At 56.1% G+C, this 111,045-nt stretch carries 115 protein-coding genes and 2 tRNA genes (2 of these 117 cut by a window edge); 51 read left to right on the plus strand and 66 right to left on the minus strand.

From position 1 onward, the window contains the following. From AAC632_RS04075 to AAC632_RS04095, 5 genes are all read right to left on the minus strand, one after another. Window positions 1-31: the 5' portion of a DMT family transporter gene (locus tag AAC632_RS04075; RefSeq protein ID WP_340297986.1), read on the minus strand. The gene continues 854 nt to the left of window position 1, outside the view; the window shows 31 of its 885 coding nt (coding positions 1-31); the start codon lies at window positions 29-31; its stop codon lies off the left edge, out of view. Between the two features lie 106 nt (window positions 32-137). After that, entirely contained in the window at window positions 138-428 is a 291-nt protein-coding gene (locus AAC632_RS04080) for an HU family DNA-binding protein (protein ID WP_340244157.1), read from the minus strand. A gap of 129 nt (window positions 429-557) precedes the next feature. Continuing rightward, window positions 558-2,042 (minus strand): AMP nucleosidase, encoded by a 1,485-nt coding sequence (locus AAC632_RS04085; RefSeq protein WP_340297985.1) that lies wholly within the window; start codon window positions 2,040-2,042, stop codon window positions 558-560. A gap of 23 nt (window positions 2,043-2,065) precedes the next feature. Continuing rightward, window positions 2,066-2,773, minus strand: a complete 708-nt coding sequence (locus AAC632_RS04090) for a sulfotransferase-like domain-containing protein (protein ID WP_340297984.1) — start codon at window positions 2,771-2,773, stop codon at window positions 2,066-2,068. 1 nt (window position 2,774) lies between these two features. Beyond that, the gene (locus tag AAC632_RS04095) at window positions 2,775-3,674 is read right to left on the minus strand and encodes a D-amino acid aminotransferase (RefSeq protein WP_340297983.1); all 900 of its coding nucleotides are present in this window, start codon (window positions 3,672-3,674) and stop codon (window positions 2,775-2,777) included. Window positions 3,675-3,800: 126 nt separating this feature from the next. Between AAC632_RS04095 and AAC632_RS04100 the strand changes: the two genes are divergently transcribed. After that, window positions 3,801-4,055, plus strand: coding sequence for a hypothetical protein (locus AAC632_RS04100; protein WP_340297982.1), 255 nt, complete (start codon window positions 3,801-3,803; stop codon window positions 4,053-4,055). A 3-nt stretch (window positions 4,056-4,058) separates the two neighbouring features. On the opposite strand, the gene AAC632_RS04105 is transcribed toward AAC632_RS04100, so the two are convergent. From AAC632_RS04105 to AAC632_RS04120, 4 genes are all read right to left on the minus strand, one after another. Continuing rightward, on the minus strand, window positions 4,059-4,349 hold the full coding sequence (locus AAC632_RS04105) for a hypothetical protein (protein WP_340297981.1): 291 nt from the start codon (window positions 4,347-4,349) through the stop codon (window positions 4,059-4,061). Window positions 4,350-4,419: 70 nt separating this feature from the next. Then, window positions 4,420-4,890: a 23S rRNA (pseudouridine(1915)-N(3))-methyltransferase RlmH gene (gene rlmH, locus AAC632_RS04110; RefSeq protein ID WP_340297980.1), complete on the minus strand. Its 471-nt coding sequence runs from the start codon at window positions 4,888-4,890 to the stop codon at window positions 4,420-4,422. Between the two features lie 6 nt (window positions 4,891-4,896). Beyond that, entirely contained in the window at window positions 4,897-5,292 is a 396-nt protein-coding gene (gene rsfS, locus AAC632_RS04115; RefSeq protein ID WP_340297979.1) for a ribosome silencing factor, read from the minus strand. A 191-nt stretch (window positions 5,293-5,483) separates the two neighbouring features. Beyond that, window positions 5,484-5,924, minus strand: a complete 441-nt coding sequence (locus AAC632_RS04120; protein WP_340297978.1) for a hypothetical protein — start codon at window positions 5,922-5,924, stop codon at window positions 5,484-5,486. 77 nt (window positions 5,925-6,001) lie between these two features. On the opposite strand from AAC632_RS04120, the gene smc reads away from it, so the two are divergent. Further along, window positions 6,002-9,466 (plus strand): chromosome segregation protein SMC, encoded by a 3,465-nt coding sequence (smc, locus tag AAC632_RS04125; RefSeq protein WP_340297977.1) that lies wholly within the window; start codon window positions 6,002-6,004, stop codon window positions 9,464-9,466. Here the strand turns inward: smc and cbiB are convergent. From cbiB to AAC632_RS04140, 3 genes are read right to left on the minus strand one after another with little or no spacing between them, the layout of a single operon-like run. Then, complete coding sequence (gene cbiB / locus AAC632_RS04130) at window positions 9,463-10,392, minus strand: adenosylcobinamide-phosphate synthase CbiB (protein ID WP_340297976.1); 930 nt, start codon at window positions 10,390-10,392, stop codon at window positions 9,463-9,465. The two genes, smc and cbiB, sit on opposite strands and share 4 nt — an antisense overlap. Continuing rightward, window positions 10,389-11,348 (minus strand): threonine-phosphate decarboxylase, encoded by a 960-nt coding sequence (locus tag AAC632_RS04135; protein WP_340297975.1) that lies wholly within the window; start codon window positions 11,346-11,348, stop codon window positions 10,389-10,391. Before AAC632_RS04135 ends, cbiB begins: the two co-directional genes overlap by 4 nt. Before the next feature lie 33 nt (window positions 11,349-11,381). Beyond that, on the minus strand, window positions 11,382-12,362 hold the full coding sequence (locus AAC632_RS04140) for a glutathione S-transferase family protein (RefSeq protein ID WP_340297974.1): 981 nt from the start codon (window positions 12,360-12,362) through the stop codon (window positions 11,382-11,384). A 204-nt stretch (window positions 12,363-12,566) separates the two neighbouring features. On the opposite strand from AAC632_RS04140, the gene AAC632_RS04145 reads away from it, so the two are divergent. The 4 genes from AAC632_RS04145 to AAC632_RS04160 all read left to right on the plus strand — a co-directional run bounded on the left by AAC632_RS04145 (window position 12,567) and on the right by AAC632_RS04160 (window position 15,905). After that, on the plus strand, window positions 12,567-12,911 hold the full coding sequence (locus AAC632_RS04145; protein ID WP_340297973.1) for a hypothetical protein: 345 nt from the start codon (window positions 12,567-12,569) through the stop codon (window positions 12,909-12,911). Between the two features lie 154 nt (window positions 12,912-13,065). Next, window positions 13,066-14,067, plus strand: a complete 1,002-nt coding sequence (gene dgcN, locus AAC632_RS04150; protein ID WP_340297972.1) for an N-acetyltransferase DgcN — start codon at window positions 13,066-13,068, stop codon at window positions 14,065-14,067. Beyond that, window positions 14,064-15,038, plus strand: coding sequence for an N-acetyl-D-Glu racemase DgcA (dgcA, locus tag AAC632_RS04155; RefSeq protein ID WP_340297971.1), 975 nt, complete (start codon window positions 14,064-14,066; stop codon window positions 15,036-15,038). Before dgcN ends, dgcA begins: the two co-directional genes overlap by 4 nt. Before the next feature lie 6 nt (window positions 15,039-15,044). After that, entirely contained in the window at window positions 15,045-15,905 is an 861-nt protein-coding gene (locus tag AAC632_RS04160; protein WP_340297970.1) for a D-amino-acid transaminase, read from the plus strand. Between the two features lie 60 nt (window positions 15,906-15,965). Here the strand turns inward: AAC632_RS04160 and AAC632_RS04165 are convergent, their stop codons facing one another. From AAC632_RS04165 to hslO, 7 genes are all read right to left on the minus strand, one after another. Further along, window positions 15,966-16,184 (minus strand): hypothetical protein, encoded by a 219-nt coding sequence (locus tag AAC632_RS04165; protein ID WP_340253096.1) that lies wholly within the window; start codon window positions 16,182-16,184, stop codon window positions 15,966-15,968. 104 nt (window positions 16,185-16,288) lie between these two features. Next, the gene (locus AAC632_RS04170) at window positions 16,289-17,980 is read right to left on the minus strand and encodes a Y-family DNA polymerase (RefSeq protein WP_340297969.1); all 1,692 of its coding nucleotides are present in this window, start codon (window positions 17,978-17,980) and stop codon (window positions 16,289-16,291) included. A 71-nt stretch (window positions 17,981-18,051) separates the two neighbouring features. After that, window positions 18,052-19,392 carry a lytic murein transglycosylase gene (locus AAC632_RS04175; protein ID WP_340297968.1) on the minus strand — a complete coding sequence of 447 codons (1,341 nt, stop codon included), beginning with the start codon at window positions 19,390-19,392 and terminating at the stop codon, window positions 18,052-18,054. Between the two features lie 47 nt (window positions 19,393-19,439). After that, a complete protein-coding gene (gene rnr, locus AAC632_RS04180; protein ID WP_340297967.1) occupies window positions 19,440-21,698 on the minus strand; it encodes a ribonuclease R in 2,259 nt (752 codons plus the stop codon). Window positions 21,699-21,742: 44 nt separating this feature from the next. Then, a complete protein-coding gene (locus AAC632_RS04185) occupies window positions 21,743-22,909 on the minus strand; it encodes a CCA tRNA nucleotidyltransferase (protein WP_340297966.1) in 1,167 nt (388 codons plus the stop codon). After that, window positions 22,906-23,514, minus strand: coding sequence for a CoA pyrophosphatase (locus AAC632_RS04190; protein WP_340297964.1), 609 nt, complete (start codon window positions 23,512-23,514; stop codon window positions 22,906-22,908). The genes AAC632_RS04185 and AAC632_RS04190 overlap by 4 nt, the downstream gene beginning before the upstream one ends. 7 nt (window positions 23,515-23,521) lie before the next feature. After that, on the minus strand, window positions 23,522-24,523 hold the full coding sequence (gene hslO, locus AAC632_RS04195) for an Hsp33 family molecular chaperone HslO (protein WP_340297963.1): 1,002 nt from the start codon (window positions 24,521-24,523) through the stop codon (window positions 23,522-23,524). A gap of 373 nt (window positions 24,524-24,896) precedes the next feature. Between hslO and AAC632_RS04200 the strand changes: the two genes are divergently transcribed. The 3 genes from AAC632_RS04200 to galE all read left to right on the plus strand — a co-directional run bounded on the left by AAC632_RS04200 (window position 24,897) and on the right by galE (window position 27,114). Next, a complete protein-coding gene (locus AAC632_RS04200; protein WP_340298771.1) occupies window positions 24,897-25,733 on the plus strand; it encodes a glycosyltransferase in 837 nt (278 codons plus the stop codon). 4 nt (window positions 25,734-25,737) lie between these two features. Continuing rightward, the gene (locus AAC632_RS04205) at window positions 25,738-26,025 is read left to right on the plus strand and encodes a glycosyltransferase (RefSeq protein WP_340297962.1); all 288 of its coding nucleotides are present in this window, start codon (window positions 25,738-25,740) and stop codon (window positions 26,023-26,025) included. 75 nt (window positions 26,026-26,100) lie between these two features. Continuing rightward, window positions 26,101-27,114, plus strand: coding sequence for a UDP-glucose 4-epimerase GalE (gene galE, locus AAC632_RS04210; protein ID WP_340297961.1), 1,014 nt, complete (start codon window positions 26,101-26,103; stop codon window positions 27,112-27,114). On the opposite strand, the gene AAC632_RS04215 is transcribed toward galE, so the two are convergent. Further along, window positions 27,111-28,331, minus strand: a complete 1,221-nt coding sequence (locus AAC632_RS04215; protein ID WP_340297960.1) for an argininosuccinate synthase — start codon at window positions 28,329-28,331, stop codon at window positions 27,111-27,113. The two genes, galE and AAC632_RS04215, sit on opposite strands and share 4 nt — an antisense overlap. A 131-nt stretch (window positions 28,332-28,462) precedes the next feature. Between AAC632_RS04215 and ilvA the strand changes: the two genes are divergently transcribed. Further along, window positions 28,463-29,701, plus strand: coding sequence for a threonine ammonia-lyase IlvA (gene ilvA / locus AAC632_RS04220; protein WP_340297959.1), 1,239 nt, complete (start codon window positions 28,463-28,465; stop codon window positions 29,699-29,701). A gap of 10 nt (window positions 29,702-29,711) precedes the next feature. Here the strand turns inward: ilvA and AAC632_RS04225 are convergent, their stop codons facing one another. Continuing rightward, a complete protein-coding gene (locus AAC632_RS04225; protein ID WP_340297958.1) occupies window positions 29,712-29,912 on the minus strand; it encodes an Hpt domain-containing protein in 201 nt (66 codons plus the stop codon). A 6-nt stretch (window positions 29,913-29,918) separates the two neighbouring features. Next, window positions 29,919-30,368 carry an NUDIX hydrolase gene (locus tag AAC632_RS04230; protein WP_340297957.1) on the minus strand — a complete coding sequence of 150 codons (450 nt, stop codon included), beginning with the start codon at window positions 30,366-30,368 and terminating at the stop codon, window positions 29,919-29,921. Between the two features lie 158 nt (window positions 30,369-30,526). Here AAC632_RS04230 and AAC632_RS04235 point away from each other — a divergent pair, with 158 nt between their 5' ends. Next, window positions 30,527-31,498: a KpsF/GutQ family sugar-phosphate isomerase gene (locus AAC632_RS04235; RefSeq protein WP_340297956.1), complete on the plus strand. Its 972-nt coding sequence runs from the start codon at window positions 30,527-30,529 to the stop codon at window positions 31,496-31,498. 4 nt (window positions 31,499-31,502) lie between these two features. Here AAC632_RS04235 and AAC632_RS04240 read toward each other — a convergent pair whose 3' ends face one another. The 3 genes from AAC632_RS04240 to AAC632_RS04250 all read right to left on the minus strand — a co-directional run bounded on the left by AAC632_RS04240 (window position 31,503) and on the right by AAC632_RS04250 (window position 34,518). Next, entirely contained in the window at window positions 31,503-32,807 is a 1,305-nt protein-coding gene (locus AAC632_RS04240) for a UDP-glucose dehydrogenase family protein (protein WP_340297955.1), read from the minus strand. Window positions 32,808-32,844: 37 nt separating this feature from the next. Continuing rightward, the gene (locus AAC632_RS04245; RefSeq protein WP_340297954.1) at window positions 32,845-33,864 is read right to left on the minus strand and encodes an NAD-dependent epimerase/dehydratase family protein; all 1,020 of its coding nucleotides are present in this window, start codon (window positions 33,862-33,864) and stop codon (window positions 32,845-32,847) included. Between the two features lie 81 nt (window positions 33,865-33,945). Next, window positions 33,946-34,518 carry a DNA-3-methyladenine glycosylase I gene (locus tag AAC632_RS04250; protein WP_340297953.1) on the minus strand — a complete coding sequence of 191 codons (573 nt, stop codon included), beginning with the start codon at window positions 34,516-34,518 and terminating at the stop codon, window positions 33,946-33,948. Window positions 34,519-34,584: 66 nt separating this feature from the next. Between AAC632_RS04250 and AAC632_RS04255 the strand changes: the two genes are divergently transcribed. The 3 genes from AAC632_RS04255 to phbB all read left to right on the plus strand — a co-directional run bounded on the left by AAC632_RS04255 (window position 34,585) and on the right by phbB (window position 37,657). After that, a complete protein-coding gene (locus tag AAC632_RS04255; RefSeq protein WP_340297952.1) occupies window positions 34,585-35,349 on the plus strand; it encodes an EAL domain-containing protein in 765 nt (254 codons plus the stop codon). Between the two features lie 267 nt (window positions 35,350-35,616). Beyond that, window positions 35,617-36,792, plus strand: coding sequence for an acetyl-CoA C-acetyltransferase (locus AAC632_RS04260; protein ID WP_340297951.1), 1,176 nt, complete (start codon window positions 35,617-35,619; stop codon window positions 36,790-36,792). 142 nt (window positions 36,793-36,934) lie between these two features. Continuing rightward, window positions 36,935-37,657 carry an acetoacetyl-CoA reductase gene (phbB, locus tag AAC632_RS04265; protein WP_340297950.1) on the plus strand — a complete coding sequence of 241 codons (723 nt, stop codon included), beginning with the start codon at window positions 36,935-36,937 and terminating at the stop codon, window positions 37,655-37,657. A gap of 58 nt (window positions 37,658-37,715) precedes the next feature. On the opposite strand, the gene AAC632_RS04270 is transcribed toward phbB, so the two are convergent. The 3 genes from AAC632_RS04270 to AAC632_RS04280 all read right to left on the minus strand — a co-directional run bounded on the left by AAC632_RS04270 (window position 37,716) and on the right by AAC632_RS04280 (window position 38,976). Further along, window positions 37,716-37,880: a YdcH family protein gene (locus tag AAC632_RS04270; RefSeq protein ID WP_340253059.1), complete on the minus strand. Its 165-nt coding sequence runs from the start codon at window positions 37,878-37,880 to the stop codon at window positions 37,716-37,718. 116 nt (window positions 37,881-37,996) lie between these two features. Continuing rightward, window positions 37,997-38,764 carry a tRNA1(Val) (adenine(37)-N6)-methyltransferase gene (locus tag AAC632_RS04275; protein WP_340297949.1) on the minus strand — a complete coding sequence of 256 codons (768 nt, stop codon included), beginning with the start codon at window positions 38,762-38,764 and terminating at the stop codon, window positions 37,997-37,999. Beyond that, window positions 38,761-38,976, minus strand: coding sequence for a putative signal transducing protein (locus AAC632_RS04280; RefSeq protein WP_340297948.1), 216 nt, complete (start codon window positions 38,974-38,976; stop codon window positions 38,761-38,763). Before AAC632_RS04280 ends, AAC632_RS04275 begins: the two co-directional genes overlap by 4 nt. Before the next feature lie 68 nt (window positions 38,977-39,044). On the opposite strand from AAC632_RS04280, the gene AAC632_RS04285 reads away from it, so the two are divergent. After that, entirely contained in the window at window positions 39,045-40,046 is a 1,002-nt protein-coding gene (locus AAC632_RS04285) for a polyprenyl synthetase family protein (RefSeq protein WP_340297947.1), read from the plus strand. Window positions 40,047-40,049: 3 nt separating this feature from the next. Here AAC632_RS04285 and AAC632_RS04290 read toward each other — a convergent pair whose 3' ends face one another. The 3 genes from AAC632_RS04290 to AAC632_RS04300 all read right to left on the minus strand — a co-directional run bounded on the left by AAC632_RS04290 (window position 40,050) and on the right by AAC632_RS04300 (window position 44,325). Then, window positions 40,050-40,874 carry a 4-(cytidine 5'-diphospho)-2-C-methyl-D-erythritol kinase gene (locus AAC632_RS04290; RefSeq protein WP_340297946.1) on the minus strand — a complete coding sequence of 275 codons (825 nt, stop codon included), beginning with the start codon at window positions 40,872-40,874 and terminating at the stop codon, window positions 40,050-40,052. Then, the gene (locus AAC632_RS04295) at window positions 40,871-42,562 is read right to left on the minus strand and encodes a tetratricopeptide repeat protein (RefSeq protein ID WP_340297945.1); all 1,692 of its coding nucleotides are present in this window, start codon (window positions 42,560-42,562) and stop codon (window positions 40,871-40,873) included. Before AAC632_RS04295 ends, AAC632_RS04290 begins: the two co-directional genes overlap by 4 nt. Before the next feature lie 110 nt (window positions 42,563-42,672). Continuing rightward, complete coding sequence (locus AAC632_RS04300) at window positions 42,673-44,325, minus strand: electron transfer flavoprotein-ubiquinone oxidoreductase (RefSeq protein WP_340297944.1); 1,653 nt, start codon at window positions 44,323-44,325, stop codon at window positions 42,673-42,675. A gap of 181 nt (window positions 44,326-44,506) precedes the next feature. Here AAC632_RS04300 and AAC632_RS04305 point away from each other — a divergent pair, with 181 nt between their 5' ends. Further along, window positions 44,507-44,824: a DUF2834 domain-containing protein gene (locus AAC632_RS04305; RefSeq protein WP_317656838.1), complete on the plus strand. Its 318-nt coding sequence runs from the start codon at window positions 44,507-44,509 to the stop codon at window positions 44,822-44,824. Window positions 44,825-44,827: 3 nt separating this feature from the next. Here AAC632_RS04305 and AAC632_RS04310 read toward each other — a convergent pair whose 3' ends face one another. Further along, entirely contained in the window at window positions 44,828-45,814 is a 987-nt protein-coding gene (locus tag AAC632_RS04310; RefSeq protein WP_340297943.1) for a quinone oxidoreductase family protein, read from the minus strand. 137 nt (window positions 45,815-45,951) lie between these two features. On the opposite strand from AAC632_RS04310, the gene lysA reads away from it, so the two are divergent. Then, window positions 45,952-47,217, plus strand: coding sequence for a diaminopimelate decarboxylase (gene lysA, locus AAC632_RS04315; protein WP_340297942.1), 1,266 nt, complete (start codon window positions 45,952-45,954; stop codon window positions 47,215-47,217). A 39-nt stretch (window positions 47,218-47,256) separates the two neighbouring features. Beyond that, window positions 47,257-49,701, plus strand: a complete 2,445-nt coding sequence (locus AAC632_RS04320) for a DUF4175 domain-containing protein (RefSeq protein WP_340297941.1) — start codon at window positions 47,257-47,259, stop codon at window positions 49,699-49,701. Here the strand turns inward: AAC632_RS04320 and AAC632_RS04325 are convergent. Further along, a complete protein-coding gene (locus AAC632_RS04325) occupies window positions 49,695-50,420 on the minus strand; it encodes a zinc-ribbon domain-containing protein (RefSeq protein WP_340297940.1) in 726 nt (241 codons plus the stop codon). The two genes, AAC632_RS04320 and AAC632_RS04325, sit on opposite strands and share 7 nt — an antisense overlap. 182 nt (window positions 50,421-50,602) lie before the next feature. Between AAC632_RS04325 and AAC632_RS04330 the strand changes: the two genes are divergently transcribed. Both AAC632_RS04330 and AAC632_RS04335 read left to right on the plus strand, forming a co-directional pair. Next, window positions 50,603-50,785, plus strand: a complete 183-nt coding sequence (locus AAC632_RS04330; protein WP_340297939.1) for a hypothetical protein — start codon at window positions 50,603-50,605, stop codon at window positions 50,783-50,785. Beyond that, the gene (locus AAC632_RS04335; protein ID WP_340253034.1) at window positions 50,782-51,495 is read left to right on the plus strand and encodes a lysophospholipid acyltransferase family protein; all 714 of its coding nucleotides are present in this window, start codon (window positions 50,782-50,784) and stop codon (window positions 51,493-51,495) included. Before AAC632_RS04330 ends, AAC632_RS04335 begins: the two co-directional genes overlap by 4 nt. On the opposite strand, the gene AAC632_RS04340 is transcribed toward AAC632_RS04335, so the two are convergent. Further along, on the minus strand, window positions 51,492-52,451 hold the full coding sequence (locus tag AAC632_RS04340; RefSeq protein ID WP_340297938.1) for an acetyl-CoA carboxylase carboxyltransferase subunit alpha: 960 nt from the start codon (window positions 52,449-52,451) through the stop codon (window positions 51,492-51,494). The two genes, AAC632_RS04335 and AAC632_RS04340, sit on opposite strands and share 4 nt — an antisense overlap. Before the next feature lie 102 nt (window positions 52,452-52,553). Then, complete coding sequence (locus AAC632_RS04345; RefSeq protein ID WP_340297937.1) at window positions 52,554-53,513, minus strand: L-malyl-CoA/beta-methylmalyl-CoA lyase; 960 nt, start codon at window positions 53,511-53,513, stop codon at window positions 52,554-52,556. 212 nt (window positions 53,514-53,725) lie between these two features. Between AAC632_RS04345 and AAC632_RS04350 the strand changes: the two genes are divergently transcribed. Continuing rightward, window positions 53,726-54,622, plus strand: coding sequence for a DMT family transporter (locus AAC632_RS04350; protein WP_340297936.1), 897 nt, complete (start codon window positions 53,726-53,728; stop codon window positions 54,620-54,622). Here AAC632_RS04350 and AAC632_RS04355 read toward each other — a convergent pair whose 3' ends face one another. Next, window positions 54,623-55,792 carry a MalY/PatB family protein gene (locus AAC632_RS04355; RefSeq protein ID WP_340297935.1) on the minus strand — a complete coding sequence of 390 codons (1,170 nt, stop codon included), beginning with the start codon at window positions 55,790-55,792 and terminating at the stop codon, window positions 54,623-54,625. It lies immediately after the preceding gene. 238 nt (window positions 55,793-56,030) lie between these two features. Between AAC632_RS04355 and def the strand changes: the two genes are divergently transcribed. Together def and fmt are read left to right on the plus strand one after the other, a co-directional pair. Then, a complete protein-coding gene (gene def, locus AAC632_RS04360; RefSeq protein WP_340297934.1) occupies window positions 56,031-56,555 on the plus strand; it encodes a peptide deformylase in 525 nt (174 codons plus the stop codon). Window positions 56,556-56,557: 2 nt separating this feature from the next. After that, window positions 56,558-57,475 (plus strand): methionyl-tRNA formyltransferase, encoded by a 918-nt coding sequence (fmt, locus tag AAC632_RS04365; RefSeq protein ID WP_340297933.1) that lies wholly within the window; start codon window positions 56,558-56,560, stop codon window positions 57,473-57,475. Here fmt and rnhA read toward each other — a convergent pair whose 3' ends face one another. Together rnhA and AAC632_RS04375 are read right to left on the minus strand one after the other, a co-directional pair. Beyond that, window positions 57,476-57,925, minus strand: coding sequence for a ribonuclease HI (gene rnhA, locus AAC632_RS04370; RefSeq protein ID WP_340297932.1), 450 nt, complete (start codon window positions 57,923-57,925; stop codon window positions 57,476-57,478). Next, complete coding sequence (locus AAC632_RS04375; protein ID WP_340297931.1) at window positions 57,918-58,382, minus strand: DUF3429 domain-containing protein; 465 nt, start codon at window positions 58,380-58,382, stop codon at window positions 57,918-57,920. The genes rnhA and AAC632_RS04375 overlap by 8 nt, the downstream gene beginning before the upstream one ends. Window positions 58,383-58,623: 241 nt before the next feature. Here AAC632_RS04375 and mscL point away from each other — a divergent pair, with 241 nt between their 5' ends. Both mscL and AAC632_RS04385 read left to right on the plus strand, forming a co-directional pair. Beyond that, complete coding sequence (gene mscL / locus AAC632_RS04380; protein WP_317656822.1) at window positions 58,624-59,049, plus strand: large conductance mechanosensitive channel protein MscL; 426 nt, start codon at window positions 58,624-58,626, stop codon at window positions 59,047-59,049. A 64-nt stretch (window positions 59,050-59,113) separates the two neighbouring features. After that, window positions 59,114-59,578: an Lrp/AsnC family transcriptional regulator gene (locus tag AAC632_RS04385; protein WP_340297930.1), complete on the plus strand. Its 465-nt coding sequence runs from the start codon at window positions 59,114-59,116 to the stop codon at window positions 59,576-59,578. On the opposite strand, the gene AAC632_RS04390 is transcribed toward AAC632_RS04385, so the two are convergent. Next, window positions 59,575-59,907, minus strand: a complete 333-nt coding sequence (locus AAC632_RS04390; RefSeq protein WP_317656820.1) for an AzlD domain-containing protein — start codon at window positions 59,905-59,907, stop codon at window positions 59,575-59,577. The genes AAC632_RS04385 and AAC632_RS04390 overlap by 4 nt on opposite strands. After that, the gene (locus AAC632_RS04395) at window positions 59,904-60,623 is read right to left on the minus strand and encodes an AzlC family ABC transporter permease (protein WP_340297929.1); all 720 of its coding nucleotides are present in this window, start codon (window positions 60,621-60,623) and stop codon (window positions 59,904-59,906) included. The genes AAC632_RS04390 and AAC632_RS04395 overlap by 4 nt, the downstream gene beginning before the upstream one ends. 66 nt (window positions 60,624-60,689) lie before the next feature. On the opposite strand from AAC632_RS04395, the gene mobA reads away from it, so the two are divergent. Further along, window positions 60,690-61,292 (plus strand): molybdenum cofactor guanylyltransferase MobA, encoded by a 603-nt coding sequence (gene mobA / locus AAC632_RS04400; RefSeq protein WP_340297928.1) that lies wholly within the window; start codon window positions 60,690-60,692, stop codon window positions 61,290-61,292. Beyond that, entirely contained in the window at window positions 61,289-62,164 is an 876-nt protein-coding gene (locus tag AAC632_RS04405; protein WP_340297927.1) for a molybdopterin guanine dinucleotide synthesis, read from the plus strand. Before mobA ends, AAC632_RS04405 begins: the two co-directional genes overlap by 4 nt. Here the strand turns inward: AAC632_RS04405 and AAC632_RS04410 are convergent. The 4 genes from AAC632_RS04410 to argH form a co-directional block, all read right to left on the minus strand. Further along, window positions 62,161-63,222 carry a hypothetical protein gene (locus AAC632_RS04410; protein WP_340297926.1) on the minus strand — a complete coding sequence of 354 codons (1,062 nt, stop codon included), beginning with the start codon at window positions 63,220-63,222 and terminating at the stop codon, window positions 62,161-62,163. The two genes, AAC632_RS04405 and AAC632_RS04410, sit on opposite strands and share 4 nt — an antisense overlap. Then, window positions 63,222-63,692, minus strand: a complete 471-nt coding sequence (gene greA, locus AAC632_RS04415) for a transcription elongation factor GreA (protein ID WP_317656815.1) — start codon at window positions 63,690-63,692, stop codon at window positions 63,222-63,224. The genes AAC632_RS04410 and greA overlap by 1 nt, the downstream gene beginning before the upstream one ends. A 157-nt stretch (window positions 63,693-63,849) precedes the next feature. Next, window positions 63,850-63,975, minus strand: coding sequence for a hypothetical protein (locus AAC632_RS04420; protein WP_340262243.1), 126 nt, complete (start codon window positions 63,973-63,975; stop codon window positions 63,850-63,852). After that, window positions 63,975-65,366: an argininosuccinate lyase gene (argH, locus tag AAC632_RS04425; RefSeq protein ID WP_340297925.1), complete on the minus strand. Its 1,392-nt coding sequence runs from the start codon at window positions 65,364-65,366 to the stop codon at window positions 63,975-63,977. Before argH ends, AAC632_RS04420 begins: the two co-directional genes overlap by 1 nt. A 41-nt stretch (window positions 65,367-65,407) precedes the next feature. Here argH and AAC632_RS04430 point away from each other — a divergent pair, with 41 nt between their 5' ends. Further along, window positions 65,408-65,968 (plus strand): TlpA disulfide reductase family protein, encoded by a 561-nt coding sequence (locus AAC632_RS04430; RefSeq protein ID WP_340297924.1) that lies wholly within the window; start codon window positions 65,408-65,410, stop codon window positions 65,966-65,968. Here the strand turns inward: AAC632_RS04430 and mtaB are convergent. From mtaB to AAC632_RS04450, 4 genes are all read right to left on the minus strand, one after another. Continuing rightward, complete coding sequence (mtaB, locus tag AAC632_RS04435; protein ID WP_340297923.1) at window positions 65,965-67,224, minus strand: tRNA (N(6)-L-threonylcarbamoyladenosine(37)-C(2))-methylthiotransferase MtaB; 1,260 nt, start codon at window positions 67,222-67,224, stop codon at window positions 65,965-65,967. The two genes, AAC632_RS04430 and mtaB, sit on opposite strands and share 4 nt — an antisense overlap. Continuing rightward, window positions 67,221-68,066, minus strand: coding sequence for a diaminopimelate epimerase (gene dapF, locus AAC632_RS04440; RefSeq protein WP_340297922.1), 846 nt, complete (start codon window positions 68,064-68,066; stop codon window positions 67,221-67,223). The genes mtaB and dapF overlap by 4 nt, the downstream gene beginning before the upstream one ends. 53 nt (window positions 68,067-68,119) lie before the next feature. Further along, window positions 68,120-68,611, minus strand: a complete 492-nt coding sequence (locus AAC632_RS04445) for an acyloxyacyl hydrolase (RefSeq protein WP_340297921.1) — start codon at window positions 68,609-68,611, stop codon at window positions 68,120-68,122. A gap of 72 nt (window positions 68,612-68,683) precedes the next feature. Beyond that, window positions 68,684-69,604, minus strand: coding sequence for a porin (locus tag AAC632_RS04450; RefSeq protein ID WP_340297920.1), 921 nt, complete (start codon window positions 69,602-69,604; stop codon window positions 68,684-68,686). Between the two features lie 296 nt (window positions 69,605-69,900). Between AAC632_RS04450 and AAC632_RS04455 the strand changes: the two genes are divergently transcribed. The 3 genes from AAC632_RS04455 (at window position 69,901) to holA (ending at window position 74,097) form a co-directional block, all read left to right on the plus strand. After that, window positions 69,901-70,389: a DUF3576 domain-containing protein gene (locus AAC632_RS04455; RefSeq protein WP_340297919.1), complete on the plus strand. Its 489-nt coding sequence runs from the start codon at window positions 69,901-69,903 to the stop codon at window positions 70,387-70,389. 109 nt (window positions 70,390-70,498) lie between these two features. Further along, complete coding sequence (gene leuS / locus AAC632_RS04460; RefSeq protein WP_340297918.1) at window positions 70,499-73,057, plus strand: leucine--tRNA ligase; 2,559 nt, start codon at window positions 70,499-70,501, stop codon at window positions 73,055-73,057. A 14-nt stretch (window positions 73,058-73,071) separates the two neighbouring features. Beyond that, complete coding sequence (holA, locus tag AAC632_RS04465; protein ID WP_340297917.1) at window positions 73,072-74,097, plus strand: DNA polymerase III subunit delta; 1,026 nt, start codon at window positions 73,072-73,074, stop codon at window positions 74,095-74,097. Here holA and AAC632_RS04470 read toward each other — a convergent pair. The 3 genes from AAC632_RS04470 to AAC632_RS04480 are packed head-to-tail and all read right to left on the minus strand — an operon-like array spanning window position 74,094 to window position 76,730. Beyond that, on the minus strand, window positions 74,094-75,290 hold the full coding sequence (locus tag AAC632_RS04470) for a TIGR03862 family flavoprotein (protein WP_340297916.1): 1,197 nt from the start codon (window positions 75,288-75,290) through the stop codon (window positions 74,094-74,096). The genes holA and AAC632_RS04470 overlap by 4 nt on opposite strands. Beyond that, window positions 75,287-75,943 carry an enoyl-CoA hydratase/isomerase family protein gene (locus AAC632_RS04475; protein ID WP_340297915.1) on the minus strand — a complete coding sequence of 219 codons (657 nt, stop codon included), beginning with the start codon at window positions 75,941-75,943 and terminating at the stop codon, window positions 75,287-75,289. The genes AAC632_RS04470 and AAC632_RS04475 overlap by 4 nt, the downstream gene beginning before the upstream one ends. Before the next feature lie 19 nt (window positions 75,944-75,962). Next, a complete protein-coding gene (locus AAC632_RS04480) occupies window positions 75,963-76,730 on the minus strand; it encodes an SDR family oxidoreductase (RefSeq protein WP_340297914.1) in 768 nt (255 codons plus the stop codon). 150 nt (window positions 76,731-76,880) lie between these two features. On the opposite strand from AAC632_RS04480, the gene AAC632_RS04485 reads away from it, so the two are divergent. The 6 genes from AAC632_RS04485 (at window position 76,881) to lpxK (ending at window position 83,085) form a co-directional block, all read left to right on the plus strand. Continuing rightward, window positions 76,881-78,236, plus strand: coding sequence for a DUF2125 domain-containing protein (locus AAC632_RS04485; protein WP_340297913.1), 1,356 nt, complete (start codon window positions 76,881-76,883; stop codon window positions 78,234-78,236). Window positions 78,237-78,325: 89 nt separating this feature from the next. Next, window positions 78,326-79,690: a TldD/PmbA family protein gene (locus AAC632_RS04490; RefSeq protein WP_340297911.1), complete on the plus strand. Its 1,365-nt coding sequence runs from the start codon at window positions 78,326-78,328 to the stop codon at window positions 79,688-79,690. Next, window positions 79,677-80,489, plus strand: a complete 813-nt coding sequence (locus AAC632_RS04495) for a 3'(2'),5'-bisphosphate nucleotidase CysQ (RefSeq protein ID WP_340297910.1) — start codon at window positions 79,677-79,679, stop codon at window positions 80,487-80,489. The genes AAC632_RS04490 and AAC632_RS04495 overlap by 14 nt, the downstream gene beginning before the upstream one ends. Window positions 80,490-80,545: 56 nt before the next feature. Continuing rightward, the gene (locus tag AAC632_RS04500; protein ID WP_340297909.1) at window positions 80,546-80,782 is read left to right on the plus strand and encodes a DUF4170 domain-containing protein; all 237 of its coding nucleotides are present in this window, start codon (window positions 80,546-80,548) and stop codon (window positions 80,780-80,782) included. Window positions 80,783-80,795: 13 nt separating this feature from the next. Continuing rightward, window positions 80,796-82,106: a 3-deoxy-D-manno-octulosonic acid transferase gene (locus AAC632_RS04505; protein ID WP_340297908.1), complete on the plus strand. Its 1,311-nt coding sequence runs from the start codon at window positions 80,796-80,798 to the stop codon at window positions 82,104-82,106. Next, window positions 82,093-83,085, plus strand: coding sequence for a tetraacyldisaccharide 4'-kinase (lpxK, locus tag AAC632_RS04510; protein WP_340297907.1), 993 nt, complete (start codon window positions 82,093-82,095; stop codon window positions 83,083-83,085). The genes AAC632_RS04505 and lpxK overlap by 14 nt, the downstream gene beginning before the upstream one ends. Here the strand turns inward: lpxK and AAC632_RS04515 are convergent. Genes AAC632_RS04515 through AAC632_RS04525 form a run of 3 tightly spaced genes read right to left on the minus strand, consistent with a single transcriptional unit; the run spans window position 83,057 to window position 85,372 of the window. Continuing rightward, a complete protein-coding gene (locus tag AAC632_RS04515; RefSeq protein WP_340297906.1) occupies window positions 83,057-84,202 on the minus strand; it encodes a CaiB/BaiF CoA transferase family protein in 1,146 nt (381 codons plus the stop codon). The two genes, lpxK and AAC632_RS04515, sit on opposite strands and share 29 nt — an antisense overlap. Further along, window positions 84,199-84,822 (minus strand): DsbA family protein, encoded by a 624-nt coding sequence (locus AAC632_RS04520; protein WP_340297905.1) that lies wholly within the window; start codon window positions 84,820-84,822, stop codon window positions 84,199-84,201. The genes AAC632_RS04515 and AAC632_RS04520 overlap by 4 nt, the downstream gene beginning before the upstream one ends. Before the next feature lie 19 nt (window positions 84,823-84,841). Beyond that, window positions 84,842-85,372: a DUF721 domain-containing protein gene (locus AAC632_RS04525; RefSeq protein ID WP_340297904.1), complete on the minus strand. Its 531-nt coding sequence runs from the start codon at window positions 85,370-85,372 to the stop codon at window positions 84,842-84,844. Window positions 85,373-85,438: 66 nt separating this feature from the next. On the opposite strand from AAC632_RS04525, the gene mutY reads away from it, so the two are divergent. Together mutY and AAC632_RS04535 are read left to right on the plus strand one after the other, a co-directional pair. Beyond that, on the plus strand, window positions 85,439-86,539 hold the full coding sequence (gene mutY / locus AAC632_RS04530) for an A/G-specific adenine glycosylase (RefSeq protein WP_340297903.1): 1,101 nt from the start codon (window positions 85,439-85,441) through the stop codon (window positions 86,537-86,539). A gap of 78 nt (window positions 86,540-86,617) precedes the next feature. Then, complete coding sequence (locus AAC632_RS04535; RefSeq protein ID WP_340297902.1) at window positions 86,618-87,751, plus strand: alkane 1-monooxygenase; 1,134 nt, start codon at window positions 86,618-86,620, stop codon at window positions 87,749-87,751. A gap of 95 nt (window positions 87,752-87,846) precedes the next feature. Here the strand turns inward: AAC632_RS04535 and AAC632_RS04540 are convergent, their stop codons facing one another. The 4 genes from AAC632_RS04540 to AAC632_RS04555 all read right to left on the minus strand — a co-directional run bounded on the left by AAC632_RS04540 (window position 87,847) and on the right by AAC632_RS04555 (window position 91,096). Further along, window positions 87,847-88,953, minus strand: coding sequence for a site-specific DNA-methyltransferase (locus AAC632_RS04540; RefSeq protein WP_340297901.1), 1,107 nt, complete (start codon window positions 88,951-88,953; stop codon window positions 87,847-87,849). Between the two features lie 100 nt (window positions 88,954-89,053). Then, window positions 89,054-89,710: a ribonuclease HII gene (locus AAC632_RS04545; RefSeq protein ID WP_445322654.1), complete on the minus strand. Its 657-nt coding sequence runs from the start codon at window positions 89,708-89,710 to the stop codon at window positions 89,054-89,056. Next, window positions 89,697-90,938: a Coenzyme F420 hydrogenase/dehydrogenase, beta subunit C-terminal domain gene (locus AAC632_RS04550; protein WP_340298769.1), complete on the minus strand. Its 1,242-nt coding sequence runs from the start codon at window positions 90,936-90,938 to the stop codon at window positions 89,697-89,699. The genes AAC632_RS04545 and AAC632_RS04550 overlap by 14 nt, the downstream gene beginning before the upstream one ends. Window positions 90,939-91,019: 81 nt before the next feature. Next, a tRNA-Arg gene (locus tag AAC632_RS04555) sits at window positions 91,020-91,096 on the minus strand. A 160-nt stretch (window positions 91,097-91,256) separates the two neighbouring features. Between AAC632_RS04555 and AAC632_RS04560 the strand changes: the two genes are divergently transcribed. Further along, window positions 91,257-92,246, plus strand: coding sequence for a LacI family DNA-binding transcriptional regulator (locus AAC632_RS04560; RefSeq protein WP_340263039.1), 990 nt, complete (start codon window positions 91,257-91,259; stop codon window positions 92,244-92,246). A 6-nt stretch (window positions 92,247-92,252) separates the two neighbouring features. Here the strand turns inward: AAC632_RS04560 and AAC632_RS04565 are convergent, their stop codons facing one another. Both AAC632_RS04565 and AAC632_RS04570 read right to left on the minus strand, forming a co-directional pair. Next, a complete protein-coding gene (locus AAC632_RS04565; protein WP_340297900.1) occupies window positions 92,253-93,665 on the minus strand; it encodes an L-serine ammonia-lyase in 1,413 nt (470 codons plus the stop codon). Window positions 93,666-94,049: 384 nt separating this feature from the next. Next, window positions 94,050-94,124: transfer RNA gene (locus AAC632_RS04570), tRNA-Lys, on the minus strand. Between the two features lie 254 nt (window positions 94,125-94,378). Here AAC632_RS04570 and AAC632_RS04575 point away from each other — a divergent pair. Beyond that, on the plus strand, window positions 94,379-95,038 hold the full coding sequence (locus AAC632_RS04575) for a YggS family pyridoxal phosphate-dependent enzyme (protein WP_340298768.1): 660 nt from the start codon (window positions 94,379-94,381) through the stop codon (window positions 95,036-95,038). On the opposite strand, the gene AAC632_RS04580 is transcribed toward AAC632_RS04575, so the two are convergent. Next, complete coding sequence (locus tag AAC632_RS04580; RefSeq protein WP_340263035.1) at window positions 95,029-95,496, minus strand: L,D-transpeptidase family protein; 468 nt, start codon at window positions 95,494-95,496, stop codon at window positions 95,029-95,031. The two genes, AAC632_RS04575 and AAC632_RS04580, sit on opposite strands and share 10 nt — an antisense overlap. Window positions 95,497-95,546: 50 nt before the next feature. Continuing rightward, window positions 95,547-96,644 carry a GTP cyclohydrolase II gene (gene ribA, locus AAC632_RS04585; RefSeq protein ID WP_340297899.1) on the minus strand — a complete coding sequence of 366 codons (1,098 nt, stop codon included), beginning with the start codon at window positions 96,642-96,644 and terminating at the stop codon, window positions 95,547-95,549. Between the two features lie 173 nt (window positions 96,645-96,817). Between ribA and AAC632_RS04590 the strand changes: the two genes are divergently transcribed. The 5 genes from AAC632_RS04590 (at window position 96,818) to AAC632_RS04610 (ending at window position 100,321) form a co-directional block, all read left to right on the plus strand. Next, the gene (locus tag AAC632_RS04590; RefSeq protein ID WP_317656769.1) at window positions 96,818-97,504 is read left to right on the plus strand and encodes a response regulator transcription factor; all 687 of its coding nucleotides are present in this window, start codon (window positions 96,818-96,820) and stop codon (window positions 97,502-97,504) included. Window positions 97,505-97,701: 197 nt separating this feature from the next. Then, window positions 97,702-98,490, plus strand: coding sequence for an exodeoxyribonuclease III (locus AAC632_RS04595; RefSeq protein ID WP_340297898.1), 789 nt, complete (start codon window positions 97,702-97,704; stop codon window positions 98,488-98,490). Window positions 98,491-98,561: 71 nt separating this feature from the next. Beyond that, the gene (locus AAC632_RS04600) at window positions 98,562-99,464 is read left to right on the plus strand and encodes a co-chaperone YbbN (protein ID WP_340262178.1); all 903 of its coding nucleotides are present in this window, start codon (window positions 98,562-98,564) and stop codon (window positions 99,462-99,464) included. A gap of 27 nt (window positions 99,465-99,491) precedes the next feature. Then, window positions 99,492-100,136 carry an LON peptidase substrate-binding domain-containing protein gene (locus tag AAC632_RS04605; RefSeq protein WP_317656766.1) on the plus strand — a complete coding sequence of 215 codons (645 nt, stop codon included), beginning with the start codon at window positions 99,492-99,494 and terminating at the stop codon, window positions 100,134-100,136. After that, on the plus strand, window positions 100,133-100,321 hold the full coding sequence (locus tag AAC632_RS04610) for a Trm112 family protein (protein WP_317656765.1): 189 nt from the start codon (window positions 100,133-100,135) through the stop codon (window positions 100,319-100,321). Before AAC632_RS04605 ends, AAC632_RS04610 begins: the two co-directional genes overlap by 4 nt. On the opposite strand, the gene AAC632_RS04615 is transcribed toward AAC632_RS04610, so the two are convergent. Beyond that, the gene (locus AAC632_RS04615) at window positions 100,318-101,544 is read right to left on the minus strand and encodes a UbiH/UbiF/VisC/COQ6 family ubiquinone biosynthesis hydroxylase (protein WP_340297897.1); all 1,227 of its coding nucleotides are present in this window, start codon (window positions 101,542-101,544) and stop codon (window positions 100,318-100,320) included. The genes AAC632_RS04610 and AAC632_RS04615 overlap by 4 nt on opposite strands. Before the next feature lie 91 nt (window positions 101,545-101,635). On the opposite strand from AAC632_RS04615, the gene AAC632_RS04620 reads away from it, so the two are divergent. The 4 genes from AAC632_RS04620 to AAC632_RS04635 all read left to right on the plus strand — a co-directional run bounded on the left by AAC632_RS04620 (window position 101,636) and on the right by AAC632_RS04635 (window position 107,801). Next, entirely contained in the window at window positions 101,636-102,988 is a 1,353-nt protein-coding gene (locus AAC632_RS04620) for an amidase (protein ID WP_340297896.1), read from the plus strand. Window positions 102,989-103,070: 82 nt separating this feature from the next. Further along, window positions 103,071-104,252, plus strand: coding sequence for an aminotransferase class I/II-fold pyridoxal phosphate-dependent enzyme (locus AAC632_RS04625; protein WP_340297895.1), 1,182 nt, complete (start codon window positions 103,071-103,073; stop codon window positions 104,250-104,252). A gap of 8 nt (window positions 104,253-104,260) precedes the next feature. Continuing rightward, on the plus strand, window positions 104,261-107,146 hold the full coding sequence (locus tag AAC632_RS04630; protein WP_340297894.1) for a DNA translocase FtsK: 2,886 nt from the start codon (window positions 104,261-104,263) through the stop codon (window positions 107,144-107,146). A gap of 55 nt (window positions 107,147-107,201) precedes the next feature. Continuing rightward, window positions 107,202-107,801: a LolA family protein gene (locus tag AAC632_RS04635; RefSeq protein WP_340297893.1), complete on the plus strand. Its 600-nt coding sequence runs from the start codon at window positions 107,202-107,204 to the stop codon at window positions 107,799-107,801. On the opposite strand, the gene AAC632_RS04640 is transcribed toward AAC632_RS04635, so the two are convergent. After that, window positions 107,798-108,382: a transglycosylase SLT domain-containing protein gene (locus tag AAC632_RS04640; RefSeq protein ID WP_340297892.1), complete on the minus strand. Its 585-nt coding sequence runs from the start codon at window positions 108,380-108,382 to the stop codon at window positions 107,798-107,800. The two genes, AAC632_RS04635 and AAC632_RS04640, sit on opposite strands and share 4 nt — an antisense overlap. 191 nt (window positions 108,383-108,573) lie before the next feature. On the opposite strand from AAC632_RS04640, the gene hspQ reads away from it, so the two are divergent. Continuing rightward, the gene (gene hspQ, locus AAC632_RS04645) at window positions 108,574-108,900 is read left to right on the plus strand and encodes a heat shock protein HspQ (protein WP_317656758.1); all 327 of its coding nucleotides are present in this window, start codon (window positions 108,574-108,576) and stop codon (window positions 108,898-108,900) included. A gap of 2 nt (window positions 108,901-108,902) precedes the next feature. Here the strand turns inward: hspQ and AAC632_RS04650 are convergent, their stop codons facing one another. Both AAC632_RS04650 and AAC632_RS04655 read right to left on the minus strand, forming a co-directional pair. Then, complete coding sequence (locus AAC632_RS04650) at window positions 108,903-110,483, minus strand: gamma-glutamyltransferase family protein (protein ID WP_340298767.1); 1,581 nt, start codon at window positions 110,481-110,483, stop codon at window positions 108,903-108,905. A 211-nt stretch (window positions 110,484-110,694) separates the two neighbouring features. After that, window positions 110,695-111,045, minus strand: partial view of an ATP-binding protein gene (locus AAC632_RS04655; protein ID WP_340297890.1) — the 3' portion only. 102 nt of this gene lie beyond the right edge of the window; the window shows 351 of its 453 coding nt (coding positions 103-453); the start codon falls outside the window, past its right edge — the gene reads right to left on this strand; it ends in the stop codon at window positions 110,695-110,697.

Here is a 111,045-nt window from a genome sequence, read left to right on the forward strand (position 1 = left end):
TCAGCCCCATTCCAATTGCGCGAAAATCCATGTCATGCATCCTGCGGAAACCTGCTTGCGACACAGAAGCATGAAACTCGCCCAAGAAAAAGGGCCGCCCAAGAAGGCGGCCCTTAAAATTTCGAAACTGCTAAAACTTAGCCGTTTACGCTGTCCTTCAATGCCTTTGCGATTGTGACCTTCACAACCTTGTCGGCAGGCTTTTTGATCTGCTCACCCGTTGCTGGGTTGCGCACCATACGCTCGGGACGTGCGCGGCAGTATACTTTGCCAATCCCGGGAAGGGTTACTGCGCCACCGCCTGCGACTTCTTTGGTGACCACTGCGGTCACTGCATCCAAAGCGGCTGCTGCGGTTTTCTTGTCACTGCCCATTTCGTCGGCAAGCGCGGCAACAAGCTGCGTCTTTGTCATCGGTTTCTGTGCCATTTTTTATCTCCTTTACTCCCCGAACCCTTGGGCTCGCTAGCGCAAAATTACCCTAATATTGTGGAGGGACACAACAATTAGTAGACATAACGGTGCAGAAAACATGCATCTTGACAGAAATTTATATATTTATAAGAAAGCCGTTTCCTCAAAAGACCGCAATTTTCGGCTATGAAGGCGTTCAAGCGGCATTTCGCGCAATTTTTCCATGGCGCGAATGCCGATCAACAAATGTCGCGTCACTTGGGCTTTATAGAATTCTGAGGCCGTTCCGGGCAGCTTTAATTCGCCATGCAGCGGCTTATCCGAGACACAAAGCAGCGTGCCATAAGGCACCCGAAAGCGAAATCCGTTTGCGGCGATTGTTGCGCTTTCCATATCGAGTGCGATGGCACGACTTTGGCTGAGGCGCTTTACGGGGCCAGATTGATCGCGCAATTCCCAATTGCGATTGTCGATTGTGGCGACCGTTCCTGTGCGCATGATCCGTTTCAATTCATAGCCAGACACTTGCGCAACATCTGCCACCGCATCCTCAAGGGCAATTTGAACTTCGGCCAATGCGGGGATGGGAACCCATGCGGGCAGGTCATCATCAAGAACATGATCTTCGCGCAGATAGGCATGTGCCAAGACATAATCTCCAAGCGCCTGCGTGTTGCGCAAACCTGCACAATGACCAACCATCAACCATGCATGGGGTCGCAAAACTGCAATATGGTCAGTGGCGGTTTTTGCGTTTGAAGGCCCAACACCAATGTTAACCAAACTAATACCTGCATTGTCTTTACGGGTGAGGTGATAGCTTGGCATCTGGGGCATTTTTGCGGGATGTGTGAGCTCTGCTTCAGCCGTCATCAAAACTTGATTGCCCGGCCCAACGAGGGCGGTGTAGCCACTGTTTGGGTCGGCCAACATTGCCCGCGCATAGGCAATGAATTCGTCAATATAGAATTGGTAATTGGTGAACAGAACATGGTTCTGGAAATAAACAGGATCAGTCGCGGTATAATGAGCGAGCCGTGCTAGAGAATAGTCGATCCGTTCGGCGGTAAAGGGCGCAAGCGGCCCCGATCCGTCTGGATGCTTAAAGCCAAAAGAATTGACGATCTCGTCATGGATGCCGCCCAGATCAGGCACATCAAAAATATCGCGCAAGGGAAAGGTCAGCGCAGCCTCTTGCGGGATGTTGAGATTGGGATCTGTCAGCACCGCAAAATGCAGTGGAATTGGCGTGGAGGATACCCCAATCGCGACCTCAACATTATGGTTTTCAATCAGAAGGGCGATTTGCTGTGTCAGGTAATTGGCAAATAAATCGGGGCGCGTGACCGTTGTGGAATAGGTGCCCGGTTCTGCGACATGACCAAAAGAAAGGCGGGTGTCGATCTTGCCAAAACCTGTCGTGGTAATCCGTATCTCGGGATAAAAGGCGCGATAGCGGGTGTTCTCGCGCGGGGCCTTTAGGGCCTCGGAAAAGGCATCGTAAAGGAATTTTGTTGCCGCCTGATACAGCAGTTGCAATTCGGCGACTGCGTCTGCGGCCTTACTGAAATACTTGGGGTGAGGTGCGGCGGGGGATAGGATTTGTTCGTCTTTGGCTGATTTTCGCATCGCGCACTCCCCCTGATTTAACCTTAGCTTGTGTGTTTTAGACTGCGCATTTGTTCGTAATATTCAAGCGCCTCGGTCAGCAGCCCATGATATTCTTTGGGCAAATCAGGCAATGGCCCTTCGGGATCAGAAATCCCAGTTGAGCGATGCACAGCCCCATACCAATGCTTGGCCCAGATCCCATCTTGGGCCCGCGGCCCTGCAGGCCAAGATAACATTGCCGCGTCAAATGGAAGGTCGGCCGCTGCGCAGATCATCCGCAACATGGCCTCTGGGTTCGCGCGAATATCTGTGCTGTCGAAAATTGGGCCAGGGAGGCGTTGATAAAGCGCCCATTGTTGAGGATAGCCGATATCAAGCAAGCTCGGCATATCGCGTTTGGCGAGGTAGGAGGCAATGACGCGGGCGGGGTGACGGATCAAATGCATATTCACGCAGCCCTCAGCCCAAGTCAGGTCAAACCCATCTAACATATGGTGGGGCATGTGTTTCATATACCAATGCTCTTTTCCGTCAGGCGGGCTACCTGCACAGCGCCGTGCCACGATCTTGGCATCGCTTTCATGCGCGGCAAGGATATCGGATCGCATCGGGTGGTCGAGCCCTGTCTCTTCCAAATAGGGGGCGTAGAATGGCTCGTCCCAAACCGCGCAATCGGCGCGCGCCCCAAAGGCATACATCATCGCAGTCGAAAGGTTGCGTGGCCCCGACCACATGGCAATTTTTGTCATTCTATTCTGTGCCTTGATCAATCATGTCTTTATAAAGCGCGCGGATGCGCGTGGTCAGTGGCCCCAAATCGCCTGTGCCGATGACGCGGCCGTCAATCTTGCCTACAGGGGTTTGCGCGCCGAATGTGCCCGTCAAAAATGCCTCATCTGCGCTATAGGTTTCCACCAAGGAAAAGTTTTTCTCAAAGACGGGGATGTCATTGTTGCGGCACAGGTCAATGACCTTCTGCCGTGTGATCCCATTCATGCAATAATCGCCTGTGCTTGTCCAAACTTCGCCCTTGCGAATGATGAAGAAATTGCACGCATTTGTGGTGTTCACAAAGCCATGGATGTCTAACATCAATGCCTCATCTGCTCCCGCCTTTTCTGCGGCGATGCAAGCGAGAATACAATTCAATTTGGAATGAGAGTTTAGCTTGGGGTCCTGCGTCATCGGCAAGCCGCGCAGATGTGGCACTGTGGCCAGACGAATGGGGCGCGGGATGGAGGGTTTGGAATGCTCCATGATGATCGCAACAGTCGGGCCAGAACGCGACAGGGCAGGATGTTGAAAGGGGCGCATCTTGACCCCACGCGTGACCATCAACCTGGCATGGGCATCGGTCTGCATCTCGTTGGCGCGGCGGGTGTGTTCGAGGGCCGCAATCACCGCGGCGCGGGTCATGCCGATATCAAGATCAATCGCTTTGGCAGCCTCAAACAGGCGATCCATATGATCGTCTAAAAAGGCCCATTTCCCATTATAGAGACGTAACCCCTCCCAAACGCCATCACCAAGCATAAAGCCGCTGTCATAGACGCTGACCATTGCCTCGGCGCGCGGTTTGAGCGCTCCGTTGATCCAGATCAGAATATGTTCATTGCGCGCGTCTTCTTCGCTTTGATGTGTGCTGACCATGATTTGCCTTGCCCTTGCCCTAGTCACCTTCGCGTGAGGAGACAGGATGCCGTCTTGATGTGCAATATCAATCACAGTTTAGTGCGGGCAGTTTCCACATTTTCCCAAAGCAATGGGAGGCAGGCTATGACACGGACTGACAATAAATCACTGCGCAGTGGGTTTAAACTGGTCGCTTTGAGTGTCGCCATTGGGCTGGCATTTGTGTTGCAGATGGTTTCGCCTCAGGATCGCGGTGCGGTGATTGTGCAATCTCTGTTGAAGGGGCAAATGCCTGTCTTCGGACACAGTGCGCCCTGTGATCTGGTGTGCAAAGGCCCGCAGATCTTGCCCGCAACAGGCGATCTGAACGCGAACGCGCCCCGTTTGCGGGATATCTGAGCGCTACGACAGCATGGCCTTATGCGCCGTGATGGCCTCATTCAGGTCTGCATAGTAGTTAAGCTTTCTCGCCTCTAGAATGAGCGCCGCATTGCAATAGTCGCGCAGTTCGGCCAGATCACGAGATGTGCTTTCCAGAAGTGCATCAAGCGCGCGCGATAAAGACGCGAGGCGATTATGCGTTGCAATCACCGCCACCAACCGACCCTTAGGCGGCATATCCCCGTCTGGCCTTGGGTGCTGGCCCGTGGGTGCAGGGCTGTCCAAATGCAACATGGGTGTCAGGCAGGTCATCGCCAATCTTGGCCTCTCGCGCGAAATCTCAATCGCGGCCAAGTTCGGATATTTTGCTTAAAGAAAGGTTTCAGACGCGGTGATAAGGCGCGCCCGCAAGGATTGATGCGGCACGGTAAAGCTGTTCAGACAGCATCACCCGCACCAACATATGCGGCCAAACCATACGGCCGAAGGAAATACGCCGTGCGGCTTCGCCGCGCAGGTTTGGCTCAATGCCACCTGCCCCGCCAATGATCAGCGCCAAATCGCTTGTTCCTTGATCACGCACTTGGCCAAGACCTGTGGCGAATTCTGGAGAGCTTAGGGTCTCGCCCCGCTCGTCTAGCGCCCAGATCAGCGCGGATTTTGGCAAAGCACGGCGCAGCAAGTCGCCTTCGGCTTTCATGCCCTGATTCTTTTTATCTTCCACCTCAATGACATCGCCTAAGGTCAGGCCAAGTGCGCGGCCAGTGCGATCAAATCGCGTAAGGTAATCGGTAATCAGATCATGTTCGGGGCCTTGCCGCAGGCGACCAACACAACAGATGGACACGCGCATGGCCGATTAGGCCTGCGCCGTGCCATTGGGCAGCCACATCTTTTCGATCTGGTAGAAATCCCGCACTTCCGGGCGGAAGACATGAACGATCACATCGCCCGTGTCGATTAAAGCCCAATCACCTGCATCTTTGCCCTCGGTTTTGGACAAAAGCCCGTAATCTTGCTTGAGGCGATCCACCAAATTGGTCGCTATAGCGGCCACTTGCCGTGTCGAACGCCCCGAAGCCACGACCATATAATCGGCCATCGAGGATTTCCCCGCCAGCTCGATCGTGATTACGTTTTCAGCTTTGTCATCGCTCAGAGAGTCAAGCACTTGGTCTAGCAAATCCTTGCCACCAATGCGGGGTGCATGCGTGTCGGCATGCGGCGCAATCTCTGCGGTGTCAGTTACCGCCATTCTCGGTCCAGTCAGGACGAAGGCCCTCCGTTTCATGGCATCAGTCTAAGATGGGCAACCATCTGGCGCTGACGAATGCCCCAAGGATACCACTGCTTGGGGATGATCTCAATGCAAAGGATAATATGGGATTTATACAAATGAAACGGGCCGCGATGTGCATCGCAGCCCGTAACCTCGTGGGGTGTGGTTTATTCAGCGGGCGCAAGTGCTGCGGCGCTGTTCTTCGCGAAATGTTTGCGCGCAAGGATCAGAACCAAGGCGATCATTGCGAATTGCAGGCCAAGGACCAATGCGCTGACCACCCAATAGGCTGCGCCAAATTTTGCGATCATGCCTGTGGCGACCAGACCTTTGTTGATCCAAAAATGACCCAAGACAGACATTGCAACGCCAGGGCAAACAAGGGCGTATGAGCCTGCAGAGGCTTCGGTGCCATTAATGAAGCGGCCGAGATAGCCCACGCTGGTCAAGGCCATGATGCCAAAGAGTGCGATCAGAACTTCAATCGACAGCATGCGTGTCAGGAAGGTAAATGTTTCACCCGCACCGCCATGGATGAAATGTCGCAGGGCAGAAAATTGGCTAAATTTGACTATATCTTGTGGAAAACTGTTTAAATTTATCCACATCGTGGGGTTCGTGATTGACTCTGCGATGGCAGCGGCGAGACAGTAACACTGGATAAGAATCACCGAAGGGTCTGCCTGTGCGGTTTTCCAGATTACGCTTGAACGGCTTTAAAAGCTTTGTTGACCCGACCGAATTGGTGATTTCGGACGGTCTTACGGGCGTGGTTGGCCCCAATGGCTGTGGCAAGTCTAATCTTCTGGAAGCGTTGCGGTGGGTCATGGGTGAGAACCGCGCCTCGGCGATGCGCGGCGGCGGTATGGAAGATGTGATTTTCGCGGGGGCGGCCACGCGGCCTGCGCGTAACTTCGCAGAAGTATCCCTTAGCATCGACAATCAAGACCGTCTCGCACCCGCAGGGTTTAACGAGGATGACACCCTTGAAGTCGTGCGCCGTATTACCCGCGATGCAGGATCCGCCTACAAGGCCAATGGCAAAGACACGCGTGCGCGCGATGTGCAGATGCTGTTTGCGGATGCCTCAACAGGCGCGCATAGCCCCGCCTTGGTGCGGCAGGGTCAGATTTCGGAGTTGATCAACGCAAAACCACGCGCAAGACGGCGGGTTCTTGAAGAGGCTGCGGGTATCTCGGGCCTCTATCAGCGCCGTCATGAGGCCGAGCTAAAGCTGAAGGGTGCAGAAACCAATCTCACCCGTGTTGATGATGTGATTGAACAACTGGCGGGTCAATTATCCTCGCTTGCTCGGCAGGCACGCCAAGCCGCGCGGTATCGCGAGATTGGGACAGAGCTGCGCCAAGCCGAAGGGATGCTGTTATATTTGCGGTGGCGAGAGGCAGATCAGGCCCGCGCACGCGCTGAGGAAACCTTGCGCTTGGCCGTGCAATCTGCGGCGCGGGCTGAGGCGGCCGCGGTCAAGGCCGCCCAAGCGCGTGAGGAGGCCGAAGCCGCCCTTCCCCCTAAACGGGAGGAGGAGGCAATTGCCGCCGCAATTTTGCAGCGGCTGACTGTAGAGCGCGAAACGCTGCAAGCCGAAGATTTCCGTGTTCGTCAAGCGATTGAAGGTTTGGAAGCACGGATTGAACAACTGACCCGTGACATTGGTCGCGAGGACAGCCTTAACACGGATGCAAGCGAAACAGTGGCCAAGCTGATGGAGGAGCGCGAAGCCCTCTTTGAGGCGCGTAAAGGCCATGATGAGGCGCTGAAGGCAGCGTCACTTGCGGCCGCTGATGCCGCTGAGGTTTTGGCCGATTGTGAAACGGGCCTCAGTCAGCTGACAGAAGACGTGGCGCGTCTTGCAGCGCGCCATCAATCCGCAGAGCGCATTGTTTCTGACGCCCGCGCGGCCCTTGAGCGAAACCGCGCCGAGGCGGAAAAGGCACGGCTTGCGGCGGCGGAAGCCGAAGCGCGCTTGGCCGAAGTGAGCCACGATGTAGACACAGCACAAACCGCTTTGGCCAGTGCGACAGAGCAAGCAAACCAAGCTGAGGCTGCATTGGCACAGGCCGAAGCAGATCGCGCCACCGCACAAAGCGAAGAGGGCGAGGCCCGCGCGGCTTTGGCTGAGGCCAATGGCACGCTCAGCACGCTTGAGTCCGAAGTGCGCGCATTGCGCCGCCTGCTTGAGCGTGAGCAGGGCGCGGCGGAGCAATTGCTGGATCATGTGAAGGTGGATGTGGGTTTTGAGGCCGCCGTTGGGGCGGCCTTGGCCGATGACCTCAAGGCCCCGATCCGCGCAGATGGTCTGGCAACACGGCTGACGGGGTGGCTTGGTCTGGATCAATATGCCAATCCCCAACCCTTGCCCCAAGGGGCGATTTGTTTGGCCGATGTCACCCGCGCGCCGCGCGTATTGGCGCGGCGTTTGTCGCAGGTCGGTATTGTCGATGCGGCAGATGGGGCGCGGTTGCAAAAGGATCTTTTGCCAGGTCAGCGCTTGGTCAGCCGCGAGGGTGATCTCTGGCGGTGGGACGGCTATAGCCTTGCATCTGAGGACAGCTCAAGCGCGGCTGCACGGCGCTTGCAGCAGGTCAATCAACTGGAAAAGTTGGACCAGGAATTGACTGCGGCTAAGGATGCCGCCGATGCCGCCCGCAGCCGTCATGACGAAATTTCAGCACGCCTCACTGCTGCAAGCGAGGCAGATAAAACTGCCCGCCAATCGCGCCGTGACGCCGATAGTGCGATGGCCGAAGCCAGCCGCCTCTTGTCGCGCGCCGAAGCAGAGCGCAATATTTTGGCGGGTCGTCTTGAGACATTGACCCAAGCCGTCAGCCGCCATGGCGAGGAAGCCGCAAGTGCCGAGCGGCAATTGGTTGAAGCTGAGGCGGGGCAAAAAGCCCTTGAAGACCTCACGACAATGCGCGCGCGGGTTGAAAGCGCGAAATCGACAGTAGAGGCTGCGCGTCTGACGATGTTGGCCAAACGCACGGCGCATGATGAGATCAAACGCGAAGGCGAAGCGCGGGAACGCCGCATTGATCAAATTGCAAGCGAAGTAGATGGGTGGCAAAAGCGCCTTGATACCGCAAAGTCCCGCATGGCGGAGTTGAATACCCGCCGCATTGAGGCTGAGGCTCAATTGCAAGATGCGAGGAACAAACCCGACCATCTTGCGGGCCAGCGCGCAGAATTGGCGCAAAAGATCAAAGATGCCGAGGCGCGCAAGGCGTTTGCCGCAGATGCGTTGAGCGTTGCAGAAGGTATTGCGCGCACCGCGACATCTGCCGAGCGCGATGCCGAACGTAGCGCCTCGGATGCCCGCGAAGCCCGCGCGGCTGCCGAAGCGCGGCGCGATGGTGCGGCAGGATCCGTTGCCCATGCAGCAGAGCGCATCCATGAGGAGATGGAAGTCACCCCTGATGCGTTGTTAGAGCAATTAGAGACAGACCCGACCGATATGGCCTCGGCTGAAAAGCTTGAAGGCGATGTTATGCGCCTGCGCCGTCAGCGCGATGCGCTTGGTGCGGTTAACCTTCGGGCTGAGGAGGATGCGCGCGAAGTCCAAACCGAGCATGACACGTTGCTGTCAGAAAAGCAGGATCTTGAAGCGGCCATTTCAAAGCTACGTTCGGGGATTGCGGCCTTGAACAAAGAAGGGCGCGAGCGTCTTTTGACAGCCTTTGATGAGGTCAACCGCAATTTTGGACAGTTGTTTAGTCACCTCTTTGGCGGTGGTGAAGCGCGGCTTGTTTTGGTCGAAAGCGATGACCCTCTCGAAGCGGGGCTTGAGATCCTGTGCCAACCGCCGGGCAAGAAACTCTCGACCTTGTCACTGTTGTCGGGGGGGGAGCAAACCCTTACCGCGCTTGCGCTTATCTTTGCGGTATTCCTGGCCAATCCTGCACCAATCTGTGTGTTGGACGAGGTGGATGCGCCTTTGGACGATGCCAACGTGACCCGTTTCTGCGATATGTTGGACGAGATGACCCGCCGCACCAAAACGCGCTTCTTGATCATCACGCACCATGCTGTGACGATGGCGCGGATGGATCGCTTGTTCGGCGTCACAATGGCCGAGCAAGGTGTCAGCCAATTGGTCAGTGTTGATCTGAAAAAGGCTGAGGCCTTGGTCGCCTAGGTGGCCAAGACCGCCAGAAGTAAGACAGCAAACACAAATGCGGCCCATGATTTCCAAAGGATCGTAACCGCGTTCGAAATATTGCTGCGTGTGGCCTCTGCCCGTCCTGCGGCGTTCAGGCTTGGGTGATCGCTGAGATGCCCATGATAACTGCGCGGGCCTGCCAATGTGATATCAAGCGCGCCTGCCATTGCGGCTTCGGGCCATCCTGCATTAGGGCTTGGGTGCTTTGAGGCGTCCTCGCGCATCACCGCCCAAGCCGCAGGTTTGCCGCAAACAGCGGCAATCAGTGCCCCGCTGAGACGGGCAGGGATGTAGTTGAGGATGTCGTCAAACTTGGCGGCAGCAAACCCAAATTCCTCATGTCGCGGGGTGCGGTGGCCAATCATGCTGTCGGCTGTGTTCACGAGTTTATAGAGCAACACGCCAGGTAGCCCGAGGATGAGAAACCAAAAGGCAGGGGCAATCACCCCGTCTGAAAAATTTTCAGCCGCCGATTCAATCGCGGCACGGCTGATTTCGCTTTCACCCAATTCAGCCGTGTCCCGCCCCACGATATCGCTGAGCGCGCGGCGGGCTTCAGGCAGCGATAGGCCCAAAGCATCGCGCACGGCCAAGACATGGGATATGAGGCTGCGCTGTGCGATAAGGATGGCTGCAAGCAGGATTGAGATCACCTCTCCATAGGGCAACAGCGCGATTGTGGCCCCAAGTCCCAAAGCGCCAAGGGACAGAAGCGCCATAACCGTCACGCCTGCGCTGCGTGCAGCCGCGTTTTCGTTGTTGTAGCGGCGATCTGCCCAAGCAATGATCCGCCCCATCACCACGGCAGGATGTGGGATGTGCTGCCACAGCATGCGCGGTTCGCCAAATAGGGCATCAAGGCCAAGCGCCAGAACCAAGAGGGCAGCGGTTTCCGTGATCATGCCAATGCCTTTTCCAACCTTGTCCAGTCTTCGGGTGCATGGGGTAAGCCCAGTCTGATCATAGAGGTGGAATAGGGAAAGATGCGTGTCCAGATGTGATGCTGCGCAAGCTTGGATTGCAGGGCCGCAGCGTTGCCAACATGGAACAGTCGAAACAGGCTTGTGCCGCGCGGATCATTTGCACCTGCCGCCGCCATCAGCGCATCAAGCCGCGCCGCATCTTGCGCCAATCTGCGGCGGGTATCTTCGGCCCATTCGGGATCACGCAAGGCCCGCGCCCCGATCACAAGGGCGGGGCCTGAAACAGACCATGGGCCCATGACCGCCCGCAAACGGGCAATCGTGTCGGGGGCGGCGATGACAAAGCCAAGGCGCAGACCTGCAAGGCCCCAGAATTTCCCAAAGCTTTTAAGCACAATATCGCGACTGTTTTCTGCGATTTTGGGCAGGTGGCTTGCCTCAGGCATCACATCGCAGAAACTTTCATCATAGACGCGGATTTTGTCACTGACTGGTGCAGGCGCGAGGCGACCATCGGGGTTGTTGGGGTGGACATAGATCGCAAGCGCGGCGCTGCCTTGGGATATCGTCCAACCTGCACCCTCGAAACTGGCCGCCCATTCATTATAGGTGGGCATGGTGATCTGCACGGATTTGTCCAAATCCCGAAAAATCGTGGTCAATCGCGCAATTGCCGCAGAGGCGCCATGTGTTGGCAGAATATCAAGATATGCGGGAACCGACCAAAATGCGCGCGCGGCGGCAATCAGCGCGGCCTCAGCCCCTTGATCGGGCAGGGCGCGCCATGCATCGGCAGGCAGGTCACCGATTGGGTAGGGGCAGGGGTTGATCCCTGTTGAAAGATCAAGCCAATCTGCGCGCGCCCCGCCATATTGGGCAGCCGCGGCATCAATGCCGCCCCCATGGTCACGGCTATGTTGGGTTTTGGTCGTCATGCCGCCTTAGATAGGCGATTTGTCCCGCCCCGCCTAGAGGTGGTCACGCTCATGCGGGGCGTTGAAATCCAGCACAGGGTTAATCGGCAGGATGCGTGCGGGATTAATCATATCGTGGCTGTAATGGTAATGGCGCACGATATGATCAAAATGCACCGTATCTGCCACACCCGCCCATTGATATAGCTCGCGCGTGTAGCCCCAAAGATTGGGGTAATCGATGATCCGCTTGCGGTTGCACTTGAAATGCAGGTGATAGACCAGATCAAATCGGATCAACGTGGTAAACAGCCGCCAATCGGACTCGGTGATGCGTGCGCCGATCAGATAGCGGTTGCGACTGAGGCCGTCATCCAACCAATCGAGCGCCTCAAAAAGCGTATGCACAGCATCATCATAGGCCGCCTGTGAGGTCGCGAACCCTGATTTGTAGACGCCGTTATTCACCTCGTCATAAATGCGCGCATTCACTTGGTCGATCTCTTGGCGCAGTTCTTCGGGGTAGAAATCCTGCGTGTCGCCTGTGATCCCGTTAAAGGCCGAATTGAACATTCGGATAATTTCCGAACTCTCATTCGAGACGATTTTCTCGCGCTCTTTGTCCCAAAGGATTGGAACTGTAACGCGGCCCGTCATGTCGGGTGTGTCTTTGAGATAGACATCACGGGCGAAAGGCAGGCCGTAGAGTGTATCCCCCGTAGCGCCGTCAAAATCTGTGGAAAATGTCCACCCATCCCCGCGCATATCGGGGTGCACAACGCTGACTCTGATATGGTCAGTCAGACCCTTGATGGCGCGGAAGATCATGGCGCGATTGGCCCAAGGGCACGCATGTGAAACATAAAGGTGATAGCGACCCGATTCTGCCTTGAAGCCGCCTTCACCTGAGGGGCCTGCACTGCCATCTTCGGTCACCCAGTTGCGAAACGAGGCCACACTGCGCTGGAATGCGCCGCCTGATTTTTCGGTGTCATACCAAACATCTTGCCATGTGCCATCGATCAAAAGACCCATTGGTTCCGCCTCGTCTCGCTGTTTCCTGTTGCCTCAGACCTAATGCGTGTGGCCTTTTCGTCCAACCCTAGGTCATGCAGAGGCACTCTGCGTATATGCACAGAACCCATGTTGCAAATTGGCAACGAATTTGCAGGTTGGTTAACCCGATGTTGACCAAAACCAAGCATGATCCATGTTACAGTGGGAGTTGATAGGTGTGTTATGAACGATTTTTTGCCCAAAGATGTCGTAGATGGCCTGCGCCACGCGAAGATGCGCGATCTCAAGCGCCGCGCGACCCGTTCGGTTCAGATCGGGGATGATGTCTATGCAATCCTAGAATTCACGCCCTCAGGTTTCGCGGTTGACGCGGAAACCACCCCGCATTTGCGCGGTTTGGTGGATGTTTACGAAGGCTCTCTTCACCAATATCAGGCGTTAATTATCGCCTCAGAACAAGATGGTGATTTGATGCGCTATGAATTCAAGCGCAACACCGCCGCCTCTGATCGCGCCGCTTTGGATTTTGAAGAAGTGACGCCACAGGTTTCGGGATACTTGACCTGATTCGACTGAAATAACGGAATAAACCGCCGCTTGTGGTCTATTTTTCAAGAAATACGTGCGAAAATTGCGTGCAGGTCGCGTGATTTTGCGAAAGAATTTCTGACGGCTTGGATTATCCTGTGACAAAGCTTCACCTCTTTGTCGGAGAGCCAAGATGATCAAGACCCCTTACCTTTTGTTTTTGGGCGATGCGCCCGACCCTTTGGCGGCCAAAGTGGCGCAAGGTATTCGTGATTGGCGTCCTGAGAACGCAATAGGCCAATTCCGCATGGAAGGGTGTCAGGCCGATATGCGCTTGCCCGATATGACTTTGGCCGAGGCGCGCGCCGCTGGTGCGGAAACCCTCGTGATTGGCGTTGCCAATCGTGGCGGGGTGATCTCGCCTGCATGGAAAAAGGTTTTGATCGCAGCCCTAGAGGAAGGGTTTGATCTGGCCTCTGGGTTGCACAATCTGTTGCGTGATGAGCCTGATTTGGTCGCCGTAGCCAAGGCGACAGGGCGCAGTCTGCATGATGTGCGGGTGCCAAATGTGCAATATCCCATCGCTAATGGCGTAAAACGCAGCGGCAAGCGTTGCCTTGCCGTTGGCACGGATTGCTCGGTTGGGAAGATGTATACGGCGCTGGCCATGGATGCCGAGATGAAGGCGCGCGGGTTGAAATCCAGTTTCCGCGCCACGGGCCAGACAGGTATTCTGATTACAGGCGAAGGCGTGCCCTTGGATGCGGTCATTGCGGATTTCATTGCAGGGGCGGTGGAATGGTTAACCCCTGATAATGACCCAGATCATTGGGATATGATCGAGGGACAGGGCAGCCTGTTCCACATTTCCTATTCTGGTGTGACCATGGCTTTGGTGCATGGGGGTCAGCCCGATGCGTTGATCTTGTGCCATGAACCAACCCGCCCCCATATGCGTGGTCTGCCCGATTATGAAATGCCAAGCCTTGAGGCGCTGCGTGATCTGGCCCTGACACTTGCACGCCAGTCTAATGCAGCGGCGCAAGTGGTGGGGATCTCAATCAACACAGCGGCATTTGGCGAGGATGAAGCCTTGGCCTATCTTGCAGAGGTTGAAAAGCGCATGGGCTTGCCTGCTGTCGATCCTTTCCGCCAAGGTGCTGCACGTCTTTGTGACGCATTGGAGGCGATATGAGTTTTACCATCACGGCCACGCCCGAAACCTTTCGCTTGGCCGAGGTTTTTACGATTTCACGCGGCTCGCGCAGTGAGGCGCAGGTGGTCACAGTCCACATCAGCCGCGATGGGATCACGGGGCGGGGCGAATCTGTGCCCTATGCGCGCTATGGCGAGAGCATAGCCTCGGTCGTGGCGCAAATAGAGGGGCTGCCTGCAGGGATTGATCGTAAAAGCTTGCAGGACGCATTGCCCGCAGGGGCCGCGCGAAACGCAGTCGATTGTGCGATATGGGACTGGGAAGCAAAATCAACGGGGCTGCCCGTTTGGGATTTGGCGGGGCTTGCGACCGCGCCGCGCGCTGAGATTACAGCCTATACCCTGTCGCTTGACACGCCAGAGCGCATGGAGGCTGCGGCAGCGCGCCACCAATCCCGCCCGCTGCTTAAGATTAAATTGGGCACGCCCGATGACATGCCGCGTCTTGAGGCGGTGCGCCGTGGTGCGCCACGCGCGCGGATCATCGTGGATGCCAATGAGGGATGGACTGTGGACAGCTACAGTGATCTTGCGCCGCATCTGATCCGTCTCGGGGTCGAGATGGTGGAACAGCCGCTTCCTGCGGGTGCCGATGATCTTTTGGCTGAAATCGCCCGCCCCTTGCCAGTTTGCGCCGATGAGTCCGCCCATGATCGTGCGAGCCTGCCTGATCTGGTGGGCAAATACGATATGGTGAACATCAAATTGGATAAAACAGGCGGTTTGACAGAGGCGCTTGCGTTGCGCGATGCGGCTGTGGCGGAGGGCTATGGGATTATGGTGGGCTGCATGGTTGGCAGTTCTCTTGCTATGGCCCCTGCGCTTCTCGTGGCACAAGGCGCGGCAATTACCGATCTTGACGGGCCGCTTCTTCTGGCAGAAGACCGTGAGCACGCTTTGACATTTGACGCAGACGGGGTGCATCCTGCGCGTCCAGAATTATGGGGATGAGTTGAGATGACGCGCATCGTATATGTGAATGGCGAATATCTGCCCGAGGATCAGGCCAAAGTTTCGGTGTTTGATCGGGGGTTTCTGTTTGCCGATGGCGTCTATGAGGTGACCAGCGTCTTGGATGGCAAACTTATTGACTTCGAAGGCCACGCAAAACGCCTTGCCCGTTCCTTGAACGAATTGGGTATGCGCGCGCCATGCGACAGTGACCGCTTGCTTGAAATTCATCGCGAACTGGTGACGCGCAATGCCTTGGTCGATGGTATGATCTATCTACAGATCACTCGCGGCGCACCCAATGATCGCGATTTTGCCTATCCTGCTCCCGAGACAGAGCCAACCTTGGTGCTGTTCACCCAGTCCAAACCAGGTTTGGCACAAAGCCCAATGGCAAAGACAGGGATGAAGGTGATCTCTATTGAAGATCAGCGATGGGGGCGGCGCGATATTAAGACTGTGCAGCTCCTTTACCCGTCCATGGGCAAGATGATGGCAAAGGCGGCTGGCTGTGACGATGCGTGGATGGTGGAAGATGGTGCTGTGACAGAAGGCACGTCAAACAATGCTTATATCATCAAGGATGGCACGATCATCACCCGCAATCTTAGCACTGAAATTTTGCATGGGATCACCCGCGCAGCGGTGCTGCGTTTCGCGCGTGAAGCACAGATGAAGGTAGAAGAACGCCCCTTCACAGTCGCCGAGGCGCAAGCGGCAGATGAGGCATTTATCACCTCGGCCTCAACCTTCGTGATGCCTGTGGTTGAACTGGATGGAACGCCTATTGGCACAGGAAAACCTGGCCCTGTGGCGACACGTTTGCGCGAGATTTACCTTGACGAAAGCCGTAAAGCGGCAATCTGAAAAGGCCAAAAAAGAAGGGCGCGAGAGATCGCGCCCTTTTCAGTTGGAGTGAATTGTACCTTAATTTGTGAGAGTAATTGATCCCGCGGTAATTTGCGTAGGCGTAATGTTTTGCAAGGTCGCCACCAATGTGCCTGGCCCACCACCAAAGGACACAAGAACATTGGTGTTCGCGCCGTCTGCCACCAATTGCAAACTCGCCCCTGTCAGATCAGCCGAAGAACCATCTGCATTGGTCAGCAGCACTTGTAGCGTTTCGTTCGCAGTGAAATCGGCCACAATCTTATGTTTTTAGACATTATTAATAAAATAAAAAAATCCAATCCTTGGAAACGGATTGTTCGCAAATCGGCAATGCATTGAAATTATTTGAGTTTCGCCTTTTAGGTGAAGTCACCCTGGGCAAACCAACCGCCTGTTATCGCGCCCCCATGGGCATAAAAAAGCCATAATCTGGCACCTTGCTCGGTGGTAATGCACCAATAATCCCGCAATCCAGTGCGCCAATTGGGGTCATCAAGCCACCATTCTGGCGCGATTCTTTCAGGGCCGATATAGGATTTCACAGTGAAATTTTGTCGCCGCCATGCAAAGCGAAATGGCGGTTCTGGGCTGTCGGGGGCATCAATAAATTCGGGCTTGAATAGGGTTAAAGGGCGCGGAAGATGCGCGCGTGGCCATAGGTTCCCAAACGGGTCTGACCATGCAGCCGCAAGAGACTTCTGTGATTTTTCGGGCAGATGGCTTTCTGCCGGATGGGGTCGGGTGATTGCTTCTAGCCCAATCCTTGTGCCAATGCGCGTGATCAGATCGTCCAAGGCGCTGCGCGCCGCATGGGCGCGCGCGGAACTATCCCCGCCTTGATGTGCGATGGCATTGCGCGCCTCGGTTTGCAGCGCCTCAAGGCGGATCATATCAAAGGCTGTAGAAGGTTCTAAATCTTTGAGGCCTTGTTCCATCTGTAATTTCAACAGGCTGTAAACGGTGCGCGCATCGGTATGGCTGCGCGCAAGCCGCAAAGTGATATGACGGCGCGCTTCGGTCATTTCGGCAAGATCAAGACGTAGGCTGCGCAGATCTCGCCCTGCTTTGTCGAGCTTTTGACACAGCGCTTCGGTTAAACGCAGGATCGCTGCATGAAGATCATCACTTGTGCCAATGGGTTCGGGAAAGCTCATGCGCACCGCGAAATAGGGCGTGCTGCGCGCGGGCGAGACAGGTTCGGCAAGACTTCCCAAAGCTTGGTCAAGGCGCTGGAGCAAAAATTGGCCAAAGCGCCGTGCCAGACCTGCGCGGGGTTGCGCAAGCAGATGGTGAATCTGATGCAGGCCAAGCCGTGCCAACCCGTCTATCGTTTCGTCTCCAAGCCTCAAAGCGGCGATAGGCAAGGGCAAAACTGCCGCGCGGGTTTCTAACGGGGGTGCGATATGAATAGACGCCTCTTTGCTTTGGCGGGCAAGTGGCGCAAATTTTGGGCTCATGTTACGCCTGCGCAAAGCGGCGCGTGCCCGCGTAGCGCGCGCTTCTTGGCTGATGGCATCACCACGGGCTTGTTGCGCTCTGCCACGACCATGTCCAAAGCGGGCCAAGGCCCAAGCTGCCCCGCGCGTATCGGCAAGCCCGATTTTCGCACTTAGCCCCAATGCCGCGAGGTCGGCGCAAATGGTCTCGGCCATGGCGGTTTCCCCACCAAAAAGATGAGCGCAGCCAGAAATATCCATCACCAGACCATCTGTCCCCTCCGCCGCGATCCAAGGCGAAAATTTCTCTGCCCATCGACACAGCGCCTTGTGAAAGGCTTGTTCTTGCGCAGGGTTTTGACTGCGGGTGATCAGATTTGCACATAGCGCCATAGCGGCGCTTAACGCCTGTCCACGATAAAGCCCTGCGGCTTGTGCTTTGGGGCAGAGCGAGGAGAGAACTTGCCGATTGCCCGCTTCCGCAATCACGGCAAGTGGTTGCAGGCTCGTGCCGCGATGTAGGCGCAAGATTTGCTCCGCAGCAAGATGCGGCAAATAGATCGACAAAATGCGGCGCGTTTTGGTACGGGCCATTTGGGGGGCGGGGGCGGACATTCGAAATCATCCATCAAATGTTCACATTTTGTTCTTATTTAGTCCACACTCCAGAAAGAGTCGAGTCCCACCTATTGCAGGCGGCGTAAAAGATCGGGGCTGGCATAGCCATCAGGTAGGAGGCCGTTGGCAATTTGATAGGCGCGGATTGCTGCCACGCTATTGGGGCCAATCCGCCCATCGACCCCGCCTGTATCAAACCCTGCCGCGGTGAGTAGTGTTTGCAATTCTGCACGCTCACTCCGCGTTAGGACGCGGTCATTGCGGGGCCATGTGGCGCGAAATCCGTTTGAACGCCCCACGATCCTATCTGACAAATGACCTAGCGCGATCACATAGCTGTCAGCGGGGTTATAGCGCTCTAGGACACCAAAATTATCGTAGACCATAAGCGCCACACCATTCGCCCCAGCGGGGAGGAGCAGCGCAGAGGGCCCATGATCTGGCAGGGGCGTGCCATCCGCGAGCGTGACTGCGCGGTTGCGCCAAAAACTGGCACCGCGTTTTTCCTCACGGCTGGCAAGGCGATAGTCAAATCCTTGTGGCAACCGCACCTCTAACGCCCAAGGTTGCCCGCGCCGCCATCCTGCTTCGCTCAGGAAATTGGCGGCTGAGGCCAAGGCGTCGCGCGGGTCATCGCCCCAAATATCTGCGCGACCATCTCCCGTGTAATCGACCGCATAGGCCAGATAGCTGGTTGGCATGAATTGCGTATGCCCCATTGCCCCTGCCCATGACCCTGCAAAGGCGCGGGGGCTGACCGCCCCAATCTCTAGGATTTGCAAAGCAGCGAGAAGTTCGGCTTCGAAATAGGCGCGCCTGCGCCCTTCCCATGCCAGCGTGGCCAATGCGCGCAATGTGTCTGTGTTCCCACGGAAACTGCCATAGGATGTCTCGACCCCCCAAACGGCGACAACCAACTCTCCAGGAACGCCAAATTGAGACTCGATCCGCGCCAAATCTTCGCGCCACCTTTGATAATTGGCCCGCCCGCCTTCGATGCGTTGCGTGGAAACGGCGCTGTCGAGATAGTCCCAAATGGGGCGCACAAATTCGGATTGATTGCCATCAAGACGCACAACCTCATCTAACGGGGTCATTCGGCCAAGGGCGGCATCTACCACTGCGGGCGAAATACCTTGTGCCACGGCGCGGGATGCGAAATCTGCGCGCCATTGAGAAAAACTTTCGCGGGGTGCAGGGCTGGATTGGGTGCTGAGCGTGGCAGGTCGTGGGTAAGGCAAGGGTGAACTGCTGACCGCTAATCCCTGAGCCAAGCTTACCTCTGTGCCAAGCGATATGAAAATGGCGGCCATAGGCGCGCACCATTGCAAGGCGTTTTGCTTCACCTGCATTTTTCTTCCCTGATACAGACCAGCAACAGCCCGCTGGCGCTTGGTTTTGCCGCTCATGGACAAACCTAGCGCGCAGAATGCATTCCGCCTAGGGGCAATCGAGATTAGGATTTTCGCTTTTTCAATTTGCGCAATTTGCGCTTTTTGGCTTCAGCTTGGCTCGATCTGCGCCCGCCAAAGCCGCGCTTGCCGCGTTTGCCGCCCGGGTTGGGGCGGTGTTGCGTGCCGTGAATTTCTAGTAGCTCAAGACCGATGCCGCCTGTGATGGGCAAGGCCTCCGTCAGGCGCACCAAGACGCGATCCCCAATGCCTAAGGTTAAACCCGTATCCGCACCCATCAATGTCTGGGTGTCTGCATCAAAATGGAAAAACTCGCGGCCCAAGCTGCGCACGGGCAATAAGCCGTCTGCGCCTGTTTCGTCCAGTTTCACGAAGGCGCCGAACCGCGCCACACCTGAAATACGACCTGTGAATTCCGCCCCCACGCGATCCTTAAGATAGGCGGCCAGATAACGGTCGGTCGTGTCTCGCTCGGCCACCATCGCGCGGCGCTCAGCTTCCGAGATTTGTTTGGCGGTGGCGTCCAGCGTTTCGATATCTTCGGCGCTTAAGCCATCCTTGCCAAATCCGTGAGACGAGATCAGCGCCCGATGCACGATCAAATCGGCATAACGGCGAATGGGGGATGTGAAATGGGCATAAGCCCGCAGAGCAAGGCCAAAATGGCCGAAATTTTCGGGGTGGTAATAGGCCTGCTGCATTGAGCGCAAGGTTGAGATATTGATCAGCTCATCGTGATCCGTGCCCTCGGCCTGCGCCAAAAGCGCATTGAGATGGCGGGTCATCAACACCTGACCTTTCGCCAAAACAAGCCCCGCTGTGGCGGCCGTCTCGCGCAAAGCGTCCAGCTTGTCGGGATCGGGTTCTTCGTGAACGCGGAACAACAGCGGCGATTTTTTCGCAATCAAAGTTTCAGCTGCGGCGACATTGGCCAAAACCATGAATTCTTCAATCAGGCGATGCGCGTCTAGCCTGTCGCGGAAGGCCACGCTTTCAACCTCGCCTTCTTCGGAGAGAATGATACGCCGCTCTGGAAGATCAAGGTCAAGTGGTTGGCGGCGCGCCCGCGCCGTTTTGAGTGCCTCATAAGCCGCAAAGAGGGGCGCGATGACAGGCTCCATCAAAGCCTCGCAACGCGGGGTTGGGGCGCCGTCTTGGGCGGCCTGCGCCTCTTCGTAGGACAAAGATGCGACCGAGCGCATGAGCCCGCGATGAAAGCTTTGCGCCTTTTTCTCACCCGTTGCATCAATGATCATGCGCACGGCAAGACAGGGGCGCAAAACGCCCTCATGCAAAGAACAAAGATCCCCCGACAGTCGGTCAGGCAGCATCGGCACAACGCGATCCGGGAAATAGGCAGAATTGCCGCGCTTTTTTGCCTCGCGATCAAGCGCACTGCCCGCGCGCACATAATGTGCGACATCGGCAATCGCGACCCAGATGACATGACCGCCTTTGTTCTTCGGGTCAGGGTCTGCATGCGCATAGCAGGCATCATCATGGTCGCGCGCGTCTGAGGGATCGATGGTCACGAAAGGCAGATTGGTTAAATCTTCGCGACCTGATTTTGACGCTGGTTTGGCTTTGTCAGCCTCTGCAATGACCTCGTCTGGGAAATTATCGCGCAGCCCATGTTCATGGATTGCAATAAGGCTGACCGCCTTCGGCGCGCTTGGATCGCCAAGCCGTGTCACGATGCGCGCCTGCGGCAGGCCCATGCGGGACTTTGGCCCTGCAAGTTCTGCCTCGACCAACTCGCCATCTTTTGCGGATAAGGTGGCATCTGAGGCCACGCGCCATTCTTTATCTGAGCCTTTGGTGACGGGCAAAATACGCCCACCTTCCGAGGTCGTGCGGAAAATACCAATGAATTTGCGGGGATTGGTGCCGATGCGCCGAATGAGGCGCGCGAGGTAACTGTGATCTTCGCCATGAACCTCTTGCAAACGAGCAAGGATACGGTCGCCGTCACCCAAGGCAGGATCAGCCTCACGGGGAACATATAGAATTTTTGGTGCCTCCCCCTCGCCCTGCCATTCCATCGGACGGCAGAATTGATCCCCTGCGCTATCTTCGGCCAAAACTGTCAGGATGGCCACGGGTGGTAATTTATCGGGGTCGGCATAGGTTTTCTTGGCGCGGCGCAGATGGCCTTCTTCTTCAAGCTCTTTGAGAAGGCGCTTGAGATCAATGCGCGCGGCCCCTTTGATACCAAAAGCCTTCGCGATATCGCGTTTTGAACTGGCGTGTGGATGATCGGAAATCCATTGCAGGATTTCGCTTTTTGATGGGATCGCGCTCATGGCACTGCCCTAGCATGGTGTGGGCCTGCCGTCATGGGGTAATCTTAAAGCGCCAAAAGATCACTGCGGGTCAGGCGAAAGCCTGAGGCAATCCAACGTGCTTCTAACTCCGCAAGGGCTTTGCCCAAGTCTGGCCCCTGCAACTTGGGCATCAGATCGGCTGCGCGAATTGGAAACTCCGCCTGTGCGCCCAATGTTGCGGCTGCCCATTCCGACAGATCAAGCGGGGTTTCAAAGAAGGCATGGCGCAGCATCAGCGCCGCATGAGCCATTGTCTCACCATGGCGATAGCCCAATTCCCCGCCCGCTATGTTGCCCGTAGCTGTTTCGCGTAAAACTGCCACATTTTGGGCCATAGATTTGGACAGGCGGAGTTCCGTTTGCAGATCTTCACCCCCAATCGCGGCAAGCCTAAGGGCGTGATCAGGTGCAAAGCCGCGCTCGGCCTCAAAATGCAAAACTGGCCCTAAGGCGCGCAGATTTGCGCCTGTGATGCAGTGGTGTAAAATTCCCGTTTGCTCCATCGCGGCCAAGGCGGGTGCGGGGTTTTGGGCGCGGAGAAGCTTGATCATCTCTGCCCCAATCCGTTCGCGCGACAACTGGTCTAGCCCGTCTGCCAGTGCCGCACAGGCCGCGAGTATGTCGGGATCAAACCCTGCATCTGGCGATGCATAATGCGCATGAAATCGGAAGAAGCGTAAAATACGGAGATAATCCTCACGGATGCGGTGATGCGCCGACCCGATAAAACGCAAAAGACCCTTGCGTAGATCGTCCAAGCCTTGGCCCGTGGGATCAGATATCGCGCCGCCTGCATCAACATAGAGTGCGTTGATCGTGAAATCCCGCCGCATGGCATCCTCGGTCAGGCTTGTGCCAAAGGCTACGGTCGCGCGGCGGCCATGGGCTTCGACATCACGGCGAAAGCTGGTCACTTCATAACTTTCCCCTGATAGGATCAGGGTTACGGTGCCATGTTCAACGCCCGTTTCCACGCATTTTACAGAGGCCCCTTGCGCCAATTCGATCACCTGCTGTGGGGTTGCATCTGTGGCGATATCAATATCCCCCACCGCGTGACCCATCAGGTGATTGCGCACCGCACCCCCCACAACATAGGCTTGGTAGCCCGCATCGCTTAAAAGTGCCAAGGCCGCTTGCGTGGTGCTATTGGAAAGCCAATCTGCGGATATAATGGGGGATTGGTTCATGTGATCCGATCCGCAAGAGATTTCAATATCCGCGCGGTCGCGCCCCAAATGTAATAGGGGCCATAGGGCACGGCATAGAATTTGCGCCACTGTCCCTGCCAGCGGCGGGCCTCGATACGGAAATTCTGCGGCTCCATCACGAAGGAAAGCGGGACGCGAAACACCTCGTCTACTTCGTTCGCCTCTGGCATTGCTGTAAAGGGCGCGGTGATTTCAGCCAAGATCGGGGTGATCAGATAGCCCGTGACTGTTTCATGCGGCAACAGATGGGACAGCACATTGACCTGTGCCGCAGGCAGACCGATTTCCTCATGCGCCTCGCGCAGGGCGGTGTGATCGAGGCTAGCATCAGTTTCGTCCTGCTTGCCGCCTGGAAAAGCGATTTGTCCAGGGTGATGGGCCAAATGCGAGGCGCGTTTGGTCAATACAACCTGTGGCGTGGCCCCAAAGGCTTCGATGCCGAAAAGCACAGCGGCAGGGCGGAGTTTGCGACCTGCAGGCAATTTGATGTCAGGGCTCAAATCATAATCGGAGGATGGTTTGGCGGGCCACTCAAGCGCCGCCATGACCTGATCTAGAGTGATCTTTCCCGCCGCCCCCGCCATTGGCCGTTTACGCCTCTGGCACGGGTTTTGTCGCCTCGAACCCAAGGGTTTCGGGGTCGAATTCATAATGCGCCCCACAGAATTGGCAATCGGCCAAGACCTGCCCGTCTTCCGTGGTCATATGCGCGATATCTTTGGCCGAATAGATCGACAGGCTTTGACGCACCCGCGCCTCCGAACAGGTGCAGCCAAACCGTACTGGCAGCGGATCAAAGACGCGTGGCGATTCCTCATGGAACAGGCGCAGCAAGAGATCCGTCTGGCTGAGAGAGGGGCCAATCAACTCAAACGTGTCTACAGTATCAAGAAGGATATTGGCGCGGTTCCAATTTTCACCCTCATCCTCGTTGAGAAGATCGGTTGCGGCCAAAAGCCCTGCTTCCCCTGATCCGCCTTCGCCAGTCACATGCGGGCTTGCTTTGGGCATATGCTGCAGCATCACGCCGCCTGCGCGCCAATTCTCTCCCTCCTGCCCTGGGGTGGAGGAGCGACCATAGCCCAACATAAACCGTGTTGGTAACTGTTCGGATTGGGCAAAATAAGCCTCGGCACAACCGCGCAAGGCATCGCCCGTCAGAGGTGTGATGCCCTGATAGGGCGCGCTGCCCGTGCCTTGATCCAAGAGAAGTGCGAAATAGCCCTTGCCCGCCTGTGGAAAGGGTGCGGCGCTGTTGTCAAATTTGTCTTTGTCGTAACTCGCATAGGCACGGATGCGGGCGGGTTTCCCCTCGCTTTCAGGGGCATAAAAATCTGTCGCGATCAAACGCAGCGGGCCATCACCGCGTAATTGTAGCGACAATTTCCAACGCAGTTTTATGGTCTGTCCGATCAAGGCGGTCAAAAGCACCATCTCGGCAACCATAGCCTCAACCCCTGACGGGTAATCATGTTGGCTAAGAATCTGATCCAGCGTCTGATCAAGGCGCACCACGCGCCCCCGAATATCGGAAGCGTCTAATTGAAATGGTAAAACCACATCATCCCAAGCGGCATCAGCGCCAACACTCATTCTCTTTCGTCCTTCGCCTAAAATTATCGCGCCTTTTTTGTCAGGGTCAGCCAAAGGCCGCGCCCCGTCAACCGCGGTCTGCTTTCATATAGGTCGTCCAAGGGCAAGACCCAAACCACGCTTTGGGCCGCAAAGCCGCCATGCGGCTGCCACAATCTGGGCAAATTTCGATGGTCATTTGCGGGTCATAACTTTGACTTGGCTCTCATTGCGCGTGGCTTGCGCAAAAACCGCCTCAGGCTGCGAACGGGGTAAGGCGCATATGAAAATTTTGATGGTTCACCAAAATTATCCCGGTCAGTATCGAGAAATATTGTCTTGGTTGATTGCACAAGGTGGGCATGAAATTGTGTTTCTGACCTAAAGACAGGGCATTGCACCGCGCGATGGGGTCAAGAATGTCAGCTATCCAACCCATCACAGACCCTCTGAAGGCGCCTATGCCCTCAGTAAATATTGGGAAGAATGTTGTGGAAATGGCTGTGGCGCGGCCGTTGCGATGCAGGCGATAAAGGCCGAAGGGTTCACACCCGACATCATCTTGGGACATATCGGCTGGGGTGAGTTGACCTTTGTGCGTCAGGTTTGGCCCGCATGCCCCGTCATTGGATATTTTGAATATTTCTTTCTCAATGAGGGCGGCAGCGTTGGCTTTGATCCTGAATATCCGTCTCCCAAAGACACGCCCTATGTTATGCATGCGCGCAACGCGATGAACTTTGCCAATTTGGAAACAGTTGATCAAGCGGTTACGCCCACGAAATGGCAGCACGATACCTTTCCCAAAAGCTTCCATTCTAAATTTTACACCTGCCACGATGGCATCCGAACGGACAGGCTTATGGCTGATCTAGATGCCACAATCGGGCTGTCTCGGCTTGCGAAGAAACTGACGCGCGAGGATGAGGTTTTCACCTATATGACGCGCAATCTGGAGCCTATGCGCGATTTTCACCAATTCATGCGCGCTTTGCCGAAAATCCTAGAGGCGCGGCCGAATGCAAGGGCGTTGATCATTGGTGGCAATGAGGCCTCATATGGCAAGAAATCGGATATCCAAGGGGGCTATCGCGCGCAAATGGAGCAAGAAGTAGGCAAAGACCTTGATTGGTCGCGTGTCCACTTGTTAGGCCGTGTGCCTTATACGGATTATCGCACCATTATTCACCTCTCGCGCTGCCACATCTATTTGACGGTGCCCTCTGCTTGAATCGATGTCGATGCAAGCCCTGATTGTGGCCTCTGGCACGGCCCCCGTGCGCGAGGTGATCAAAGATGGCAAGACGGGGCTTTTGGCGGATTTCTTGAACCCTGATGAGATCGCTGAAAAGGCGATCCAACTTTTGTCGGATTACAAACTCGGTGAGAAACTCGGCAAAGCCGCCCGTGCCCAAGTGGTGAAGTCCTATGACTTTGAAAAAGTCTGCCTGCCTCAGCATCTGCGCCAGATCAATGCGCTGGTTCCAAAGGCCAAAGCGATCACTTTGCCCAAAGCCAAATAGCGATCAGGGGTTTGACCGCGCGGGTGTTTTCTGACAGCAGGATTGACAATACCGCAGTTTCCGCACGGGTGATCCATGGCAGAGCAAATTCTGGTAACAGGTGGGGCGGGCTATATTGGCTCGCATGTCGTGGTCGCTTTGCATGAGGCGGGCTATACCCCCGTCATATTCGATAATTTTAACAACGCCCGCCGCGATGTGCCTGTGCGTTTGGCGCAGATTATGGGCACGGCCCCAAGCGTTATTGAGGGGGACATCCGCGACAGTGCCTGCCTTGATCAGGCCTTTCAGGCACATGAATTTGGCGGGGTGATTCATTTGGCTGCCCATAAAGCGGTGGGCGAAAGCGTTGCCAAGCCATTGGCGTATTTTGATAATAACGTGGGTGGTTTTTTGAACCTCCTCGGCGCAATGGAGCGGGCAGGGTGTAAGCGCCTTGTGTTTTCGTCATCCGCCACAGTTTATGGTGAGCCTGATGAAACCCCAACGCCCGAAACTGCGCCACGCCGCGCGATGAACCCTTACGGGCGCACCAAAATCATCTGCGAAGAAATGTTGCAAGATCTGTGCGCAGCTGATCCGGAATGGGCGGTGGGTGTTTTGCGTTATTTCAACCCCGCTGGGGCGCATGGCTCGGCGCTGATTGGCGAAGACCCTGCGGATATTCCAAACAATCTGATGCCCTATATTGCCAAGGTGGCCACTGGCGCATTGGCAAAAATCTCGGTTTTTGGAAATGATTATGACACGCCCGATGGCACGGGCGTTCGGGATTATATCCATGTTGAAGATTTGGCCGAAGGCCATGTTCTGTCTTTGGCGCAGTTGCGGCAGGGGCACGGGCATTTGGTCAATCTTGGGACGGGGCGGGGGTATTCGGTCTTGGAAATGATCGCCGCCTATCAGCGCGCTACGAACCGCCAGTTGCCCTATGAGATTGTCGCGCGCCGTGAGGGGGATGTGCCAATTTATTGTGCCAAAACAGAAAAAGCCCGCGATCTGCTTGGGTTTGAAGCAAAGCGCGGGCTAGATGAGATGTGCGCCAGTTCTTGGGCTTGGATGCAGGCCCAAGAGCGCAGGAACGATTAACCTTTTAGGCGGCGATTGCGCGCGGCCAACAGTTTCAAGCGCAGCGCGTTCAGCTGGATAAAGCCCTGCGCATCTTTTTGATCATAGGCGCCCGCATCCTCTTCGAAGGTCACATGGGCCTCGGAATATAGGCTGTGATCAGACCAACGCGCCACAGTGCGTGCCGCTCCCTTATAGAGTTTGATGCGCACAGTGCCAGATACATGCTCCTGGCTTTTGTCGATCAGCGCTTGAAGCATTTCGCGCTCAGGGCTGAACCAGAAGCCGTTATAGATCAGTTCCGCATAGCGCGGCATGATGGAATCTTTCAGATGGCCCGCGCCGCTATCCAAGGTGATCTGCTCAATCCCGCGATGGGCCTCAAGCAAAATCGTGCCGCCTGGTGTTTCATAAATGCCGCGCGATTTCATCCCAACAAAGCGGTTTTCAACCAGATCAAGGCGGCCAATGCCGTGCTTGCCGCCCAATTCATTAAGCTTGGTCAGGATTGTGGCAGGGCTCATTGCGGTGCCATTGATTGCAACTGCATCACCGCGCTCAAACGTGATTTCCACCATTTCGGGCGTGTCAGGCGCGTCTTCAGGATGGACGCTGCGCTGATAGACGTAGTCGGGCGCTTCTTGTGCGGGGTCTTCGAGAACTTTCCCTTCAGAAGAGGTGTGCAGCAGGTTTGCATCCACTGAAAATGGGGCTTCGCCGTGTTTGTCCTTGGCGATAGGAATTTGATTTTTTTCTGCAAAATCCAGCAATTTTGTGCGGCTGGTCAAATCCCACAACCGCCACGGTGCGATGACTTTGATGTCTGGGTTAAGCGCGTAGGCGGCCAATTCAAAACGCACTTGGTCATTGCCCTTGCCCGTTGCCCCATGCGAGATCGCATCGGCCCCAGTGGCTTCGGCAATTTCAACCAAACGCTTGGAAATCAGCGGGCGCGCGATGGATGTGCCAAGAAGATAAAGCCCCTCGTAAAGCGCATTGGCGCGGAACATCGGGAAAACAAAATCGCGCACGAATTCTTCGCGGAGATCTTCGATGAAAATTTCGGACACGCCCAGCAATTCGGCCTTTTTGCGTGCGGGCTCCAGTTCTTCGCCTTGACCCAGATCGGCGGTAAAGGTCACGACCTCGCAGCCATATTCGCTCTGCAGCCATTTCAGGATGATGGATGTATCGAGACCACCTGAATAAGCGAGAACAACTTTCTTGGGCGCAGACATCGTTTAGCTCCGAATTTGAAAGGGATTGGCGCGCGATAACGGGTTTTGGCGAGGGACGCAAGTTGGTGCAGTATCCGCTTGGCGCATTGCGCAGGCTAGACAGGGGGCAATCTTTAAGGCAGGCCTAGGGAATGAATGATTTTAAAAATAATGCCAAAGCTGCCGAACAGGCTATGCGCGCCTTGTTTGCGCCCACGCCTTTGCAGAAAAATATTTATCTGTCAGAGCGCTATGGCGCGGATATTTGGCTCAAGCGCGAGGATCTTAGTCCTGTACGCTCGTATAAAATTCGCGGTGCCTTTAACGCAATGCGCAAGGCCTTGGCCGTGGATGCCATACGCCGGCAATTCGTTTGCGCCAGTGCGGGCAATCACGCACAAGGCGTGGCCTATGTCTGCCAGCATTTTGGGGTTGAGGGTGTGATTTTCATGCCCGTCACCACGCCACAGCAGAAGATCGCCAAAACCCGTGCCTTTGGGGGGGCCAATGTGCGCATTGAATTGGTTGGCGATTATTTTGATGAGACATTGGCCGCAGCGCAGGGATTTTGCGCGCGCGAAGGTGCTCATTTCCTTTCACCTTTTGATGATGAAGATGTGATTGAGGGGCAGGCTTCGGTGGCTGTTGAGATGGTCGAGCAACTGGGCCACGCCCCCGATTGCTTGGTGCTGCCTGTAGGAGGCGGGGGGTTGTCAGCGGGTATGTTGTCGTATCTCGGGCGTGATCAGGCAGTGACCTTGGTTGAACCTGTGGGCGGCCCAAGTCTGACCGCAGCATTGGCCGAGGGCGCGCCAAAGACGGTCAAAATTGAAGATACGTTTGTCGATGGCGCGGCTGTTGCGCGGATTGGTGAAAAAACCTTTGCGCGGCTCAATCATATCAAGCTTGAACGCGTGCATTTGGCACCTGAAAACCGGATATGCGTGACGATTCAAGAGATGCTCAACATCGAAGGCATTGTGCTAGAACCTGCGGGGGCCTTGTCGATTGATGTTTTGCCTGAAATTGCCGATGAGATTGCGGGTAAGTCGGTGGTCTGTGTGACCTCTGGCGGAAATTTCGACTTCGAGCGATTGCCCGAAGTCAAAGAGCGCGCAATGCGCTTCTTGGGCGTCAAGAAATATTTCATCTTGCGTATGCCGCAGCGCCCTGGGGCCCTGCGCGAATTTTTGAACCTGCTTGGCCCAGATGATGATATCGCGCGATTTGAGTATTTGAAGAAATCCGCACGCAATTTCGGGTCGGTTTTAATTGGGATTGAAACAAAAGACGCCGCGCATTTTCCTGATCTAATGGCGCGGATTGAGGCGCGTGGATTTGCCTGTCGCGACATTACCAATGACGAGGTTTTAGCTGAGTTTTTGATTTGAAAAGCGCGGTCTAAATCTCGGCGCCAAGTTGGGGGATATGGTACGCCAGCGCCGCAAGACCGGTCGAAAGCAGTCGGGTCAAACTGTCGAGATCGGCCTGTGTTGCGAGCCACTCACGATGTTCAAGTCTGTGGCAATATTCGCAAAAGCTGGTTAGGCCACGATTACTGGCCGCCCCGCGCAACGCATGAAATGCACGCGCTGCCGCCATGTTGGCTTATCGGCCATAATGGGCCAGGAGTTGCCGCACAAAATGCCGATCCCCTGACACGGCCAATAGCGTTTCAGCCTCGTCCCACGGCAGGAAAATCGCGCTATGGCCTGCCTCTGTTGGTTCCCCCATGCGGCGCCCCAGTTGGGCATAGAAGATGTGGCATTGTTTATGTGCGTGATAGCCATAATCGGGCATAAATGTGTGGCGATGAAACATCCCCAAGCGGCGAATTCCATGGATGCGATATCCCGTTTCTTCCAAAACTTCGCGATGCAAGGCTTGGATGGCGGTTTCGCCTGCGTCAATCCCGCCTCCAGGCAATTGAAATTCGGGGTCTGGATCCTCTTGGAATGTGGCCAGAATGCCATCACCTGCATCAATAATCGCATAGGCCCCTGCGCGGGGGCGGTGATACTTGTTTGGATCTGGCCACTTGCCAAAACGGCGGTTCATTTTATCCCCCCTCAGGTGCGACTTGCTTTGAGCACGACTTTGACAGGTGTATCCCGTTCTCAAAACCCCTCAAATGCATGTCAGACCCTGTGCAAAGCTTGATTTTTTGTCTAAGTCAGACCACAGCACGCCACACCAACCAGATCGGGCAAGAGATTATGACACAGCAGGATAAATTGGCCGCGATCCGCGACACCGCCGCCCGCGTTTTGAAAATTGAGGCGGATGCGGTGATGGCTTTGGCCGCGCATTTGCCTGCTGATTTTGACGGCGCGGTTGAGGCCATGCTGGCCACGAAAGGCCGTGTGATCCTATCTGGTATCGGAAAATCGGGGCATATTGCGCGCAAGATCAGCTCAACCCTTGCTTCGACTGGCACACCTTCGGCTTTTGTCCACCCTGCTGAGGCAAGCCATGGTGATTTAGGAATGATCACCCCTGAGGATTTGGTGATTTTGATCTCAAACTCAGGTGAAACGGCTGAATTGGGCGATATCGTGGCCCATGTGGCGCGGTTTTCAATCCCGATGATTGGCATATCAGGGCGCGAAGACAGCACATTGATGCGGGCGGCGCAGTATCGCTTGACCTTGCCTGCCGCGCCTGAGGCTTGTGTGATTGGGATGGCGCCGACAACCTCAACGACCCTGACACTTGCCTTGGGCGATGCATTGGCCATTTGTGTCATGGAGCAGCGCGGTTTTCGACCCGATCAATTCCGCACCTTTCATCCCGGCGGGAAACTGGGCGCACAATTGTCAAAAGTTGCGCAATTGATGCATGAAGGGGCGGCCTTGCCCTTGGTTCAGGTGACTACCCCGATGCCTGAGACCCTGTTGGTGATGACCGAGAAAAGCTTCGGTATCGTGGGGGTCTTGGACGGCGAAGGTCGCCTTGATGGGGTGATCTCAGACGGGGATTTGCGGCGCAACATGGCGCGGCTGATGTCCTGCACGGCTGGTGATGTCGCCACCAAATCCCCCCGCGTGACCGCCCCAGATGCCCTTGCTGCCGAGGCCTTGGCGGTCATGTCTGCGCATAAAATCACAGCCCTTTTCGCGTTGGATGATGAGCAACGCCCTGTCGGTCTGTTGCACTTGCACGATTGCCTGCGGGCAGGTTTGGCTTAAACCCTTAGCGTCCTATAGCGTCATAGGTGGCAAAGCCTGCGCTTAGCGCATCTTGGCGGCTGTATATATTTCGCAAATCGGCCATGCGCGCCTGCGCCATGCCCTTGGACAAACGGGTTAAATCCAGCGCACGGAACTCGTTCCACTCAGTTAGGATCACCAAAAGATCGGCGGCTTCCGCAGCGGTATAGGGGTCATCGCACCATGTCACATTTGGCAACAGATGTTCCCCTTCGCGGTGGCCTTGCGGGTCGACCACACGCACGGTCGCGCCACCGCCCACAAGAGCGGGCACAATGGTAAGCGAAGGCGCATCGCGCATATCATCGGTGTTTGGCTTAAAGGTTACGCCCAGCACGGCGATTTTCTTGCCATTGAAACTGCCATCGCACAGATCACGCAGTTTTTCGATCATGCGCAGTTTAACTGCGTCATTCACGCGGATCACTGTTTCCACAATCTGTTGGGGAGCCGCAAAATCCTGACCAATCCGCGCCAAGGCTTGGGTGTCCTTGGGGAAACAAGACCCACCATACCCTGGCCCTGCATGTAGAAACTTATTTCCAATGCGCCCATCAAGCCCCATACCTTTTGAGACTTCCTTCACATCCGCGCCGACTTTTTCGCAGAGCGCGGCGATTTCATTGATGAAGGTGATCTTGGTCGCAAGAAAGGCATTGGCCGCGTATTTGATCATTTCCGCCGATTCCAAATCGGTGGTCACGATTGGAAAATCGCGCAGATACAGGGGGCGATAAATCTCGGTCATAACCTTGGCTGCGCGCTCTGATTGCACGCCAACCACAACGCGGTCTGGCTTCATGAAATCATCAATTGCGGCCCCTTCCCGAAGAAACTCGGGGTTTGAGGCAACATCAAACTCCGCCTTTGGATTGGCCTGTGCCACAACCTCTTGCACCTTGCGGTTGGTGCCAACAGGCACAGTCGATTTCGTCACCACCACGGCGTAGCCTGTCAGCGCGCGCCCGACTTCTTCGGCGGCGGCCATGACATAGGTGAGATCAGCATGGCCATCGCCCCGCCGCGTGGGCGTGCCAACAGCAATAAACACAGCATCTGCCCCATCCACAGCTTGCGCCAAATCCGTTGTAAAGGACAGCCGCCCCGCCTCGACATTGCGGGCCATTAAATCCTCAAGGCCAGGCTCATAAATTGGAACCTCACCCTTATTCAGTTTAGCGATTTTTTCTGGGGCTTTGTCGACACAGATCACCTCATGCCCAAAATCCGAGAAGCAGACCCCCGAAACCAAGCCAACATAGCCTGTACCAATCATCGCAATCCGCATGGTTTAATGTCCTTTTTTGGCCAATCTTGTTCTCGTCCTAGCATCGATAATAATCGCGATACCAGTCCACAAACGCGGCAACCCCGTCTTGCACTGCGGTTTGTGGCTTGTAGCCTGTTAGGCGCATCAAAAGGCTCGCATCAGCCCATGTGGCAGGCACATCGCCTGCTTGCATATCCATGAAATTCTTTTGCGCCTCGATCCCAAGACGCGCTTCTATGGCGGCGATGAATTCCATCAAAGGCACTGATTGTGAATTTCCGATATTCACAATGCGATGGGGCGCAACAGGTGAAAGGCTATCGCCTTCAGCAATCTCAGTAGCCGCGTTGGGGCGGGTCGGGATGGCATCGATCAGACGCATAATCCCATCAACCAGATCTGTGACATACGTAAAATCACGGGCCATCTCGCCATGATTGTAGACATCAATTGGCTTACCTTCGAGGATCGCCTTGGTGAATTTGAACAGCGCCATATCAGGCCTGCCCCATGGGCCGTAGACCGTGAAAAACCGAAATAACGTGGTGGGGATGTCAAAGAGATGGGCATAGGAATGCGCCATCACTTCGTTGGATTTCTTGGTTGCCGCATAGAAAGACATCTGTGTGTCGCATTTTTGCGTTTCGGCATAGGGCATCGTCTCGTTCGCGCCATAGGCGGAGGAGGTCGAGGCGATCAGTAAATGTGCGGGCTTGTGATGGCGCGCGGCCTCAAGCACGCGGAAGGTTCCGATCAAATTGGCTTCGACATAGCTTTCGGGGTTGTCGATGGAATAACGCACCCCCGCTTGCGCGGCGAGGTGGATCACCGCGTCAGGATGGAAATCGGCCATGAGCCCATCCATGACACCCGCACCCTCAACCCGATCATGCACAACGTGGAAATTGGGCGACTGGTTCAGCATCGCCTCGCGGCGTTCTTTGAGGGTGACATCATAGTAATCGGTCATGGCATCTAGGCCCAGAACCTCCCACCCATCGGCCAAGAGACGCTGCGACAGGTGAAACCCGATAAAACCAGATGAACCTGTTACCAAAGCGCGCCGTGTGGCCATGTCATGTCCTCGATTGTCGTTTGGGTTTCCCTAACAGGGAAAGCCTTGAATCTCCAAGAGACAAATCCGCGCTTTTGGGGGCTATGTGATATTTGGCGCAAAGGCACAGGTTGCAAAATGGTCATTCACAAGCCCACTGGCTTGCATAAAGGCATAAACTGTTGTGGGGCCGCAGAATTTGAACCCTGCCTGCTTTAGGGCCTTGGACAGCGCCACCGAGGTTGCGGTTTGTGCTGGAACATCACCAAGGGTTTGGGGGCGGTTTATCTGCGGGGTGTGATCCACAAAACCCCAGATAAATTTTGAAAAGCCAACCTCAGCCTCAAGTTTGAGATAGACCTGTGCATTTGTAAGGGTGGCCTCAATTTTACCGCGGTGGCGAATGATGCCTTGATCTTGCATCAATCGCTCAATATCCGCTGCACCCCATTTGGCAAGTGCATGGGGATCAAACCCTGCAAAAGCAGCGCGAAAATTCTCGCGCTTTCGCAGGATCGTGATCCAACTTAGGCCTGCTTGGAACCCTTCAAGACACAAGTTTTCAAACAGCCCGCGGCTATCATAGAGGGGCCGCCCCCATTCTTGGTCGTGATAGGCGATATAGTCGGGATCGCCCAAACACCATGCGCAGCGAATTATCGTTTGATCATCCATAATCTGCCCTTTTGTTCACCTCACATTAAGAGTTGGCACGGCACATCTACAAGGCAGCAATTGGAGATGACCATGACCGTGCCGCGCAGTGATTTTGCAAATCCTGATTTGGCCAGCCCTTTCGCGGTTGCCATGACCGATATGCGGCGCGGGGCAATCTCCCTAGTCGAAGGGGCTTTGAGGCGGGGGGATGTCGCCTTGGCATTTCAGCCGATTATGCGGGCCCATGGGAGAGGCCCTGCCTTTTACGAGGGGTTGGTGCGCTTATTTGATGAGGCGGGGCGGCTGATCCCCGCCCGCGATTTTATCATGGAGGTTGAGGCCACAGAACTTGGCCGCAGGCTGGATTGCGCGGCCCTTGCGATAGGGCTTGCAGCGATACATGAAGCGCCGCATCTGCGTCTTGCGGTGAATATGTCAGCCCGCTCTATCGGCTATGCGCCGTTTCATAAAATTCTGGCCGCTCATATTGCTGCCCATCCGCAAGATTTGGAACGTTTGATCCTTGAGATCACTGAGACAAGCGCGATGCAGATGCATGAATTGGTGAAGCCGTTTATGCGGGATCTGCACGCGAAGGGGGTCAGCTTTGCCTTGGATGATTTTGGGGCAGGGAATACTGCCTTGCGCTATTTGCGGGACTTCTCGTTTGATATTCTGAAGGTTGATGCGCAATTCGTGGCGCATGTCGCCGATGATCCCGACAATCAGGTTTTATGTTCTGCGATCCAATCCGTGGCACGCCATTTTGATATGCTGATTGTGGCGGAAGGGATTGAGAACCCTGCCGATGCCGATTGGCCGTCGCGGGCGGGCTTTGATGGGTTGTAAGGATATGTATATGCCGTGCCCAGTTTGGAAAAGCCGTGGCTGAAGGAAACCGCCCCTATTCGTCCCTCTATTGCCGCGCCACGGCGGGTGCGTCCTGGGCCGCGTTAATCTGTCAATTGCGTAGATGTCTAGCAAGCGCGACAACAAAGTCTGTTGTCGGTTGAGCGATGAAGGCCTATCACTAGAACCGGAGGAAAAAATTTCGGCCCCGCGGCCCTCTCCTCTCCGCCACGGGGTCGGCAGGGATAGGTCAGGAAAGGACGTCTAATGACCAACGTGGTGATTGTTTCTGCTGCACGCACAGCGGTAGGTAGTTTTCTGGGATCATTTGCAAATACGCCTGCCCATGAACTTGGGCGCGTTGTGCTTGAGGCCATTGTGGCCCGCGCAGGGATTGATAAATCCGAAGTGTCCGAGACAATTTTGGGTCAAGTTTTGACAGCGGCACAAGGTCAGAACCCCGCGCGTCAGGCGCATATTAATGCAGGTTTCCCACAGGAAGCAGCCGCATGGAGCATCAATCAGGTCTGTGGTTCAGGTTTGCGTTCAGTCGCAATTGGGGCACAGCACATCATGTTGGGTGACGCTGCAATCGTTGCCGCTGGTGGTCAAGAAAATATGTCGATGAGCCCCCATGCAGCCTGCCTGCGTCAGGGCCAGAAAATGGGTGATTTGGCCTATATCGACACAATGATTCGTGATGGTTTGTGGGACGCGTTTAACGGCTATCACATGGGCCAGACCGCTGAGAATGTCGCCAACCAATGGCAAATCAGCCGCGAGGCTCAGGACGAATTTGCGGCTGCGAGCCAGAACAAGGCCGAGGCGGCGCAAAAGGCGGGTAAATTCGTCGATGAAATCACCCCTGTTGCGCTGAAAACCCGTAAGGGCGAAACCGTTGTCGATAGCGATGAATATATCCGCCATGGCGCAACAGTCGAAGCGATGGCAGGCTTGCGTCCTGCCTTTGCAAAGGATGGCTCTGTGACAGCGGGCAATGCCTCGGGCCTCAATGATGGCGCTGCCGCGGTGTTGTTGATGTCGGAAGAAGACGCGCAGAAGCGCGGTCTCACCCCGTTGGCGCGCATTGCTTCTTATGCCACTGCAGGTCTTGACCCTTCGATCATGGGTGTTGGCCCGATCTATGCGTCACGCAAGGCATTGGACAAAGCGGGGTGGGCTGCTGCTGATCTTGATTTGGTTGAAGCCAACGAAGCCTTTGCTGCGCAGGCCTGCGCTGTGAACAAGGATATGGGGTGGAACCCTGATATTGTGAACGTGAATGGCGGCGCGATTGCCATTGGCCACCCGATTGGTGCATCTGGCTGTCGTATCCTGAACACGCTCTTGTTCGAAATGCAGCGCCGTGATGCGAAAAAAGGTCTGGCGACCTTGTGCATCGGCGGCGGCATGGGCGTGGCCATGTGCCTTGAACGCCCCTGAGGCAACTTATTGGGGTATTTCGCAAGGGGCGCTTTCGGGCGCCCCTTTTTGCACCCGCAAAATCATATGCGAAACAATGTTGCGCACGCAGCACATCTATCGTAGCAACGCTGCACAGATCTAGGCCTGATCGGAGGAAGATATGGCAAGAGTAGCATTAGTAACAGGTGGCAGCCGCGGCATTGGGGAGGCAATATCCAAGCGTTTAAAGGCCGAAGGCTATGAGGTTGCTGCAACCTATGCGGGCAATGATGAGAAAGCTACGGAATTCACCAAAGCCACAGGCATCAAAACCTATAAATGGAATGTTGGCTCTTACGAAGATTCCGCTGCGGGTATCGCCAAGGTTGAGGCTGATCTGGGCCCAATTGATGTTGTTGTCGCCAATGCGGGTATCACCCGCGATGCGCCTTTCCACAAAATGACGCCCGAACAATGGCATGAGGTGATCGACACCAACCTGACGGGTGTGTTCAACACGGTTCATCCGATTTGGCCTGGAATGCGCGAACGCAAATTTGGCCGTGTCATTGTGATTTCTTCGATCAATGGCCAAAAGGGCCAGTTTGGCCAAGTGAATTATGCCGCGACCAAGGCAGGCGATTTGGGGATTGTGAAATCTCTGGCCCAAGAAGGTGCGCGCGCAGGCATTACGGCCAACGCGATTTGCCCCGGCTATATTGCAACCGAAATGGTAATGGCGATCCCTGAAGAGGTGCGCGCGAAAATCGTTGCAGGCATCCCAGCGGGTCGCTTGGGTGAACCTGACGAAATCGCCCGCTGCGTGGCCTTCCTTGCATCTGATGACGCAGGGTTCATCAACGGATCGACCATCTCCGCCAACGGGGCGCAGTTCTTCGTGTAATCACGAGGCTGATGAAAAAACCGCCCCTCACTGTGGTGGGGGGCGGTTTACTTTTGGTTCAGCCGTCTAAGCGGGCAATTTCTTCTTTGATTTTGAGCTTTTGCTTTTTCAGCTCGCGGATTTCTGATCCATCCATGCTTGGACTTCGTTGCGCTTCTTCCACGCGTTTGGAGAGGGTTTCGTGCTTCTTCTTGAGTTGCTGCAAATGTCCGTTCAGTGACATGGTCAAATCTCCTCTCGTTGATGTTCGACAGAATCAGTGCACCACGGATTTTGAGTCGTGTCACGCATTCCCTTCATAAAACTGTCATGATGCGCGGCAGTTTGCCGATGCTGGTCTTATGGCCAGTTGATCGCCGCACCTTGGCGCAGAACGGCGCGGGCGGCATCCGAATAGTCATCGCCATCCTTTTCATGGGCCGCGCCCGCATGAATGACGAAGGGCGGGCAGAGGGTGGCAGGTGTTTTCGCCAATTTTCGCGCGCGGATCACCACGCGCTTTGCGGTTTGCCCTGCGCGGGATTGCAGGGGCAAAATGGAAATCGCGCCAAATTTCTCGGCCTGAAGGGCCGCCAATATTTCTGGCAGACGTTCAGCGATGTGGATAAGGGTCAGCCATCCTTGTGGCTTTAGGCGTTTTTTTGCGCAGCTGATCCAGTCGCTTAACCCTGTTTCCTCTCGCCGTGCTGCTTCACGTCCTGCATTCTTGGCCCCTGTTCCATCCCCTGTCGCGAAAAAAGGCGGGTTGGCCATGACATGATCGAAAGTTTCGGTCAGATGCCGTGACAGGGTGGTTAGGTCTGCAACCACGACCTCTAAGGGAAGGGCGGCATTGTCGGCATTGCGCCGTGCAAGCTGCGCATAGTTTTCCTGCCGCTCAACCCCGATCATGCGTAAGTCAGCAACACGCTTTCCCAAAGCTAGGCTGGCTGTGCCAACCCCGCAGCCCAATTCCAACACGGATTGACTCGCTTGCGCCGGACAGGCTGCCGCCAAAAAGATCGGGTCTGTGGCGGCGCGATAGCCTGTGCTTGGCTGGTAGATCCGAAGCGCGCCATCCAAAAAACCATCGCAGGTCAGATCATCGTCCGAGAAAGGCACGCTCATGGGCTGACCTCTAAACCATTATCGCGCAATGCGATGCGCGCTCTGTGCAAATCCTGCCGCCGCACCATCAATCGGCGCGGCAATATGCCAATGGAGCCTTCAAGCAGGCTCATATTTACGTCAAACTCGAACCCCTCTATACCCTCGCCAGATAAGATGACGGAGGCAAAGGCGATGACCGTTGGATCGTTGCTGCGCAGAACTTCATGCATCAGGTTGATTTAGGCCCCCCGATCGCGTCTGTCGAGAGAGGCTGCGGGTCACGGGAGAAAGAGAATTCATGTCGCTAGACAATGCCAGTGCAAAACCGCATGAGCGTTTGGCCGCCCATCTTGAGGCGGAAATGGGCGCTGTGGATCAGTTGATCCGTGAACGCATGGCTTCGCGGCACGCGCCACGCATTCCCGAGGTGACGGCACATTTGATTGATGCAGGCGGAAAGCGTATCCGCCCGATGCTGACTTTGGCGGCGGCCAATCTGTGCGGATACGAAGGCGAGGGCCATATTAAATTGGCCGCGACCGTAGAGTTTATCCACACGGCTACGCTGTTGCATGATGATGTGGTCGATGAAAGCAACCAGCGCCGTGGTCGTCCGACTGCGAATTTGCTTTGGGACAATAAATCTTCGGTCTTGGTCGGCGATTATCTATTTGCGCGCGCGTTTCAGTTGATGGTTGAGCCACAAAATTTGGATGTTTTGGAAATTCTCTCCAATGCTGCGGCAACGATTGCGGAGGGCGAGGTTCTGCAGATGACCGCCGCGATGGATATCACCACCAGCGAGGACACCTATATGCAGGTGATCCGCGGCAAGACTGCCGCCCTGTTTCAGGCGGCCACCGAGTCGGGCGCCGTTCTGGCGGGGCGCGGTGATGCAGATCGTGAGGCCCTTGCCCAATATGGCGATGCGTTGGGCGTTTCCTTCCAGATCGTTGATGATCTTTTGGATTGGGGCGGTGCTTCGGGGGCCATGGGCAAGAATACGGGCGATGATTTCCGTGAGCGGAAAATGACCCTGCCCGTCATTCGTGCGATTGCTAAGGCCGATGCAACCGAGCGTGAATTCTGGGCGCGCACGATTGGACGCGGGGATCAGGGCGAAGGGGATTTGGAACAGGCCTTTGCCATTTTGACCCGCCATGGTGCGCTTGAAGAAACCCGCGTTGAGGCCTTGCGGTTTGCGGATCACGCAAAGACATCTTTGGCCGGCCTTCCTGATCATCCCTTGCGCGATATGATGCGCGACTTAGCGGATTATGTGGTTGCGCGGATCGCGTAATCCTTAACGGAGAACTGCACCCGTTTTGACCCACCAGTGCGGCTTGTTGGCCGCGAGGTCTGCGGCGGCCTTTTCAGCGGCAACCGCGCTGTCATAAAGGGCAAAGCAGGTGCTGCCTGATCCGCTCATACGGGCCATACGCATGTCTTTGGTGCGGCGCAGTTCTGCCAAAACAGTGCCAATCTCTGGGCAAAGGGCGATGGCGGGGTCTTGTAGATCATTGCGTTGCGCGGCGATCCAAGTCCAAAAATCATCATGCCATGCCGAAAGTGCGGGATTGGTCTTGGTGGTCAGCGCGGCAAATACAGATGGTGTGGCCAGTGGCAGATTGGGATTGACCAAAACCGCCCAAAGTGGCGGCAGCGTGGGCGCGGCGGTGATTTCATCGCCAATGCCGCGCATATAAACGGGCGCAGTTTCAAGGCACACTGGCACATCTGCGCCCAAAGATAGAATCCCATCGCGCGGGGGCAGATCGCATCCCCATAGGTCTGCAAGCCCCTGCAAAGTGGCTGCCGCATCGGCAGACCCACCGCCAATACCTGCGCCATGGGGCAGGTTTTTGACCAGATGGATTGCAGCACCTTGGCCCTTTAAGCGCGGGAAAAGACCCGCCGCTTTCAGCACCAAATTACGCTGATCGGTGGGCACACCCTCGGCAAAAGGGCCTGAAACTGTGAGGGTAACTTCCTCTGCTGGGCTGATTTCAAGGTAATCTGCCACCTCAACAAAGCACACAAGCGAGTCGAGTAAGTGATACCCATCCGCCCTTTGGCCCACTACATGCAAAGCCAGATTGAGCTTGGAGCGTGCGGGGCGCAGGGTCATTTCCCTTCGACCTCGCGTTGCTGAACCGCATCCAGACCGAGCTCAAGTTTCAGTCTGATCCGCTCAGCATCTTCTTCGGTCGGTTCAAAGGACAGCGCGCGTTCCCATTGGAACCGCGCCTCGCGTTGACGGCCAACCTTCCAATACACATCGCCCAGATGATCATTGACGATCGGGTCAGTGGGCAGCAATTCTACCCCGCGTTCCATTGGCGCGACTGCCTCCTGATAGCGACCAAGGCGGAAATAGACCCAAGCAAGGCTGTCTACGATATAACCAGACTCGGGTTCTAGCGCGACCGCACGTTCGATCATCGTCAACGCCTCGTCTAGATTGCGGCGTTGTTCTACCAAAGAATAGCCTAAGTAATTCAACACGGACGCTTGGTCAGGGCTTAGGCGCAGCGCCTTACGGAAATCTGCTTCGGCTGCACCCCAATCATCGGTTTGTTCATAGCAAATCCCGCGCGCATAAAACAGGAACCAGAACCTTGGATCTTCTTGATCAATCAGCTCTACCGCTTGGCTATAGGCCGCTGCGGCCTCGGTGAACCGCTCGTCACGGCGCAGCAAATCGCCAAGCTGTGCATGAACGGCAAAGGGCTGTGGCTCTGCGGCAATCACGTCTTGCAGGGTTGTGATCGCTTCATCACTGCGGCCTGTGCGTGCAAAGGCATCAGAACGGCCAATCGTTGCCTCAAGGGCTAAGGGGTGATCTGCAGGCACGGCACCATAGATCTCAACCGCCAGCTCGAACTGGCCCGTTTCCACCAATAGATCACCGCTTAAAAGCGCGGCCTCCAGATGATTGGGGTCAATGTGATAGGCCGCTCGTGCGTAAATCAGCGGCAGGGTCGGCCCGCTCTCGCGCCCCAAGGCCTCGGCCAATGTGAAGAAAACCTCCGCCAAACCTTGCTGCGGGGTGACGACAAAATCATAGCTGCGGGTTGGATTGGTCGCGATGTCATCCCGCAGGGCCGCAAGGCTGAGATCACGATTTTGGGACAAGATGCCGTCCAACATCGCCACAGCGTCATCCGCGCGGTCAAGTTGCACCAAGGTTTGCGCATAGGCCCGCAGGATGCGTGATCCTGCTGCGCCCAGATTGAATTCCACGCCCTCATAAATCTGTGCGGCACCCTCAAAATCGCCGACCGCACCACGGGCGAGGGCCAAGTGGTAATAGGCGAGATCGGCAAGTCCCTGATCCCCCGCAAGCCCATTAAAACTGTCGCTTGCGAGATCCATTTGGCCCTGTGCAAGGTAAAGCCAGCCCGCAATCAGATCGTCCACCAATAGACCCGCGCCCCGCTCAGCACGGATGCGGGTGAATGCGGCCTCAACATCGCCGCTCTGCAAAAGGTCGACCAAGATCGCCAAATCTGCCAATTCACGGCTTGGATTGTCGTCCTTGATGGTGGTTGAAATCTCGGCGGCTCGTGACCAATCCCCCAGGGCCGCATGGGAAAGGATCGCATTGATGGCCAAATCCCCATTCGTGCGATCTAAGGCTAGTAATTGATCCAGATAATTCGCTGCAACCCGATAGTTGCTTTCGTTCAGCGCATGGCGCGCAGCGAGATAGGCCCCCGCGCTTGTGTCACGGTTCACAATCTGCGCCTCGGCCTTGTGTATTTGCCCGCCGAAAGACAGGGCAAGGATCAAGGCTGAGGCTGTCAGGTGACGCATAGGGTGGCTCCCGTTTATATGTGACTGAGATTAGGGGCTTGATCGGATGAAAACAATGGCGCGACACCCGATAAAGATGCCGCGCCCTGCTGAATTAATCCGATTTTCAATCACATATTCGGGTAATTTGGCCCATCCCCACCTTGCGGTGTGACCCAAGTGATATTTTGCGAGGGGTCTTTGATGTCGCATGTTTTGCAATGCACGCAGTTTTGGAAATTGATCACAAAGCGCGCGTCTTTACCCGCTTCCTCCACAACTTCGTAAACCCCTGCGGGGCAGTAGCGTTGTGCAGGTTCGGCATATTCGGGCAGATTAATTGAAATCGGCACCGAGGCATCCGCAAGACGCAGATGCGCGGGTTGGCTTTCTTCGTGATTGGTCATTGAGAAACTGACATTGGTCAGGCGGTCAAAGGACAAAACCCCATCTGGTTTTGGATAATCGATTGGCGCGAAATCCTTGGCTTTGCCCGTTGCGGCAGCATCGGTTTTGCCGTGACGCATTGTGCCAAAAAGATTGAACCCCGTCAGGTTCGCAACCCACATGTCCAAACCACCAAAGCTCAGGCCGCCCAGAAGGCCAAATTTTGACCAGAGCGGTTTGACGTTGCGCACGCGCTTTAGGTCTTTGCCAATCGGGCCATCGGTGAGTGCCGTGGCGTAATCCTCCAGCCTGTCACTTGAGCGGCCCGCCTTGATCGCGCTATGCGCCGCTTCGGCGGCCGCAATACCCGAGAGCATCGCGTTATGGTTGCCCTTGATACGCGGCACGTTCACAAGGCCCACGCCACAGCCCAAAATCGCAACACCTGGCGCGACAGGGTTTGGCATAGATTGATAGCCGCCTTCGGAAATCGCGCGCGCGCCATAGGCAACACGTTTTCCACCCTTCAACAACTCAGCAATCATCGGATGATGCTTGAAGCGTTGGAATTCCATGTAGGGGTAGAGATGCGGGTTCTCATAGTTCAAATGCACCACGAAACCCACATAAACTTGATTGTTATCAAGATGATATACAAAGCTGCCGCCGCCTGCATTATTCCCAAGCGGCCAACCCATCGTATGGGCCACAGTCCCCTCGCGGTGCTTAGCGGGGTCAATTTCCCAAATCTCTTTCATCCCAAGGCCGAATTTCTGCGGTTCTTTGCCCTCGGAAAGGCCGAATTTTGAAATGACCTCTTTGGTCAGTGAGCCGCGCACGCCTTCGCCCAAGAAGACATATTTGCCGTGCAGTTCCATACCCGGTTCAAAGCCGTCTGAAGGGGTGCCATCCGCATTCAGACCAAACACGCCCGCAACGACCCCTTTAACAGACCCGTCATCCGCATAAACCAATTCAGAACAGGCCATGCCCGGGAAAATTTCAACGCCCAAGCCTTCGGCCTGCTCGGCCAACCAACGGCAGACATTGCCCATCGAAACGATGTAATTGCCGTGATTGTTCATCAAGGGTGGCATCAGCATATTGGGCAAACGAATGCCGCCCGCTTCGCCGAGCATGTAGAAATTATCTTCGCGCACAGGCACAATGACAGGCGCACCTTTGGCCTTCCAATCAGGGATCAACGCGTCAAGCCCTGCGGGGTCGAGCACCGCACCTGACAGGATATGCGCCCCAACCTCTGACCCTTTTTCAAGAACGACCACACTGAGATCGGGGTCAAGTTGCTTGAGACGGATCGCTGCAGATAGGCCTGATGGGCCTGCGCCAACGATGACGACATCATATTCTACGGATTCGCGTTCTATATCCGCCATGGGTCTCGTTCCTTCCGACAGTCGGGTGGTCTGGGCGTAAATTGTCAGGAACAGGTAGCGCGATCTGGGTCAGGGGGTCAATTGATACGCGACAATATATTGTCGCGTTACGACTGAATAATTTGCAAAACTTGCGCGCGTGCTATCTGCTGCGCAGAAGATGGGCAAAAGGGGAAGCCGAATGTCGAAACTGCGAATGATCTACCTAGGCTTGGCTATTTTGGGAACGATTTTGCCAATGCAATATTTCTTGCCATGGTTGGCCGCGAATGACTGGTCGATTATGGCGATGGTGGATGCGTGGCACGCTAATGATGCTTCATCGGGTCTGGTCTGGGATTTGACCATTGCCGCTGTCACCCTGACCGTTTGGATATTGGTTGAGGGGATTGCGCGGCGCGATTGGGTGTCGCTTTTGGCAATCCCCGCGATTTACGGGATCGGGGTCAGCTGCGGCCTGCCGCTTTATTTGTTCTTGCGCTCCCGCCACGAAGTCTGAGGCCTAGTCCAACGTCAGGATGGTTGATCCTGTGGTGGCCCGCGCTTCTAGCGCATCATGGGCTTTGGAAATCTCCTCAAGCGCAAATCGCTGATCAATGCGGATTGTCACGTCCCCTGCCGTGACCTTGTCGAACAACTCGCGCGCCATGGTTTGGCAGGTATCGTGATCCGCGATATGGGTGAACAATGTGGGGCGTGTGATCTTGAGCGATCCTTTGCCCGCCAATGTCGCGAGGGATACGGGCGGCACAGGGCCTGAGGCATTGCCGAAGGAAATCATCATCCCCAAGGGGCGCAAGCAGTCAAGCGAGCCTTCAAATGTGGCGGCGCCTATGGAATCCATCACAACATCAACGCCTGTCCCGCCAGTGATCTCGCGGGTGCGCGCGGTGAAGTCTTCGGTGCTATAGTTGATGCAATGGGTCGCGCCATGTGCAAGCGCCAGCGCGCACTTTGCGTCAGACCCTGCAGTTCCGATCAATTCGATCCCTTCGGAACGTGCCCATTGGCAGGCAATCAAACCAACACCGCCTGCCGCCGCGTGGAACAACACCCGATCCCCGCGCTTGATCTCGGTGGTGCGGCGAAACAGGTAATGCGCGGTCAGACCTTTCAGCATCATTGCCGCGCCCTCCTCGAAGGAAATCGCATCTGGCAGAGGGCAGACTTGCGCGGCTGGCATGACGCGGGCCTCGGTATAGGCCCCGGGCGGTTGCGCCGCATAGGCTACGCGGTCGCCTTCTTTGAGATGGGTTACACCTGCGCCAACCGCTTCGACAATCCCTGCGGCTTCCATACCCAAAGCATGGGGCAGCGCCATTGGATACAAGCCAGAGCGTTGATAAATATCAATGAAATTCAGCCCAACGGCTTTGTGGCGGATTTTAACCTCACCCGCCTGTGGGTCACCCACGGGCCGTTCAACCAATTTCAAGACCTCAGATCCACCATGTGCCTCGATGATGATGGTTTTTGCCAGATCGCTCATATGCGTTTCCCTTTGGAGAAATATCGTTGCACGGAACCTAGGGCGCAGACCCCTGCCTGTCCAGAGAGGGTTTGAAACCGCGCGCAAGGGTGATAAGCGCGAGGCGCACCCAAAAGATGCCGTGCGGAGGTCGGGCAATGGATCATTTTCTTTATAAGAACGGCGAGCTTTATGCCGAGGATGTTGCCGTGCGCGAAATCGCCGCTCAGGTTGGCACGCCGTTTTACCTCTATTCCACAGCCACGCTGACCCGCCATTACAGTTTGTTCAAAGACGCGCTTGCGGGCTTGGACAATCTTGTTTGTTTCGCCGTGAAATCCAACTCAAACCAAGCGGTATTACGCCATTTGGGCAATTTGGGCGCGGGTATGGATGTTGTGTCTGGCGGCGAATACGCCCGCGCACGCGCTGCGGGTGTTGATGGATCGAAAATCGTGTTTTCTGGCGTGGGTAAGACCCGTGCAGAGATGCGCACTGTTCTCGAAGGTGGCATTCGGCAATTCAACGTGGAATCGGAGCCTGAATTGGCGGTTTTGTCCGAGGTCGCACAAAGCCTTGGCGTGACGGCACCGATTACCATTCGTGTTAACCCCGATGTTGACGCGAAAACGCACGAAAAGATCGCCACAGGCAAATCTGAAAATAAATTTGGTATCCCCATCGCCCGCGCCCGCGAGGTCTACGCCTATGCAGCAAGCCTGCCTGGGATAGATGTGATCGGGGTTGATGTGCATATTGGCAGCCAGCTTACCGACCTTGCCCCGTTCGAGTTGGCTTACAACAAAGTGGCCGATTTAACGCGCGCTTTGCGTGCGGACGGGCATAATATTCGCCGTCTAGATTTGGGGGGTGGCTTGGGTATCCCCTATGAGCGGTCAAATTCTGCGCCGCCTTTGCCCCTTGAATACGGGGCTTTGATCAAGCGCTGTGTTGGGGATTTGGGTGTTGAGGTTGAAATCGAACCTGGCCGCCTGATTTCAGGAAATGCAGGGATTTTGGTGTCCGAGGTGATCTATGTGAAATCGGGCGAGGGGCGCGATTTCTTGATCTTGGATGCGGCGATGAACGATCTGATCCGCCCTGCGATGTATGGCGCGTGGCATGACATCATCCCCGTGATTGAGGCCGAAGCCGCCGCCGAGCAGCGCCCCTATGACGTGGTTGGCCCTGTCTGCGAGACTGGCGACACATTTGCCAAAGCCCGCAATCTGCCGAAACTTGTCGCGGGGGATCTTGTGGCCTTTCGGTCGGCAGGGGCCTATGGCGCGGTCATGTCGAGCGAGTATAACACGCGGCCTCTGATCCCAGAGGTTTTGGTGAAAGACGATCAATTCAGCGTCATCCGCAAACGTCCAGAGTTTGACGAAATCATCAACCGCGATATCGTTCCTGAATGGCTATAATGCCAGAACCCGCCTGATTGGGTTGGAATCAGGCCGCAGATGATGGGGCTGATGGACGAGATCGACAAAACCGCACAGGTGATACAGCAGATCCGCTGGCCTGTGCGCCTGACATGGGCCGCCATGATCTGGGAGCGCGGCTTGGGCGCCTTTTGGCCGTTTTTGTCCCTTGTTGCGCTGTGCTATGCGGTTTGGGTTTTCGCGGGGGCGGCTCTTTTGCACCCTGCGATTTGGATTGTTTTGGCGGGCTTACTTGTCACAACGCTGTGGCGCGGGGTTGCCGCATTTCAATGGCCCCGCCGTGATTCAGCCCTTGCACGGCTAGACCACAGCCACCCTCATCGCCCGATCAGCGCATATTTGGATGAGATATCGGTCGGCCGTGGTCAAATCCGCACTGCGGCCCTGTGGCAGGCGCATTTGGCGCGGATGCAGCGTGATCTAGCGGGGCTTGAGGCGATTAAACCCGCTCCACGCTTGGCCCGCCGTGATCCTTATGCGCTGCGCTTAATTGCGCTGACCGCTTTGGCAATGGCGCTGATTTTTGGCAACGCCGCGCGTGAGGTGCAACCGTCTCAAGGATCAGAGATTGCAGTAGGCCCCGGTTGGGAAGCATGGGTTGAGCCGCCGCGTTACACAGGGCTGCCCACGCTTTACCTGCAGGATTTGCCACATGCGGATGCAAGCGCGATTGAAGTTGTCACGGGCACGCGTCTGATTTTGCGCATATATGACAGCGCAGATGCGATGGATGTCACCCATAGCTTTGGCGATCAGGCAGGTGCTTTAGCCGATGATCTGATCATCTCGCAATCAGGGGATTTCGCGATTGCTGACGCAGCATGGCGTTTTATCGTGACCCCTGATGCGCCCCCAAGCGTCACGATATTAGGGGCGCCGCAGCTTGAGGCACCTGATCAAACGGCGATTGCCTATCGCGCGGAAGATGATTTTGCGATTTTAGGCGGGGCGGCCACCCTATCGCTTGATCTAGAGGCTGTGACGCGGCGCTATGGGTTGAGCTTTCCGCCTGAACCCCGCGATGATTTGGTTTTTGATTTGCCGATGCCGTTTTCGGGGGATCGGGCGGCTTTTTCGGAAACCTTGATCGAAGATCTCTCCAAATCCGTTTTGGCGAACTTACCCGTGACCCTCACTGTCACAGTTGAAGATGATTTGGGCCAAACGGGTCGGGCGACCTTGCAGGTGGCACGTTTGCCATCCCGAAGGTTTTTTGACCCGCTCGCGGCGAGCCTCATTGAACAGCGCCGTGATCTTTTGTGGTCGGTTGAAAATGCGCCGCGCGTGGCGCAGGTTTTGCGCGCCATCACCTATGCACCGCAGACCTATTTAGAGGATGAGGCAACCTATTTGCCCCTGCGCAGTGTCATTCGCCGCATAGAGGCGGCCCCTGCGCCCTTGGCTCGTGAAACCCGTGATGAATTGGCGGAAATCCTCTGGCAGGTGGCGGTAGATCTCGAGGAGATTGATTTAGATGATGCTTTGGCGGCCCTTCGCCAAGCGCAAGAACGCTTATCCGAGGCGATGCGGCGCGGGGTCAGTGACGAAGAGATCGCTCAGCTGATGGAAGATTTACAGCGTGCCATGGATGATTACATCCGTGAATTGGCGCAATCTGCCGAACCCAGTGACACCCCCACGGACAGCCCCGATCAAGGGCAAGAGGGAATGGAGTTGTCGATGAATGATCTGTCCCAGATGATGGATCAAATTCAGGAGTTGATGGAGCAAGGGCGCATGGCCGAGGCGCAGGCGATGCTAGATGCCTTGTCACAAATGCTTGAAAATATGGAAGTGACCCAAGGGCAGGGTCAGGGTTCTGCGGGCGAACGCGCGATGGAAGATCTGCGCGACACGTTGCGTGAACAGCAGGGTTTGGCGGATGATAGTTTTCGGTCTTTCCAAGATAGTTTTGGTCAGGGCGAGCCTTCTGACCAAGATGGACAACAATCCCTTGCTGATCGCCAAGAGGCTTTGCGCGACAGCTTGCGTGAGCAGGCAGAAAACTTGCCGGGCCAAGGGCGTGAAGAAGGCCAAGCGGCGCGGGATCGCTTAGACGAGGCGGAACGCGCGATGCGTGATGCGGCGCGCGCTTTGGAAGAGGGCGATATGGCGGGTGCTTTAGATCGTCAGGCGGACGCTATGGATGCATTGCGCGAGGGTATGGATCAGTTGGGGCGCGCTTTTGCCGATGAGGGCGGCACCCCACGCGAGGATGATGCGCCGCAGATGGGTGAGGCGCAGCAAGGTGGGCAGCAGCAAGGGTCTGCGCGCCCATTGACCGACCCGCTTGGGCGCGCCACGGGGGGCGAAGGGGCAGGTGTGGCAGGCGGGCCATTGTCCCGCCAAGAGGCCGCGCGGCGTGCAGAGGAATTGCTTGAGGAACTGCGCCGCCGCTCGGGCGAAACCACGCGCCCAGATCAAGAGCGTGATTATCTCAGACGTTTGATTGAGCCTTACTGAGTGAAAGAGGCGATCAAGGCTGTAATCTGCGCCTGAAGCGCAGGCAAAGTTTCGCGCAGCCAGTCTAGGATTTGGTCACGCAGTGCATCTACACCGTTGGCATATTGGATTAGATAAGGCGCGGCGGTGGGCACAGCTTCGCCCAACTGGGCGGCATTGCTGTAAACCCCTATTGCAATCATGCCCAATCCCAAGCTCAGCAATAGACCTGCATTGCGACCCTTGCGGCGTGCTGCGTCAGGTGCCGTTGCTTGGCTTGCGCTTTGCTGTTTCGGCGCGGGGCGTGGCGCAGCCTTTTGCGGCTGAAGCGAGGCGTTGATTTCCTCAATATCTGGCAACAGCGTTGCGCGATCTTTGGTTTGCGGTTCTGGAGTTCGCGGCTCTGGCGCGGCGGTATTGGTCGGCGCAGGGTCATGCAGCGCCATTTCATCCTGCCGCTCCAAACCTTCGGCTTCTTCGCGGCGCAGGCGCTCTTCGCGCTCCGCCTCTTCGCGCAGGAGTGCCCGCAAGCTTGGGTCAAGCTCACGGCGTGGGGCCTCTGGCGCGGGGCTTGCAGGTTCAGGGCTTGCAGGTGCTGCGCTCAACGGGTCAACCGCAACCGCACCAGACTGGAACCAATTGGTCGAACAATTGGAACATTGCACATCCCGCCCTTCAGCAGGGATTAGCGCGTCATCAATCTCGTAACGCGCGCCGCAATTTGGACAAGTCAGGCGCATATGGGTGGTATAATCCCTTTGAGTTCAATCTTTGCACGGGGGCCGCGTAACGCCTCTATATGGCGGTATTCTTCCCAATTTATCAATGCTGCATGGGCAATCCAAGGCCGTTATGCGCAAGTATTTGTTGCAGTGCGATTGCAACAGAACACAGCATCGGGCATCAAAGGAAGGTGCTGGCTGTGCTTGGGATAGGCGCGCTGTTGGTTTTTCCAAATCAAGCAAGCGCGCAAAGCTTTATGGTGGGTCTCAGCTTTTCGGGTCTTGAGTGGTTCTTGCCCTTGATTATTCCCGTGATGATCGCTTTTGTGTCTTTCCAAGCGACCAAGGCTGCGGCCTTCCAAACTTTGCGAGGCATGCCATGATCCAATGGGTAAGATCCCTGATCTTTGTTGGTCAGATGTATCTGATGATCCCGTTTGTCGCGCTGGCCTTCGCCCCATGGGCGATTGTCTCGCGCCAAGGCGCTGTGGCAGGCGTGCGGTTTTATGCGCGTTATGTGCGGTGGACGGCGGCGCTGTTGGTTGGTCTGCGCTCAGAGGTGCGGGGGGATGTGCCTCAGGGTGAGGTGATTGTGGCGTCAAAGCATCAAAGTTTTTTTGATATTATCATCCTGACCTCGGTGCTTCCGCGCCCGCGATTCATTATGAAGAAATCCCTCAAAAACGCGCCTTTTTTGGGCTGGTATGCAGCGCGGCTTGGCTGTGTTGCGGTTGACCGCGGCAAGCGGGGGCAGGCCATTCAAGCTATGGTCGATGGCGTGCTGGCGGGCATGGGCGATGAGGGGCAGTTGATCATATTCCCGCAAGGCACCCGTGTGGCCCCGCGTGTCAGTAAGCCCTATAAGGTTGGGGTGGGCGTATTGGTCGAACGCACAAAAATGCCATGTGTGCCCGCGGCGACCAATGTCGGCCTGTTCTGGCCCCGCATCGGCATTGCGCGCAAATCTGGTCTCGCGGTGGTTGAGTTTTTGCCACCGATCCCCGCAGGGCAGGATGTGCAGCAGGTGATGGCGCATCTCGAACGCGAGATCGAGGCCGCCTCAGATGCACTGATGGACGAAACGGGGCTTTAAGCCGCCAAGCCCTTCGAGCCCAAATCAAGATATTTCTTGCGCCGTGCAGAAATCAGCTTTTTGCGATCCATGCCCTTTGTTGCGGCAAGCATCGCCTCGATGGCCTGACCAACTGCCGCGATGGTTGCCGCTTTGTCGCGCTGCGCGCCGCCCATTGGTTCGGGGATGATGCGGTCGCAGACGCCCAATTTTTGCAAATCCTTTGCAGTTAGGCGCAAGGCCTCTGCGGCTTCGCGCATCCGTTCGGCGTCTTTCCAGAGGATTGAGGCGCAGCCTTCGGGGCTGATGACCGAGTAAATCGAATGTTCCAACATGGCGAGGTGATCTGCGGTGGCAAAGGCCACGGCGCCGCCTGATCCGCCTTCGCCAATAATCACGCTGATCAAAGGCACACCAATTTCGAGGCATTTCTGCGTTGACCGCGCAATGGCCTCAGATTGGCCGCGTTCCTCAGCCCCTTTTCCAGGATAGGCGCCAGGGGTGTCGACCAAAGTGACAACAGGCAGGCCAAATCGATCAGCCATATCCATCAAACGCACGGCTTTGCGATAGCCTTCGGGCCGCGCCATGCCAAAGTTATGTTCAATGCGTGATTTGGTGTCATTGCCCTTTTCGTGACCAATCACCACAACGGGGCGATCATTGAATCGTGCAATCCCCCCCATCACGGCGTGGTCATCGGCAAAGTTCCGATCCCCAGCAAGCGGGGTATATTCGGTGAACAGCGCGTTGATGTAATCGCGGCAATGTGGCCTGTCGGGGTGACGCGCAACTTGGCATTTGCGCCAAGGGGTGAGGTTTTTATAGAGATCCTTCAGGATATCTTGCGCCTTTTTATCCAGCGCTTTTGCCTCTGCCTCGACATCCATTTCAGAATTGCCACGCGCCATTGCGCGCAACTCTTCTGCCTTGCCTTCAATCTCGGCCAAGGGTTTTTCGAAATCGAGATAGTTCATCACACCTCCGCAGGGCATGGCCGCGTATGCGGCATGGGTCGTTACTGGCTTATGCCTATATGGCTAAGCCTGACCAAAGATGCAACGAACAAGCGCGCTTGATTAGCCTTGCGCAATCATCTGTGCTTGTTTGACAATCACCTCAGCCTGTTTGATCGAGGCGATATCGACCAAGCGGCCCTTATAGACAGTCGCCCCTGCGCCGCTGCGCTTAGCGTCTTCCATAGCGGCCAGAATTTCCTGCGCTTCGGCCACCGCTGCCTCTGACGGGGTGAACACCTCATTGGCGAGTGCGATTTGCTTGGGATGGATGGCCCATTTTCCAACCATACCCAAAGTGGCCGAGCGGCGGGCCTGCGCGCGATAGCCCTCATCATCCGAGAAATCGCCAAATGGCCCATCTACGGGCAAGACGCCATGAGTGCGGCAGGCGGCGACAATCGCGGTCTGTGCCCAATGCCATGGATCAGAATAATGCCGCGCCCCATCGTGCAGCATATAGTAATTTTCCTGCGTGCCGCCGATGCCCGTGGTCTGCATGCCCATTGAGGCCGCGAAATCCGCAGCCCCTAGGCTCATGGCGACAAGGCGGGGCGATGCCGCGGCGATTTCTTCGACATGGGCAATGCCTGCCGCAGATTCAATAATGACCTCGAAATTGATCCGCTTTTGGCGGCCTTTGGCGGCTTCAATCGCTGAAACAAGCGCATCGACCGTGTAAATATCAGCGGCATTTCCCACCTTTGGGATCATGATCTGATCCAGACGGTCAGACGCGTTTTCCAGCAGATCAACCACATCCCGATACCAATAGGGCGTATCAAGCCCGTTGATCCGCACGCTGAGGGTCTTTTTGCCCCAATCAACTGCACTGATGGCCTCGATCACATTCGCACGGGCCGCTTCTTTGTCACTGGGGGCAACGGAATCTTCGAGATCTAAGTTGATGACATCCGCTGCCGAGGCCGCCATTTTCTCAAAAAGTTTCACATTCGAGCCAGGCCCGAAAAGCTGACAACGGTTTGGGCGGGCCACAGGTTGGGGCTGGAGGCGGAAGCTCATCAGATGTTCCTTCGGCGGATGATGCGCTAGGGTCGCGCAAGGAAGTTTCGTTTTTTGTTGATCTTTGGGTATGATATTACGCGGAGCTTCGCAAGTGCTGCACTGCGGCAAAATAGAAATTTCTGTAAATTAGACCCCGTTTACCCCTGTGCCGTTGCCGCTGATCCCGATCAGGCCTATAGCGGCGAAGTAAAGATTTTGCGGAGCCACCTATGAAACAGCATCCTGCGTATGGCTTATTGCTTGCACTGACGGGCGCGTTGATCATCGCGCCTGATACGTTGCTGATGCGCTTGTCTGGTATGGGCGGGTTCGAGATGTTGGGCTGGCGCGGCACGGCGATGGGTTTGGTGCTGATTGCGGCTTGGCTGATAGCCGCGCGTGGGCGGCATCTTGTTGAAGTGTCAGCCCTTGCCACGGGTGCAGGCGCTTTGTTGGTTTTGTGTCAGGCGCTGAATGGGGCGCTTTTCAGCGTGGCCATCGCGGTGGCCCCCGTCACTGTGGTGTTGATGGGCGTTGCGACCGTCCCGATTTTCTCGGCGGTGTTGTCTCATTTGATGTTGGGCGAGCCTACGACCCGCGCCACATGGTTGACGATTGCGGCGGTTCTTTTCGGGATTGCTCTGGCGATATTCGGCAAATCCGATGCGGGCCTGCCCTTTGATTTAGCCACGCTTTGGGGCGGCTTGATGGGCCTGTCTATGGGCGGGTTTCTGGCCATGACCTTTGTTCTGATCCGCAAGCACCATCAATTGCCGATTTTACTCGGTATGGGCCTTGGGGCTTTTGTGTCGGGCATGGTGGGGTGGGCTTTTGGCGTGCCAAGCGGGGCAAGCAGCTTTGATGTGTTTTTGATTTTGGTGACAGGCGCGGTGATTTTGCCTGCCAGTTTTTTCCTACTTACGCTGGCAAACAGATATACGGCATCGGCCAATGTCAGCCTTTTGATGTTGTTAGAAACAGTGCTTGGCCCTATCCTTGTCTGGGTTGGCGTGGGCGAGGCGCCGACCCCTTTGATGATGGTGGGCGGTGCGATTGTGGTAGCCTCACTGGCAACATATTTGCTGCATATGCGCTTTGCGCGGGGGCGTGCAGCCCGCGCTGCGTGACTATTGCAAATCAGCAAAAGCCTTTTGCATCCGCGCAACCGCCTCTTCAATCTGCGCATGGGGCATGCCGAGATTAAATCGCAGGAATGGCGCGCCACCCAAGCCGAAGCTTGACCCGTAATTGGTGGCGATCCGCGCGTCCCCTTCCACACGGGCTATGGATTCTTCATGGCTCATGCCAGTTCCCGAAAAGTCGACCCATGACAAATAGGTCGCCTCTAATTTCATGGGCTTTAGGCCTGGAATTTTGGTGATGCCTGCATCAAATGTTTCTGCGTTTTTTGCGAGATAGGCGCAAAGTGCATCGACCCATTCTGCACCTTCGGGGCTATAGGCCGCCTCGGCCATTGCGAGGCCAAAGGAATTGGCTGAAATCCCCAAAGCGCCCATGCGCGCGGCAAAGCGTTTGCGCAGCTCCGCGTCAGGGATGATCACATTTCCCGAATGGCCACCCGCAATGTTAAAGGTTTTGGTGGTCGCGGTCATCATCACCAAACGATCCATGATCCCGTCAATTTTCGCCATTGGGGTATGGGTATGGCCGGGCATGATCAGGTCATGGTGGATTTCATCTGAAACTAAGATCAGATCATGTCTCCGCGCGAAATCGGCAATTGCCTGCAATTCTTCAACAGTCCAGACCCTGCCGCCTGGATTATGGGGGGAGCAGAGGATCAACATTTTCTCGCGCCCTGTCATCGCCGCATCCCATGCGGGGATGTCGAGGTGATATTTGCCTTCAATCAGTGCAAGCGGGCATTCGACCACCTGACGATTGGCGGCGCGGATCACGCGGGCAAAGGCATGATAGACGGGCGTCATTAGAACCACGCCATCCCCCTTTTGCGTATAGGTATCCACGCAAAGCGCCGTTCCGTTGACCAGACCATGAGTGGTGAAAATCCAGTCGGGCTCAATCTCCCAGCCATGGCGGTTTGCCATCCACCATCCAATGGCGGCGCGATAGGCGCGTTCATCACCGTAATAGCCGTAGATGCCATGATCGAGCATGTTTTGCAGCGCGGTTTGCACAGATTGAGGGGGGCGGAAATCCATATCTGCCACCCACATGGACAACCCATCTTCTGGGCCAATCCCATAAATTGACGACATCATATCCCATTTCATTGAATGGGTGTTTTGGCGATTGATGATTTCGTCAAAGTTCATCGGTGCTATCCATTCTTTGGCGGCATGTGTGGTGCGTTCTTTGATACATCACATAAATGGGCATATGTTCCAAATAAATAAAATTTAATAGAATAACGTCTTTATATTTAGCATATTATTAGAATATTCATTCTGCATTTATAGGATTTCTCACATTAGCCTATCAGGCGCGCCTGTCCTGCGCAAATCCCAGTCGCGCTGGTTGCGCGGGTCGCAGAATTCGCTTATGGCACAGGCCATGATTTACCCAATATTAATCCATCCTGATCCTCGTCTGAAAAAGGTCGCACGAGATGTGCCCGACCTCTCGGATGAGTTGCGCGCTCTTGCAGATGATATGCTCAAGACGATGTATCACGCGCCCGGTATTGGTCTGGCTGCGCCACAGATTGGGATTGATCAGCGCGTGATCGTGATGGATTGCGTCAAAGAGGAAGGGGCAACACCCCGCCCGACTGCGATGTTCAACCCCAAGATCGTGGAATCCTCGGATGAAAAAAACATCCACGAGGAAGGCTGTTTGTCGATCCCAGATGTTTATGCTGATGTCGAGCGTCCGCGCGATGTGACCGTGGAATGGTTGGATCGCGATGGCGTTTTGCAGCGCGAGACATTTACGGGGCTATGGGCCACTTGCGTGCAGCATGAGATTGACCATCTCGATGGGGTTCTCTTTATCGATTATCTCAAGCCCTTGAAGCGGCAATTGATCACCCGAAAGATGCAAAAGCTCAAGCGCGACATCGCGCGCGATAAGGTGTAGCTTTGCGCATTGTTTTCATGGGCTCGCCCGAATTTTCTCGTGCGCCTTTGCGCGCCTTGATTGCTGCGGGGCATGAGATTGCTGCGGTCTATTGTCAGCCCCCCCGTCCCGCAGGGCGCGGCAAGAAACCCCGCGCGACGCCTGTTCAGGCCTTGGCCGAAGATCTTCACGTGCCGGTGCGCCATCCCAAAACCTTGCGCAATGCCGAGGCACAGGCCGAATTCACGGCATGGGCTGCCGATATTGCCGTGGTTGTGGCTTATGGTTTGATCTTGCCTCAGGCGGTGCTTGATGCGCCGCGCTTGGGTTGTGTGAATATCCATGCTTCGCTTTTGCCGCGTTGGCGTGGCGCGGCCCCTATTCATCGTGCGATTATGGCGGGGGATGATGAGACAGGCATTTCCATTATGCAAATGGAGGCGGGGCTTGATACGGGGCCAGTTTTATTGACCCGCACCCTGCCAATCGGCGCGGAGGATACCACCGCCGCGCTGCATGATCGTCTTTCGCAGCTTGGCGCTGAGGCGATTGTTGCCGCGCTTGCCGATTTTGACAGTCTCACCCCTGTTCCGCAGCCGCAAGAGGGCGTGACCTATGCCGAAAAGATCGACAAGGCCGAGGCTGCCATAGACTGGTCGAATGATGCCGCAGAGATTGACCGCCAAATTCGCGGCCTTTCACCCTTTCCTGGTGCATGGACAACGCATTCGGGGCGGCGGTTGAAATTCCTTGCCTGCCGAAGGGCGCAGGCGCGGCCCGATGGGGCTGCGGCAGGGTCGGTCATTGATGGCCTGACAATCGCGTGCGGCACGGGCGCGATTGAGATCACCGAACTGCAACCCGAGGGCAAGCCGCGCATGGCCGCGGCCGATTTCTTGCATGGCACAGATCTGCCTGCAGGGACAATTTTGGGCTTGTGATTATTTGAAGGGGGCCATGCCCGCACGGGCCAAGGCATCCGCGCGTTCGTTCTCGGGATGGCCTGCATGGCCCTTGACCCATGTCCACGTTACCTGATGGCGCGCTGCCGCCTCATCCAAACGCCGCCAAAGGTCTTCGTTTTTGACAGGCTTTTTTGTGGCGGTGCGCCAATTATTGCGTTTCCAACTGCGCAGCCATTCGGTGATGCCGCCTTTGACATAGGCGCTGTCTGTTACCACGGTGATCGTGCTTGGATGCTCCAGCGCCTCAAGTGCGTTAATCGCGGCTAAAAGCTCCATTCGATTATTGGTGGTGTCTGCTTCACCGCCTTTGAGCTCGCGTTCCTTGACAATGGCATCGCCAGCCTTGGCCTGCAGCAGCGCACCCCATCCACCAGGGCCAGGGTTGCCTGAACAGGCCCCATCCGTATAGGCAAATAGCTCAGGCATAGAGCACGCCCAGTGTTAGGCATAAAATGACAAGGCTGCTCAAAAGCCCGCGCAATCGCAGCCACCAGTTCGGTGCAAGGCCCGCACGCATCGCCCATGCATCAAGGGGCAAAAGCGCCAAGAAGCCCATGATCAGAATGGGCAAAGCCTGATGGGTTGGGCCAAATCCAAGGAAAAACGCCACCAATGCGGGGATCGTGGATGCCGCAAGGCCATATCCCATCATCTGCGGTGATGGCGCATGCACAGCAAAGCCCCATATGACCCCCGCCATAAAACACAGGATCACGATCCCATAATTGCGCAGCAGTATATCGGGTGCGAAATTCGGCAGAAGCCAGTCGCCAAGGGGAGCGGCGGAAGGGATCACTAAGCACAGCGCGGCGTAGGCAAAGGGCAAAACCCCCGCCAAGCCTAAATATAATGCCGCCTTTGGTATGTGATCCCTGCTGCTCATATCTCAGCTTGTCCCGCATCTTTGCGCAGCGCGCAAGCGCATTTGGGCCATCTATGGCTGACAATTCGATTGCCAGTGGCGGGCATCGCGCAGCTTTTGGAATTCTTTGAAACTTTGCACAAACCCCATTGTTCCATCGGCGCCGCTGTCTCTAATCTGAACCTATCTGCCGTACGCTAATGCGGCGGCATGATGGGTTCAAAAACGGAGAGGGTGCTCTGCGCCCAAGAAGGGGAAAGATATGTTTGCAGAATTCAAAAGCTTCATTGCCCGTGGCAATGTTATGGATATGGCTGTGGGGATTATCATCGGGGCAGCTTTTACCGCGATTGTAACGTCACTCGTGGGCGACTTGATCAATCCATTGATCGCTATTTTTACGGGCGGGATTGATTTCTCGGGTTGGTTCTACGCCTTAGACGGAAATGACTATGCCTCGCTTGCCGTGGCGCTTGAAGCAGGTGCGCCTGTTTTTGCGATTGGGAAATTTGTGATGGCGGTCATCAATTTCTTGATCGTAGCTTTTGTGGTTTTCATGCTGGTGCGTTTGGTCAACCGCATCAAATCTATGACAGAAGCAGAGAAGGAAGAAGCCGCTTCAGCCCCTGCAGGCCCAAGCGAATTGGACATTCTGATTGAAATCCGTGATGCTCTGGCCAAGAAGTAAGCACGAATAAAACATGCGTCCCCGTCACCATGGCGGGGCGCAAGCTGTTTTAGCGAGAGATGATATGGGTTTTGAGTTGGACATCACAGATCGCAAAATCTTGGAAGTTTTGCAAAAGAACGGCCGCATCACCAATGCGGAGCTATCCGAACAGGTGAATTTGTCCGCCTCGTCCTGTCATCGGCGGATCACGCGCTTGGAGCAGGAGGGGATCATCCGAGATTATGTCGCCTTGGTGGATCACCGTGCGATTGGTCGGATGACAACCGTCTTTGTGGAAATTAGCCTGTCAGGACAGGCGGACGAAGTTTTGCAAGCCTTTGAGCAGGCCGTGATGCGGGTGCCAGATGTGTTGGAATGCTATCTTATGGCAGGCAGCGCGGATTATCTTCTAAAGGTGGTGGCACGCGACAGCGAAGATTTCGCCCGCGTTCATCGCGAATATCTGGCCCGTTTGCCAGGGGTATCGAAGATGCAATCCAGCTTTGCTCTGAAAAACGTATTTTCAACCACTGCCTTGCCGATTTAGCCGAGGAAATAACCCACGCCGTATAGCGTGGCCATGCCTGCAAAGACAGCTGCGATGGCATTTTTGCGCCAGACCCCCACGCTCAAGGCTACGATTGCCGCACTCAATCGGGGGGCATCTAGCGCGCCGCCTGTTGCTTGCGGCCATAGCACCAAGGGCGTGATCAATGCGGGCAGGATCGCCACTGGCGTATAGCGCAAATGGCGTAAGACCCATTCTGGTAGATCGCGGTTACCCAAAATTCCCAAAAAGGACAGCCGCACCAAATAGGTGCCGCAGCCAAGCGCAGCGATGATCAGCCAGACCGTGGTTTCGGAATAGGCGCTCATGTCAGCTTCGCCTTTGCAAGGCTCATGCGCCGTTCCACCTCTGCGCCAACGATCATGGCGGTGATCCCTGCGACCATCAACCAAAGGTTATAGGGCATCCAATTTAGTAAGACCGCCATAACCACCGAGGTCATTGCCGCCGCGATATGCGCAAGTGTGCGCAAGGCGGGGGCCACCAATGCAAGAAAGGTAATCGGAACTGCGAAATCGAGTGCAAATTCAGGTGGTATGGTTGCGCCTAAAACTGCACCTGCATAGGTCGCGCCATACCACAGGGGGCAAATCGGGGTCGCAAGTCCAAAGAAATAGACCACTTTCCATCTGACCGAGCGTTCAGGCTGTGCCTCATAGGTTTGCATGGCCATTGCATAGGTCTGGTCGACCAACATGTAGGATAACAGCGCGCGCTGCCATAAAGGCGCGGCCCCTAAATGCGGGGTGATCGAGGCTGAATACATCGCCATGCGCAGATTAACAGCCAAAGCAGAGGCCAAAACCACCAAGACGGGTGCATTTTCCGTCATCAGCTGCAGCGCGGTGAATTGGGCCGAGCCCGCAATGACAAGGAAAGAAAATCCCATGACTTGCGACATGGGTAGACCCGCTTCTGTGCCAAGAACCCCAAATAACAGACCAAATGGCAGAAGCACCAATAGGAACGGCAATCCGCCAATGATCCCAGAGAGATAGGCCGAGTCTGAGGGGGCTTTGCGCATCTTGCACCATTGTCGTTTCTGCCCATGCGATCTAGCCTTGATGGGCGAAGGATGCAATCTGCGCGGATGGATAAGGGCAAAGCAATGATCTGTGGCGTGATCTTGGCAGGCGGGGAAGCGCGCCGTATGGGCGGGCAGGACAAAGGACGGCTGCTGCTGCGGGGCCAAAGCCTCTATGCGCATGTTATTGACCGCGCGCGCCCGCAGGTGGATCATTTGATCCTCTCCGCCAATGGCGGCTCCGCGCTTTATGCTGATCTCGGGCTTGATGTGGTTGCTGATGGCGCATTCGCCGCGATGGGGCCGCTTGGCGGCGTTTTGGCGGCCTTGCGCGCAGCCAAGATGCTTGGGGCGCAGCGGGTGATGAGCTTTGCCTCGGACAGCCCGTTTTTTCCAAGCGATATCGTGGCGCAATTATGCGCCGCACAAGGGCATGACGCATTGGTTTTTGCTGAGGATCAAAGCGGGGGCATACATCCAACATTTGCGCTGTGGGATGTGGATTTGGCCGATCCATTGGCGGCAGAATTGCGGGGGGGTGGCCGCAAAATGCGCGATGTCATGGCGCGATTGGGCGGGGTTTCTGCCCCTCTCGATGCACTTGAACAGGCGTTTTTCAACATCAATACAAAGGCTGATTTGGAACAGGCCGCTGAGATGGCCTTATGAGCGCGGGACCCTTTGATCATATCGTGGTGGTCGATTGGTCGGCACGAGCCACCCCAAGCCCCAAAGCCCCCACGAAGGACGCGATTTTCATTGCGCATTCTGCGAATGGTGCAACGCCACAGGTGAGCTATTATCGCACGCGCGCTGATGCGATGGTCGTGCTTGAGCAGTTGATGACAGACGCCCTTTTGCGGGATGAACGTATCTTGGCGACCTTTGACTTTTCCTTCGCCTACCCTGCGGGCTTTGCACAGCATCTGACAGGCAAGGCCGATGCGCTATCGGTTTGGCCGCTTTTTGCACAGATGGTTAAGGATGAACCAGACAATGCGAATAATCGGTTCGATGTGGCCCGCGCGCTTAATCGTCGTTTTCCAGGGGTTGGCCCCTTTTGGTGCGTGCCCAAAACACAGGCCTGCCCTGATCTGCCCGCGCGCGACCTGCGCCACGGACATCATCTGCCAGAACGGCGCAAAGTTGAATTGGCCTATGGCAAAATGCAGCCGGGTTGGAAGCTTTACACCACGGGATCTGTGGGATCACAGGCGATCCTTGGGATCGCAAGATTGCAGTCCTTACGCGGGCGGTTTGGGTCTGCGCTTGCCGTGGCGCCTTATGACGGGATCGAGCGGCCTATTGTTTTGGCAGAATGTTGGCCGTCTTTGATGGCGAAAGAGATCACAGATTATGCTTTAGCGGGTGAAATCCCAGATGCCGCGCAGGTGCGGGTGATTGCAGCGGGTTTGGCCGCTTTGGCCCCTGATGATCTTGCAAAAATGCTTATCGATGGTGATGCCGAGGAGGGCGCTGTTTTGGGTGCGGGGCATGAGGCGCTGTTGCGCTCTGCGATCCATGCGGCCTTGGGGCCTTAGTCAAAAATCCCAGTCATACGCCCGAGCAACATAAAGGCCCGTGCGCTGCGGGTAGCACTGAGTTTGACAATATCTTCATCGGTTGCAGTCTGCTCGAACTGACAGAAAACGCGATCAAATTCGCGCAAATACTGATGAACTGCTTCGCGGAAGGCTGTGTCTTGCCGCATCCGACCAGTGGAAAGCGCGATGGAAGACCGATCTCGAATACCGCCAAGCGATGCAATCACGCGGCCCCGCTCGCCTTTCGCGAATTTGCGCCAAATCTCAGGGCGGGCGCGGTCTGGATGGAGATCATCCATGAAAATCCCGTCTTGCGAGAGCAGGGTCAACACATCTTGTGCAGTGCGGATCAAAGGGCGGGTTGCAGGGTCTTCTAGGGCCGCGCGAAGGGCGCGAAAGCCCTCCTTGTCCTGATCATTATTCGGGAAATGGAGCGCACGAATAAAGTCAGCGGGCGTGACCGGATGGTTCAAGGCGGGCTCGGCTGCGATAAGCGATAAATCCGATTGTGGCCGATCTGGGGCAGGGGGCGGACTTAGGGGCACAGCCGCCCGCAGGTCAGGGTCTTGCAGGCGCAAACATGTAAAACTTACGAGCTTTGTATCGGTGGCCAATTGTGCCTCTGCCAAAGCCTCTATGCGGTTTTGTGTCTCTCGCAAATCAGCAGGCACAGCCCCGCCGTGAAGCGCGTCCTCAATATTGTTAAGCCTCAGCCGCAGATCTTGGGCCTGAAGACGCAGGCTTTGCGTGATGCGCAGGAGGCTTAGGACAATCCATAACAAAACAAGCGGCAAGATTGCCCCAACCGCAACCATGACCCCGCTCAGAATCTCGGCCATATTCGGGGTGTCACCGCCAAAGCCCAGCGCCGTGAGGCTGAGTGCCCCAATCCAAAGCAAGGCCAAGGCCAGCGCGATGCCTTCGCGCAGACCAAAGGACATCGCGCCATCGGCGCATTGAAGAAAACCAACCGCACGGCCTACCCAAATCTGCTTGTCCCGCGTGAAGCGATGCGTAAGCGTCAATCTGGGGTGAGGCACTGCTGCGGGGATCATCACACGTAGGTCACCTTCGTGATCTCGTAATCCTTGCTGCCACCGGGCGTTTTGACCTCTACGCTATCGCCTTCATCTTTGCCGATTAAAGCGCGGGCCAAGGGCGATTTGATATTGAGCAAACCTTTTTCGATATCGGCCTCAGATTCGCCGACAATCTGGTAGGTTTTTTCTTCCTCAGTATCCTCATCAATCAACACAACCGTGGCGCCGAATTTAATCGGGCCAGACAGGGTCTTGGGGTCGATGACCTGTGCAAGGCCCAAAATCCCCTCTAACTCCTTAATGCGGCCTTCGATGAAGGACTGTTTTTCGCGGGCCGAGTGATATTCGGCATTCTCCGACAAATCCCCATGCTCGCGCGCTTCAGCAATCGCCTTGATGACAGAAGGGCGCTCAACACTACGCAGATGCTTCAGCTCGGCATCAAGGGCGCTATACCCTGTCGGGGTCATCGGTATTTTTTCCATTGGAATTCGGGGCCTCAAACTTAGGTCTTGGAATGGTCAATCGTCTTAAAATGAGCAGTCTGACCCCAGACGTTAGGGGCTCTTTGCCCTAGTTTCAACGGGCAAGACGCAGAACGCCACACGCGGTGCAAGAAAATGACCCAAACGCCACGCAGGCTTAGTAGGTCACTGCGTTTTCGTTTGGCGGCTCAGGCGGGCCATCTGCGCCGCAGGCGGCCAAAGTTCCACCCAAAGTCAGGGCCAATAGCCCCAGCTTAATCCATGATGCAAAAGAGCGCCCCATCACGCCAACCTTTCTTTCCATCGTGCAATTTGCAGGCGCACCTGATCGGGTGCGGTGCCGCCATAGGATTGACGCGAGGCAACCGAGTTGTGAACCCCCAAAACATCAAACACGGCCGCAGTGATGTTGGATTGCACTGTTTGCATATCCGCAAGGCTGAGATCAGGTAAATCACAGCCCCGATCTTCGGCCATTTTGACAAGCGCGCCTGTTACATGATGCGCTTCACGGAATGGCAGACCCAATTCCTGCACCAACCAATCGGCGAGATCAGTTGCGGTTGAAAAGCCAGATGCGGCGGCGCGCTCTAGTGCGTCTTTATTGGCGCTCATGTCGCCCAGCATCCCCGCCATTGCGGCCATTGCGATCATGAGGTTGTCGGCGGCATCAAAGACTTGCTCTTTGTCTTCCTGCATATCCTTGGAATAGGCCAAGGGCAGACCTTTCATGACCGTCATTAAGGCCACATTCGCCCCCATGATCCGCCCGATTTTGGCGCGGATTAATTCCGCCGCATCAGGGTTTTTCTTTTGCGGCATGATGGAGGAGCCTGTTGAAAACCGATCCGACAGGGTCACAAAGCGGAATTGTGCCGAAGACCAGATCACCAATTCCTCAGCCAAGCGCGACAGATGCATCGCGCAAATGGCGGCCGCCCCGAGATAGTCTAGGGCGAAATCGCGATCTGAAACTGCATCCAAGGAATTCGCCATAGGCCGATCGAAACCTAGGGCTTCTGCAGTCATGTGGCGGTCAATTGGAAAAGATGTGCCTGCAAGGGCGGCCGCACCGAGCGGGCATTCATTCATCCGCGCGCGCGCATCTTGAAAACGCGATAAATCGCGGGCGAACATCTCGACATAGGCCATCATGTGATGCCCCCATGTTACGGGCTGCGCGGTTTGAAGATGGGTAAAGCCAGGCATTACCCAATCAGCGCCCGCTTCGGCCTGCGCCAATGCCGCGCGGATCAAGGCCTGCAGCCCCTCAATGGCCGCATCCATTTGATCCCGCACCCATAGGCGAAAATCGGTAGCGACCTGATCATTGCGTGACCGCGCCGTATGGAGACGTCCTGCGGGCTCACCAATCAGGGTTTTAAGCCGCGCTTCGATATTCATGTGAATATCTTCAAGGGCGGTGGAAAATTCGAATGTGCCGCTCTCAATTTCTGACAAGATCTTGAGCAGGCCTTCCCTGATCGTCTCGGCATCTTTACTGCTGATGATGCCTTGGGCGGCGAGCATAGCAGCATGGGCGCGTGAGCCAGTGACATCTTGCGAGCTGAGCCTTTGGTCAAAACCGATGGATGCGTTAATCGCCTCCATCAAAGCATCTGGCCCTGCGGCGAAGCGACCGCCCCACATTGCGTTTGAAGATTTCTGTGCCATGTTCTGTTTTATCCGCCGATCAAAGAAAGGATGCCGCTAGGATGCTCCCGCGCCGTATCATTGCCCTGCTCTACATTGCCTTGGGTTTCTGTGCAAATGCCGCCTTTGCGCAACATCTTTCGCAGCTGCCCCGTGATGGGGATATGCGCGGTCTGGTAATCGCCTCAGAGCCTGTGCCTGTGTCGGATTTGCCTTTTGTTGATGAGGGTGAAGTTGAAGGGCGCTTGAGCGATTATCGCGGGAAATATGTGGTTCTCAATTTTTGGGCCACTTGGTGCGCGCCCTGCCGTGAAGAAATGCCAAGCCTAGAGGCATTGCAACGTCAGTTTGGCTCAGATCAGTTGGAAGTGGTCACGCTCGCCACGGGGCGCAATTCCCCGCAGGCGATCCGCAGGTTTTTTGAGGAAATTGGCGTAGAACATCTGCCGATGTTTCGTGACATCAATCAACAGATCGCGCGCCAAATGTCGGTGATTGGCTTGCCGATTACGCTGGTGATTGATCCCGAAGGACGCGAGATTGCGCGGCTGATGGGAGATGCCCATTGGGACAGCCCCGAGGCATTTGCCTTTTTCGAGGCACTTTTGGCGGAAGCAATCTAGGCTAAAAGCCGTCCGTCTTTGTGGCCTGAAATTGTGGCAGTGATGATCTGACCTGTTTCTTGCGCCTCATTGAGGCTGACTTCAGTGAAGTCTTCGGTGCGGCCAAGATGGGGATTTTCCATCAAAATCTGATGGGTTTTGCCAATCTCGCCCGATAAATGTTGGGCGAGGGCCCGATCCCCAGCGGCGCGCAGTCGTGCCGCGCGGTCTTTGATTGTGGCGCTTTGCAATTGTGGCATCCGCGCCGCTGGCGTGCCTTGGCGCGGTGAGAACGGAAACACATGGAGCCAGGTTAGCCCGCACTCCTCAACCAATTTGAGGGAATTTTCGAAATGTGTTTCGGTTTCTGTCGGGAAGCCTGCAATGATATCTGCGCCAAATTTGATCTTAGGCCGCAGGCGGCGCGCCTCCTCGCAAAAGGCAATGGCATCCTCGCGCGCGTGGCGGCGCTTCATACGCTTGAGGATCAAATTATCGCCATGTTGAAGGCTCAGATGCAGATGAGGCATCAGGCGGGGTTCGTTGGCGATGGCCTCCATCAACATCGGATCAGCTTCGATGGAGTCGATAGAGGAAATCCGCAGGCGCGCCAGATCAGGAACAAGTTTCAAGATACGCATGACCAAATCGCCCAAATGGGGGGCTTGCGGGAGATCCGCCCCCCATGAGGTCAGATCAACCCCCGTGAGCACCACCTCTAAATAGCCGCGGTCGACCAAGCGTTTGATTTGATCCACCACTACACCCGCGGGCACGGAGCGTGAGTTGCCGCGCCCAAATGGGATAATGCAAAAGGTGCAGCGATGATCACAGCCATTTTGAACCTGCACATAGGCGCGCGCGCGGGTGCCAAAGCCGTCAATCAGATGCTCGGCTGTTTCGCGCAAGGACATGATGTCATCGACCATGACCTTTTCGGTTTGGCCGATGAAATCAGGGCCGCTGAGCTTGGCCCATGTTGCAGGTTCCATCTTTTCGCGATTGCCAATGATGAGGTCAACTTCGCCCATTGCGGCAAAGGTTTCGGGCTCGGTCTGTGCGGCGCAGCCCGTCACCACGATCCGCGCGCTTGGATTGTCGCGCTTCACCTTGCGGATTTCTTGGCGCGCTTTGCGCACGGCCTCGGCCGTTACGGCGCAGGTGTTAATGATCACCGCATCCCTGAGGCCCGCTGCGGTGGCCATATCGGTCATCGCTTCGGTTTCATAGGCATTGAGCCGACACCCAAGCGTTCGAAATTCAGGTGGCTTTGTCATGGGTTTTGTAGGCGACTTATGAAATCTGCGGTCAATTCAGCGGTGAACACATGGGCCGTTGGCCCTGTCATCCAAACGCCATCCTCGCGCCAATCAATCAAAATATCACCGCCATCAAGGGTCAGTTTCACCGCACGACCTGTCAGGCCCCGCCGCGCCGCTGCAACCGCCACCGCGCAAGAGGATGATCCTGAGGCAAGCGTGATGCCCGTTCCCCGTTCCCAGACCCGCATCCTCAGATGATCTGACCCTATGAGTGAGGCGAATTGCACATTGGTGCGCGCAGGGAACAGCGGATGATGTTCCACTTCGGGGCCGCGGGCAGCCAAATCCACCGCTTCGGCATCGTCCACAAAGAAACTGCAATGAGGGTTACCCATGCCTGTCCCAACAGGATCCCCGTCTAGGGGCAGATGCAGCGTGTCCATCGCCGCGGCTAAAGGGATATCCTGCCACTCCAACAGCGGGGCCCCCATATTCACTGCGGTCAGGCCGTTGCCGCGATCCTGCGCAATCAGAATCCCGCGTTCTGTGCGCAGGCGGATATGATTAAGGCCCTGTGCCGCCATTTCATAGGCAGCGATGCAGCGTGTGGCATTGCCACAGGTTGCAGAGAGGGACCCATCGGCATTGTAAAAGGTCAGTGCTAAATCCGCCTCGTGATCGTTTTGGATCAAGGCCAATTGGTCAAACCCCACCCCGCGATGACGATCTGCAAGCGATCGCGCCAAATCCGCCGTCACGGTGACCTCGCGCATACGCGCGTCCATGACGACGAAATCATTGCCGAGCCCGTGCATTTTCAGGAAGGGAAGGCCGGTATATGTGTGCAGTTCAGACATGGATGCGCCTATAGCGCAAGCGCGCGACGAATGGGACTCGAATTTTTGTCTATTTAATGTCGGATCGATAGACGGATCATCGCCATGTCAGTCCCAGGGTTCCATCTTTCGATACTGCCGTTTGACCAGTGGCTGAGGGCAAATGAAATTGCATATTCATCTGAAATATTCATTCCAACACCAAGCGTCGAACGAAAGTGCAAATTGCCTCCCAGGTCCGTAGCGCCTTGGCTGTAATATCCAGGCATAAAGCTGCCTTCGAGAAACACTTTATCGCTGAGCGGGTATTCACCACTAACGCCAAAACCGATCCAGCTATCATCGTCACCCTCATTGTGAGCAGCCCCGGCCCATCCTGCCGAAAATTCAGGCTTTGCGACCAGGGTATCCGTCCAATGATACTCAACGACCCCACCATAGCCACCGCGATGTATGTCACGAACAGCACCAAATACAGTGGTATCAGCGCTGGCGATGCTAGAGTTAATGAGCAGAGCGGCAAAAGTGATCGTTAGATTGAGGCGCATTTTAAATGACATTTCCATTCAAAAGGACGTTTATAAAAAGAAAAGAGCGAGACTATGCCCGCTCTTTCCTTAGCAAGTAATCCGTTAGGATTAGAATGCGAACTTCAAGCCAAGATCCATCGAGTCGAGCGAAGCGCCGTCACCGCCGCCTTGGGTATAGCCACCGGCAAGAGTAGCGCCGCCGCCGAGGTTCATAGAGAAACCAACGCCTGTGTAATCCAGGTCAGCTGCGCCGACTTTTTCGCGGGAGCGGGTGAACGCCGCAACGGACAGGTTGCTGTCAACTGCGTAGCTCAAGGACAGACCAGTTTCACCGGAATAGGTGGTGTCGTTATCACGGTCAAGAATGATCGCAGTGATACCAATGCCAGCAACCGAAGCGCGGATCGAAGCAGAAGTTTCTTCGGTTGTGCCATCGTCAGCAGTACCAACACCCAGAGTCACGCCTGCCATTGAGTATGACAAACCAACGCCGGATTGATTGTTCGCGGAAGAAGACTGAGGCTGGCCCATGGAAGCATACAGTGTCAGGTTGTCTACGCTGTAAGACCATGCAACGCCTTCATCATGAGAGCCGCCTGCGTAGCCCATTTCGTTGCTGCTCATGGTGTATCCGACGCCGGCGAGGTCACCAGTCGCGGACTCATGTGCGGAGCCAACGTCACCCATTGTAACTTTACCAAAGTCACCGGAAATGTAGACGGAACCACCTTGGCCGTTTACACCACCGTTGGTACCTGCTTTCTGAGCATCGGTACCAGTAGCTTGTGCGTTTGTTGCGCCTGCATTGTCAGCGCGAACCGAACCACCAAACTCAAGACCTGCATCAGTTGTGCCGGACGCGGTGAAGGTGATACGAATACGGCTGTTGAACTGAGTTTCGTTGTCTGCGTTGCCGGTAGCTTCTGTGTTAACAAAACCCATGCGGCCGTCACCGGAAATACCGATGTCTGCAGATGCAACGCCTGCGGTTGCGATCAGGGCAGTAGTAGCGAAGAGAACCTTTTTCATGGTTTTTCCCTCGTAATTGGTTACAAAACATAAACCCAATAGCAGTTTTACCTGATGGGTATGGCCTTAAGTCGCCCGCCAAGCATTTGATTGCAACTGGCTTGCAGTAAGGATTGTCATCTTGATGCTACTGTGATGCACAGATGCAACAGTAAGTAATTTAGGTATAAATAACCATTTTCATGAAGGCCCTTGCCGCAACGGCGGGGCTAAGTTACCAAAGGGCAATCATCGGGAGTAGCTATTTACGATAGCATCTGCACAATTGCGCAAAATCGACGAAAGGGCAAAGGCACATGGCATTATCGAGCTTTGGCAGGGCTATTTTGGTCGTAGTCACCGCAATGGCGCTTGCGTCGTGCAGTCGCCTGGATGGTATCATGGGTGGCTCCGATGCCGGCGAAGAGCAGCGCCCCGCCACGCAGGTGGAGGAAACAGAACGTGAAACTATCTGGGATTTGTTCGAAAACGTCGACGACCCAAACACCACTGTTGAGGTCAATCGCTACATTTGGAATTCTGCGCTTGAAGTATTGGACTTCTTGCCGATTGAATCAGCCGATCCTTTCTCTGGCGTGATTATTTTCGGTTATGGTACCCCACCAGGTGGTGGCACGGCGTATCGCGCAACCGTCTATGTCAGTGACCCCGCTTTGGATGCACGCGCGCTGCGCGTTGCATTGGCCACGCGCGGTGGCCCTGTCAGCCGCGAAACCACGCGTCAGATTGAAGATGCCATCTTGACCCGTGCCCGCCAATTGCGCATCCGGGATTCGGGCCTGTAATCACGCGACGAGTTCACTCCATACCACTGGACCTCTTTAAGCGGGCAGCTTAAACAAGCGCCCGACTTTACCCGTTTGGCCCGAAAGCCCCATGTTTCAGGAGTTCGCAATGTCGCGCTACGATCCGTCCCAGATTGAAGAGAAATGGCAGCAGGCATGGGATGCGTCCGCAATCTTTAAGGCCAAGCGCGATCCTGCGCGTGAAAAATATTATGTGCTTGAGATGTTCCCTTACCCATCGGGGCGCATCCATATCGGCCATGTGCGCAATTACACGATGGGTGATGTGATCGCACGCTTCAAATCCTCCACTGGATTTAATGTGCTGCATCCTATGGGGTGGGATGCCTTTGGGATGCCTGCCGAAAATGCCGCGATGGAAAATGGCGGCCACCCTGCCGATTGGACGTATCAAAACATCGACACAATGCGTGGCCAGATGAAACCCTTGGGCCTGTCGATTGATTGGGATCGGGAATTTGCTACCTGTGATCCTGAATATTACGGACAGCAACAAGCGCTGTTTCTTGATATGCTAGAGCAAGGCTTGGTCTACCGAAAAAACGCGGTGGTGAATTGGGATCCGGTCGATATGACGGTTCTTGCCAATGAACAGGTCATCGATGGCAAAGGCTGGCGTTCGGGTGCTGACGTAGAACGGCGCGAGTTGACGCAATGGTTCTTTAAAATCTCCGACATGGCCGATGATTTGCTTGGCGCGCTGGATGGTCTAGACGATTGGCCCGAAAAAGTGCGCCTGATGCAAGCGAATTGGATCGGCAAATCCCGCGGGCTGCAATTCGGCTTTGAGCTGACCGCACCTGCGCATGGTCACAGCACGATTGATGTTTACACCACCCGCCCTGATACGCTGATGGGGGCCAGTTTTGTGGGTATCTCCCCCGATCATCCCTTGGCCAAAGCACTCGAAGCAGAAAATGCCGAGATTGCCGCATTCTGCCAAGACTGCCGCAAGGGTGGAACAACTGCCGAAGCCTTGGAAAAGGCCGAGAAAAAGGGCCTTTACACGGGCCTGCGTGTGCGCCACCCGCTTGATCCGTCCTGGGAATTGCCTGTTTGGATCGCGAATTTCATTTTGATGGATTATGGCACGGGCGCAATTTTCGGCTGCCCCGCCCATGACCAGCGCGATTTTGAATTTGCGCGCAAGTTCGATCTGCCGATCACCCCCGTTTTTGTGGCCGAGGGCGCGGAAGAAGCCCCCTTGGCCGAAGCCTTCGTGCCAACCAAAGCCGAGCGTGTGCGCTATATTCGCGGCTTTGCAGGCGAGGCGGTGCAAACAGGTGACACCGCAGTGGATGCCGCAATTGATCTCGCTGAGGCGAGGGGTTGGGGCCAAGGCGTGACCAAGTTCCGACTGCGCGACTGGGGTTTAAGCCGCCAACGTTATTGGGGCTGTCCAATCCCTGTGGTGCATTGTGCCACCTGTGGGGTTGTTCCTGAGAAAAAAGAAAACCTGCCCATCGAACTGCCGCGCGATGTCAGTTTCGACATTCCAGGCAACCCGTTGGATCGTCACCCGACTTGGCGCAACTGCAGCTGCCCTAGCTGCGGTGCGCCTGCGCAGCGTGAAACCGACACGATGGACACATTCGTGGACAGTTCGTGGTATTACGCCCGCTTCACCGCGCCGCGCGCGGCAACACCCACCGATGCCGCCGAGGCCGAATATTGGATGAATGTAGATCAATACATCGGCGGGATTGAGCACGCGATTTTGCACCTTCTTTATTCGCGCTTCTTCGCGCGCGCGATGCAAAAGACGGGGCATTTGCCCGCAAAATGCGCCGAGCCGTTCAACGCACTGTTCACCCAAGGTATGGTGACCCATGCGATCTATCAAACCCGCGATCAAAATGGTCGCCCCGTCTATCACTTCCCCGATGAAGTCGAGCTGCGCGAAGGCAAAGGTTTCCTCAAGGATGGCCGGGAGGTTGAGATCATCCCTTCCGCCAAAATGTCGAAATCGAAACGCAACGTGGTCGATCCTGTGGCGATCATAGCCCAATACGGCGCCGATACCGCGCGGTGGTTCGTCCTCTCTGACAGCCCGCCCGAGCGTGATGTGGAATGGACGGCTGCGGGGGCCGAAGCCGCGTTTAAACATTTGGGCCGTGTCTGGGCTTTGAGCGAAAAAATCGCGGATATGCCGAAAGATGCGGCAGGTTCACGCGATCAAGACCTACTGCGCGCCATGCATCGCGCCATTGTTGATGTGACAAGCGGCATTGAAAGCTTTGGCTTTAATGCGGCGATCGCCAAACTTTATGCCTTTACCAACACTTTGGCGAAATCGAACGCCTCGGCTGCCGCACAGCGTGAGGCGATCCTGACCTTGGCGCAGCTCATGTCACCAATGACCCCACATTTGGCCGAAGATATTTGGGCGCGCCAGGGCGGGTCTGGTTTGGTAGCTACGGCACCGTGGCCCAAAGCCGATGAGCCGATGTTGGTGTCCGATACCGTCACCTTACCCATCCAGATCAACGGCAAACGCCGCTCGGAACTGACCGTTGCGAAAGATATGCCGCAACAAGAGGTTGAAAAATTGGTTCTGGCGGATGAGGCTGTGGCAAAGGCGCTTGAAGGTCGCGGGCCCCGCAAGCTGATTGTTGTGCCAGGGCGGATTGTGAATGTCGTTATTTGAGGCAATGTAACCCGATGAAGCTTTCCACCTCAGAGGCGGCGCGGTTTATCACCCGCCCCGATACAGGGGCGGCAGGCGTTCTGATTTATGGGGCAGATGCGATGCGGGTGGCAATTAAGCGCCAAGACCTGCTTGCCAATCTTTTGGGGCCAGATGCCGAAGGCGAAATGCGCCTTACTCGTATGATGGGGGCATCTTTGCGCAGTGATCCTGCGGCTCTTTTGGACGCGACTAAGGCGACAGGGTTCTTTCCAGGCCCGCGCGCCGTCTTTGTCGAAGATGCAACAGATGCCGCCGCCACCGCAATCACAAGCGCCATAAACGAATGGGGCGCAGGTGACGCCCAAATCATTGTGACGGCGGGGCAACTGACACCACGCTCGGCGCTAAGAAAATTGTTTGAAACCCAAAAATCGGCTTTTTGTATCGCCGTTTATGATGATCCGCCCAGTCAGGCTGAGGTCGAGGCCGAATTGAAAAAGGCGGGGCTATCTGCAATCGCGCAAGATGCCTCTCGTGACTTGGCCGCCCTCGCCCGCGCGCTTGATCCTGGCGATTTCAGGCAGCTCTTGGAAAAGCTGGCCCTCTATAAACTGGGCGATGAGAGCCCTCTCTCTTCGGTGGAGGTGGCAGCATTGGCGCCTGCCACGATTGATGCGGACATTGACGAAATCTTACACGCCGCTGCCGAAGGCGCCCATGCGCGTGTCGGCGCCCTGATGGCAAGGCTTGGTGGTCAGGGGGTCACGGCGGTTGCACTTTGTATCGCGGCCTTGCGCCATTTTCGCACGCTGCATATGGCCGCCTGTCACCCGCAGGGGCCAGCGGCTGGGTTTTCTCCGAAAACAGGGGTCTTTGGCCCGCGCAGGGATCGCATGGTGAAACAAGCGCAGGCTTGGGGCGTTACACGCCTTGAGGATGCGGTGCAAACCCTGATCGAGACGGATTTGACCCTCCGCTCAAGTTCACAAGCCCCGCAATTGGCAGTGATGGAGCGCAGTCTCATCCGCTTGGCCATGATGCCGCGCAACGCACGCTAGGCTGCTGCACGCGCCGCCCAAAGGCCCGTGGCAAAACAGGCTGTCATCAAATAGCCACCCGTAGGCGCATCCCAATCGACCATCTCGCCGATACAATAGACATTTGGTAGGGCGCGAAGCTGCAAAGTATCGTCTAGCGCAGACCATGCGACCCCGCCCGAACAAGAGATTGCGCGATCCAATCCAAACGGACCGCTATGGGGGATGGGCAAGGCTTTGATGCGCTCTGCCAACGCTTTCGGCTCAGTGGGCAGGGATTTGCACATTTCGAACAAAACTGCGCGCTTTGCCCCGTCTATCCCAAGGGATTTGCGCAGGATATTCGACAAACTGTCTTTACGCCTGCCCCCTTTTTCAAGACGCGCCGCAACATCGTCCAGACTGCGGTCAGGGCAGAGGTCAAGGCTGAGCATCGCCCCCTCTCGCATCTCGCGCGAAAGGGCGTAAACCCCGCCGCCTTCAATGCCTTTGGCGGTGATCACGATCTCACCCGCCACAGATTTTGCGCCCGCGCGCAAGATCAAGGATTTGAGCGGATGACCAAAATGCGGGCACATATGGTCTGACCATTTGATACGAAACCCCATATTCATTGGCTGAAACGGAACCGTTTCGACCCCGCGCGCGCTCAGATATTCAAGCCATTCGCCACGCCCGCCTAAATTCGGCCAACTCGCGCCCCCAAGGGCCAAGAGTGTTGTGGTGGCTGTGATCTCACGCGGCCCTTCTGCTGTAGAAAAGCGAAACGCCCCGTCTGGCCCCCATCCATCCCATGTGAAATTGCGCCAAATCTCCACGCCTTGCCCGCCCAAGCGCTGTAACCAGGCGCGCAGCATGGGTGAGGCTTTCATCGCCGTGGGGAACACACGCCGTGAGCTGCCTGTAAAGATCGGCTGCCCTAATGTATCGCGGGTAAAGCGTATAACTTCTTCAGGGCCAAAGGCGCGGATCATCGGCGCAAGCGGCGCAGCCGATGGCCCATAGGCCGCAAGAAACGCCTCAAGCGGTTCATCCATTGTGAGGTTCAACCCTGATTTTCCCGCCATGAGAAACTTACGCGCAGGGGAGGCTTTGCTCTCCATCAAAACAACCCGCCGCCCAGTATGAGCCAAATAATCGGCAGCCATCAGCGCGCTCGGCCCCGCGCCGATGATCATCACGTCCAATGTGGTAGGGTCGCGTCCGCCCGTCATGCCGTGCCGTCAGGGATCATCGCCTTGATGGCGCGCAGCACCTCGGCTTTGCACGAAATCGCGGCTTCGGCCATATGTTGCGCCTCCTGCCAAAGCGCCTCTTGTGGCACGATCTTGTCAATCAGCCCAAAGGACAGGGCCTCTTTTGCGGTAAATTTTGCGCCTGACAGCAGCAGCAATTTTGTGCGCGCAGGGCCTATGAGCGCAGTCAGACGTTTGGGGTCTGAGGGCTGCGGCAAAAACCCAAGTTTTGCGACAGGGTAAAAAAATGAGGCGCGATCAACGCTGAGGCGCAGATCACAGGCCAATGCCATCCCCATAGCGCCGCCTGCCAATGTGCCATTCAGAGCCGCAATCGTCAGGCAGGGCAGCGCGGCAATCGCGCCTGACAACGCCTCCCAGAGGGGCGAGGTAGCCAGACCCGCGCGGGCCGCGTCCAAATCCGCACCTGCACAAAAGACCTTTTCGCCCGCCCCTGTAATAACCAACGCGCGCAAGTTGGGATGCGCCTGTGCCTGTTTGGCGATGCTGACCAAGGTGGCAAGCATATCTTCGGTCAGGGCATTCGCTTTGTCGGGACGATCAAGCGTCACGCGCCACAGCGGTGCTTGGCTTTGGGGCAAGCTTTCTGGGAAACTCTCTAACCTGATCATCGCAAAATTCCTTTTCGCCTCACACAAGCCCCAATTTGCTCCGCAAAGTGGGATCGCGCAGGCTGATATCTTGGCCCAGATGCCCATCCGCTTCGGATGTGGTCATCCACAAGAGAGCGCGCGCCACCCACTGCGGCGCGATATGGTCAGCCCAATCAATCTGCGACACGGGGTTCATCCCACTTGCCCGAATATCGCGTTGCATCTGCGTGGCGACAGTCCCCGGTGACAGCCCAAGCGCACGGATACCTGCATGACGATATTCCAAATCAAGGCTTTGTGTCAGCATCGCCACAGCCGCCTTTGACGCACAATAGGCACTCCACCCCTCATACGCATTTTTCGCAGCCCCTGACGAAATATTGATGACTGTGCCTGCACCGCGCGCCACCATATCGGGCAAACAGGCCTGTGTGGTTGCAAATAACCCTGTGACATTCACCCGCATCAGATTATCCCACGCCTGCAAATCTGCCTCCCCCATGCGGGCGATGGGCGCAATCAGCGCGCCATTGTTGATCAAGATATCAATGTGGCCAAGCTCGGCTTTGATCTCGTCAAAGAGCGGGGCAATCTTGCCTATCTCACTTAAGTCACAGGGATAGGCCCGCGCCCCTTCACCGATTGAGTTTGCCACGTTTTTTAGATCCGCTCCTGAGCGCGCCAATAATGCAACTTTTGCGCCTGACTGCGCAAAGAGCGCGGCAGTGTCTGCCCCAATCCCACGGCTTGCGCCTGTGATTACAATGGTTTTTCCCGATAGGTTGGTTTCAAAAAGATGAGACATGAACGCGGGGCTTTCTATTTCTTGGGCAGGCGGATCGGCGCTTGACCTTAAGCGCAGGGGGCGAAACATTGGGACATACTGTCGGTGTCGCCGTTGGGCCTGTGAATGTCAAAGATGAATTCAAAATATATTTGGCGTCCAGCTCTATCTATGGCTTTTGTCCTGTCCTCTCTGCCTGCCTTTGCACAAAGCCTCGCGCCCGTTGACATGGCGCTTGAGACGTTCCGCGAAATCGCCGCAGATGCAGGGCATGAGTTTCGCTTTGACGCGCCACAGGTAATCGGCACACAGGTGTTGGTAGAGAACCTTCAAATTATCGAAGCGGATGATCCGCATTCGGCCGTAGATACAAGCATGAGAACGGCCCGCGCTTTTTTTGCTCTAAACGCGGAAGGTGATGTGGGCATCACACTGCCTGAGACGATTGTGATCGCGCTGACCCCTACAGAACGGCCCGCGCGGGATCTGGTGGTGGATCTGCCTGCATTGCCTGAGGTGACGGTGAAAAGTGCAAACGGCATCACGCTAACGTGGGATGCAGAAGCAGAAGAATTGGCCTTTCAGGCTTTGGGCGGCGTGTTGATCCAAGCGGGTGAATTTGCCCTACGCAGCACCACTTTTGAAGGACAATCTGTATTTTCGGAAACACCCATTGCGCATCGTTTTGGACTTGGCACAGTGCAAGGCGGAATCGGGGACGGGGCTTTGGCCCAATTCGTGCTTGAGGGGGCTGCGCTTGCCCTTGACGGCTGGGGCGAGACAGCTTCACTTGGGTTTGAGGCGGCCAATGGACTGGTGGCCAGCAATCCGATTTCTGCTTTTGCAAAGCCGATGGGGATGGATCAAGCAGGGCGGCTTGGCTTCGCGCTTGGGACGGGTAATCTCAGCTACAGGGAAGCAGACGAAAGTCTTGGCGCCAGCCTCAGCACCGATAGCGTGCTTTTGGGGGCCGAATTTGGCGAAGAAATCCCCATTTTGTGGCGCATTGGGCCAAGCCGCTTGGCCGCTAATCTGCCATTATTGAACCGCGAGGGCGGGCCGTTTGCCATCACAGTGTCAGTGGCAGATGCTATGCCCGAACCCCCCGTTTGGGATTGGATAGATCGCACAGGTCTTTTGCCCCGCGAAACTGGTGCGATTGATCTCGATCTTGCAGGTGGTCTGGGGCCTGCCCCCGAAACTCGGATCCCTCTGCCTTTGTCATTGGCGCGGCTGCAAATCAACAGGGCCACCCTCACGGGTGCAGGCCTTGATTTCCGTGGGACAGGTGGGCTTGATCTGACATCTGGCGCAGGGCCATCGCGGGTGGATATCAGCGCGCGCGGGCTTTTCACCTTTCTGGAGGCGATGACCCAGTCAGGCCATCTTGATCCAAGCCAATTTGCGATGATCGCAGGCGCAATTGATCTTTTCGCCACCCGAACCGAAGGCCAAGATCAGCTTGAAAGCGCAATTGATCTGACCCAAGAGGGTAAGATCATGATTGGCGGAATGCCTTTGCAATAAAGGTTAAGGGTTCTTGCGCTGCGTCCTTGCAGCGCTTAGGTCACGCATAGCCCCTGACGGGCTGTTTTGGCCAGAAAGGATGCTTTGCGATGACAGACAGCCCTTCGAACACAGCGGCGCTGCGGGATCTGGCGGAACAGATTGTGGACATTGCCAAATCTGCGGGTGCGGATGCGGCAGATGCGATGGTGGTGCAAGGGGTCTCGCAAACAGTGAGCTTGCGCAATGGCGCGTTAGAGCAGGCAGAACGATCCGAGGGCACGGAAATGGGCCTTCGTGTCATGGTGGGCCAACGGCAGGCTTGTGTTTCGGCAGCAGATTTACGCCCAGACACGCTGCGTGACATGGCCGCGCGCGCGGTGACTATGGCGCGGCTTGCCCCCGAAGACCCAACCGTTGGCTTGGCCGATCCCGCGCAACTGAGCTCAATGCGCGATGCATCAGGTCTTGAGTTAAGCGATGACGGCGCGGCACCTCTGCCCGCCGAGATGGAGGATGAAGCCCGCCGCGCCGAGGCTGCGGCCCGCGCCGTTGCCAAAGTCACCCAAATTCAGTCCTCAAATGCAGGCTACAGCCACCGCACGATCTTTCTTGCGGGCAGCAACGGGTTTGCCGGTGGCTACGCCCGCAGTGATTATGGCCTCTCCTGCGTGGCAATTTCAGGCGAAGGCACAGGCATGGAGCGGGATTACTACGGGGATGGCCGCATTTTCCGCAGTGATCTGATTAGCCCCGAAGAAATAGGGTGCGAAGCTGGGATGCGTGCTGCTGCGCGCGCAGGGGCACGAAAGCCAAAAACAGGGAAATATCCCGTTTTCTTTGATGAACGTGTCTCCTCAACCCTCATCGGTCACATCTTGGCCGCGATCAATGGCAGCGCGATTGCACGCGGGTCGAGTTGGTTGCGCGATGCATTGGGTGAGGCGGTTTTGCCTGTTGGGTTTGATCTGCTGGAAGACCCTTTGCGCAAGCGTGCAGGCGGCTCGCGCCCCTTTGACGCCGAAGGTTTGGCGGCACAAAAGCGCGCCTTCATACAAGATGGCAAGCTGGCCTCATGGGTGCTTGATCTGGCGACTGCGCGAAAATTGGGTCTGGAAAGCACCGCCAATGCCGCGCGCGGGCTCACTAGCCCGCCTTCGCCAAGCGTTGGGAATCTCGCTTTGGTCGGGCCAAAGGTCGAACATGAGACGCTGTTGCGTGAGATGGGAACGGGGCTATTGGTGACATCCTTGATCGGCAGTTCCATCAACCCAACCACAGGCGATTATTCGCGTGGCGCGTCAGGGTTTTGGGTTGAAAACGGCGAAATCACCTATGCGGTCAATGAATGCACCATTGCAGGAAATTTGCGCGACATGCTTGGTACGATCCGTGCAGCAAATGATGCGCGCCCGCATCTGTCGCGGGTTATCCCCTCGCTTCTGGTAGAGGAGATGACGCTTGCAGGGGCCTGAGCGGCAAGATCGCGATGATCTGACCCTATTGGTAGAAGCGGCCCGTGCCGCAGGCGAGATTGCCCTGCGCTATTGGCAAAATGACCCCAAGGCTTGGGAAAAATCCGAAGGGGCAGGCCCCGTCACAGAAGCGGATTTGGAAATCGACAAGATGTTGGCGCGCGATCTTCAGGCCGCGCGTCCCAGTTACGGGTGGTTGTCGGAAGAAAGCCAAGATGACCCTGCCCGTCTGGCCGCGAAGCGGGGTTTCATCGTTGATCCCATCGATGGCACCCGCGCCTTTATGGATGGCTCTGGTGATTTCTCGCATGCATTGGCCGTTGTGGAAGATGGGCTCGTGCGTGCGGCGGTGGTCTATCTGCCTGCTGTCGGCAGGCTTTATGCCGCTGCGCGCGATGGGGGGGCGCTGTGCAATGAGACACCCTTGCGCATTTCAGGTCATGCCGAAGAAGAGGGCGCGCGCATTCTGACCACCAAGGTCAATTTTGAACCGCGCTATTGGCCACTTGGCGCGCCACCTGTGAGCCGCCATTTTCGATCCTCTCTCGCCTATCGTTTGGCCCTTGTGGGCGAAGGGCGCTATGATGGAATGCTGACCTTTCGCCCAACTTGGGAATGGGACAGCGCTGCAGGCAGTCTTATTGCCGCCGAGGCAGGCGCCAAGGTCTGCGACCGGGAGGGGCAGGCTTTGCGCTTTAACCGCCCCGACCCGCGAAGTGCGGGCGTTTTTGCAGGATCACGCGCCTTGGTGGATAAATTCATGGCGCGGCTTTCGGGTCAAACTGGCTTGACCGCCTGAGCCAAAACCTTAGGGTGCGCGCAGGTTTTCAAGGCTTCTTGTTAAGGAAATAATCTATGGCACAGCGTCTGCATTTGGTGTTTGGGAGCGAATTGGTCGACCCGGCCCGCACGGAGTTTCGCGATGTGAATGATATTCATATCGTGGGAATTTTCCCTGATTATGACAGCGCCTATAACGCATCGAAATCTGAAGCGCAGCGCACAGTAGACAATGCGCATATGCGCTACTTCATCGCCCATTTGCATCGCCTGCGCGATGAGGAGCAGGCCAATTCCGCGCAAAGCGAGTAAGGGATTGCATCGGATGCGGTCACGCTCCTTGCTGCTTTGGCTTTATCTTCTGTTTTCGCGTCATGCCACGGGTTTGGCGGAACGGATTTTGTCGGGCCGTTTGGCGCGCGGCAAAGAGGACGCGGTGCGTATCAATGAGCGGCGCGGTATTGCCAGTCAAGCGCGGCCCGATGGGCCATTGATCTGGTTTCATGCGGCCTCTGTCGGCGAGGCGCTTTCCCTTCTTGAGCTGATCCGCCGCATCCGTGAAGAGCGCGAAGACCTCACGATTCTGGTTACGACAGGCACCGTGACATCTGCGGCCGTAATGGGGCGGCGTTTGCCTGCTGATGTAATCTATCAATTCGTGCCTTTGGATATTATAGGTTTTGTTCAATCTTTTCTGAACCATTGGCAGCCAGACCTCGCCATCTGGACAGAGTCCGAATTGTGGCCTGCCATGATCGTTGAGACGCATCGGCAAGGATGCCCGATGATGTTGCTCAATGCGCGCATCTCGCAAGGGTCCGCGCGCAATTGGCGGTGGTTGGGCGGAATGGCCCGCGCGCTGCTATCGCGCTTTGATTTGGTGCAAGCGCAAGATGATCTGACCGCCTCTCGATTGCGGGGGTTGGGCTTGTTGCCATCTCGCATCGAAGTGACAGGCACCCTCAAGGAAGGTGCGGCGGCGCTTCCCCATGATGAGGCGCAGCGCCAAGATCTCTCGCAGCGCCTTGGCACCCGCCCCGCATGGGTGGCGGCTTCCACCCATGCGGGCGAAGAGGACTTGGTCTTGGCCGCGCATCGGGCCGTGTTGCGGTCAACCCCGCGGGCCATTCTGTTGCTCGTGCCACGCCATCCTGAGCGCGGCGCAGATATTGCGAAACTATTAGAAAGCGATGGCTGGACATTTGAGCAGCGCAGCACAGGCGCTCTGCCTGATCGCGACACCCAAGTGTATCTTGCCGATAGTTTGGGCGAGTTGGGCCTTTGGTATCGGCTTGCCCCGATTTCCTTTTTGGGGGGCTCTTTGGTTGATATCGGGGGGCATAATCCATTTGAACCTGCGGCCCTTGGGTCCGCCATTCTCTATGGGCCATATGTCAGCAATTTCACCGATATTTTTGATCGCTTACAGGCGGTCGATGCCGCGCGGCAGGTGCGCGATTCCGAAAGCCTCGCCCGTGCAGTGGATGAGTTGATGAACCCAGAACGGGCAGCCGCTATGGCCAATGCCGCATGGGAAGTATCCTCAACAGGGGCTGCGGTGACGGATCGTGCCCTCAATGCTATCCTAGAGCGGTTGGAACAACGCGAAGCGGATCAGCGCAATGCAAGCACCTAGATTTTGGTATCGCGCGCAGCCTAATGCAGTGGCCTATGCCTTGCGCCCACTGAGCGCGCTTTATACGGCAGGCACGGCGCGCAAATTGGCAACAGGCGCTCGGGCGAAACTTGGCGTGCCTGTGGTCTGTGTTGGCAATTTGACCGCAGGCGGAACTGGGAAAACGCCCACAGTGATTGCCATTTGGGAAATCCTAGCAGGGCTTGGCGCCACCCCCCACATTCTCAGCCGTGGGTATGGTGGAACACTCACCCAAATAACACGCGTAGACCCGACCCGTCACAGCGCAGCTGACTGTGGTGATGAACCCTTGCTTTTGTCAGCTTTTGCGCCTGTATGGGTGGGCCAAGATCGTCTGCAAAGTGCCAAATCGGCCATTGCGGCGGGAGCCGATATTTTGATCCTCGATGACGGGTTTCAAAATGCAAGTCTGGCTTATGATCTGTCCTTGATTGTGGTGGATGCCGCGCGTGGATTTGGCAATAGTCTGGTCATCCCCGCAGGCCCGCTGCGTGAGCCGATTGCAACAGGCCTCGCGCGTGCAGATTTTGTTCTATCCATTGGCGAGGCAGATCAGCAGGCGGCGTTTTCAATGCGCCATCCAGACCTTCCTTGCCCCCATCTTACGGGCCATTTGGCGCCGTTAAATATGGGGATGTCCTTCCAAGATATGCCCGTTTTGGCCTTTGCAGGGATCGGTCATCCTGAAAAGTTCTTTGCCACATTGCGCAAAATGGGTGCGCGTATATTGCGGGCTGAGGCCCTCAGCGACCACCAACCTTTAAGCGATGCCTTGATGGCGCGGATTTTGCGCGAAGCACAAAGCCTTGGGGCGCAGCCTGTCACAACCGAAAAAGATGCGGTGCGCCTGCCTGATGCGCTGCGGCGTGAGGTGTTGACGGTGCCCGTGCGCCTGCGACTAGACCAAGACCACGCTTTGCGGGATCGCCTTAGCGGGATTTTTTCGAAAAGCCCGTGATACCATCATCCTCGCCCAATTTCGGCGCGGGACGTTCAAGCGCCAAATCAGCCCCTGAAAAATGAAAAGGCGGCCGCGTGCTTGGCACGCCCTCAAGATCAAGGCGAAACCCGCGCGCCACGGCCTGCGGATCGGCGAAGGTTTCTGCAAGTGAATTGATCGGCCCCGCAGGCACAGATTTCACTTCGCACGCCTCTAATAGGGCAGATTTGCTGAGGCTGCGCGTCTTAGGTTCAAGCGCGGCGTTTAGGCTGTCGCGGTTCTTCACACGATCTGCATTGATGCGATATCGCGGATCCTGTCCCAACTCCGCACAGTCCAAAATCTCGCATAGTTTTTGGAATTGCCCATCATTGCCAACCGCGATGATGATCCAGCCATCCGCGCATGGAAAGGTTTGATAAGGCGCGAGATTGGGATGGGCATTGCCCATACGATTGGGGGCTTGCCCTGTTGCCAAATAATTCATTGCTTGATTGGCCATCATCGCGGTCGCGGCATCAAAAAGCGCCATATCAATATGCTGCCCTTGGCCTGTGCGCGCGCGCATATGCAACGCAGCCAAAATGGCGTTTGAGGCATAAAGACCAGTGACAATATCGGTGACGGCAACGCCAACCTTTTGGGGATGATCCTCGGGGTCGCCTGTAACAGACATCAGCCCAGACATGCCTTGGATGATGTAATCATAGCCCGCGCGATGCGCATATGGCCCATTTTGGCCGAACCCCGTGATCGAGCAATAAATCAATGCAGGGTTTTCGCGGGCCAGACTTGGGTAATCGAGGCCAAATTTGGCCAAGCCACCAAGTTTGAAATTCTCAATCAAAACATCAGCTTCGCGCGCCAAAGCAATCATGCGGTCGCGGTCTTTGGCAGATTTAAAGTCCGCGATGATGGATTTTTTGCCGCGATTGGTTCCATGAAAATAAGCCGCGCTTTCATCCCCCTCACGAGAGATAAAGGGCGGGCCCCAATGGCGCGTGTCATCACCATCGGGGCTTTCGACCTTGATCACTTCGGCGCCCAAATCTGCCAGAACCTGCCCCGCCCATGGCCCCGCCAAAATGCGGGCAAGCTCTAGAACTTTGACACCTGCGAGGGGGGTTCTGTTCATTGGTTGCGGGCAAGCGCGTCTTCGATCCGCGACGCGATGTCCTCATAGGCCATATTGCCATACAGCGTGCCGGCAATGACCAAGGCGGGGGTGCCCTCAATCGGATATTCTACGCGATTGGCTTCGTAATTATCGATCATGGCCTGCGCGGTTTCGGCATCCTGCATGCAGGCGTCCAATTCTACATCCGTCAAACCCGCAGAAAGACCTATGCGCCGCAGATTGTCCGCGATGGTCGCAGCATCACCTTGGGTCCATTCCCGCTGCGTGCGGTAAACAATATCGGCCACGCCAAAATAGCGCATTTCGCCTGCGCAACGCGCCACCATGGCCGCCCACAAACCTGGGCGGTCAAAGTAAACTTCACGATAAACCAATCGCACTTTGCCTGTTTCAATGTAATCGCGCTTTAGCTGAGGCAAAACTTGTAGGTGAAAAGTGGCGCAATGCGGACAGGTGAATGAGGCATATTCGATCAACTCGACAGGCGCATTCGGATCACCAAGAGCAAAATCCACAATCTCAGGGGCGGCGCTTGCGTCTTGAGCCATGCCAAATCTGGGAAGGGCGGATACAAAAGCCGCTGCGGATGCTGCGATCAAAGCCTGTCTGCGATCCATAATATTCTCTCTCTGTAAATTAGGATGTCTGTTTTCTTATGACGCGCTGCGCCAGACGTTCAAGAGCATCGCGCAACCCCTCATCGGTGATGTGCGCTGCTGCGGCCTTGGCCTTGGCGTTCAAGATTTCTATTGCCTCTTGGGGCAATTCTGGCCGGGGGCGTGGTGCGATGAAGTCACGCGCAAGGCTCTGTCCCGCCGTTTGGGTCAAGGATATTTTGGACACAGCATTATAACCATAAGCCGCGTTTACCTTTGTTCTGATATCTTCTTTGCGCATCTCAAGAATTGGGGCATGCGCCCCGCTCGTCAAAAGCACTAAAGTGGCCCCAAACCCATCACGCCCATGCGAAAGTTTTACAGGGCGCGCGATATCTGCAAACTCAGGCCCCATGATCTCCCGCCACTGGGTGATCAGCCGTGCCTCAGCGAAACCACGCCTTTCTGCGGAGCTTTTTATTTGCGCCATAACAAGCTTAGCCGCGGGTTCAAACCCACGGTTACGGCGGCTTGCCTCTTCGGGCGGGATATGATCGCTTGCTTTTCTCATCTGCGGGTCAATTTAGGGGGTATGAAACAGATTGACCAATCAAAACCGAAGACAGGGTGATAAAGCTTGTGTGACGAGATTGAAATAACGGATGACCTCTCGCGTGACTTGTTGGCGTGGTATGATGCCCATGCGCGCGATATGCCGTGGCGGGTCGGGCCCGCGGCGCGCAAATCAGGGCAGCGTCCAAACCCATACCATGTGTGGTTGTCTGAGGTGATGCTACAGCAAACAACCGTGGCAACTGTGCGTGACTACTTTACCAAGTTCATCTCTCTCTGGCCTCGGATTGAGGATCTTGCAGCAGCGGAAGATGCGGATGTCATGGCGGCTTGGGCGGGGCTTGGCTATTATGCAAGGGCGCGCAACCTGCTCAAATGCGCGCGCGTGGTTACTGATCAACACGCGGGGATATTCCCGACAACCGAAGAGGCGCTTTTGACGCTTTCCGGAATTGGCCCTTACACCGCCGCTGCGATCGCGGCGATTGCCTTTAACCGCCGCGCAGTCGTCATGGATGGCAATGTAGAGCGTGTCATGGCGCGCCTCTTCGCAGTGGAAACCCCGCTGCCCCGTGCAAAGCCTGAGTTGAAAGCCCATGCCGCCGCCCTCACCCCTGCACAGCGGACGGGGGATTACGCGCAAGCCGTCATGGATTTGGGTGCCACGATTTGCACACCACGCAGCCCCGCCTGTGGTATTTGCCCGATCATGACTCAATGCGCCGCCCACAAAGCGGGCATTGCGGCGGAATTGCCGCGAAAGGAGCCAAAACAGCCCAAACCAACGCGGGTTGGTCATATTTACTTAGCCTTTCGGCCCGATGGTGCGGTTTTGGTCGAGCAACGCCCCGAAACGGGTCTTTTGGGGGGGATGCTTGGCTTTGTCACCAGCCCTTGGGCGGGGGTAGATGATCCCACGGCGCCGATCGTGGAGGCGCTTGCGCCTCCCATTGAGGGCGAATGGCACGACACGGGCCAAGAGGTGCGCCATACCTTTACCCATTTCCATCTGCGCCTGCGCGTGCATCTGTGCCATGCCTCTGAAAACGCGAGCCCGCAGCAAGGTTATTTCCTGACCCGCGCCAAGTTCCGCGTTGCGGACATGCCAACAGTGATGCGCAAAGCGTTTGACCTTTGCCGCATCGATACGGGGCCTTCACCTTGAGCATAATTATATATTTTCATATATAATATTTTTACCTATATACGTTTAGGATGACAGCATGAGCTGTGAGGTAGAGGCATGTTCAGGTCAAATTATTTGGCATCGCTTCGTGATGTAGCCCCGTTTTGGGTCTCGCTTCTGCTCATCCCTCTTTTGGTCGCAGTCAGCCAATGGGGCGGGTGGAGCATCCTTTTGGTGCTTGCGGCCACATGGTGGTTGTTTCCGCTGTTGGATCAAGTATTCGGCCGCGATCCAACCAACCCTGATGAGGCCGCGTGTCTCAACTCTCTGTTTTGGTATCGCGCAATCACCTTGATCTGGGCACCGTCACAATTCGGATTGGTCTTTGGGTTGATTGTATATCTCGCCACCAATCCTGCACATCTGACGCTTACCGAGCAATTCGGGTTGGCGGCCTCTTCGGGTGTTGTCACGGGAATGATTGGCATCAATTACAGCCATGAATTGATGCACCGCCCCACGCGGTTGGAACGTGGCTTGGCCGATATCCTACTGGCGATGACGCTTTATTCGCATTTCAAAACCGAACATCTTTTGGTGCATCATATCCATGTGGCCTCCCCGCGTGACCCTGCTTCTGCGCGATATAATGAGGGGTTTCACCGCTTTTTCCCCCGTGTTTTGATCCAGTCGTTCAAATCTGCATGGCAGGCCGAAGCGCAGCGCCTTGAAAAGCGCAGGCTTGCACTATGGCATAGAAGCAATCCGTTCTGGCGTTACGGGGGATTGCAGGCAGGCATGATGGGATTGGCCTATGCCATTGGCGGGAAATGGGGCCCTGCTTTCTTCGCTGTGCAGGCCTTTGTTGCGGTGTTCCATTTGGAAATCACAAATTACATCGAACATTACGGCCTCACGCGGGCCTACAAAGGCGCGGGGAAATATGAACATGTCAAACTCCGCCATTCGTGGAATGCGGATCATCGGGCCACGAATTGGTTGCTGATCAACTTGCAGCGTCACTCAGGCCATCATTATCGTCCAGATCGGGCCTATCCGCTGTTACAAACCTATGATCACGATGCCGCGCCGCAACTGCCTTATGGCTATCTTTTAATGGGGATTTTGGCCCTCCGCCCGCCTTTGTGGCGGCGGGTTATGAACCCCAAGGTGCGCGCTTGGCGCAAGCAACATTATCCGCAAGTCAAGGATTGGACGCCCTATTCGAAAGGGATGCTTCAAACGGAATAAAAAACCCCCGCCCGATGGGCGAGGGTAAGGTGCGTGCCCCCGAGGCAAAAGCCACAGGCACGGGCGGTATATCGAAAGCTGTCTTGGAGGTGGCGTTACTCGCCCAACTCGGAACGCAATTGTTGACGAAGGTGATCAATCGGCACGGTTTTCCCGTCACGGCGGAAATGCCAATATGTCCACCCGTTGCACGAAGGTGCGCCTTCAAGTTTCGCCCCCACTTGGTGGATCGACCCTTTGGTGTCCAAAGCGACAAGCGTGCCATCGGCGCGAATTTTTGCACGATGGCGGCCATTGCCGCTGTGCAATTCCTCACCAGGCCGCAGCAAGCCCCGCTCGACCAATTGACCGAAGGGAATACGCGGTTCCGATCTTTTGCTGAGGCTGGTTTCAAGCGCATCACTGTCAAAACGGCGCGTGTTGGCGATACGCTTTTCGGCGATTTCGCGATACTCTTCCTCACGCTCGATGCCGATGAAATCGCGCCCCAATTTCTTTGCAACGGCGCCCGTTGTCCCAGTGCCAAAGAAAGGATCAAGAACTACGTCGCCTGGATTTGTTGAGGCAATCAAAATGCGGTGCAGCAGCGATTCAGGCTTTTGCGTTGGATGTGCCTTTTCGCCCCGCGAGTTCTTCAAACGCTCACCGCCATTACAAATCGGCAAAAGCCAATCAGAGCGCATTTGAATCCCCTCATTTAGGGATTTGAGCGCCTCATAATTGAACGTGTATTTCGCTGCTTCAGATTTCGAAGCCCAGATCATCGTCTCATGGGCATTTGTCAAACGCTTGCCGCGGAAATTGGGCATCGGATTGGATTTGCGCCAAACAACATCATTCAGCAACCAATAGCCTTGGTTTTGCAGTTCGGCCCCCACGCGAAAAATGTTGTGATACGAGCCAATCACCCAAATCGCGCCATTCGGCTTGAGGATACGGCGCGCCGCAGCGAGCCAGGTTTGCGTGAATTCGTCATAGGCACGGAAGCTGTCGAATTGATCCCAATGATCATCCACCGCATCTACAAGCGAATTGTCGGGGCGATGCAAATCACCCTTGAGCTGAAGGTTGTAAGGCGGGTCGGCGAAAATCAGATCGACCGAACCTTCAGGAAGGCTGTTCATCACATCAATGCTATCACCAGCCAATATCTGGTTAAGCGGCAGGGCATGCGCCCCCGCGGGATTGGTTTTCGTCTTCATTACTGCCTCTGACTTTTAATCGTCACGGCGCCATTTTTTGACGCTCATCTTGAGGCCTAAGATGAGTCGAAACTAATTCGCCGTCAATTTATTTTTTGAATCAAAGACTTACAAGATGACGTTGATACAAGATATTGTGGACGGGCTTGAATGAACGTCTATGGTGCGGGGTCACCCCAATATCTTGAAGGGCTTGAAGGTGGGCTTTTGAGGGGTAGCCCGCGTTTTTCTCCCAGCCGTAGCCCGCAAACTGTTGCGATAATGTCACCATCAGCCGATCCCGTGTTACCTTGGCCATGATAGAAGCCGCCGAAATCGAAATAGAACGGGCATCACCTTTGATGATTGCAGTGGCAGGGCTGGGCAAATCAGGGGGAATGGCATTGCCGTCAATCAGCGCATGATCTGGACAGCGGGAGAGACCAAGCACCGCACGGCGCATGGCCAAAAAAGTCGCGTTGCGAATATTCAGCTCATCAATCTCGGCAACGCTCGCCTCTGCGATACTGACCTCGGCCCGCGCGGCAATCTCATCGAACAGCGCCTCGCGCCGCTTTTGGCTGAGCGTTTTGGAATCATGCAAACCTTCGGGAATATCGCTTGGGTTTAGGATAACGGCTGCGGCCATAACAGGCCCCGCCAACGGGCCGCGCCCCACCTCATCCACGCCCGCGACAAGGCCGCCGATCTGCGTCTCAAAACTGAAATCTGGCGCGAGATTGGGTTTGGTCATAGTCGCGAGATTACGGATTACCATCCTCGCGCGCAATCTCGGATGGATTGGGCCCCACCCCATAGCGCGCAGCAAGGCTCCAGACATGGGCGGGAACCATATTCTTCATCTTGGCAGGATGACTGCGGCGCAAATGTAAGATGGTTTCAATCGCTTTCATCTCGACCCGCGCGCGGGCAAATTCCAAGCCACGCGGCCCAAGACGAGGCTGGAGATAGGCCACCAATGGTCGCAGCCAGTTGGGCATCCGCCGCAGGGGCAAACCGCCCGCCGCGCGCTCCGTATTGGCCAAAAAGCCTTTGACAGCGCTTGTGCGATCCCCCTTATCGGTCAAGGGCGACAGGCAGAGCCGATCTTTGATGCCATCAAGCATCTCTGCGCCACGGGCATTGCGCACCAAGATCCATTGTGCCCCATCGCCGCCCATATAGCCCACCGTGATATCGGCCAAGCGGTTCGTGTAATCGACACATGTCTTGCAGGTCATTGGAAAGAAATCCGCAGGCAATTGCGAGATTGGTAATTTCAAAAAAGGCACGAAACGGGGCGGGCGCCCATCTGAAAAGCGCAGCTCGACTGAGTAATCCGCGCGAAACTCAAGATAACTGACGCTGTTTGGCTTGGCATCAAGCAGCGCAAGGAAATCATGAAATCGCGCGGTTGTGGTGTTGTCCGAACAGGGCGTGCCGATGACATAAAGCCGCTCGAACCCATACTCGGCCTCAAGCGCACGCAGGGCATAGGTCTGACAGGGGATGCCGATAAAGGCCAAGCGCGTGATTCCGCGCGCCTTTGCGAGTTCTAACAAGGCCACGCTTGGGGCAAAGCCCATGCGCATCCCGCGGCAGGCGGATAAGTCGTCTGGTTCGGTGACCAACACAGGCACAGGGCGCCATTGATCGTCTGGGTCAGGCGCCACTGTGATGACCGCCTCAATCGCCCCCGCCCGTAATAAGGTTTCCGCGAGCGCCGTGGTAATGCCCGTCCACTGCGCACCTTCGGCCGCTGGGGTCAGCCTTGCGCGATACATCGCTTCGGTTACACCAAAAAACGCTTCCTCATGACGCGCAGGGTCACTGATACGCCCATGAATGCGGGCTTCGGCGTGCGGATAATCTGGGGCGATAAACTGACAGGCCCGCCCGCAGGCGCGATCATCAGACATGCGACTGACCCCGCAATCGGTGCAAAGCCCCGCACGCGGCCCTTTACCAAGTTTAGGCGCGAGTGTTCCCCGCTGCGCATCCAACATGATCTTGGTCAACTTTCCTTTGGTCCAAGATCAATGATCAGGCGCGACAGCCAGACTGTCAATCAAAATAGACAGATTGCATGGTGACCCCGACAGGACTCGAACCTGTAACCTATCCCTTAGGAGGGGATTGCTCTATCCAGTTGAGCCACGGGGCCATGTCTGCTTTTTTGCTGGAATTTGCTATGGCGCGCAAGTCGATCTAAAAAACCGAACGCTTGGCAAATAGGGATGGTTCGGCGTATCAATAGGAACCAGACGACCGAAGACAGGATACCAGACGTGCGCGGACGCAATCCCTTTGATGGCAAACCCCAGATGACTTTGCGCGATGTGGCTGAGGCAGCGGGGGTTTCGGAAATGACCGTCAGCCGCGTCTTGCGCAATCGGGGGGATGTCTCTGAGCGCACGCGCAGCAAGGTTTTTGAAGCCGCCCGCGCCTTGGGATATGTGCCCAATAAAATCGCGGGCGCTTTGGCATCAAACCGCGTCAATCTGGTTGGCGTGGTGATCCCATCTCTATCCAACATGGTCTTCCCTGATGTCCTTACAGGCATTGGTGAGGGTCTGCATGAAACGGATTTGCAGCCCGTTGTTGGCACCTCAAATTATGATTTAGGGCAGGAAGAAAAAGTCATTTTCGAAATGCTGTCATGGCGGCCCTCTGGTCTGATCGTAGCGGGGTTGGAACATACAGATGCCGCGCGGAAGATGATGGAGAATGCGGGGATTCCTGTTGTCGAGGTGATGGACATTGACGGCCCAAGTGTGGCGGCCCGCGTAGGCATCTCACATGTGGCGGCAGGTCGCGCCATGGCCGAAGAAATCCTTGCCCGTGGCTATCGCAAAATTGGGTATCTGGGTTCTAGCTCTTTGCGCGATTTTCGGTCGCAAAAGCGGCAGCAGGGCTTTGAGGATGCGCTGAAGGAGGCGGGTCTCTCCTTGGCGGATAAGATTTTTTATGCAGGCCCCTCGGGTTTTGGCACAGGCCGCGCGATGACCGAAGATTTGCTAAGCCGCAGCCCTGATCTTGATTTCCTCTATTATAATACGGATATGAACGCGGCGGGCGGCCTGCTTTATCTGTTGGAAAAGGGGTATGATATTCCCAATCAAATTGGCATTGCGGGGTTCAATTCCTTTGCCATTTTGGACGGGCTGCCCTTGCGCATCGCCACCATGGACAGCCGCCGCGCAGATATTGGACGTGAGGCGGCCAAAATCATTGCAGGGCGCGCGCTTTCGGGGGCCGATATCGGATTGTCGCCAGAATTCTTGGCGGGTGACACCGTGCGTCAGCGTGGCTGACCCGCCTCAGCATTCAGGCAGATTGACGGCCAAGCCCCCAAGCGAAGTTTCTTTATATTTCAGGTTCATATCATGGCCCGTTTGCCGCATGGCTTCGATACAATTATCAAGCGGCATGAAATGGGTGCCATCGCCCCGCAGCGCCAATGAAGCGGCCGATACAGCCTTGATCGCACCGAGGCCGTTGCGTTCGATGCAGGGCACCTGAACCAATCCTGCCACGGGGTCACAGGTCATGCCTAAGTGATGTTCAAGCGCGATTTCAGCAGCGTTTTCAATTTGTTCATTGGTGCCGCCAAGTGCCGCGCAAAGCCCCGCTGCGGCCATGGCTGCGGCTGATCCAACCTCGCCCTGACAGCCAACTTCGGCCCCAGAGATCGAGGCATTATGCTTGATCAACCCGCCAATTGCCGCCGCGACCATCAAGAAATCCAACCCGCCCTTTGCGGTCGCGCCGATGCAATGGGTTAGATAATAATGCAAAACTGCTGGAACCACGCCTGCCGCCCCATTGGTGGGGGCGGTAACCACTCGGCCCCCTGCCGCGTTTTCTTCGTTCACGGCCATTGCATAGACCGAAAGCCAATCGTTGATTGTATGGGGTTGGGTGATGTTGTGCCCCGCCTCGGCTTGTAACTGATCATGGATCGCCTTTGCCCGGCGCTTGACCCGCAAACCGCCGGGCAATTCACCCTCCATCCGCAAGCCGCGCTCAATGCAGCACAGCATCGCATCTCGGATTGCCTCAAGGCGCTTTTGCACCTCGGCGCGCGGCGCGCCGTGGCATTCATTCTCCCATTTCATCTGCGCAATAGATTTCTGCGCCTTTGCCCCCATGATCAACATTTCTTCAGCTGTGCCAAAGGGATAGGGGTATCCTGCATCCGCCTTTTGGGCGGCGAGTGAATTCTTGCGGGCGGCTTTGGCCGCTTGTAATTCTTTCGCGGTCATTACGAAACCGCCACCGATGGAGTAAAAGACTTCCTCCATATAGAGCGCCCCGTTGGCGTCATAAGCGCGGAGGATCATACCATTGGCATGCCCCACTAGGGCGGGGCCATAGTCAAAGATGATATCTTCCTCTGGGTTGAGGCGCAGTTGCGGCAGCCCGTCAGGGGTAACATGCCCTGCTGATTTGATCGCTGCAATGGTGCTATCCGCCTGGTCTGGGTCAAGTTTATCGGGGCGAAACCCAGCAAGGCCCAAAATTACAGCGCGGTCAGTGGCGTGACCTTTGCCAGTAAAGGCAAGCGATCCGTGCAAATGACATGACAAGGCCGCTACCTCACCGGCGCCGGGCTCTCGAGCGCCATGGCGCAGGCGGTCGAGAAATTGCGCGGCGGCATTCATTGGCCCAATCGTATGGGAGGAGGAGGGGCCAATCCCAATTTTGAAAATATCAAAAACTGACAGAAACATAATGCAATTGCCCCGATCTGCGCTGCGCCTTGGGTCAAGATATGCGATTTTTTCTGATTTCTATGGTGATAAATCCGACTCGTTTCTCACGCTGCGCGACCAATCGCTAAGGCGTGTGATCAGAAATCATGCTCTGCTCGCTCATAGCGCTGCGATGGGGACGTAAGCCTATGAGCGCATCCGCTTTGTCAGAGGCCCAGCCTCTAGCAAGGCAGTGGGCTGCACCTACGGTTTTTGTTTGGAGGCATCAACCTTAAACGGATTGAGAGTGACCAGGCGGGAAATACGCCGGCCAATACACCAATTTTCGTGAGATAAACCGCCCACATTAATGCGGCTGACTGTCTGAGTTGAGGGTAACAGATACGCGTCATATCTGGCTATTGGTGAGCCCGGGAGGATTCGAACCTCCGACCAATTGATTAAAAGTCAACTGCTCTACCACTGAGCTACGGGCCCGCCTGAGGCCCGCGTAATATAAACGAGACTGCCCCCCGTCAAGCCAAAAACCTGAATAATTGTCATTATAATAATCAGCCTACAATTTCGATGCTATTGCGCGGACGGTTTTGTTCAAATTGGTGTATACTGCGTCTACTGCAATACAGTAGATTTCGGTATGACATTCAGCTTCTAATCCTCACGAATTATCTGCTAGGGAAAGAGCGGGCTTTGGCCCGCTCTTTTTTCATTTGGTGATGGGTGAGGGTAAAATGGCGCTTGGGGATATTCAGGCAGATGTTGCGCGAATTTTGACCGAAGCGGGGCGCGCGCCTGATGCGGCAAAACTAATCGCTGTCTCGAAAGTCCAGCCAAACGCACGGGTTGAGGCGGTGTTGCAAGCGGGCCATCGCAGTTTCGGTGAAAACCGCGTGCAAGAAGCGCAGGGCAAATGGCCCGATTTCAAAGCCCAATTTGAGGGGGTGGATTTGCACCTGATTGGCCCATTGCAAAGCAATAAGGTGCGCTCCGCGATGGAGCTGTTTGACGCGATCCACACAGTCGACCGCGAAAAACTGGCGCGCCGCATAGCCGATATGGCCCAAGAATTGGGCCGCTGTCCCGATCTGTTCATTCAGGTCAACACAGGCGCCGAGCCGCAAAAGGCGGGCATCCTACCTGCCGATGCAGATGCCTTTATCCAAACTGCGCGCGCGATGGATTTGCCGCTGAAAGGTTTGATGTGCATCCCGCCCGTGGACGAGGAGCCAAGCCTGCATTTCGCCCTTTTGGGCAAGATTGCTGCGCGAAACGGGCTTTCGGAATTGTCGATGGGAATGAGCGCAGATTATGAAACAGCGCTGCGGTTAGGGGCCACGCATATTCGTGTGGGCTCTGCCATATTCGGCGCGCGTGTCGCCCCTCACGGATAGCTTTTCGCGTCCCGCACGATCAAACGTGTTTCGTAGGAAATGCGCGCAGTGATCCATCGCAAATCTGCACGGGAGAACGCAACACATCCTTCGGTCGGATAGCCCGCGCGCCGCCATTGGTGGATGAAAATCGCAGAGCCACGCCCTCGTTCTGCATAGGGCCAGTTCCAATCGGTGATCAGCACCAAATCATAAAGCGGGTCTGCGCGCCCCAGTTTCTCGTGGCTGTGCGCGTAGGGCGCACGCACCATGAGGTTATAGTCTTCATCGCGCGGATCATCTGACCACAGATCACGCGGCCCAATTTTGAGGGCCCAATTACAAGGGCGCGCCATGCGGTCTGCGCGATAGAGGCAGCCAACGATGCGGTGAATGCCGACTGGGGTGGCCCCATCGCCCTCGCGCTTGCTGCGGCTCATCCCGCCGCGCCCGATGCTGCAGGGAAAGCGCCGTCCCATAAACTGCGCACCCAGATGGGTGATCACAAGGTCTTCGGAGTGGGGCAGGGTCACAGCAAATGTCCTGATTTCGCGGCCTTGGTCGCCAAGTAATGCGCGTTATGCGCGTTTTGGCCAACATGGAGCGCCACGCGTTCTGTGACCTCTATGCCTGATTGGCGCATCATTTCAACTTTTCGAGGGTTGTTGGTCATCAGGTGCACCGAGGCAAAACCCAATTTTTGCAGCAACTCTGCCCCAAGGCGAAAATCGCGCTCATCATCTTCAAACCCAAGACGATGATTGGCTTCGACTGTGTCGAACCCTTGATCCTGAAGGCTATAGGCGCGCATTTTATTGGCCAGACCAATCCCGCGCCCCTCTTGATTGAGGTAGAGAAGGATACCCGCGCCGTATTGGCCCATTTGTGCCAATGCCGCGTGAAGTTGGGGGCCGCAGTCACATTTGAGACTGCCCAATACATCGCCCGTAAAGCAGGCAGAGTGTAGACGCGCCAAAACGGGTTTGTCCCGATCAGGGCGACCAATTTCAATGGCGTAATGCTCGGCGCTGCCATCATCGGGCCGAAACACATGAAGGCGCCCCGCCTCAGAGGCAACCATCGGCAGACGCGCGGCGGCTACGGCGTGAAAGGGTTGGCTTTCTGCCAATTGTGACCGCGCTACCGAGAATGGCAGAACGGTCAGCCCATGTTCCCGTGCAATCGCCACGGCGTCATCCCGAAACACGCAAAGCATCGCGGGCAAAAGCTGTGCCGACTTGGCGAAATGAATGGCGGTGCGCGCGTCATCCGCCGAGCCGTGTTCCGGCCCTTGAAGGCTTTGGAACGGGCCTTTCATCGGGCGGTCCAAATCATCCTTCGGGTCGGCCAGTGCCTTTAGGATCCGGCTGCCTGCATCTTTGGGCAATGCGATACGCGCGATATCGCCCTCATAAAGTGGCAGATTCAAGGTGCGCGCCCGCCAATCGGACAGCACGATAAAGGGCGCGCCAAGCGCGCGGAAATCTTCTACCCTATCCGTGCTTGCTGTCTCCGAGGCCAATGCGATCAACCCCTTTGCGCCATCGCTAAACACCACAGGCAAGCCTGCGCGCAAATCAGCGCGGGCGCGGGCGGCGATTTCATTGGCGGTTGGCGCAAGGCTCATCTTGTCCGTCCTGATCTTATGGTCTGGGCATTAGCTTTAGCCCCGATTGTCAGAATTTGAAACAATTGGCCACAGAACAACACAGAGCCGTGAGGATATTTTTCAAACCCTTTCCAAATAGGGTATATCACACCCATGTGAGACAGGCACAATTTTGCCTTTGGAGGGCTGACATGGCGAACCTGAAAAAAATCCTACTTGTCGATGATGACGAAGATATCCGCGAGGCGTTGTCAGAACAGCTCGTGATGACTGAGGATTTCGATGTGTTCGAGGCGGGCACGGGCGCGCAAGCGATGGAAAAGGCCAAGCAGGAAATTTACGATCTGGTGATCTTGGATGTGGGCCTGCCCGATACGGATGGCCGCGATTTGTGCCGCTTGATGCGCAAGCAAGGGATCAAATGCCCGATCATCATGCTTACAGGCCATGACAGCGATGCTGATACGATCTTGGGCCTCGATGCGGGCGCAAATGATTATGTCACCAAGCCGTTCAAGTTTTCGGTGTTGCAAGCGCGCATTCGCGCGCAACTGCGCCAACACGAACAATCTGAAGATGCGATTTTCCAACTTGGGCCGTATACCTTTAAGCCCGCGATGAAATTGCTCGAGACGGAAGATAAAAAGAAAATCCGCCTCACGGAAAAAGAAACGAATATCCTGAAATTCCTCTATCGCGCACAAGAGGGGGTCGTGGCCCGTGATGTGCTGCTACACGAGGTTTGGGGGTATAATGCGGGGGTCACCACGCATACGTTGGAAACCCATATCTACCGCTTGCGTCAAAAGATCGAACCCGATCCCAGCAATGTGCAGCTTTTGGTCACCGAAGGCGGCGGTTACCGATTGGTTGCCTGACTTGGCATCAGATTTGCAGCTGTGATGTCGCACGGGGAACCTTGCGCGATTGCCCAAGCCCCCGCGCGCCCCCCGTGGTTTCTCCCTGTTGGACTGGCCCCCGCATAAGCGGGGGCCTTTTTCAGTTTCCTTCGCATTGCACCATGCCCCTCAAGCCCTTAGGAGAGGGGACAGGTTTCATCAAAGGGCATGGCAAAATGGCGTTCACACTTGCAACATGGAACATCAACTCGGTGCGATTGCGCGAAGAGTTGGTGCTGAAACTGCTGCGTGAAGAAGCGCCGGATGTTTTGTGCTTGCAAGAATGCAAAAGCCCTGTTGAAAAAATCCCCACCGAAGGCTTTGCGGCGCTGGGCTACACCCACATGGTCGCGCGTGGTCAGAAAGGGTATAATGGCGTGGCGATCCTGTCCAAGCTGCCGCTTGAAGAGGCGGGCGCGCGGGACTGGGCTGGGCTTGGTCATGCTCGCCATGTGGCGGCGCGCCTCCCCAATGGGGTGGTCATCCATAATTTCTACATTCCCGCAGGGGGCGATATTGCCGATCGGGAGGTCAACGAAAAATTTGGCCAAAAGCTCGATTTTCTGACGGAGATGCGCGATGCGTTTCGTGCGGATGCCCCGCAAAAATCTATCCTTGTGGGCGATTTGAATATTGCGCCGCGTGAAGACGACGTTTGGAGCCACAAACAGCTGTTAAAGGTTGTCAGTCACACGCCGATTGAGGTGGATCATCTGGCCCAAGTGCAAGAGGCGGGGAATTGGGTGGATGTCACCCGCAAGGATATACCCGAAGGGTTGCTCTATAGTTGGTGGTCGTATCGCGCTCGTGATTGGGACGAGGCGGATAAAGGCCGCCGTTTGGATCACATCTGGGCCACCGCAGATATCGCCAATGCTGCGCATTCAAGCCGAATCCTGCGCGCCGCTCGCGGGTGGGAGCAGCCATCGGATCACGCCCCGGTTTTTGCGATAATTGATCTCTGACCCCTTGGAGAATGGGCCCGAAGCGCGCATATAGAGGGCGCGCGCAGATCTCATCAGTGACGGAGAAATAAATGTTGGAATTTGGTCAAGCACAGCCCGCAGGCGCGGATGTCATCAAGGATGTCACCGATCAGACCTTTATGGCCGATGTCGTTGAGGCCAGCCGCGAGGTTCCTGTCATCGTAGATTTCTGGGCGCCATGGTGCGGCCCTTGCAAGACGCTTGGGCCACAGCTTGAGGCGGCGGTGCAGGCCAAAAAGGGCGCGGTGCGCATGGCCAAGGTCAATGTTGATGAGAATCAGATGATCGCGGGCCAATTGCAGGTGCAGTCTATTCCTACCGTTTACGCGTTTTGGCAGGGCCAACCCGTGGACGGGTTCCAAGGGGCGCTTTCGCAAGGGGATGTGCAGCGCTTCGTTGAAAAAATCGCCGCCCTTGCAGGCGATGGTGGCTTGGGAGAGGCGCTTGAGGCCGCGGAAGAAATGCTTGTTCAAGGGGCCGTTGCCGATGCGGCGCAGACCTTTGCGGCGATTTTGGGCGAAGAACCTGAAAATGCAGCCGCCATGGGTGGCTTGGCGCGCGCTCATATCGCGATGGGCGATTTGGACACGGCGGAGGCCTTGCTGAATAACGCCGCCCCCGCAATCGCCGCCGCGCCCGAGATTGAGGCCGCACGCGCGCAGATCGCCTTGGCGCGCCAAGCCGATGAGGCAGGGCCCTTGGCCGAGTTGCAATCCGCCGTGGCGGCCAACCCTGATGATCTGCAAGCGCGGTTCGATTACGCAAAGGCGCTTTATGCGGCAGGGCAGGCGGAGGCGGCGATTGAAGAATTGCTTGATCTCTTCCGCCGTGATCGCGAATGGAATGACGGGGCTGCCAAGGCGCAGCTCTTTACAATCTTCGATGCGCTTAAGCCCACGGATCCTTTGGTGCAAAAGGGCCGCAGAAGATTGTCATCGATGATATTTGCCTGATCGCATTTGGCCGCTATTTCATACTTCATGATCCATCACAGCGACCTGCCTGATACGATACCGCTCTTTCCACTTCCCGGCGCGTTGCTGCTGCCGCGGGCGCGATTGCCATTGCACATTTTTGAACCACGCTATTTGGCCATGCTGCAAGATTGCATGCGCACGCCCGACCGATTGATTGGTATGATCCAACCGCTTGAGGTGCCCAAAGGCAGTGCTAAGCGGTTGCACAGCATTGGCTGCGCAGGTCGTCTGACCCAATTCTCGGAAACCGAGGATGGGCGGTATATGATTACGCTGACGGGAATTTCGCGCTTTCGCCTGCAACGCGAACAGTCAGGCTTTACCCCGTATCTCAAAGGTGATGTCGATTGGGCAGGCTTTGAGAATGATTTGGGCAAGGTCGAGCAGGATCAGGGCTTTGATCGTCCCGTCTTTATGGATCTGTTGGAGCGCTATTTTGCGGCCATGTCACTGTCGACCGATTGGGACAGTATGAAAGATGCCGAAGATGAATTGCTGATCAATTCGCTGTCAATGCTATGCCCCTTTGACCCAGAAGAAAAGCAAGCCTTGCTTGAGGCGCCCTCCCTGTCTACGCGGCGCGAGACGCTTGTAACCTTGATCGAATTTGCCTTGCGGGGTGGATCATCCGATGAGGCCATGCAATGAGCGCAGACAGCCCCGTGTTTGACAGACATATGCTTGAGGCATTGGTGTGCCCGCTGACCAAGGGGAGCCTGCGCTATGATGCAGAGCGTCAAGAATTGATCTCCGAAAAAGCAAAATTGGCATTTCCGATTAAGGAAGGCATTCCAATCATGCTAGAGAACGAAGCCCGCGAGATTGAGGGTTAAAGCACCTCGCCCTGCAAGAGGCGTGGCAAGTCCCCCGTTAGACCTGCCGCCTGCCGCATGAACCCACGCCGTAACGCGGGCGTTGCACTGACAAGGCCCATGCCGATATCGCGGATCAGCCGAAGGGCAGGGTTGTCATTTGAGAACAGGCGATTGACTGTGTCCATCCCAAGCGCAAGCGCGGTGGTGTCGAAGCGCCGCCATTGCTGATACCGCTCCAACACCAGTTCCGAGGCGATATCTTCGCCATGCAGTCGTGCCTCGTGGAGCACTTCGGTCAATGCCCCAATGTCCCGAAAGCCAAGGTTAAGCCCCTGACCTGCGATAGGATGCACGCCATGCGCCGCATCGCCAACAAGGGCAAGGCGCGGGGCAATGAACTGCTCGGCCAAGGTGAGCTTCAGCGGATAGCTGAACCGCACGCCCGCCAATTCGATCTCACCCAGAAAGTCACCGAATGCGGGGTGCAATGCCTTGAGAAACTCAGCGTCATTTGCGCGCGCAATTTGGGCGGCGCGGGCGGTTTTTTCGCTCCAGACAATAGAGCAACGATTGTCAGGCAAAGGTAGGATCGCCAAAGGCCCCGATGGCATGAAGAACTGATGTGCAATGCCGTTATGGGGCAATTCATGTTTGACGGCACAGACAAGGGCGGTTTGCCCATAATCCCAACCTTGGCGGCGAATGCCAGCGCGTGCCGCCACACCTGACGCGCGACCATCCGCGCCAATCAAAATTCGCCCCTGTAAACGCTGACCATCGGCCAATGTAACCTCGGCCAGAGCCCCATCGGTGCTTTGATCTACGACCATGCTGTCGCTGAGATGCGTAATCTTATCATTGGCCTCCATCGCCGCGATCAGCGCGCGGCGGAGGTAGCGGTCTTCAAGCATATAGCCCATAGGGCCTTCTTCCATCTCTGCCGCTTGGAAATGTAGGAAGTGCGGCGCTGCCCCGCGGCCTGCATGACCGTCTGAGGCTTTGATTTCGGAAATGGCCTGCGCCTGTTTTGCGACAGCGTCCCACAACCCCAAAGCCGCCAACATTTTTTGCGATGCACGGGCCAAAGCATAGGCGCGGCCATCGAACGTATCCGCTTCGCGCTTTGGGCGGGAATTTGCATCAATCACGATGCTTCGAAACCCTGACTGCGCGAGCGCAAGCGCAAGGGTCGGCCCGTTCAGCCCGCCACCTACAATCAAAATATCTGTGTCACATGTCATGCAGGTTATGATGGGCTAATTTATGGAATTGTCCACGCGGCATAGCGTCATTACTCTGCCCATGCGAGACAAAAGCGGCAAAGGGATGAAGATGCGCGAATGGTTGACACGCACGGCAAGTGAACAAGGGCGCGCGATTGGCGAAGGCTCGATTGATCCAGTGGGTCTGACCGAAACCTATTTGAGCGCGATAAAATCGCATCCCGCAGGCGCGCGTATTTATGCCCGTCTGACCGAGGCCCGCGCCCTAGCCGAGGCCGAAGCAGCCCGATCTCGGGCGCGCAACGGGGTGCGCCGGGGCATTCTGGACGGGGTGCCTGTCTCGTGGAAAGATCTATTTGATAGCGCCAGTGTCGCGACTGAGGCCAGCTCGCGCTTGCTTGCGGGGCGCGTTCCAACACGAGATGCCGATGTTTTGGCCCGCGCCACGCAGGCGGGGGGCGTATGTTTGGGCAAAACCCATATGTCAGAATTGGCGTTTTCTGGCCTTGGGTTGAACCCGATGTTTGGCGAAGGGCTTGATCCTTTGCCTGCAACGCCGCCCAACATCAATGACCCAGACGCCGTGCCGGGTGGCTCCAGTTCTGGTGCCGCCGCTTCGGTGGCCTTTGGGTTGGCTGCCGTTGCCATTGGGTCTGACACAGGCGGTTCTGTGCGGGTGCCTGCTGCGTTCAACGATTTGGTTGGCTTGAAAACGAGCCATGGACGCCTGTCCAATCGTGGGGTTGTTCCGCTTTGCGCGAAATTTGACACAGTTGGCCCGCTTGCGCGCTCGGTCGAAGATTGCGCCGAGGTGTTCGCCGTTCTGGCGGGCCTGCGCGCCGTTGACCTCAAGAACGCAAGCCTTGCAGGGCGGCGGCTTTTGGTGATGGAACCATATGCGGAGGATGTGCGCGATGCGCCCGCCGCAGGCTTTGCTCGTGCGCTTGAAGCCTTTGCTGCGGCAGGGGCGCAGATTGTGCGGCATAAATCAGCGGCACTTGACGCGGCGATGGCGCTTTCGCCCATTCTTTTTGCCGCTGAGGCCTATGCGACTTGGCGCGAAATGATTGAGGCCAATCCTGAAAAGATATTTGGCCCCATATTGCAGCGCTTCCGTGGCGGGGCGGATGTTTTGGCGAGTGATTATATCGCAGCTTGGCAAAAGCTTGAGGCTTTGCGGGAAGATTTCCATCGTGAGACGGCAGGGTATGACGCGGTGATTGTGCCCACTGTCGCGATTTTGCCGCCCAATATCGCGCGGTTGATGGTGGACGAGGAGTATTATGTCACCGAAAATCTACTGGCTTTGCGCAACACGCGAATTGGAAATTTGATGGGGTCTTGCGGCCTTACATTGCCCACTGGGGTGCCCTCTACGGGGGTAATGCTGCTTTGCCCCGCAGGTCAGGAGGAACGGCTTCTGCGTCTTGGGGCGGCGGCAGAGGCCGCATTGCAAGCCTGATCCTTTTTCTGGACGTTTGCGTCATAAGAGGTTAATTTGACTGTCAAAGGGGCGAAAACAGACCCCGATATTTGAGGCAGTCATGGTGTTTCCCGAGCGGTTTTCGAACCTGCCAGAATACGCCTTTCCGCGTTTGCGGAAATTGCTTGACGTCCATCAGGCGGGCGGCGATCCGATTAACATGTCTATCGGTGAGCCGCGTCATCCGTTCCCTGAGTTCATCGGACGCGCGATTTCTGAGGCGCTTGAGGGTTTTGGCCGTTACCCCCCCAATGAGGGGGGCGAAGATTTGCGCGCGGCGATTGTGGCTTGGATCGCGGGCCGCTACGGTGTTCACCTTGACGCAGACCAGCATATCCTCGCCCTGAACGGCACGCGTGAAGGTTTGTTCAATGCGGCTCTTGCGCTTGGGGTTGAGGAAAAGGCGGGACAAAAACCCGCTGTTTTGATGCCAAACCCGTTTTATCAGGTTTATGCGGTGGCAAGCCTCGCGATTAATGCAGAGCCAATCTATGTGCCTGCAACCGCTGAAACGGGCGATTTGCCTGATTATGCCGCGCTGCCTGCGGCCCTTCTTGATCGCGTGACCATTGCCTATCTTTGTTCGCCGGCCAATCCGCAAGGTGCGGTTGCCACCGAGGCCTATTGGCGTGATCTGATTGCCTTGGCCGAGAAACATGATTTCCGAATTTTCGCGGATGAATGTTACAGCGAGATTTATCGCAAAATCCCCCCTGTGGGTGCTTTGCAGGTGGCCCATGACATGGGCGCAGACCCTGATCGGGTTGTGGTGTTTCATTCGCTGTCGAAACGCTCAAACCTTCCAGGATTGCGATCGGGCTTTGCTGCATCGGGTTCTGGCAATATCGCAGCGATGAAGCAGTTGAAGAATTACACAGGCGCCCCTTTGCCTTTGCCCCTGCAAGCGGCTGCTGCCCTTGCATGGTGCGATGAGGCCCATGTGGAAGAAAACCGCGCCATCTATCGCCGTAAATACCAAATGGCTGATGAGATTTTTGGCAATGTCGCAGGGTATCAGCCGCTTGAGGCGGGGTTTTTCCTTTGGCTGCCTGTTGAGAATGATGAGGCCGCAGCCTTGAAACTGTGGCGCGAGGCGGGCGTGCGCTGCTTGCCTGGATCGTATTTGTCGCGCGCTATTGCGGGTCAGGCCATAGGCCAAGACCGCCTGCGCGTGGCTTTGGTGGCAGAAGAACAAGAATTACAGCGCGGGCTTTTGCGCCTGCATGGCTGTTTGTATCAGTGAGGTGAAGAATGGCGTATCAAACCAGACAACGTGACCCCCTTCTGGACGCCCCGATGCAAGAGGCATTGGAACGGCGTGGCAAGGAACTGCTTGGCCTTATGTTGGTGCTTGCAGGGCTTGCGGTTGGGGCCATGCTGGTCAGCTATACGCCAAATGACCCAAATTGGATGGTTGCAACAGATACGCCGCCACAGAACCTGCTTGGCCGCTTTGGGGCGTCCATGTCTGCAATTCTGATCATGATTGTTGGCTATGCATCCTATTTGATGGCGGCGGGTTTGGTTGTTTGGGGTCTGCGCTTGACCCTGCACAAAGGCGAAGAGCGCGCGCTGTCGCGCTTGATTATGCTGCCATTTGCGATTGCTGCCTGTTCTGTATTCATGGTCAGCTTCCCTCCTGGTTCGGGATGGCAGCACAGCTTTAGTTTGGGCGGGCTGTTTGGCGACACTGTTATGGGGGTTTTGGTCAATATCCTGCCCGTTTCGATGAATATGTCTATCGCCGTTTTGGGGATCGCTATGGGCGTGGTAAGCCTTGGTTTGTCAGGTTATGCGCTTGGGGTGACGCGCTCTGAACTGCGCCTCTTTACCCGTGGTGGATTGATTGCGCTTTTCCACGCCAGCAATGGCGCTTCGGGAATGGCGGCAGGTATCGGTCGCGGCGTCAGCCAAATGAGCGGCCAAATCGGCGGGCGCATGCGCGCGCCAAGTCCGCGTAGCGCGGCGCAATATTCCTCCAATGATCTATTGGTGGATGACGATGATGCGCTGCAGGTGCCATTTTCGACCCCTCAAGCCGCAGCGCCCGAAGCCCCTGCGCAACAAGGATTGTTTGACCGCGTGCCCATTTTGCGCGCCATCCGCGGTGGCGAAGATCGCACCGCAGATGTGGCGCAGCAACCGCCCCTTGTGACCGATGAGAATGCGCGCCTGCGCGAAAAAATCTCAAACGCGGTGCGCAATCGTGCGACCTCTGCACGGCCTGAGGCGTTGCGGGTCACCGATGGCATTCCCAATCCTGCCAAGCGCGTGGCGCCACCATTGACTGCACAAAGCCCCTCGCAAATTGCAGGCGAGATTTATCGCGAGGTTCCTCCGCTTTCTACCTCTGCGCATGTGGCGGATCCACAGATTGCGCAAGACTATGACCCTTATGCCGATGAGGATGACAGCGACAATATTTTCGCCGATGGTTTTGACGATGATGAAAGCTTCAGCGTGTCGCCGCAAGATGAGGACTATACGCCTGTTGCCTCGCATCCTGCCCGCACTGGGGCAGAAGCGCGGCGCGTGGTGCAGCACAGCCCCAAAAGGGCCGCCGCACCCTCTCGTCAGGCAATGGCGGATGCGCAGCCCTCCTTGCCCTTAGAGGCGCGGGAGATGGAATATGAATTCCCGCCACTCTCTTTGTTGTCTAGCCCGACCACCATTGAACGCTTTCATTTGTCCGATGAGGCCCTCGAAGAAAACGCACGGATGTTGGAAAACGTGTTGGATGATTACGGCGTCAAAGGTGAGATTGTCAGCGTCCGCCCCGGCCCAGTTGTTACGATGTATGAGTTGGAGCCCGCACCAGGCCTAAAGGCCAGCCGCGTGATCGGTCTGGCTGATGATATTGCCCGCTCAATGTCGGCGCTCTCTGCGCGGGTCTCAACCGTTCCAGGTCGCTCTGTGATCGGGATCGAATTGCCCAATTCGCACCGCGAAAAAGTGGTTTTGCGCGAAATCTTGTCGAGCCGTGATTTTGGCGATGGAAATCACAAGCTGCCTTTGGCTTTGGGTAAAGAAATCGGCGGCGAGCCTGTTGTGGCCAATCTCGCCAAGATGCCGCATTTGCTGATTGCGGGCACCACAGGCTCGGGGAAATCGGTGGCGATTAACACCATGATCCTCTCGCTGTTGTATAAATTGCGCCCTGAAGAATGTCGCATGATCATGATTGACCCCAAGATGTTGGAATTGTCGGTTTATGACGGCATTCCGCATCTTCTCAGCCCCGTTGTGACTGACCCCAAGAAGGCGGTTGTCGCTTTGAAATGGGTCGTGGGTGAGATGGAAGAGCGCTATCGCAAAATGTCGAAAATGGGGGTGCGCAATATCGAAGGCTATAATGGCCGCGTGCGCGATGCTCTGTCCAAAGGCGAAATGTTCAAGCGCACTGTCCAAACGGGCTTTGACGAGGATACGGGTGAGCCTATCTTCGAAACCGAAGAGTTCAAGCCCGAGGTCATGCCGTTCATTGTCGTGATCGTGGACGAAATGGCCGATCTGATGATGGTTGCAGGCAAAGAGATCGAAGCTTGCATTCAACGCCTTGCACAAATGGCGCGGGCGAGCGGCATTCATTTGATCATGGCGACACAACGCCCTTCGGTGGATGTGATTACAGGCACGATCAAAGCCAATTTCCCAACGCGTATTTCCTTCCATGTGACCTCAAAAATCGACAGCCGCACCATTTTGGGCGAGATGGGCGCTGAGCAGCTTTTGGGTATGGGCGATATGCTTTACATGGCGGGCGGTTCCAAAATCACCCGCGTTCATGGCCCCTTTGTCAGTGACGAAGAGGTCGAGGAAATCGTGCGTCATCTAAAATCCTTTGGCCCTCCCGCCTACGCGGCCAGCGTTTTGGATGGCCCTGATGAGGACAAAGAAAGCGATATTGATCTGGTGCTTGGTCTTGGCGGCAATACGGACGGCGAAGATGCGCTGTATGATCAGGCTGTGGCCGTGGTGGTGCGCGATCGGAAATGCTCGACCTCCTACATCCAACGCAAGCTTGGAATTGGCTATAACAAGGCCGCACGTTTGGTCGAGCAGATGGAGGAGGCAGGTCTTGTCTCAACCGCCAACCATGTCGGCAAGCGTGAGATTTTAGTGCCTGAACAGGGCTGAGCCCTCGCTGAAATGTGACGTGTCATTGAGAGTGCTTTCGCGCTATGGATGGGGCATGAAAAAACCAATTGTGACCATGGCCGTTTTGGCCGCGCTCTTTGCCCTGCCCGCGGCGGCGGCCCCGATTTCCTTGGTAGATTTGTCGGCTTATTTTGCAGGCATTCGCACAGCGGAAGCCCCATTCACGCAGTATAACGCCGATGGCACCGAGGTGACGGGGCGTCTCTTCATGCACCGCCCAGGGCGGGCGCGATTTGAGTATGATAATAGCGATGTTCTGGTCGTTGTGGGCGGCGGGCAAGTTGCAATTTTTGAAGACCTGACCGATGCGCAGCCCTTGCAATATCCGTTAAGCGTCACCCCGCTTGATTTGATTTTGGGTCGCAACGTGTCTCTCGCGACTTCGGATTTGGTGGTTGATCATCGAGAAGCCGCAGATGGCACCACCCGCGTGGTGGCCCGTGATCAAGACCGCCCAGAGGCGGGGGAATTGACGCTGGTCTTTGTGGATGCGCCTGTGCGCCTTGTGCAATGGATGACCCGCAATGAATATGGCGAGACTGTTGTGGTCGCGCTGGGTGATTTCATCTTTGGGCAGGATTATTCGAATTTTCTGTTCAGCCCGACCTTTGAGGCGGAACAGCGCAGCCGCTAGCCTTGGGTCGCGGTGCAGCTTGCCAGTTGCCGATCATAGAGCGCGGCGCGCGCTTCGACACGATCTGCCACGCGCATAAGCCATGCTTTGTTGCGATAGGTGCCGCGTGAATAACCACGATGACCTTCATGATAGGCCAGATATTGGTTGCGCGCATCCGTCAGCGCGATGCCGTTTCTTTCGCGCGAGCGGTTCATATACCACCCCATGAAATCGGTGGCATCGGAGATATCGGTGCGTCTGGCAAACCGCCGACCTGTGTCATCGCGGTATTCATCCCATGTCCCATCAAGGGCTTGGCTGTAACCTAACGCTGAGCTTTGCCGCCCTGCAGGGATGACCCCAAGCGCATAGCGGCGCGGGGTCCGTGCGTTGCTGACGAAACTACTTTCATGGTAGATCGTGGCCATCTGAACCGCGATAGGGACGCCCCAATTGGCCTCGGTGGCCTGCATGGCGCTTAGATAATAGGGGCGTTCTTCGATGATTGCGCAGGCATTATCCACATTGCGTGGTGGGGTGGCTGATCCCACGCAGGCGCCGAGCGCCAACACCAGCGGAAGCAACGCAAAGCGGTTCATATGCCTGATCCTTTATTGGACTGCTCTCTTTTTATGGGGAAATCATACGCCAGTTGCGCCGAAATGAAAATAAATTCCCGCATGATCGGCATCCTTTGTTTCAACAATCTGTTTCGCCTGATCTGCACTGCGGGTCATGGACAAATAAGGGCGACAGGATTACGGTGCGCGTTGGATCATAGGGGGTCTAGATGCTCAAACGGCATGCTAAATTCAATCTTGGGCAGGTCGTGCGCCACAAGAAGCACCCGTTTCGCGGGGTGATCTTTGATATCGACACCCAGTTTTCGAATACTGAGGAATGGTATAACTCCATCCCCGAAGATAAGCGGCCCATCAAGGAGCAGCCATTTTACCACCTTCTGGCGGAAAATGATCATAGCTACTACGTGGCCTATGTTTCCGAACAAAACCTTGAGATTGACGATACGGGCGAACCCGTGGATCACCCCGATCTGCCCGAATTGTTCGGTGAGTTTCAGAACGGGGCCTATCCTTTGGATTACCAGCTGAATTGATCTCAATACCCCAAGGCAAGACCGTCTTTACGGGGATCCGAACCTGCGATCAAAAGCCCTGAGCTTGCGTCAATTTTAATGGCTTGCGCGCCGCCAATGGCCCGATAGGGGTCGATCAGCTCATGGCCCAATTTGCGTAAATCATCGGCCACATGCGGGCTATATCCCCGCTCAAGCTGCAATTTACCCTGATCCGCAAAGCTGCGCGCACCATCAATCGCAGTTTGAACATCCATCCCATAGTCGATGATATTGGTGATCAGACGCGCGTGGCCCGTGGCCTGATATGCGCCGCCCATGACCCCGAAGGGCATCAAACTTTGGTCAGGGTAGCGTAAGAAGGCGGGAATAATGGTATGCAAGGGACGCTTGCCGCCCATGGCCTCATTTGGGTGCCCCTCTTGCAGTGAGAAGCCCGCGCCGCGGTTTTGAAACAAAATACCAAACTTATCAGAAGCATAGCCCGAGCCAAAGGAATGGAAGATCGAATAGATCATTGAGACGGCCATGCGGTTTTTATCAACCACGCTGAGATATACCGTATCTTTATGCACTGCGCCCGAGGCCTGATGTGGGTCAGCCATCGCGCGCGTGGGATCAATCAAGCCTGCCAAGGCCTGTGCGGTTTGATCTGACAGCATATGATCCAAACGGGTCAGGTGATCAGGATCAGAGATAAAACGATTGCGTGCATCATAGGCCAGTTTGGTTGCTTCGGCCTCGATATGGGCGCGGGCCGCACCGAAAGGATCCATCGCGCCGAGGTCAAACTGGGAAAGGATATTGGCCAACAACAGCGCGGTTGCGCCCTGACCATTGGGTGGCAATTCAATCAAGTCATGATCACGATAGCGGGTCGAGATTGGGGTGACGTAATCGCAGGCTGTGGCTGCGAAATCTTCTAGGCTGTGGCTGCCGCCAAGGGCACGCAGGGAGTTAACCAAATCCTCGGCCACTTCGCCTTCGTAGAACCCTGCACGACCTTCGCGCGCGATGCGGCGCAGCACCTCAGCCTGCCCCTTGGCCGTGAACAGCGCGCCAATTTGGGGCGGTTGGTCGTTCCACATATACATGTCGCGGGCCCGACCGCGGAGCGTATCGCGTGCCTCGTCCCAATCGAAAGCCACGCGCGGTGCAACGGGAATGCCATGTTCAGCGTAGAAGATCGAAGGGGCGAGGATGTCTTCAAGCGGCAATGTCCCGTGATCTTGGTGAAGGCGGCAAAACCCATCAACGGCCCCTGGCACGGTGACGGCATTGATATTGTCGAGCGGAATAGAGCGATGCCCTGCCGCACGCAGCGCTGCTGGGTCCAACGCCTTTGGCGCACGGCCCGATGCATTCAGGCCAATAATATCCTTCTGCCCCTCATAGGACACCATGGCGAATAAATCGCCGCCAAGCCCTGTTGATTGTGGCTCACAGAGCCCCAAGAGGATCGCTGTGGCAATGGCCGCATCCATCGCATTGCCGCCCTGTTCCAAGATTTGCACTCCCGTTTTGGCGGCGAGCGGGTGCGAGGTTGCAACCGCCCCTTGGGTGGTAATCAAGGCTGAGCGCCCTTGCCTCTGGAAATCACGCATCATTGTCCCTGCTCCTGCCGAAAAGATTTTAGCAAAACTAGCGGGAATGGGGGGCGCTGCAAGTGGTCAAGAACCCCGATGATGCGTAACAAGTGAGGGCGATAAAAACGCACCATCGGGGGAAGCATAAGCGTTACCCTGCTTTAATGGCTGCGAATTTGGCCGCGGCTATGATCAGACCAAGGTGATTTTGTGGCAGTGTTGGCTAAATTTAGACAAGCCCACAGGCCAATTGCGGGCTTTGTTCCAATTCAGCCGCAATGGTTAGGAAAAGATGATTTTCTAAATCGCGCCGTTTATATTGGACGTCTTGCGCAATCGCGCGGATCAGGCCCCAGCCAAATCCACCTTCGGGCAGGTCATCAAAGGCGAAGCTGTCAGGGTCGCGGAATCCACCAAGAGGGGGTGTCAGGTTCGGCATCGCGCGCCCTTTATCGGTGATATGACACTGCACCTGTGCGCCCCGACAGGAAATCGCCGTTAAAATGCGTCCGTCATCGGCCCCTGCATAAGCGTGTTCGCAAATATTGTTCAGCGCTTCCGCCAAGACCAACTCAACGTT

The organism is Roseobacter sp. HKCC-CH-9351, assembly GCF_037830295.1.
Classification (GTDB): domain Bacteria; phylum Pseudomonadota; class Alphaproteobacteria; order Rhodobacterales; family Rhodobacteraceae; genus M30B80.

Bases quoted from the DNA above. Each gene is read 5' to 3' on its own strand.
- AAC632_RS04080 (WP_340244157.1), bottom strand. From the start codon at position 428: ATGGCACAGAAACCGATGACAAAGACGCAGCTTGTTGCCGCGCTTGCC.
- AAC632_RS04085 (WP_340297985.1), bottom strand. From the start codon at position 2,042: ATGCGAAAATCAGCCAAAGACGAACAAATCCTATCCCCCGCCGCACCT.
- AAC632_RS04090 (WP_340297984.1), bottom strand. From the start codon at position 2,773: ATGACAAAAATTGCCATGTGGTCGGGGCCACGCAACCTTTCGACTGCG.
- AAC632_RS04095 (WP_340297983.1), bottom strand. From the start codon at position 3,674: ATGGTCAGCACACATCAAAGCGAAGAAGACGCGCGCAATGAACATATT.
- AAC632_RS04100 (WP_340297982.1), top strand. From the start codon at position 3,801: ATGACACGGACTGACAATAAATCACTGCGCAGTGGGTTTAAACTGGTC.
- AAC632_RS04105 (WP_340297981.1), bottom strand. From the start codon at position 4,349: ATGACCTGCCTGACACCCATGTTGCATTTGGACAGCCCTGCACCCACG.
- rlmH (WP_340297980.1), bottom strand. From the start codon at position 4,890: ATGCGCGTGTCCATCTGTTGTGTTGGTCGCCTGCGGCAAGGCCCCGAA.
- rsfS (WP_340297979.1), bottom strand. From the start codon at position 5,292: ATGGCGGTAACTGACACCGCAGAGATTGCGCCGCATGCCGACACGCAT.
- AAC632_RS04120 (WP_340297978.1), bottom strand. From the start codon at position 5,924: ATGTGGATAAATTTAAACAGTTTTCCACAAGATATAGTCAAATTTAGC.
- cbiB (WP_340297976.1), bottom strand. From the start codon at position 10,392: ATGATCACGGAAACCGCTGCCCTCTTGGTTCTGGCGCTTGGCCTTGAT.
- AAC632_RS04135 (WP_340297975.1), bottom strand. From the start codon at position 11,348: ATGACGACCAAAACCCAACATAGCCGTGACCATGGGGGCGGCATTGAT.
- AAC632_RS04140 (WP_340297974.1), bottom strand. From the start codon at position 12,362: ATGGGTCTTTTGATCGATGGCACATGGCAAGATGTTTGGTATGACACC.
- AAC632_RS04145 (WP_340297973.1), top strand. From the start codon at position 12,567: ATGAACGATTTTTTGCCCAAAGATGTCGTAGATGGCCTGCGCCACGCG.
- dgcN (WP_340297972.1), top strand. From the start codon at position 13,066: ATGATCAAGACCCCTTACCTTTTGTTTTTGGGCGATGCGCCCGACCCT.
- dgcA (WP_340297971.1), top strand. From the start codon at position 14,064: ATGAGTTTTACCATCACGGCCACGCCCGAAACCTTTCGCTTGGCCGAG.
- AAC632_RS04160 (WP_340297970.1), top strand. From the start codon at position 15,045: ATGACGCGCATCGTATATGTGAATGGCGAATATCTGCCCGAGGATCAG.
- AAC632_RS04170 (WP_340297969.1), bottom strand. From the start codon at position 17,980: ATGTCCGCCCCCGCCCCCCAAATGGCCCGTACCAAAACGCGCCGCATT.
- AAC632_RS04175 (WP_340297968.1), bottom strand. From the start codon at position 19,392: ATGAGCGGCAAAACCAAGCGCCAGCGGGCTGTTGCTGGTCTGTATCAG.
- rnr (WP_340297967.1), bottom strand. From the start codon at position 21,698: ATGAGCGCGATCCCATCAAAAAGCGAAATCCTGCAATGGATTTCCGAT.
- AAC632_RS04185 (WP_340297966.1), bottom strand. From the start codon at position 22,909: ATGAACCAATCCCCCATTATATCCGCAGATTGGCTTTCCAATAGCACC.
- AAC632_RS04190 (WP_340297964.1), bottom strand. From the start codon at position 23,514: ATGGCGGGGGCGGCGGGAAAGATCACTCTAGATCAGGTCATGGCGGCG.
- hslO (WP_340297963.1), bottom strand. From the start codon at position 24,523: ATGAGTGTTGGCGCTGATGCCGCTTGGGATGATGTGGTTTTACCATTT.
- AAC632_RS04205 (WP_340297962.1), top strand. From the start codon at position 25,738: ATGTCGATGCAAGCCCTGATTGTGGCCTCTGGCACGGCCCCCGTGCGC.
- galE (WP_340297961.1), top strand. From the start codon at position 26,101: ATGGCAGAGCAAATTCTGGTAACAGGTGGGGCGGGCTATATTGGCTCG.
- AAC632_RS04215 (WP_340297960.1), bottom strand. From the start codon at position 28,331: ATGTCTGCGCCCAAGAAAGTTGTTCTCGCTTATTCAGGTGGTCTCGAT.
- ilvA (WP_340297959.1), top strand. From the start codon at position 28,463: ATGAATGATTTTAAAAATAATGCCAAAGCTGCCGAACAGGCTATGCGC.
- AAC632_RS04225 (WP_340297958.1), bottom strand. From the start codon at position 29,912: ATGGCGGCAGCGCGTGCATTTCATGCGTTGCGCGGGGCGGCCAGTAAT.
- AAC632_RS04230 (WP_340297957.1), bottom strand. From the start codon at position 30,368: ATGAACCGCCGTTTTGGCAAGTGGCCAGATCCAAACAAGTATCACCGC.
- AAC632_RS04235 (WP_340297956.1), top strand. From the start codon at position 30,527: ATGACACAGCAGGATAAATTGGCCGCGATCCGCGACACCGCCGCCCGC.
- AAC632_RS04240 (WP_340297955.1), bottom strand. From the start codon at position 32,807: ATGCGGATTGCGATGATTGGTACAGGCTATGTTGGCTTGGTTTCGGGG.
- AAC632_RS04245 (WP_340297954.1), bottom strand. From the start codon at position 33,864: ATGGCCACACGGCGCGCTTTGGTAACAGGTTCATCTGGTTTTATCGGG.
- AAC632_RS04250 (WP_340297953.1), bottom strand. From the start codon at position 34,518: ATGGATGATCAAACGATAATTCGCTGCGCATGGTGTTTGGGCGATCCC.
- AAC632_RS04255 (WP_340297952.1), top strand. From the start codon at position 34,585: ATGACCATGACCGTGCCGCGCAGTGATTTTGCAAATCCTGATTTGGCC.
- AAC632_RS04260 (WP_340297951.1), top strand. From the start codon at position 35,617: ATGACCAACGTGGTGATTGTTTCTGCTGCACGCACAGCGGTAGGTAGT.
- phbB (WP_340297950.1), top strand. From the start codon at position 36,935: ATGGCAAGAGTAGCATTAGTAACAGGTGGCAGCCGCGGCATTGGGGAG.
- AAC632_RS04270 (WP_340253059.1), bottom strand. From the start codon at position 37,880: ATGTCACTGAACGGACATTTGCAGCAACTCAAGAAGAAGCACGAAACC.
- AAC632_RS04275 (WP_340297949.1), bottom strand. From the start codon at position 38,764: ATGAGCGTGCCTTTCTCGGACGATGATCTGACCTGCGATGGTTTTTTG.
- AAC632_RS04280 (WP_340297948.1), bottom strand. From the start codon at position 38,976: ATGCATGAAGTTCTGCGCAGCAACGATCCAACGGTCATCGCCTTTGCC.
- AAC632_RS04285 (WP_340297947.1), top strand. From the start codon at position 39,045: ATGTCGCTAGACAATGCCAGTGCAAAACCGCATGAGCGTTTGGCCGCC.
- AAC632_RS04290 (WP_340297946.1), bottom strand. From the start codon at position 40,874: ATGACCCTGCGCCCCGCACGCTCCAAGCTCAATCTGGCTTTGCATGTA.
- AAC632_RS04295 (WP_340297945.1), bottom strand. From the start codon at position 42,562: ATGCGTCACCTGACAGCCTCAGCCTTGATCCTTGCCCTGTCTTTCGGC.
- AAC632_RS04300 (WP_340297944.1), bottom strand. From the start codon at position 44,325: ATGGCGGATATAGAACGCGAATCCGTAGAATATGATGTCGTCATCGTT.
- AAC632_RS04305 (WP_317656838.1), top strand. From the start codon at position 44,507: ATGTCGAAACTGCGAATGATCTACCTAGGCTTGGCTATTTTGGGAACG.
- AAC632_RS04310 (WP_340297943.1), bottom strand. From the start codon at position 45,814: ATGAGCGATCTGGCAAAAACCATCATCATCGAGGCACATGGTGGATCT.
- lysA (WP_340297942.1), top strand. From the start codon at position 45,952: ATGGATCATTTTCTTTATAAGAACGGCGAGCTTTATGCCGAGGATGTT.
- AAC632_RS04320 (WP_340297941.1), top strand. From the start codon at position 47,257: ATGATGGGGCTGATGGACGAGATCGACAAAACCGCACAGGTGATACAG.
- AAC632_RS04325 (WP_340297940.1), bottom strand. From the start codon at position 50,420: ATGCGCCTGACTTGTCCAAATTGCGGCGCGCGTTACGAGATTGATGAC.
- AAC632_RS04335 (WP_340253034.1), top strand. From the start codon at position 50,782: ATGATCCAATGGGTAAGATCCCTGATCTTTGTTGGTCAGATGTATCTG.
- AAC632_RS04340 (WP_340297938.1), bottom strand. From the start codon at position 52,451: ATGAACTATCTCGATTTCGAAAAACCCTTGGCCGAGATTGAAGGCAAG.
- AAC632_RS04345 (WP_340297937.1), bottom strand. From the start codon at position 53,513: ATGAGCTTCCGCCTCCAGCCCCAACCTGTGGCCCGCCCAAACCGTTGT.
- AAC632_RS04350 (WP_340297936.1), top strand. From the start codon at position 53,726: ATGAAACAGCATCCTGCGTATGGCTTATTGCTTGCACTGACGGGCGCG.
- AAC632_RS04355 (WP_340297935.1), bottom strand. From the start codon at position 55,792: ATGAACTTTGACGAAATCATCAATCGCCAAAACACCCATTCAATGAAA.
- def (WP_340297934.1), top strand. From the start codon at position 56,031: ATGATTTACCCAATATTAATCCATCCTGATCCTCGTCTGAAAAAGGTC.
- rnhA (WP_340297932.1), bottom strand. From the start codon at position 57,925: ATGCCTGAGCTATTTGCCTATACGGATGGGGCCTGTTCAGGCAACCCT.
- AAC632_RS04375 (WP_340297931.1), bottom strand. From the start codon at position 58,382: ATGAGCAGCAGGGATCACATACCAAAGGCGGCATTATATTTAGGCTTG.
- mscL (WP_317656822.1), top strand. From the start codon at position 58,624: ATGTTTGCAGAATTCAAAAGCTTCATTGCCCGTGGCAATGTTATGGAT.
- AAC632_RS04385 (WP_340297930.1), top strand. From the start codon at position 59,114: ATGGGTTTTGAGTTGGACATCACAGATCGCAAAATCTTGGAAGTTTTG.
- AAC632_RS04390 (WP_317656820.1), bottom strand. From the start codon at position 59,907: ATGAGCGCCTATTCCGAAACCACGGTCTGGCTGATCATCGCTGCGCTT.
- AAC632_RS04395 (WP_340297929.1), bottom strand. From the start codon at position 60,623: ATGCGCAAAGCCCCCTCAGACTCGGCCTATCTCTCTGGGATCATTGGC.
- mobA (WP_340297928.1), top strand. From the start codon at position 60,690: ATGGATAAGGGCAAAGCAATGATCTGTGGCGTGATCTTGGCAGGCGGG.
- AAC632_RS04405 (WP_340297927.1), top strand. From the start codon at position 61,289: ATGAGCGCGGGACCCTTTGATCATATCGTGGTGGTCGATTGGTCGGCA.
- AAC632_RS04410 (WP_340297926.1), bottom strand. From the start codon at position 63,222: ATGATCCCCGCAGCAGTGCCTCACCCCAGATTGACGCTTACGCATCGC.
- greA (WP_317656815.1), bottom strand. From the start codon at position 63,692: ATGGAAAAAATACCGATGACCCCGACAGGGTATAGCGCCCTTGATGCC.
- AAC632_RS04420 (WP_340262243.1), bottom strand. From the start codon at position 63,975: ATGGGGCGCTCTTTTGCATCATGGATTAAGCTGGGGCTATTGGCCCTG.
- argH (WP_340297925.1), bottom strand. From the start codon at position 65,366: ATGGCACAGAAATCTTCAAACGCAATGTGGGGCGGTCGCTTCGCCGCA.
- AAC632_RS04430 (WP_340297924.1), top strand. From the start codon at position 65,408: ATGCTCCCGCGCCGTATCATTGCCCTGCTCTACATTGCCTTGGGTTTC.
- mtaB (WP_340297923.1), bottom strand. From the start codon at position 67,224: ATGACAAAGCCACCTGAATTTCGAACGCTTGGGTGTCGGCTCAATGCC.
- dapF (WP_340297922.1), bottom strand. From the start codon at position 68,066: ATGTCTGAACTGCACACATATACCGGCCTTCCCTTCCTGAAAATGCAC.
- AAC632_RS04445 (WP_340297921.1), bottom strand. From the start codon at position 68,611: ATGGAAATGTCATTTAAAATGCGCCTCAATCTAACGATCACTTTTGCC.
- AAC632_RS04450 (WP_340297920.1), bottom strand. From the start codon at position 69,604: ATGAAAAAGGTTCTCTTCGCTACTACTGCCCTGATCGCAACCGCAGGC.
- AAC632_RS04455 (WP_340297919.1), top strand. From the start codon at position 69,901: ATGGCATTATCGAGCTTTGGCAGGGCTATTTTGGTCGTAGTCACCGCA.
- leuS (WP_340297918.1), top strand. From the start codon at position 70,499: ATGTCGCGCTACGATCCGTCCCAGATTGAAGAGAAATGGCAGCAGGCA.
- holA (WP_340297917.1), top strand. From the start codon at position 73,072: ATGAAGCTTTCCACCTCAGAGGCGGCGCGGTTTATCACCCGCCCCGAT.
- AAC632_RS04470 (WP_340297916.1), bottom strand. From the start codon at position 75,290: ATGACGGGCGGACGCGACCCTACCACATTGGACGTGATGATCATCGGC.
- AAC632_RS04475 (WP_340297915.1), bottom strand. From the start codon at position 75,943: ATGATCAGGTTAGAGAGTTTCCCAGAAAGCTTGCCCCAAAGCCAAGCA.
- AAC632_RS04480 (WP_340297914.1), bottom strand. From the start codon at position 76,730: ATGTCTCATCTTTTTGAAACCAACCTATCGGGAAAAACCATTGTAATC.
- AAC632_RS04485 (WP_340297913.1), top strand. From the start codon at position 76,881: ATGGCTTTTGTCCTGTCCTCTCTGCCTGCCTTTGCACAAAGCCTCGCG.
- AAC632_RS04490 (WP_340297911.1), top strand. From the start codon at position 78,326: ATGACAGACAGCCCTTCGAACACAGCGGCGCTGCGGGATCTGGCGGAA.
- AAC632_RS04500 (WP_340297909.1), top strand. From the start codon at position 80,546: ATGGCACAGCGTCTGCATTTGGTGTTTGGGAGCGAATTGGTCGACCCG.
- AAC632_RS04505 (WP_340297908.1), top strand. From the start codon at position 80,796: ATGCGGTCACGCTCCTTGCTGCTTTGGCTTTATCTTCTGTTTTCGCGT.
- lpxK (WP_340297907.1), top strand. From the start codon at position 82,093: ATGCAAGCACCTAGATTTTGGTATCGCGCGCAGCCTAATGCAGTGGCC.
- AAC632_RS04515 (WP_340297906.1), bottom strand. From the start codon at position 84,202: ATGAACAGAACCCCCCTCGCAGGTGTCAAAGTTCTAGAGCTTGCCCGC.
- AAC632_RS04520 (WP_340297905.1), bottom strand. From the start codon at position 84,822: ATGGATCGCAGACAGGCTTTGATCGCAGCATCCGCAGCGGCTTTTGTA.
- AAC632_RS04525 (WP_340297904.1), bottom strand. From the start codon at position 85,372: ATGAGAAAAGCAAGCGATCATATCCCGCCCGAAGAGGCAAGCCGCCGT.
- AAC632_RS04535 (WP_340297902.1), top strand. From the start codon at position 86,618: ATGTTCAGGTCAAATTATTTGGCATCGCTTCGTGATGTAGCCCCGTTT.
- AAC632_RS04540 (WP_340297901.1), bottom strand. From the start codon at position 88,953: ATGAAGACGAAAACCAATCCCGCGGGGGCGCATGCCCTGCCGCTTAAC.
- AAC632_RS04545 (WP_445322654.1), bottom strand. From the start codon at position 89,710: ATGGTAATCCGTAATCTCGCGACTATGACCAAACCCAATCTCGCGCCA.
- AAC632_RS04550 (WP_340298769.1), bottom strand. From the start codon at position 90,938: ATGTTGGATGCGCAGCGGGGAACACTCGCGCCTAAACTTGGTAAAGGG.
- AAC632_RS04560 (WP_340263039.1), top strand. From the start codon at position 91,257: ATGACTTTGCGCGATGTGGCTGAGGCAGCGGGGGTTTCGGAAATGACC.
- AAC632_RS04565 (WP_340297900.1), bottom strand. From the start codon at position 93,665: ATGTTTCTGTCAGTTTTTGATATTTTCAAAATTGGGATTGGCCCCTCC.
- AAC632_RS04575 (WP_340298768.1), top strand. From the start codon at position 94,379: ATGGCGCTTGGGGATATTCAGGCAGATGTTGCGCGAATTTTGACCGAA.
- AAC632_RS04580 (WP_340263035.1), bottom strand. From the start codon at position 95,496: ATGGGACGGCGCTTTCCCTGCAGCATCGGGCGCGGCGGGATGAGCCGC.
- ribA (WP_340297899.1), bottom strand. From the start codon at position 96,644: ATGAGCCTTGCGCCAACCGCCAATGAAATCGCCGCCCGCGCCCGCGCT.
- AAC632_RS04590 (WP_317656769.1), top strand. From the start codon at position 96,818: ATGGCGAACCTGAAAAAAATCCTACTTGTCGATGATGACGAAGATATC.
- AAC632_RS04595 (WP_340297898.1), top strand. From the start codon at position 97,702: ATGGCGTTCACACTTGCAACATGGAACATCAACTCGGTGCGATTGCGC.
- AAC632_RS04600 (WP_340262178.1), top strand. From the start codon at position 98,562: ATGTTGGAATTTGGTCAAGCACAGCCCGCAGGCGCGGATGTCATCAAG.
- AAC632_RS04605 (WP_317656766.1), top strand. From the start codon at position 99,492: ATGATCCATCACAGCGACCTGCCTGATACGATACCGCTCTTTCCACTT.
- AAC632_RS04610 (WP_317656765.1), top strand. From the start codon at position 100,133: ATGAGCGCAGACAGCCCCGTGTTTGACAGACATATGCTTGAGGCATTG.
- AAC632_RS04615 (WP_340297897.1), bottom strand. From the start codon at position 101,544: ATGACATGTGACACAGATATTTTGATTGTAGGTGGCGGGCTGAACGGG.
- AAC632_RS04620 (WP_340297896.1), top strand. From the start codon at position 101,636: ATGCGCGAATGGTTGACACGCACGGCAAGTGAACAAGGGCGCGCGATT.
- AAC632_RS04625 (WP_340297895.1), top strand. From the start codon at position 103,071: ATGGTGTTTCCCGAGCGGTTTTCGAACCTGCCAGAATACGCCTTTCCG.
- AAC632_RS04630 (WP_340297894.1), top strand. From the start codon at position 104,261: ATGGCGTATCAAACCAGACAACGTGACCCCCTTCTGGACGCCCCGATG.
- AAC632_RS04635 (WP_340297893.1), top strand. From the start codon at position 107,202: ATGAAAAAACCAATTGTGACCATGGCCGTTTTGGCCGCGCTCTTTGCC.
- AAC632_RS04640 (WP_340297892.1), bottom strand. From the start codon at position 108,382: ATGAACCGCTTTGCGTTGCTTCCGCTGGTGTTGGCGCTCGGCGCCTGC.
- hspQ (WP_317656758.1), top strand. From the start codon at position 108,574: ATGCTCAAACGGCATGCTAAATTCAATCTTGGGCAGGTCGTGCGCCAC.
- AAC632_RS04650 (WP_340298767.1), bottom strand. From the start codon at position 110,483: ATGCGTGATTTCCAGAGGCAAGGGCGCTCAGCCTTGATTACCACCCAA.